The sequence below is a fragment of the Clostridium algidicarnis DSM 15099 genome (assembly GCF_002934235.1).
Classification (GTDB): domain Bacteria; phylum Bacillota; class Clostridia; order Clostridiales; family Clostridiaceae; genus Clostridium_L; species Clostridium_L algidicarnis.
In genome coordinates this window covers 1-115,343 of the sequence record NZ_PTIS01000007.1, presented here as the reverse complement: position 1 = coordinate 115,343, position 115,343 = coordinate 1, and the positions used below count along the sequence as shown (strand labels likewise).

105 protein-coding genes and 2 other annotated features (1 of these 107 running past the window's edge) are annotated in these 115,343 nt (G+C 30.0%); of the genes, 59 read left to right on the top strand and 46 right to left on the bottom strand.

The window, feature by feature from the left end; genetic code table 11:
* The 41 genes from ytxC to BD821_RS06595 form a co-directional block, all read left to right on the top strand.
* Positions 1–627, top strand: the 3' portion of a protein-coding gene (ytxC, locus tag BD821_RS06795) for a putative sporulation protein YtxC (RefSeq protein WP_029453023.1). Its footprint begins 273 nt before the window's first position; 627 of the gene's 900 nt are visible here — the last part of the coding sequence; its start codon lies off the left edge, out of view; the stop codon is at positions 625–627.
* Positions 628–701: 74 nt separating this feature from the next.
* Positions 702–826, top strand: a sequence feature (ribosomal protein L20 leader region).
* 49 nt (positions 827–875) lie between these two features.
* Positions 876–1,367, top strand: coding sequence for a translation initiation factor IF-3 (gene infC, locus BD821_RS06790; protein ID WP_242850878.1), 492 nt, complete (start codon positions 876–878; stop codon positions 1,365–1,367).
* 21 nt (positions 1,368–1,388) lie between these two features.
* On the top strand, positions 1,389–1,586 hold the full coding sequence (gene rpmI, locus BD821_RS06785) for a 50S ribosomal protein L35 (protein ID WP_029453025.1): 198 nt from the start codon (positions 1,389–1,391) through the stop codon (positions 1,584–1,586).
* A gap of 29 nt (positions 1,587–1,615) precedes the next feature.
* Positions 1,616–1,975 carry a 50S ribosomal protein L20 gene (gene rplT, locus BD821_RS06780; protein WP_029453026.1) on the top strand — a complete coding sequence of 120 codons (360 nt, stop codon included), beginning with the start codon at positions 1,616–1,618 and terminating at the stop codon, positions 1,973–1,975.
* Between the two features lie 132 nt (positions 1,976–2,107).
* On the top strand, positions 2,108–3,454 hold the full coding sequence (locus tag BD821_RS06775; protein WP_029453027.1) for a TrkH family potassium uptake protein: 1,347 nt from the start codon (positions 2,108–2,110) through the stop codon (positions 3,452–3,454).
* Positions 3,455–3,465: 11 nt separating this feature from the next.
* Positions 3,466–4,131, top strand: a complete 666-nt coding sequence (locus tag BD821_RS06770; protein WP_029453028.1) for a potassium channel family protein — start codon at positions 3,466–3,468, stop codon at positions 4,129–4,131.
* Between the two features lie 19 nt (positions 4,132–4,150).
* Positions 4,151–4,945: a TrmH family RNA methyltransferase gene (locus BD821_RS06765; RefSeq protein ID WP_226104256.1), complete on the top strand. Its 795-nt coding sequence runs from the start codon at positions 4,151–4,153 to the stop codon at positions 4,943–4,945.
* A gap of 31 nt (positions 4,946–4,976) precedes the next feature.
* Positions 4,977–5,217, top strand: a binding site (T-box leader).
* A 55-nt stretch (positions 5,218–5,272) separates the two neighbouring features.
* The gene (gene pheS / locus BD821_RS06760; RefSeq protein ID WP_029453030.1) at positions 5,273–6,292 is read left to right on the top strand and encodes a phenylalanine--tRNA ligase subunit alpha; all 1,020 of its coding nucleotides are present in this window, start codon (positions 5,273–5,275) and stop codon (positions 6,290–6,292) included.
* A gap of 55 nt (positions 6,293–6,347) precedes the next feature.
* Complete coding sequence (pheT, locus tag BD821_RS06755) at positions 6,348–8,720, top strand: phenylalanine--tRNA ligase subunit beta (RefSeq protein ID WP_104409827.1); 2,373 nt, start codon at positions 6,348–6,350, stop codon at positions 8,718–8,720.
* Between the two features lie 87 nt (positions 8,721–8,807).
* Positions 8,808–9,407 carry a cell division protein ZapA gene (locus BD821_RS06750; RefSeq protein ID WP_029453032.1) on the top strand — a complete coding sequence of 200 codons (600 nt, stop codon included), beginning with the start codon at positions 8,808–8,810 and terminating at the stop codon, positions 9,405–9,407.
* 81 nt (positions 9,408–9,488) lie between these two features.
* The gene (locus tag BD821_RS06745) at positions 9,489–11,849 is read left to right on the top strand and encodes a U32 family peptidase (RefSeq protein ID WP_104409826.1); all 2,361 of its coding nucleotides are present in this window, start codon (positions 9,489–9,491) and stop codon (positions 11,847–11,849) included.
* Positions 11,850–11,912: 63 nt separating this feature from the next.
* Entirely contained in the window at positions 11,913–14,273 is a 2,361-nt protein-coding gene (locus tag BD821_RS06740; protein WP_104409825.1) for an endonuclease MutS2, read from the top strand.
* A 15-nt stretch (positions 14,274–14,288) separates the two neighbouring features.
* The gene (locus BD821_RS06735; RefSeq protein WP_029453035.1) at positions 14,289–14,741 is read left to right on the top strand and encodes a 2-thiouracil desulfurase family protein; all 453 of its coding nucleotides are present in this window, start codon (positions 14,289–14,291) and stop codon (positions 14,739–14,741) included.
* Positions 14,742–15,029: 288 nt separating this feature from the next.
* Complete coding sequence (gene dxr, locus BD821_RS06730) at positions 15,030–16,184, top strand: 1-deoxy-D-xylulose-5-phosphate reductoisomerase (protein ID WP_104409824.1); 1,155 nt, start codon at positions 15,030–15,032, stop codon at positions 16,182–16,184.
* A gap of 14 nt (positions 16,185–16,198) precedes the next feature.
* On the top strand, positions 16,199–17,209 hold the full coding sequence (rseP, locus tag BD821_RS06725; protein ID WP_104409823.1) for an RIP metalloprotease RseP: 1,011 nt from the start codon (positions 16,199–16,201) through the stop codon (positions 17,207–17,209).
* A 12-nt stretch (positions 17,210–17,221) separates the two neighbouring features.
* Complete coding sequence (gene ispG / locus BD821_RS06720) at positions 17,222–18,271, top strand: flavodoxin-dependent (E)-4-hydroxy-3-methylbut-2-enyl-diphosphate synthase (protein ID WP_104409822.1); 1,050 nt, start codon at positions 17,222–17,224, stop codon at positions 18,269–18,271.
* 129 nt (positions 18,272–18,400) lie between these two features.
* On the top strand, positions 18,401–22,714 hold the full coding sequence (locus BD821_RS06715; RefSeq protein WP_104409821.1) for a PolC-type DNA polymerase III: 4,314 nt from the start codon (positions 18,401–18,403) through the stop codon (positions 22,712–22,714).
* A gap of 243 nt (positions 22,715–22,957) precedes the next feature.
* Positions 22,958–23,419: a ribosome maturation factor RimP gene (rimP, locus tag BD821_RS06710; protein ID WP_029453040.1), complete on the top strand. Its 462-nt coding sequence runs from the start codon at positions 22,958–22,960 to the stop codon at positions 23,417–23,419.
* A 13-nt stretch (positions 23,420–23,432) separates the two neighbouring features.
* Positions 23,433–24,482, top strand: a complete 1,050-nt coding sequence (gene nusA, locus BD821_RS06705; protein WP_104409836.1) for a transcription termination factor NusA — start codon at positions 23,433–23,435, stop codon at positions 24,480–24,482.
* A gap of 20 nt (positions 24,483–24,502) precedes the next feature.
* Positions 24,503–24,772 carry an RNase P modulator RnpM gene (gene rnpM, locus BD821_RS06700; protein ID WP_104409820.1) on the top strand — a complete coding sequence of 90 codons (270 nt, stop codon included), beginning with the start codon at positions 24,503–24,505 and terminating at the stop codon, positions 24,770–24,772.
* A complete protein-coding gene (locus tag BD821_RS06695; RefSeq protein ID WP_104409819.1) occupies positions 24,762–25,064 on the top strand; it encodes a ribosomal L7Ae/L30e/S12e/Gadd45 family protein in 303 nt (100 codons plus the stop codon). The genes rnpM and BD821_RS06695 overlap by 11 nt, the downstream gene beginning before the upstream one ends.
* 47 nt (positions 25,065–25,111) lie before the next feature.
* A complete protein-coding gene (gene infB / locus BD821_RS06690; RefSeq protein WP_104409818.1) occupies positions 25,112–27,229 on the top strand; it encodes a translation initiation factor IF-2 in 2,118 nt (705 codons plus the stop codon).
* A 14-nt stretch (positions 27,230–27,243) separates the two neighbouring features.
* The gene (gene rbfA, locus BD821_RS06685) at positions 27,244–27,600 is read left to right on the top strand and encodes a 30S ribosome-binding factor RbfA (protein ID WP_029453045.1); all 357 of its coding nucleotides are present in this window, start codon (positions 27,244–27,246) and stop codon (positions 27,598–27,600) included.
* The gene (locus tag BD821_RS06680; RefSeq protein ID WP_104409817.1) at positions 27,593–28,537 is read left to right on the top strand and encodes a DHH family phosphoesterase; all 945 of its coding nucleotides are present in this window, start codon (positions 27,593–27,595) and stop codon (positions 28,535–28,537) included. Before rbfA ends, BD821_RS06680 begins: the two co-directional genes overlap by 8 nt.
* Complete coding sequence (truB, locus tag BD821_RS06675; RefSeq protein WP_104409816.1) at positions 28,537–29,406, top strand: tRNA pseudouridine(55) synthase TruB; 870 nt, start codon at positions 28,537–28,539, stop codon at positions 29,404–29,406. Before BD821_RS06680 ends, truB begins: the two co-directional genes overlap by 1 nt.
* Positions 29,407–29,418: 12 nt before the next feature.
* The gene (locus BD821_RS06670) at positions 29,419–30,351 is read left to right on the top strand and encodes a bifunctional riboflavin kinase/FAD synthetase (RefSeq protein WP_104409815.1); all 933 of its coding nucleotides are present in this window, start codon (positions 29,419–29,421) and stop codon (positions 30,349–30,351) included.
* A gap of 111 nt (positions 30,352–30,462) precedes the next feature.
* Positions 30,463–30,726, top strand: a complete 264-nt coding sequence (rpsO, locus tag BD821_RS06665) for a 30S ribosomal protein S15 (RefSeq protein ID WP_029453049.1) — start codon at positions 30,463–30,465, stop codon at positions 30,724–30,726.
* Positions 30,727–30,813: 87 nt separating this feature from the next.
* A complete protein-coding gene (locus BD821_RS06660; protein WP_104409814.1) occupies positions 30,814–32,937 on the top strand; it encodes a polyribonucleotide nucleotidyltransferase in 2,124 nt (707 codons plus the stop codon).
* Between the two features lie 46 nt (positions 32,938–32,983).
* Positions 32,984–34,258 carry a M16 family metallopeptidase gene (locus tag BD821_RS06655; RefSeq protein ID WP_104409813.1) on the top strand — a complete coding sequence of 425 codons (1,275 nt, stop codon included), beginning with the start codon at positions 32,984–32,986 and terminating at the stop codon, positions 34,256–34,258.
* A gap of 85 nt (positions 34,259–34,343) precedes the next feature.
* The gene (locus tag BD821_RS06650; protein ID WP_029453052.1) at positions 34,344–34,619 is read left to right on the top strand and encodes a YlmC/YmxH family sporulation protein; all 276 of its coding nucleotides are present in this window, start codon (positions 34,344–34,346) and stop codon (positions 34,617–34,619) included.
* A gap of 47 nt (positions 34,620–34,666) precedes the next feature.
* Positions 34,667–35,863: an aspartate kinase gene (gene dapG / locus BD821_RS06645; protein WP_104409812.1), complete on the top strand. Its 1,197-nt coding sequence runs from the start codon at positions 34,667–34,669 to the stop codon at positions 35,861–35,863.
* Positions 35,864–35,992: 129 nt separating this feature from the next.
* A complete protein-coding gene (locus tag BD821_RS06640) occupies positions 35,993–36,634 on the top strand; it encodes a ClpP family protease (RefSeq protein WP_051652560.1) in 642 nt (213 codons plus the stop codon).
* A 98-nt stretch (positions 36,635–36,732) separates the two neighbouring features.
* Positions 36,733–38,997 (top strand): FtsK/SpoIIIE family DNA translocase, encoded by a 2,265-nt coding sequence (locus tag BD821_RS06635; RefSeq protein WP_104409811.1) that lies wholly within the window; start codon positions 36,733–36,735, stop codon positions 38,995–38,997.
* Positions 38,998–39,076: 79 nt separating this feature from the next.
* A complete protein-coding gene (rimO, locus tag BD821_RS06630) occupies positions 39,077–40,414 on the top strand; it encodes a 30S ribosomal protein S12 methylthiotransferase RimO (RefSeq protein WP_104409835.1) in 1,338 nt (445 codons plus the stop codon).
* On the top strand, positions 40,398–40,988 hold the full coding sequence (gene pgsA, locus BD821_RS06625; protein ID WP_104409810.1) for a CDP-diacylglycerol--glycerol-3-phosphate 3-phosphatidyltransferase: 591 nt from the start codon (positions 40,398–40,400) through the stop codon (positions 40,986–40,988). Before rimO ends, pgsA begins: the two co-directional genes overlap by 17 nt.
* A gap of 140 nt (positions 40,989–41,128) precedes the next feature.
* Positions 41,129–42,229, top strand: coding sequence for a recombinase RecA (recA, locus tag BD821_RS06620; protein WP_104409809.1), 1,101 nt, complete (start codon positions 41,129–41,131; stop codon positions 42,227–42,229).
* A gap of 205 nt (positions 42,230–42,434) precedes the next feature.
* Entirely contained in the window at positions 42,435–43,988 is a 1,554-nt protein-coding gene (rny, locus tag BD821_RS06615) for a ribonuclease Y (RefSeq protein WP_104409808.1), read from the top strand.
* 171 nt (positions 43,989–44,159) lie between these two features.
* Positions 44,160–44,420: a stage V sporulation protein S gene (locus BD821_RS06610; RefSeq protein ID WP_029453060.1), complete on the top strand. Its 261-nt coding sequence runs from the start codon at positions 44,160–44,162 to the stop codon at positions 44,418–44,420.
* 137 nt (positions 44,421–44,557) lie between these two features.
* Entirely contained in the window at positions 44,558–45,751 is a 1,194-nt protein-coding gene (locus tag BD821_RS06605) for a pyridoxal phosphate-dependent aminotransferase (RefSeq protein ID WP_104409807.1), read from the top strand.
* 68 nt (positions 45,752–45,819) lie between these two features.
* Positions 45,820–46,281, top strand: coding sequence for a PTS sugar transporter subunit IIA (locus BD821_RS06600; protein ID WP_104409806.1), 462 nt, complete (start codon positions 45,820–45,822; stop codon positions 46,279–46,281).
* 64 nt (positions 46,282–46,345) lie between these two features.
* Positions 46,346–46,606, top strand: coding sequence for an HPr family phosphocarrier protein (locus tag BD821_RS06595; RefSeq protein ID WP_104409805.1), 261 nt, complete (start codon positions 46,346–46,348; stop codon positions 46,604–46,606).
* 41 nt (positions 46,607–46,647) lie between these two features.
* On the opposite strand, the gene BD821_RS06590 is transcribed toward BD821_RS06595, so the two are convergent.
* On the bottom strand, positions 46,648–46,869 hold the full coding sequence (locus tag BD821_RS06590; protein WP_104409804.1) for a DUF378 domain-containing protein: 222 nt from the start codon (positions 46,867–46,869) through the stop codon (positions 46,648–46,650).
* 127 nt (positions 46,870–46,996) lie between these two features.
* Between BD821_RS06590 and purB the strand changes: the two genes are divergently transcribed.
* Both purB and BD821_RS06580 read left to right on the top strand, forming a co-directional pair.
* Complete coding sequence (gene purB / locus BD821_RS06585; RefSeq protein ID WP_104409803.1) at positions 46,997–48,427, top strand: adenylosuccinate lyase; 1,431 nt, start codon at positions 46,997–46,999, stop codon at positions 48,425–48,427.
* A gap of 247 nt (positions 48,428–48,674) precedes the next feature.
* Positions 48,675–49,670, top strand: coding sequence for a tyrosine recombinase XerC (locus tag BD821_RS06580; protein ID WP_029453066.1), 996 nt, complete (start codon positions 48,675–48,677; stop codon positions 49,668–49,670).
* Between the two features lie 154 nt (positions 49,671–49,824).
* Here BD821_RS06580 and BD821_RS06575 read toward each other — a convergent pair whose 3' ends face one another.
* Positions 49,825–50,256 carry a hypothetical protein gene (locus tag BD821_RS06575; protein WP_146076375.1) on the bottom strand — a complete coding sequence of 144 codons (432 nt, stop codon included), beginning with the start codon at positions 50,254–50,256 and terminating at the stop codon, positions 49,825–49,827.
* 202 nt (positions 50,257–50,458) lie between these two features.
* Between BD821_RS06575 and lexA the strand changes: the two genes are divergently transcribed.
* Entirely contained in the window at positions 50,459–51,067 is a 609-nt protein-coding gene (gene lexA, locus BD821_RS06570; protein ID WP_029453068.1) for a transcriptional repressor LexA, read from the top strand.
* 43 nt (positions 51,068–51,110) lie between these two features.
* On the opposite strand, the gene BD821_RS06565 is transcribed toward lexA, so the two are convergent.
* From BD821_RS06565 to miaB, 6 genes are all read right to left on the bottom strand, one after another.
* Positions 51,111–52,391 carry a methionine gamma-lyase family protein gene (locus BD821_RS06565; protein ID WP_104409802.1) on the bottom strand — a complete coding sequence of 427 codons (1,281 nt, stop codon included), beginning with the start codon at positions 52,389–52,391 and terminating at the stop codon, positions 51,111–51,113.
* Positions 52,392–52,482: 91 nt separating this feature from the next.
* Positions 52,483–52,725, bottom strand: coding sequence for an RNA chaperone Hfq (gene hfq, locus BD821_RS06560; protein WP_104409801.1), 243 nt, complete (start codon positions 52,723–52,725; stop codon positions 52,483–52,485).
* A gap of 101 nt (positions 52,726–52,826) precedes the next feature.
* Complete coding sequence (miaA, locus tag BD821_RS06555) at positions 52,827–53,750, bottom strand: tRNA (adenosine(37)-N6)-dimethylallyltransferase MiaA (protein WP_104409800.1); 924 nt, start codon at positions 53,748–53,750, stop codon at positions 52,827–52,829.
* A 48-nt stretch (positions 53,751–53,798) separates the two neighbouring features.
* A complete protein-coding gene (gene mutL / locus BD821_RS06550) occupies positions 53,799–55,700 on the bottom strand; it encodes a DNA mismatch repair endonuclease MutL (protein WP_104409799.1) in 1,902 nt (633 codons plus the stop codon).
* A gap of 59 nt (positions 55,701–55,759) precedes the next feature.
* Positions 55,760–58,507, bottom strand: coding sequence for a DNA mismatch repair protein MutS (gene mutS, locus BD821_RS06545; protein WP_104409798.1), 2,748 nt, complete (start codon positions 58,505–58,507; stop codon positions 55,760–55,762).
* Between the two features lie 57 nt (positions 58,508–58,564).
* Positions 58,565–59,878, bottom strand: coding sequence for a tRNA (N6-isopentenyl adenosine(37)-C2)-methylthiotransferase MiaB (gene miaB / locus BD821_RS06540; protein ID WP_104409797.1), 1,314 nt, complete (start codon positions 59,876–59,878; stop codon positions 58,565–58,567).
* 297 nt (positions 59,879–60,175) lie between these two features.
* On the opposite strand from miaB, the gene BD821_RS06535 reads away from it, so the two are divergent.
* Positions 60,176–61,363 carry an aminotransferase-like domain-containing protein gene (locus tag BD821_RS06535; protein ID WP_029453075.1) on the top strand — a complete coding sequence of 396 codons (1,188 nt, stop codon included), beginning with the start codon at positions 60,176–60,178 and terminating at the stop codon, positions 61,361–61,363.
* A 92-nt stretch (positions 61,364–61,455) separates the two neighbouring features.
* Complete coding sequence (locus tag BD821_RS06530) at positions 61,456–62,649, top strand: pyridoxal phosphate-dependent aminotransferase (protein WP_104409796.1); 1,194 nt, start codon at positions 61,456–61,458, stop codon at positions 62,647–62,649.
* 127 nt (positions 62,650–62,776) lie between these two features.
* Here BD821_RS06530 and BD821_RS06525 read toward each other — a convergent pair whose 3' ends face one another.
* The 22 genes from BD821_RS06525 to BD821_RS06415 form a co-directional block, all read right to left on the bottom strand.
* Positions 62,777–63,649 (bottom strand): GNAT family N-acetyltransferase, encoded by an 873-nt coding sequence (locus tag BD821_RS06525; protein ID WP_029453077.1) that lies wholly within the window; start codon positions 63,647–63,649, stop codon positions 62,777–62,779.
* Between the two features lie 82 nt (positions 63,650–63,731).
* Entirely contained in the window at positions 63,732–64,781 is a 1,050-nt protein-coding gene (locus BD821_RS06520; protein ID WP_035794409.1) for a CotS family spore coat protein, read from the bottom strand.
* A 172-nt stretch (positions 64,782–64,953) separates the two neighbouring features.
* On the bottom strand, positions 64,954–65,811 hold the full coding sequence (gene ispH, locus BD821_RS06515) for a 4-hydroxy-3-methylbut-2-enyl diphosphate reductase (protein WP_104409795.1): 858 nt from the start codon (positions 65,809–65,811) through the stop codon (positions 64,954–64,956).
* Positions 65,812–65,823: 12 nt separating this feature from the next.
* Positions 65,824–66,471 (bottom strand): (d)CMP kinase, encoded by a 648-nt coding sequence (cmk, locus tag BD821_RS06510; protein ID WP_104409794.1) that lies wholly within the window; start codon positions 66,469–66,471, stop codon positions 65,824–65,826.
* Between the two features lie 70 nt (positions 66,472–66,541).
* Positions 66,542–66,913, bottom strand: coding sequence for a chorismate mutase (aroH, locus tag BD821_RS06505; protein WP_104409793.1), 372 nt, complete (start codon positions 66,911–66,913; stop codon positions 66,542–66,544).
* Entirely contained in the window at positions 66,913–68,136 is a 1,224-nt protein-coding gene (locus tag BD821_RS06500) for a BaiN/RdsA family NAD(P)/FAD-dependent oxidoreductase (protein WP_104409792.1), read from the bottom strand. Before BD821_RS06500 ends, aroH begins: the two co-directional genes overlap by 1 nt.
* 148 nt (positions 68,137–68,284) lie before the next feature.
* The gene (gdhA, locus tag BD821_RS06495) at positions 68,285–69,652 is read right to left on the bottom strand and encodes an NADP-specific glutamate dehydrogenase (RefSeq protein ID WP_104409791.1); all 1,368 of its coding nucleotides are present in this window, start codon (positions 69,650–69,652) and stop codon (positions 68,285–68,287) included.
* Between the two features lie 190 nt (positions 69,653–69,842).
* Positions 69,843–70,721 (bottom strand): MurR/RpiR family transcriptional regulator, encoded by an 879-nt coding sequence (locus BD821_RS06490; RefSeq protein ID WP_029453084.1) that lies wholly within the window; start codon positions 70,719–70,721, stop codon positions 69,843–69,845.
* A gap of 133 nt (positions 70,722–70,854) precedes the next feature.
* The gene (gene mnmM, locus BD821_RS06485) at positions 70,855–71,394 is read right to left on the bottom strand and encodes a tRNA 5-(aminomethyl)-2-thiouridylate-methyltransferase MnmM (RefSeq protein ID WP_104409790.1); all 540 of its coding nucleotides are present in this window, start codon (positions 71,392–71,394) and stop codon (positions 70,855–70,857) included.
* A gap of 16 nt (positions 71,395–71,410) precedes the next feature.
* On the bottom strand, positions 71,411–72,124 hold the full coding sequence (locus tag BD821_RS06480) for a pseudouridine synthase (protein ID WP_104409789.1): 714 nt from the start codon (positions 72,122–72,124) through the stop codon (positions 71,411–71,413).
* 635 nt (positions 72,125–72,759) lie between these two features.
* Positions 72,760–74,538 (bottom strand): aminopeptidase P family protein, encoded by a 1,779-nt coding sequence (locus BD821_RS06475; protein ID WP_104409788.1) that lies wholly within the window; start codon positions 74,536–74,538, stop codon positions 72,760–72,762.
* A 178-nt stretch (positions 74,539–74,716) separates the two neighbouring features.
* On the bottom strand, positions 74,717–75,331 hold the full coding sequence (locus BD821_RS06470; RefSeq protein WP_029453088.1) for a V-type ATP synthase subunit D: 615 nt from the start codon (positions 75,329–75,331) through the stop codon (positions 74,717–74,719).
* Position 75,332: 1 nt separating this feature from the next.
* The gene (locus BD821_RS06465; RefSeq protein ID WP_029453089.1) at positions 75,333–76,715 is read right to left on the bottom strand and encodes a V-type ATP synthase subunit B; all 1,383 of its coding nucleotides are present in this window, start codon (positions 76,713–76,715) and stop codon (positions 75,333–75,335) included.
* 11 nt (positions 76,716–76,726) lie between these two features.
* The gene (locus BD821_RS06460; RefSeq protein ID WP_029453090.1) at positions 76,727–78,484 is read right to left on the bottom strand and encodes a V-type ATP synthase subunit A; all 1,758 of its coding nucleotides are present in this window, start codon (positions 78,482–78,484) and stop codon (positions 76,727–76,729) included.
* Between the two features lie 11 nt (positions 78,485–78,495).
* A complete protein-coding gene (locus BD821_RS06455; RefSeq protein ID WP_104409787.1) occupies positions 78,496–79,107 on the bottom strand; it encodes a V-type ATP synthase subunit E in 612 nt (203 codons plus the stop codon).
* Between the two features lie 12 nt (positions 79,108–79,119).
* Positions 79,120–79,428: a V-type ATP synthase subunit F gene (locus BD821_RS06450; RefSeq protein WP_029453092.1), complete on the bottom strand. Its 309-nt coding sequence runs from the start codon at positions 79,426–79,428 to the stop codon at positions 79,120–79,122.
* 15 nt (positions 79,429–79,443) lie between these two features.
* Positions 79,444–79,866 carry an ATP synthase subunit C gene (locus BD821_RS06445; RefSeq protein WP_029453093.1) on the bottom strand — a complete coding sequence of 141 codons (423 nt, stop codon included), beginning with the start codon at positions 79,864–79,866 and terminating at the stop codon, positions 79,444–79,446.
* A gap of 44 nt (positions 79,867–79,910) precedes the next feature.
* Complete coding sequence (locus tag BD821_RS06440; protein ID WP_104409786.1) at positions 79,911–81,878, bottom strand: V-type ATP synthase subunit I; 1,968 nt, start codon at positions 81,876–81,878, stop codon at positions 79,911–79,913.
* Between the two features lie 18 nt (positions 81,879–81,896).
* On the bottom strand, positions 81,897–82,937 hold the full coding sequence (locus tag BD821_RS06435; RefSeq protein WP_104409785.1) for a V-type ATPase subunit: 1,041 nt from the start codon (positions 82,935–82,937) through the stop codon (positions 81,897–81,899).
* An 11-nt stretch (positions 82,938–82,948) separates the two neighbouring features.
* A complete protein-coding gene (locus tag BD821_RS06430; RefSeq protein WP_104409784.1) occupies positions 82,949–83,263 on the bottom strand; it encodes a hypothetical protein in 315 nt (104 codons plus the stop codon).
* 1,475 nt (positions 83,264–84,738) lie between these two features.
* Entirely contained in the window at positions 84,739–85,137 is a 399-nt protein-coding gene (locus BD821_RS06420; RefSeq protein ID WP_278286370.1) for an HIT family protein, read from the bottom strand.
* A gap of 54 nt (positions 85,138–85,191) precedes the next feature.
* A complete protein-coding gene (locus BD821_RS06415) occupies positions 85,192–85,764 on the bottom strand; it encodes a nitroreductase family protein (protein WP_104409781.1) in 573 nt (190 codons plus the stop codon).
* Positions 85,765–86,204: 440 nt separating this feature from the next.
* Here BD821_RS06415 and BD821_RS06410 point away from each other — a divergent pair, with 440 nt between their 5' ends.
* Genes BD821_RS06410 through BD821_RS06380 form a run of 8 tightly spaced genes read left to right on the top strand, consistent with a single transcriptional unit; the run spans position 86,205 to position 94,341 of the window.
* On the top strand, positions 86,205–86,789 hold the full coding sequence (locus BD821_RS06410; protein ID WP_104409780.1) for a TetR/AcrR family transcriptional regulator: 585 nt from the start codon (positions 86,205–86,207) through the stop codon (positions 86,787–86,789).
* Between the two features lie 49 nt (positions 86,790–86,838).
* Entirely contained in the window at positions 86,839–89,112 is a 2,274-nt protein-coding gene (locus tag BD821_RS06405) for an FAD-dependent oxidoreductase (RefSeq protein ID WP_104409779.1), read from the top strand.
* Positions 89,113–89,151: 39 nt separating this feature from the next.
* Positions 89,152–89,916 carry an ATP-binding protein gene (locus BD821_RS06400; RefSeq protein WP_104409778.1) on the top strand — a complete coding sequence of 255 codons (765 nt, stop codon included), beginning with the start codon at positions 89,152–89,154 and terminating at the stop codon, positions 89,914–89,916.
* Between the two features lie 12 nt (positions 89,917–89,928).
* Entirely contained in the window at positions 89,929–91,134 is a 1,206-nt protein-coding gene (locus BD821_RS06395; RefSeq protein ID WP_104409777.1) for a 2-hydroxyacyl-CoA dehydratase family protein, read from the top strand.
* Positions 91,127–92,650 (top strand): 2-hydroxyacyl-CoA dehydratase family protein, encoded by a 1,524-nt coding sequence (locus BD821_RS06390; protein ID WP_104409776.1) that lies wholly within the window; start codon positions 91,127–91,129, stop codon positions 92,648–92,650. Before BD821_RS06395 ends, BD821_RS06390 begins: the two co-directional genes overlap by 8 nt.
* 5 nt (positions 92,651–92,655) lie before the next feature.
* Positions 92,656–93,465 (top strand): acyl-CoA dehydratase activase, encoded by an 810-nt coding sequence (locus BD821_RS06385; protein ID WP_341456782.1) that lies wholly within the window; start codon positions 92,656–92,658, stop codon positions 93,463–93,465.
* Between the two features lies 1 nt (position 93,466).
* Entirely contained in the window at positions 93,467–93,622 is a 156-nt protein-coding gene (locus BD821_RS13420) for a hypothetical protein (RefSeq protein WP_169994026.1), read from the top strand.
* The gene (locus BD821_RS06380; RefSeq protein ID WP_104409775.1) at positions 93,622–94,341 is read left to right on the top strand and encodes a hypothetical protein; all 720 of its coding nucleotides are present in this window, start codon (positions 93,622–93,624) and stop codon (positions 94,339–94,341) included. Before BD821_RS13420 ends, BD821_RS06380 begins: the two co-directional genes overlap by 1 nt.
* Before the next feature lie 203 nt (positions 94,342–94,544).
* On the opposite strand, the gene BD821_RS06375 is transcribed toward BD821_RS06380, so the two are convergent.
* The 5 genes from BD821_RS06375 to BD821_RS06355 all read right to left on the bottom strand — a co-directional run bounded on the left by BD821_RS06375 (position 94,545) and on the right by BD821_RS06355 (position 100,431).
* Positions 94,545–95,267, bottom strand: a complete 723-nt coding sequence (locus BD821_RS06375) for a Fic family protein (RefSeq protein ID WP_104409774.1) — start codon at positions 95,265–95,267, stop codon at positions 94,545–94,547.
* Between the two features lie 181 nt (positions 95,268–95,448).
* The gene (locus BD821_RS06370; protein ID WP_104409773.1) at positions 95,449–96,648 is read right to left on the bottom strand and encodes an FprA family A-type flavoprotein; all 1,200 of its coding nucleotides are present in this window, start codon (positions 96,646–96,648) and stop codon (positions 95,449–95,451) included.
* Positions 96,649–96,701: 53 nt separating this feature from the next.
* The gene (locus tag BD821_RS06365) at positions 96,702–98,609 is read right to left on the bottom strand and encodes an acyl-CoA dehydrogenase family protein (protein WP_104409772.1); all 1,908 of its coding nucleotides are present in this window, start codon (positions 98,607–98,609) and stop codon (positions 96,702–96,704) included.
* Positions 98,610–99,091: 482 nt separating this feature from the next.
* Entirely contained in the window at positions 99,092–99,871 is a 780-nt protein-coding gene (locus BD821_RS06360) for a helicase-related protein (RefSeq protein ID WP_104409771.1), read from the bottom strand.
* A gap of 5 nt (positions 99,872–99,876) precedes the next feature.
* On the bottom strand, positions 99,877–100,431 hold the full coding sequence (locus tag BD821_RS06355; RefSeq protein ID WP_104409770.1) for a GNAT family N-acetyltransferase: 555 nt from the start codon (positions 100,429–100,431) through the stop codon (positions 99,877–99,879).
* A 672-nt stretch (positions 100,432–101,103) separates the two neighbouring features.
* Here BD821_RS06355 and BD821_RS06350 point away from each other — a divergent pair.
* A complete protein-coding gene (locus BD821_RS06350; RefSeq protein ID WP_104409769.1) occupies positions 101,104–101,478 on the top strand; it encodes a hypothetical protein in 375 nt (124 codons plus the stop codon).
* Between the two features lie 224 nt (positions 101,479–101,702).
* Here BD821_RS06350 and BD821_RS06345 read toward each other — a convergent pair whose 3' ends face one another.
* The 3 genes from BD821_RS06345 to BD821_RS06335 all read right to left on the bottom strand — a co-directional run bounded on the left by BD821_RS06345 (position 101,703) and on the right by BD821_RS06335 (position 104,457).
* Positions 101,703–102,980 carry an FAD-dependent oxidoreductase gene (locus BD821_RS06345; RefSeq protein WP_104409768.1) on the bottom strand — a complete coding sequence of 426 codons (1,278 nt, stop codon included), beginning with the start codon at positions 102,978–102,980 and terminating at the stop codon, positions 101,703–101,705.
* Positions 102,977–103,879, bottom strand: a complete 903-nt coding sequence (locus BD821_RS06340; RefSeq protein WP_242971469.1) for a sulfide/dihydroorotate dehydrogenase-like FAD/NAD-binding protein — start codon at positions 103,877–103,879, stop codon at positions 102,977–102,979. Before BD821_RS06340 ends, BD821_RS06345 begins: the two co-directional genes overlap by 4 nt.
* A gap of 164 nt (positions 103,880–104,043) precedes the next feature.
* Positions 104,044–104,457 (bottom strand): hypothetical protein, encoded by a 414-nt coding sequence (locus BD821_RS06335; RefSeq protein WP_104409766.1) that lies wholly within the window; start codon positions 104,455–104,457, stop codon positions 104,044–104,046.
* Between the two features lie 195 nt (positions 104,458–104,652).
* On the opposite strand from BD821_RS06335, the gene asd reads away from it, so the two are divergent.
* On the top strand, positions 104,653–105,738 hold the full coding sequence (asd, locus tag BD821_RS06330) for an aspartate-semialdehyde dehydrogenase (protein ID WP_104409765.1): 1,086 nt from the start codon (positions 104,653–104,655) through the stop codon (positions 105,736–105,738).
* Between the two features lie 221 nt (positions 105,739–105,959).
* Here asd and BD821_RS06325 read toward each other — a convergent pair whose 3' ends face one another.
* Both BD821_RS06325 and BD821_RS13415 read right to left on the bottom strand, forming a co-directional pair.
* Positions 105,960–106,823, bottom strand: coding sequence for a tRNA 2-thiocytidine biosynthesis TtcA family protein (locus tag BD821_RS06325; protein ID WP_104409764.1), 864 nt, complete (start codon positions 106,821–106,823; stop codon positions 105,960–105,962).
* 37 nt (positions 106,824–106,860) lie between these two features.
* Positions 106,861–107,028 (bottom strand): hypothetical protein, encoded by a 168-nt coding sequence (locus tag BD821_RS13415; protein ID WP_169994023.1) that lies wholly within the window; start codon positions 107,026–107,028, stop codon positions 106,861–106,863.
* Between the two features lie 95 nt (positions 107,029–107,123).
* Between BD821_RS13415 and BD821_RS06320 the strand changes: the two genes are divergently transcribed.
* Complete coding sequence (locus tag BD821_RS06320) at positions 107,124–108,683, top strand: recombinase family protein (RefSeq protein WP_104409763.1); 1,560 nt, start codon at positions 107,124–107,126, stop codon at positions 108,681–108,683.
* A 194-nt stretch (positions 108,684–108,877) separates the two neighbouring features.
* Here the strand turns inward: BD821_RS06320 and BD821_RS06315 are convergent, their stop codons facing one another.
* The gene (locus BD821_RS06315) at positions 108,878–110,008 is read right to left on the bottom strand and encodes a D-alanyl-D-alanine carboxypeptidase family protein (RefSeq protein WP_104409762.1); all 1,131 of its coding nucleotides are present in this window, start codon (positions 110,006–110,008) and stop codon (positions 108,878–108,880) included.
* Between the two features lie 117 nt (positions 110,009–110,125).
* On the opposite strand from BD821_RS06315, the gene BD821_RS13845 reads away from it, so the two are divergent.
* The gene (locus BD821_RS13845; RefSeq protein WP_423236759.1) at positions 110,126–110,656 is read left to right on the top strand and encodes a DUF2953 domain-containing protein; all 531 of its coding nucleotides are present in this window, start codon (positions 110,126–110,128) and stop codon (positions 110,654–110,656) included.
* 19 nt (positions 110,657–110,675) lie between these two features.
* On the top strand, positions 110,676–111,077 hold the full coding sequence (gene ytfJ, locus BD821_RS06305; protein ID WP_185158475.1) for a GerW family sporulation protein: 402 nt from the start codon (positions 110,676–110,678) through the stop codon (positions 111,075–111,077).
* A gap of 96 nt (positions 111,078–111,173) precedes the next feature.
* On the opposite strand, the gene scpB is transcribed toward ytfJ, so the two are convergent.
* The 5 genes from scpB to BD821_RS13410 form a co-directional block, all read right to left on the bottom strand.
* The gene (scpB, locus tag BD821_RS06300; RefSeq protein WP_104409759.1) at positions 111,174–111,758 is read right to left on the bottom strand and encodes an SMC-Scp complex subunit ScpB; all 585 of its coding nucleotides are present in this window, start codon (positions 111,756–111,758) and stop codon (positions 111,174–111,176) included.
* The gene (locus tag BD821_RS06295; protein WP_104409758.1) at positions 111,751–112,497 is read right to left on the bottom strand and encodes a segregation/condensation protein A; all 747 of its coding nucleotides are present in this window, start codon (positions 112,495–112,497) and stop codon (positions 111,751–111,753) included. Before BD821_RS06295 ends, scpB begins: the two co-directional genes overlap by 8 nt.
* Positions 112,498–112,719: 222 nt before the next feature.
* A complete protein-coding gene (locus BD821_RS06290; protein ID WP_104409757.1) occupies positions 112,720–113,904 on the bottom strand; it encodes a D-alanyl-D-alanine carboxypeptidase family protein in 1,185 nt (394 codons plus the stop codon).
* Positions 113,905–114,098: 194 nt separating this feature from the next.
* Positions 114,099–114,977 carry a site-specific tyrosine recombinase XerD gene (gene xerD, locus BD821_RS06285; protein ID WP_104409756.1) on the bottom strand — a complete coding sequence of 293 codons (879 nt, stop codon included), beginning with the start codon at positions 114,975–114,977 and terminating at the stop codon, positions 114,099–114,101.
* Between the two features lie 174 nt (positions 114,978–115,151).
* On the bottom strand, positions 115,152–115,343 hold a 192-nt coding region (locus BD821_RS13410; protein WP_423236758.1), incomplete at its 5' end, for a hypothetical protein.

Below are 115,343 nucleotides of genomic sequence, written 5' to 3'. Positions count from 1 at the left end.
TTCTTTTTAAATGAAGAAGAAATAAAGGATATAGAAAAACAAATAATTGATATATTAAAATATAATAACTCCCTAAAGGAAGAAACAAGCATTTACTATGAAAACAGAAAAAATCATATATTACTAAAAATTAAATCCTGCCTAGAAGAAAATAGGCAGATTAATATAGATGGATATATTACATTTAGGGTTAAGGACTTAATGGTAGATATAGAGGATATATCCAATAAGGTTGTAGAGAATTATATGATAGAAAGAGAATATAATGAATTTATAAGGCTTCTTAAATACTTTGTAGATATTCAAGAAAGTAAGATAGATAAGGTTAATATAATAATATCGAAAGAGGGCACTTATGATGTAAAAGATGATAAAGGTAATAGTATATTAAACACCTTTGTAGCTGATGTATTAGAAAATGAATTTAATGACCCCTCAATTAATACTGAAGATATTATAATAAGCGGGCTAATAACAAATGTGCCAAATTCTATAATAATTCATGGAATTTCTTACTGCTTAAATAAAGAATTTATTGAAACTATAAATAAAGTATTTACCTATAGGGTGGAAATATGTGATGGATGCAATGAATGTAAGGGGAAACCACTTATATTTTCCACATAATATTTAAAAATATAAATTTTAATGTCTAACATTATATTTTTATTGACATCATAAAAATATAATGTTAGAATAACGTAGTAAAGAAGAAACAGCCGTTTCTCACCTTACAGCATTGCTAGTAAGGTAATTAAGCTTAACTTTAATATATAAAGTTGATTTGTTAATTGAGACGGCATTTATGCCGTCTTTTTTAGATCTTATATATTTTGAATTACATGGAGGTGAAAAGTATTAATAAAAACTTAATTATGAATGAAAAAATCAGAGAAAAAGAAATAAGGGTAAATGATGATAATGGCCCATTAGGTATTATGTCATCTAAAGAAGCATTAGAAATAGCTGAAGAAAGAGAACTTGATTTAGTTATGATATCTCCTAATGCAAACCCACCTGTTTGTAAAATTATGGACTATGGCAAGTATCTTTATGAACAAACCAGAAAAGAAAAAGAAGCTAGGAAAAAGCAAAAGATTGTTAATGTTAAAGAGATAAGATTTAGCCCTACTATAGAAGAACATGATATTTCTATAAAGGCTAAAAGAGCTAGAGGTTTCTTAATGGATGGGGATAAGGTAAAAGTAACCGTAAGATTTAGAGGCAGAGAAGCTGATTATGCTCATGTAGGAAATAAGATATTAAAAAGTTTTTTGGAAAAAATGGAAGATATATGCGTAGTGGAGAAGCCTGCCAAACTAGAAGGAAGAAACATGGCTATGGTTTTGGCACCTAAAAAAGCGTAATTCTGGAGGGAGGATCTTATAATGCCAAAAATGAAAACTCATAGAGGAGCAGCAAAAAGATTTAAGTTAACAGGAAGTGGAAGACTAAAGAGAGCTAAGGCTTTCAAAAGCCACATATTAACTAAAAAATCACCTAAGAGAAAAAGAAACTTAAGAAAAACAGGATATGTATCAAATACTCAAGAGAAAACAATGAAAAAATTATTACCATATTTATAATATACATCACACGATAGGAGGTTTATAACATGGCAAGAGTAAAGAGAGCAGTAAATTCTCGCAAAAACCACAAGAAAGTATTAAAGCTTGCAAAAGGATATTACGGTGGTAAGAGTAAGTTATTTAAAACTGCTAATGAAACAGTTATAAGAGCACAAAGAAATGCTTATGTAGGAAGAAAACTTAAGAAGAGAGACTATAGAAAACTTTGGATCGCAAGAATAAATGCGGGTACTAGAATGAATGGACTTTCATATTCAAAATTTATGAATGGAATCAAATTAGCTGGAATTGATATAAATAGAAAAATGTTATCAGAAATAGCTATAAATGATCCTGAGTCTTTTTCAGATTTAGTAGCAGTAGCTAAACAACATATAAATGCATAATAAATAATTATATTAATGCGACTATAGTCGCATTTTTATTTATATTAAATCCAACATATAGTAGCATTATCTTATAAGATAATGCTACTATATGTTGGATGATAATATAAAAATTCTTTTGAGGTGATAACAATGCAAATAAGCTTTTTAAAAAGGATAAGTCTAAATGCAGTACAGATATTAGCAATAGGGTTTGCAATAGTTATATTTATAGGTGCTGTAATGCTTACATTACCAATATCATCTTCAAATGGTACGGTTACTAATTTCCTGGATTCTTTATTTACATCTACATCAGCAGTTTGTGTAACAGGGCTAATTACTGTGGATACTGGAACACATTGGAGTTATTTTGGAAAAACTGTTATAATGTTATTAATTGAAATAGGTGGTCTTGGATTTATGTCTTTTGCTACTTTAATAGCATTACTTATGGGCAAAAAGATAACATTAAAAGAAAGATTATTATTACAAGAGGCACTTAACGCTTCTAATATTCAAGGACTAGTAAAGCTTGCTAAATATTTACTTATATTTACTTTATCAGTTCAATTTTCTGGAGCCCTTTTATTATCCACACAGTTTATACCAGAGTTTGGTGTTGGAAAGGGAATATACTATAGTGTATTTCACGCTGTATCAGCCTTTTGTAATGCTGGTTTTGATTTGATCGGTAACTTTTCGAGTTTAACAGGTTATGCTAATAACTCTGTTATAATACTTACTATAGCAGGATTAATAGCCATAGGAGGATTAGGTTTTGCTGTTTGGGCAGAGTTATATAATTATAAGAAGTCTAAAAGGCTATCTTTGCATACAAAGGTAGTAGTTTCAATGACATTATTTTTAATAATAGCTGGTAGTATATTAATGTTTATATTTGAATTTAATAATCCTGGAACTATGAAGGGTATGTCATTTAAAGGGAAGGTATTATCTTCTATATTTGCATCAATTTCACCTAGAACCGCTGGGCTTAATTCTATACCAACAGACGCTATGAGTACAGCAGGTAAATTTTTAACTATAATTTTGATGTTTATAGGAGGTTCCCCTGGATCTACAGCAGGAGGTATAAAAACTACTACAGCCGGAATCTTGCTTATGACAGTAATTTCTGTAATTAGAGGAAGAAATGATACAGAGGTTTTCCATAAAAGGATTTCTAAAGAAATAGTTTATAGAGCTTTTGCTGTCACTACTCTTGGACTTGCATTAGTTACTGTTGTGACTATGATACTTTCTATAACAGAAGTTGGAGCTAGTTTTGAACACTTACTATATGAAGTAACTTCAGCGTTTGCAACGGTGGGGCTAACTCTTGGGCTTACAACTAAGCTTACGTCAATAGGGAAGGTGCTTATAGCATTAACTATGTATCTTGGAAGAGTAGGTCCTATGACTGTGGTTTTAGCTTTGACGAATAAAAAAGGAAATAATGCAATTAGATATCCTGAAGAAAAGATAATGGTTGGATAGGAGTGAGAGTTATGAATAATAAACAATATGTAGTTATTGGGCTTGGAAGATTTGGAACATCTGTTGCTAAAACTCTTTATGAAATGGGTCATGATGTTTTAGCAATAGATATGAATGAAGATGTTGTACAGGAAATATCAGATGATGTTACCCACGCTATTCAAATGGATGCTACAGACGAACATGCATTAAGAACTTTAGGTGTAAGAAACTTTGATGTAGCTGTTATAACTATAGGATCTAACATTCAAGCTAGTGTAATGGTTACTCTTTTGATGAAAGAGCTAGGAATAAAATATATAATAGCTAAAGGTCAAAGTGAATTACATGCAAAGGTACTATATAAGATTGGTGCAGATAGAGTAGTATTACCAGAAAAGGATATGGGGATGAGAGTTGCCCATAACCTAGTTTCTTCTAATATATTGGATTATATTGAACTTTCACCAGATTACAGTATAATTGAGGTTAAATGTCCTAAACAGTGGGCAGGTAAAACATTATCAGAATTAAATGTTAGAGCTAATCATGGTATTAATATAATGGCTGTAAGAAAGAAAAATGAAATCAATATTTCTCCAATGGCAGAAGATATAATTGAACCTACGGACGTATTAATTGTTATAGGTGCAGAGGATGATCTGTCAAGACTAGAAAGTACTATATCTGTAGATTAAGGTAGGGGGTATAAGAGCTTTGAACCTAATTGAAAGTAAAAATAACCCGCTAATTAAAGAAGTAAAAAAACTTCATGAAAAAAAATATAGACTCTTAATGGGAAAATTCATAGTAGAAGGTCTTAGATTTGTAGAGGAAGCTTTAAATAAAAGTTATTTAACAGACTCCTTATTTATAAGTAAAAATTATGTGGATAAATATAATTATTTATTAGATAATAATCTAATAAATGAAAAAAAAGTTTTTATAGTTGAGGATAATATTTTTAAATCCTTGTGTTATACAGAAAGTCCCCAAGGAATAATAGCGGTTTGTAATATAACTAAAGAAAAATTTAATATTACAGATGGGTTTTATATTCTTGTAGACAAGGTACAAGACCCTGGTAACTTAGGAACTATAATAAGATCTGCCCATGCAAGTGGTGCAAAAGCAGTTATATTAACTAAAGGAACAGTAGACTTATATAATCCTAAGGTGCTTAGATCTACTATGGGTTCTATTTTCTATATACCAATAATAGAAGATGAGAGGTCTGAATATATAAATGAACTAAAGGCTAAAGGGTTTAAATTTTTAGTTAGTAGTTTAGATACAGAAGAAAACTTTTATGATATAGAACTAACTAAAAATCTAGTTATATGCGTTGGAAATGAAGGTAATGGAATTAGTGAAGATATTTATAAATTAAGTGATATTAAAGCTAAAATACCTATGCCAGGTGGCGCAGAATCTTTAAATGTATCTATAGCAGCCTCTATAATGATGTTTGAAGTTATAAGACAAATAAATTCTAGTATTGAATTTATTTAAATTAGTATGTATAATGATTTTAACTAAATAAATAATGGCAATGAAAGAGAAAGTAAATATAAAATATGATGTTAGATATTCATGAATGTATTTTCAGGGAGAAGGGGTCAAAGACTGAAAGCCTCTTTAAATATAATTATATTGAAGTTCACTCTGGAGCACTAACTGTGAAATATAAGTAGTAGTTAGCGGATAAAACCGTTAAATTTAACTAAGGTAGTAGTGTTGCAAACTACTAATTAGGGTGGTAACGCGGATATTCCGTCCCTTTTTTGGGACGGTTTTTTATTTACCCATAATTATCAAAGATAGAAAGGAGAAAATAAGATGAAAGAAAATTTAAAGCTAATAAAGGAAAGAGCAATAGAAGAATTAAAGAAAGTTAATTCTACTAATGATATTGAATCAATAAAAATTAAGTATTTAGGTAAAAAAGGTGAACTTACTGGTATATTAAGGGGAATGGGAGGCTTACCTAACGAAGAAAGACCCATAATAGGAAAGCTAGCAAACGAAGTTAGAGAATCAATAGAACTTTATATAAACAATGTGGCAAAAAACATAAAAGAAACAGAAAGATTAGAAAAATTAAGTGAAGAAACTATAGATATATCACTTCCAGGAAAGAAACAGATAATTGGTAAAAGGCATCCTTTAGACCTTACATTAGAAAGCATGAAAGAAATATTTATGTCTATGGGATTTTCAATAGAGGAAGGTCCAGAAGTGGAGCTTGATTACTATAATTTTGAGGCTCTTAATATACCTAAAAATCATCCTGCTAGAAGTGAACAAGATACTTTTTACATAAATGAAAAAGTGGTTTTAAGAACTCAGACATCACCAGTTCAAGTAAGGGTTATGGAAAATCAAAAACCGCCTATAAAAATGATTTCTCCAGGAAAGGTTTATAGATCTGATGCTGTAGATGCCACTCACTCACCTATATTTTATCAAATGGAGGGGCTAGTTATAGATAAGGGTGTAACCTTTGCAGATCTAAAAGGAACCTTAGATATATTTGCTAAAAAGATGTTTGGAAGCAATGTTAAAACTAAATTTAGACCACATCACTTTCCATTTACAGAACCTTCAGCAGAGATGGATGCTACATGTTTTGTATGTGAGGGTAAGGGATGTAATGTTTGTAAAAATAGTGGCTGGATTGAACTTTTAGGCGGTGGAATGGTACATCCAGATGTGCTTAGAAACTGTGGTATAGATCCTGAGGTTTATAGTGGATTTGCCTTTGGTTTTGGAGTAGATAGAATGGTTATGTTAAAGTATGGAATAGATGATATAAGGTTGTTATATGAAAGTGATATAAGGTTCTTAAAAGAATTTTAATTTAAAAGATTTTAATAAAAACATATTAAAAAAATTAATCGAGGAGGAATAGTGGATGAAAGTACCATTTACGTGGCTTAAGGATTATGTAGATATAGATATAAATGTTAATGAATTAGCAGATAGGTTGACTCTTTCGGGATCAAAAGTTGAAGAGGTTATAACAACTGGAGATGAAATTAAAAATGTAGTAACAGCAAAGATAGTTAAAATTGAACCACATCCAGATGCAGATAAACTTGTTATTTGTCAGCTTGATATAAAAAAGGATGAATATTTGCAAATAGTTACTGGGGCTAAAAATATGAAAGAGGGAGATATTGTTCCAGCGGCCCTTCACGGCGCTTCTTTAGCTAATGGACTTAAGATAAAAAAGGGTAAATTAAGAGGAATACCTTCTAATGGAATGATGTGTTCAGAAGAAGAACTAGGACTTGCAGAAGAAGGCACTGCTCTTGGGTTAATGATATTACCTACAGATACACCAGTTGGAGAAGATATTAAAGAGGTATTAGGTTTAAATACTTCAATTATAGATTTTGAAATAACCTCAAATAGAACGGATTGTATGAGTGTAGTCGGTATAGCAAGAGAAACAGCAGCCACTCTTGATGTAAAATACAAAATGCCTAATACAAATTATAAGGTTTCAGAGGAAGAAAATATTAAAGATATGATAAAGGTTGAAGTAAAGGATTCATTATGTAAAAGATATATGGCAAGGTCTATTAAAAATGTAAAGATAAAATCATCACCATCTTGGATGCAAGAAAGATTATTAGAGGCTGGAATTAGACCTATAAATAACGTGGTGGATATAACAAATTTTGTAATGGTAGAGTTAGGTCAGCCCATGCATGCTTTTGATATGAGGTATATAAAAGGAAATTCTATAATAGTTGAAAGAGCTACATCAGAAGAAAAGTTTATTTCTTTAGATGAAGTTGAAAGAGATTTAAACGAAAATGTTTTAACTATAAGAGACGAGGAAAGAGCAATTGCTCTTGCAGGAATTATTGGGGGGTTAAATTCACAAATAAAAGAAGATACAAAGGTAGTATTACTTGAATGTGCAAACTTTGATGGAACTAATATAAGGGTAAATGCTAAAAAGTTAGGGGTTAGAACGGAGTCTTCTTCCTTATTCGAAAAGGATTTAGATCCTAATCTAACAAAAATAGCATTAGATAGAGCTTGTAGCTTAATAGAAGAGCTAGAGGTTGGCGAAATTATAAGTGGAACTATAGATTACTACGAAGATAAAGTATTGGAAAAAGAACTAGCTGTAGATTATAAATGGATTAATAAGTTTTTAGGAACATCTTTAAGCAAAGAAGATATAAAAGGATATTTAGATAGGCTAGAGTTAAAGACTTTAGTAAAAGAAGATATGTTAATAATAAATGTTCCCACATTTAGAAGAGATATAAACATAAAAGAAGATGTAGCTGAAGAAGTTGCAAGGATTTATGGTTACAATAATATACCTTCTACATTCAATAAAACTGTAACCCTAAAGGATGGCAAAAATCTAAAGCAAAAATTAGATGATAAAACTATATCAGTACTTCTTAATAGTGGGTTAAATCAATCTATAAGCTATTCTTTTGTTAGCCCTAAGGTTTTTGATAAGATTAATGTATCTAAAGAAAATGTTTTAAGAGATACAATATCAATTAAAAATCCTTTAGGTGAAAATTATAGTATTATGAGAACTACTTGTATTCCATCTATGATGGAATCTTTGGCTAGAAATTATTCCAGAAACAATGAAGAAGTTTCTTTGTTTGAAATAGGAAATGTATATATAAAAACTAATAAGGATTTACCAGAAGAAAGAAATACCTTGGTGATAGGCCTATATGGTGAAGTAGAATATCTTAATTTAAAAGGTGCTATAGAAAATTTAGTGGAAGCTTTAGGAATAGAAAAAACACATTATGAAAGACAAAGTGAAAATCCAACATTTCACCCTGGTAAAACAGCTAACTTATTTATAGGTAAAGAATGCGCTGGAATATTAGGAGAAGTACATCCTAATATTACTGAAAAGTACGGTATTGATACTGAATGTTATATAGCTGAAATAAATTTAGATATACTATATAAAAATGCTAATATAATTAAAAGATATAAAGCGTTACCAAAGTTTCCAGCAGTTACGAGGGATATTGCTTTAATAGTAGATGAAAATACTTTTGTTCAAGAAATTCAATCAGTAATAAAAAATACTGGAGGGAATTTAGTAGAAAGCATTAATCTTTTTGATGTATACAAAGGAAAACAAATAGAGGATGGCAAAAAAAGTGTTGCATATGCTATATCCTATAGATCTGAAACAAAAACCCTTACAGATAATGAAGTAAATAAAGTACATGATAAGATAGTTAGAGCATTAGAATATAAGTTAGGGTGTAAATTAAGGTAAAATTTCGTATTTCCTGAAAGTAAATTATGTGATAGAATATAAATATATATTAATTAAAATATGAATTTATCTAAGAGGGTGTTTTGCATGAATGTGATCACTATAAAAATAAATGGAATAGATTATAACTTAAAAGGCGAAGAAAATGAAGAATACTTAAATGAGATTGCAAGTTATGTAGATAAAAGGTTAAAAGCTTTAATGGATAATAATAAAAAGTTAAGCGTTTCATCTGCATCTATTTTAACAGCAATGAATGTAGTAGATGATGTTTTTAAAACTCAATCTAAACTTTTAAGTCTCACAGAAAACATATCAAAACTTGAACAAAGAGAGCTAGAGCTTACAGAACAACTAGAAGTTCTTAAGAAACAGTTGATTCATATGGAAAATTATAATTATGAACTTAAAAATAAGATAATTTTATTAGAATCTGAAACTCATGATAAAATTGATGAGGAAGAAGTAATTGAATTAAAGAATCAAAACAAGACTTTGGAAGAAAATAGTAAAGGCTATTTAAAAGAAAACCGTGAACTTAAGGTAAATAACAAGGAACTAAAGTTTCAACTACAATCTGCTAAGTATAAACTTATAGATATGCAACATAGACTTTTAGAAAATCAAATTGATTTAGTAAAAATAAAAAAAGAAAAGAATCCATTAATAGCAGATAAAGTCAAGTAAAAACATAAGCCTATACAAGATTAGAGTGTTGACCATGTCAGCACTCTAATTTCGTAAATGAGCTAAACTAGGAGGATAAAAATGCAAAAAGTGGAACTTTTAGCTCCAGCAGGTAGTATGGAAAGTATATATGCTGCTATAAAAAGTGGTGCTGATGCTATATACATGGGAGGAAGCAAATTTTCAGCAAGAGCATACGCAACTAATTTTGATAACGAAGAATTGATAAAAGCCGTAGATTATATACACTTAAATGAAAAGAAGGTTTATATAACATTAAATACGTTAATAAAACAATGTGAATTAAAAGAAGTGATAGAATATATAGGTTTTTTATATGAAATAGGTGTGGATGCACTTATAACTCAGGATCTATCAATACCTTATATAGTTAAAGATAGATTCAAAGACTTTGAAATTCACGCATCTACTCAAATGACAATACACAATGGCGATGGTGCAATATGTCTTAAGGATTTAGGCTTTAAAAGAATAGTACTATCAAGAGAATTATCTTTAGAAGAGATAAAGTATATATCAGATACTTTAGATATAGAAACTGAAGTGTTTATCCATGGCGCCTTATGTATATGTTATTCAGGTCAGTGTTTAATGAGCAGCATTATTGGTGGTAGAAGTGGAAATAGAGGAAGATGTGCTCAGCCTTGTAGAATGCCCTATACTTTAATTAATAAAGATACTAAAGAAGAAAAGAGTGCATTCTTATTAAGCCCAAAAGATATGTGTACCTTAGAAGATTTAGAAGACATAATAAATACCAAAACATCTTCTTTAAAAATTGAAGGAAGAATGAAGAGGCCAGAATATGTGGCTGGAGTCGTAGAAACTTATAAAAATGCTATAGATGATATATTAAAAAATAAGGAAAAAGGAAATTTAGAAAAGGAAAAGAAAAAGCTATTACAATTATTTAACAGAGAAGGATTTTCCAAGGCATATCTTTATGGAAATAAGGGAAAAGATATGATGTCTTATAATTATCCTAAAAATACAGGCATATCCATAGGTATTGTTGATAAAGAAGGGTATATAACATTAAAAGAAAATATAAATTTAAAAGATGGAATAAGATATGATGATAAAGGATTTACTATATCTAAAATAATTTTAAAGGGTAAAGAGGTGTTAGGAGCTAAAATTGGGGAAAAGGTTATGCTTTATCCTTCAGAATATAAAAAGTCAAGGGAATTATTTAAAACTTTAGATATAGAATTAATGAAAGGCTACGAAAAGTATTACAAGGAAAAGACAAATATTTCAATAAAAGCTAAGGTGATATTTGAAATAGGGAAGCCTTTTTCCTTAGAGATTACCTATAAAGATAAGGTACAAACATTACAAGGCGCCATTGTAGAAAAAGCTAAAAATAGACCTTTAACTAAGGAAAAGATAGTAGAAAACCTTCAAAAGTCTTCAGATAACGTATTAAAAATATCTGATATAAAGTTTGAAGCTTATGAAGAAGGGTTTATTCCTATTTCTGCAATAAATGAAATTAGAAGAAATATTTTAAGGGAATTAGAAGAGGAAATAATAAAAGGCTATAGAAGAGATAAGGTAGCGGAAAACAATTATATTTTAAAAGAGAAAAAGATAGAACAAGCACCAGAAATAATGGTAGGTGTAAATACTCTTATGCAGTTAAAAGCTGCAATGGATAGCAATGTTAAAGATATAATTATAAATCCTTATTTTAGAGGAATTAAGTGTATAACATCCATAGATTTTTCTAAAATAGCTAAGGATACAAAAGTATATATAGAGATTCCTACTATAGTAAGAAAAGAATTTAATTCTATAGTAAGCTTTATTGAAAATAATAAAGAAAATATAGCAGGAATTGTTACATCAAATCTTGGAATAATAAACAGATTTAAAAATAGTGTTAATATAATTGGAAGTTATAAATTAAATTTATATAATAATTTGGCTTTAAACGTAATGGATGAATTTACAAACTTAAATTGTATAAGCATAGAACTTAATAGAAAAGAAATAAAAGAAGTGCTTAAAAAGAAGAGAAATAATTGTCAAGTATTTGTTTATGGAAAACCTGAGCTTATGGTAAGTGAATATTGTCCCATAGGAAGTGTAAATAAGTGTGGGCTTTTAGGAAACATATCCTCTAATAATAAACCAAAATGTTTAGAGGGTGAGTATGTACTAAGGGACAGGAAGAACATGGACTTTTTAGTTAAGACTGATAAGTTTTGTAGAAGTCATATATATAATACAGTACCTATAAATCTAATAGATAAAATAGAAGAGTTAAAAGGGTTTGGAGCAGATTCTTTTAGGCTAGATTTTATTGATGAAGATTATGAAAAAGTAATTTCAGTATTATCCACATTAAAAAATAAAGAGCTATTAGAGGGCATGGCAGATTATACTAGAGGGCATTATAAAAGGGGAGTAGATTAATTAGTTTAGGCTGTTTTAAAGGTTAAATAAAATAGTTTGTAGATAAAGAGGAGTTGATCACTTATGAATAACAGAGCGCTAAAGATATTAGAATTTAGCAAAGTAAAAGATGAAATTAAAAGATATGCATCTACTAAAGCTGCAAAAGATATTATAGATGATTTAGTGCCATATACTAATGTATATGAAGTAAATAGAAGCTTAAAAGAAACTGAAGAGGCCTTAAATAGCATGGTGAAAAAAGGGCCACCACCATTTTATGGTTTATATGATGTTAGAGATTATTTAATAAGGATTGAAAAAGGTGGTGGAGTTTTAGCCACTAATTTATTGAAAATAGCTCAAATGTTAAGGTGTAGCAGAGGTATTAAGGATTATGTAAATAGGAAGGTGGAAGAAGAATCTTTTCCTATGCTTGAAAATATATGTGAGGGTATAGTACCATTAAAATATTTAGAAGAGGAAATATTTCGAATTATAGTTAGTGATGAAGAAATTTCAGATAGGGCAAGTGATACTTTATACACCATAAGGAGAAGTTTAAAAGATAAAAATAGTTCATTAAAAGATAAGGTTAACTCTTTAATAAAAACATACTCTAAATATTTACAAGAAAATCTCTATACAGTAAGAGGGGATAGATACGTAATACCAGTAAAGGCAGAGCATAAGGGTATGGTTCCAGGGCTTGTACATGATCAGAGTTCATCAGGAGCCACCTTGTTTATAGAGCCTATGGGACTTGTAAATTTAAATAATGATATAAAAGAGCTTATGTTAAAAGAAGAAGCAGAAATTGAAAGAATACTAGATGAATTATGTTTTAAAATTTATGAAAAGATTGAAGTTATAAAAGTTAATGCACAAATTATTTGGGAAATAGATTTCATTTTTTCAAAGGCTAAGTATGCAAGTGAAATAAATGCTATAAAGCCAAAGGTAAACGAAGATGGAAGCTTCAATATAATACAAGGAAGACATCCGCTTATAGATCCAAAGGTAGTTGTACCCTCAGATATATATTTAGGTAAAGATTTCACTTCAATTGTTATAACAGGACCTAATACTGGAGGGAAAACTGTAACTTTAAAGACAGTTGGCCTTTTGCATGTAATGGCTATGAGTGGTGTTATGATACCAGCTGCATATAATTCTTCTATTAACTTTTTTGATGAAGTATTTGCAGATATAGGAGATGAACAAAGCATTGAACAAAGTTTATCTACATTCTCATCTCATATGACTAATATAGTAAGCATAATAAAGGAAGCTAATAAAGGCTCTTTGGTGCTTTTGGATGAACTTGGTGCTGGTACAGACCCTACAGAGGGAGCAGCTTTAGCTATGTCTATATTAGAGGATCTTAAATCTAAGGATGTAAAAATAATTGCAACTACTCATTATAGCGAGCTAAAAGTTTATGCTATTAATACTAAGGGCGTCGAGAATGCATCTGTAGAATTTGATGTTAAAACATTAAGACCCACCTATAGGTTACTTATTGGAATACCAGGAAAGTCTAATGCCTTTGAGATATCAAGAAAACTTGGGCTTCCTGATTATATTATTCAAAGCTCTAAAGAGCTTATATCAAAAGATAGTTTAGAATTTGAGGATTTAATTGAAAGCTTACAATCTAAAAGTGTTGATGCAGATAAATTTGAGAGAGAAGCTAGGTTATTAAAAGAAGAAAGCGAAAAGCTAAAGGAAAAATATGAACAAAAGCTTCAAGCTTTAGAAACTTCAAAGGAAAAGATATTAGAAGAATCCAAAAGAAAGGCTAAAATTGCTCTTAAAGATGCAAAAGAAGAAGCAGATGCTATATTAAAAAACATTAGGGAACTTGAAAAAATGGGGTATTCCTCTAAGGCAAGACAAGATATAGAAGAACATAGAAATAAATTAGCTAAGGAATTAGATAAACAAAGCACCACACTTATACCAAAAGAACATAAGGGTGAAAAATTAGTAAGTGTTAAACTTGGAGAAGAAGTATTTGTACCATCTTTAAATCAAAATGTTATAGTGCTTACAAATCCAGATAATAAGGGAGAGGTCCAAGTTGAAGCAGGTATAATGAAGATAAATCTTAAACTCGAAGACCTTAGAAAAATAAATAATAATAAAAGCTCAAAAGAAAGACGAAATAGTAAAAAACAAGTTAATTTAAATTTAAAAAGTGTAGGTGCATCTGTAGATCTTAGAGGTCAAGATTCTGAAGAGGCTTGTTATAATGCTGATAAGTACTTAGATGAGGCGTACTTAGGAGGTCTTGGATTAGTCTCTCTTATACATGGAAAGGGTACAGGAGTACTTAGAAAGGCTATAAATGACATGCTCAAAAGGCATCCTCATGTTAAAAACTTTAGGCTTGGTGAATATGGAGAAGGTGGCGATGGGGTAACCATGGTACAATTAAAGTAGTAAAGGGTGAGTTTTTTGATTATAGTAAGTGCATGCCTTTATGGCGTAAATTGTAGATATGATGGAAAATCTAGCGAAAATGCTAAAATAATTAATGCTTTTAAAGAAGACCAAATTATTTTAGTGTGTCCAGAAGAATTGGGTGGGCTTAAGACACCAAGAACCCCTTGTGAGATATATAAGGGGACGGGTAAAGAGGTGTTGAATGGTTTGTGTAAAGTTAAGTCATCAAAGGGTGAAGATTTCACAAGCTACTTTATAAAAGGTGCAGAAGAGACTTTAAAGATAGCAAAAACTTTTGATGTTAAAAAAGCTATTTTAAAATCTAAAAGTCCATCTTGTGGGCTTAATACAATTTATAACGGAGATTTTGATAAAACCTTAGTTAAAGGTAATGGCGTAACTGCACAATTGCTTATAAATAATGGAATAGATGTAATAACAGAAAATGAAATCGATGAATATTAAAACAAAGAATAATAAAAGAAATTTATTAAAAGGCAGCTTTCTTTTGATAAATTTCTTTTATTCAAAGATAAAGATTACATAACAATTATTATGTAATCTAAATTTAAACGTAAACTAAAAATTTAAATTATAAAAATTACCAAAAGGAATAATTAAAAAGATATATTAATAAAATAATAATAATTACTCTGTTTAACAAACTTACTTTATATAAAAGAATAAATATGGTATATTAAATTTTATAAGAATTATATACTAAGATTTAGTTAAAACTTAGGAGGAAGGTTAATGAAAAATATCACGATAATTGGAGCTACAGGATCTATAGGTATGCAAACCTTAGATGTAATTAAAAAAGACAGGGACAATTTTAATCTTGTAGCAGTATCTTTAAATAAAAGCTATGAAAAAGCTATTGAAATAATAGAAGAATTCCAGCCTAAATATATGGTAGTGAATGATTATGAAACTTATAAAGCAATTAATCAATTTGTAGATAAAGAAAAAAAGAAAACTTTATTATTAAATGATATAGAAGGATTAAATTATATTGCATCTTTAGATGAAATTGATACAGTAGTTACATCTATAGTTGGAATGATAGGGCTAGAACCTACACTTAAAGCTATTAGATCTGGTAAAAATATAGCACTTGCAAATAAAGAAACTCTAGTAGTAGCTGGGGACCTTATAATGGAAGAGGCCAGAATAAATAATGTTAGTATACTGCCTGTAGATTCAGAACATAGTGCGATTTTTCAATGTATCCAAGGAAATAAAGAGAATAGAATAAATAAAATAATTTTAACTGCATCTGGAGGTCCTTTTAGAGGGAAAAGCATAGAAGATTTAAAAAAGGTTACATTGGAAGAAGCATTAAATCATCCTAATTGGAAAATGGGAAGCAAAATAACTATTGATTCAGCAACACTTATGAATAAAGGTTTAGAAGTAATAGAAGCACATCATTTATTTAATGTGGACTATGAAGACATAAATGTGGTAGTGCATCCACAAAGTATAATACATTCTGGGGTAGAATTTAAAGATAGATCTGTTATTACACAGATGGGTAATCCAGATATGAGGCTGCCTATACAATATGCTTTAAATTATCCAAAGAGAAAGGAAGCTGTAGTAGATACACTAGACTTTTTTTCTTTAAAACCTTTAACCTTTGAAAAGCCTGATATGAACACATTTAGATGTTTAAGTTTAGCTTTTGAAGCAGGTAAAATGGGAGGAATTATGCCAACTATATTAAATGCTGCAAATGAAGTATGCGTTAGTCTTTTTATAAGTAAGAAAATAAACTTCTTAGAGATACCTGTTATAATAGAAGAATGCATGAGAAAATTTAATTTTAATGTAGAATTAAATTTAAAAAACATAAAAGATGCAGATAAAGAAGTAAGGTCATATATAAACTTAAAATATAATTAGGAGGAATATAATATATGTATATAGTTTGGGCTGTATTAGCATTTAGTATGCTTATAGTTGGACACGAATTAGGACATTTTACCATTGCAAAGCTTAATGGAATAAAGGTTGAAGAATTTTCACTAGGAATGGGTCCTAAAATTTTTGGGTTTAAGGGTAAAGAAACAGAATATCTTATAAAGGCCTTGCCTATTGGTGGTTATGTAAAAATGCTTGGAGAAGAGGATAATGTAAATGATGAAAGAGCATTTTCATCTAAATCTCCTTTAAGAAGAATAAGTGTAATAGCGGCAGGACCTATAATGAATTTTATACTAGCTTTACTTTTATTTGCAATTATAGCTATGAATAATGGCTTTGTGTTACCTAAGATAAATGAAGTTATTGATAACTCACCTGCTATGGAATCAGGACTTATTTCTGGAGATAATATAAAAAGTCTTAACGGAAAAAAGATTTCAACATGGGAAGATTTTGCTATGGGTGTATCTTTAGGAAAGGGCGAAAATATAAACTTACAAATTGAAAGAAGTGGAGAAATTAAAGATCTTATTATAACCCCTAGATTTAATGAAGAATTAAATAAATATGCTGTAGGTATATCACCTGCCATAATGGAAAAACCGAATTTCATTCAATCTGTTAATTATGGAGTGTTACAAAGTAAGTCATTAATTAATCAAACATTTGGAGCTTTAAAAACTATATTCACAGGAAAGGCTACATTAAATGATGTAGGAGGACCTGTTACTATAATCAAGGCAACCGGTGCAGCAGCTAAATCTGGAATATGGAATTTGTTGCTTTTTGCTGGGTTTTTAAGTATACAATTAGGTATATTTAATCTGCTACCATTCCCAGCTTTAGACGGAGGATGGATTTTCTTATTGTTTATAGAACTTATAACTCGTAAAAAGATAAGTGATAAAATAATAGGCACATTAAATTATATTGGGTTCTCATGTCTTATAGTGATAATGATATTAGTAACTATAAAGGACATATTACGCCCTATAAGTTTTTAGGAGATGAATAAAATGGATAGAAAAACTACTCGTAAAGTTAAGGTTGGAAATATATATGTAGGAGGAGATGCTCCTATAACTATTCAATCTATGACTAATACAGATACTCGAGATATAAAAGCCACAGTAGCTCAAATTAATGAATTAACGAAAGCAGGATGTGACATAATAAGATGTGCAGTTCCAGATATGGAAGCTGCAGTAGCTATAAAGGAAATAGTAAAACAAATTGATATTCCTCTAGTTGCAGACATACATTTTGATTATAGATTAGCTTTAGAATCTATAAATAATGGTATATCAGCCCTAAGAATAAATCCTGGCAATATTGGAAGTTTAGATAGGGTAGAATTATTAGCAAAAAAGGCTAAGGAAAAAGACATACCCATACGAATAGGTGTAAATAGTGGATCTTTAGATAAAACACTTTTAGCTAAATATGGGAAAGTTACATCAAAGGCATTAGTAGAAAGTGCTCTTAGTCATATAAGTATATTAGAAAAGGTTAATTTTAATGATATTGTTATATCTATTAAGTCTTCTGATGTACCTATGATGATAGATAGTTATAGATTAATGTCAAAAGCCACAGATTACCCTCTTCATTTAGGTGTTACAGAGGCAGGGACTATATGGAGAGGCAGCATAAAGTCCTCTGTAGGAATAGGTGCACTGTTATCGGAAGGTATTGGAGATACTATAAGAGTATCACTTACTGGTGATCCTTTAGAAGAAATAAAGGTAGGTAAAGAAATTTTGAAATCACTTGGACTAATTAAAGGTGGAATTGAATTTATATCTTGCCCTACTTGTGGTAGGACTCAAATAGACCTTATAAATATAGCAAAACAGGTTGAGGACAGGATTTCTAATTTAGATAAAAACATTAAAGTTGCTGTTATGGGCTGCGTAGTTAATGGACCTGGAGAAGCAAGGGAAGCAGACATAGGCATTGCTGGAGGTAATGGCGAAGGTTTAATATTTAAAAAAGGTGAAATAATAAAAAAAGTAAAAGAAAATGAACTCGTAGAAGCACTAATAAAAGAAATAGAAAGTATGTAGGTTAAATCCTACATACTTTCTATTAACTACTATCATATTAAAGGAGGTGAACTGTTCCAAAATTTATAATTAATATTAAATTCATAACTACTTTATAGATTATTATAAGATTTTGGTAACGGAAGAAAAATGAGTATAGATATAACTCAAGATACTCCTGTTTTAAAAAAAGGATTATTCGATAAAGAAATATTTGAAGACATGGAATTATTAAAGATTCAATTTTATAAAAAAAGCAATAATTTAAAGATTATATTAAAATCACCTTATCAATTAGATGTATCAAAAGAAAAAGAAATTAAGTCAATAATACAAAAAGAATTAGGACTAAATTTTAATATAGAATTAGTTTGTTATAAAGATATTAAAAATGCTTCATTAGAAGATGTAATAACAACACATTGGGTTGATTTAATGACAGATGTGGTAGACAAGATGCCGGTATTTAAAGATATATTAATTTCAGGTAAAAAAAGTGTAAATGGTAACAAAATAGAAATACATTATGGTAATGAATTTATGTGCAAAATGATTAAAAGACGTAAATTTAATGAATTTATGAAAAATAGTATAGAAGGTCTTTTTGGAATACAATGTGGAATAGATATAATTTATGATGAAAGTCTAAAAGAGAAGGATTATATAAAATCAACTCAAAAAGAAAATATAACTATGATAGAAAAAGCATTTAAAAATGTGGATATAACAAAAAAACCATCTAAACAAAGTACTGCTAATAAAAGTACTAGGTATAATGAAAATGGTAATGATTATTCAAATGAAAATGTAATACTTGGAAGAAACATTACTGAAGATAGTGTGCCTATTGAATCTTTAGATCAAACTTCTGGAGTGGTGACTGTTTTAGGCGACATTTTTAAAAGTGAGGTAATTGAAACTAAAACGGGTAAAAAAATAGTAACATTTGCTTTAACAGATTATACGAGTTCTATTACGGTTAAGTGTTTTCTAAGACCAAAGGATACAGAAAGAGTATTGGAAAATATAAAAACAGGATTACATTGTAAGATAAAAGGTGAAGTTACAAATGATCCTTATGCAAAAGAAATAGTTATAATGGTAAGAAATATTGTTAAGGTTCCTAAGATAGAGAGAATGGATACCAATGATGAAAAACGGGTGGAATTACACCTGCATTCTACTATGAGTGCTATGGATGCTATAACACCTATTGGTAAATTGGTAGAAAGAGCTGCAAAGTGGGGACATAAGGCAATTGCCATTACAGATCATGGTGTAGTTCAAGCTTATCCTGAAGCTATGGAAGCAGGTAAAAAACATGGTATAAAAATCATCTATGGTGTTGAAGGATACTTAGTAGACAATGGTATACCAATAGTTGAAAAAGAAAAAGGACAAAATTTCAAAGATATTTTTGTGGTATTTGACCTTGAAACCACAGGATTCTCTAGTAAAAATGATAGTATAATTGAAATTGGTGCGGTTAAAATTAAAGAAGGTAAAATAATAGACAGGTTTAGTGAATTTGTAAATCCTAAAAGAATAATACCTTCAAAAATTGTTGAATTAACAAGTATAACTGATGATATGGTTAGGGATAGTGATTATATAGAAGATGTTTTGCCAAGGTTTATGAACTTTGCCGGCGATGCTGTACTAGTAGCACATAATGCACCTTTTGATATATCTTTTATAAGAAAAAATTGTGGAGATATGAATATAAAATTAAATAATTCTGTTCTAGATACAATACCTCTTGCAAGGTTTTTATATCCAGAACTAAAAAGATATAAATTAAATGTAGTTGCAAAACATCTAGGAATATCCCTTGATAATCATCATAGGGCTATAGATGATGCAAAGGCTACAGCGGATATTCTTATAAAAGGTATAGAAGACTTAGAAGAAAAAGGGATTTTTAATTTGAATGATTTAAATGATGAGTTTTTAAAAAACGTAAATATAAAAAAACAACCTACATACCACATAATTTTATTAGCTAAAAACCAGGTAGGTATTAAAAATTTATATAAACTTATATCAGAAGCTCATTTAGATAACTTTTTTAAGCATCCAAGGCTTCCTAAAACCTTAATATCCAAATATAGGGAAGGCTTAATTGTGGGATCAGCCTGTGAAGCTGGAGAAATTTATAGAGCAATCCTAGAGGGTAAAAATGATGAAGAATTAGAGCGTATCGCAGATTTTTATGATTATTTAGAAATTCAGCCCTTAGAAAATAATGAGTTTCTAATAAGAAATGGAAGAGTAAAAGATAAAGAAGAATTAATTCAAATAAATAAAAAAATATGCGAGCTTGCAAAGAAAAAAGGAAAAATTGTGGTTGCTACTGGAGATGTACATTTTCTTGAACCAAGAGATGAAGTCTTTAGAAGAATAATAATGGCAGGGCAAGGTTTTAGTGATGCGGATAACCAGCCACCATTATATTTTAGAACAACCACAGAGATGTTAAGAGAATTTTCATATCTAGGGGAAGAAAAATCGAAAGAAGTAGTTATATATAATACCCAAAAGATTTCAGATATTATTGAATATGTAAAACCTATTCCGGATGAAACTTTTCCACCTAAAATAGATGGTGCTGAGGAAGAGGTTAAAACCATGACTCTTAAAAGAGCTCATGATTTATATGGTGATGAGTTACCAGAAGTTGTTCAAAAAAGATTAGATAAAGAATTAAACTCTATAATAAGTAACGGGTATGCTGTGCTTTATTTAATTGCTCATAAATTAGTAGCTAAATCTTTAGAAGATGGATATCTTGTAGGGTCTAGGGGGTCTGTAGGTTCATCACTAGTTGCTACTATGTGTGATATAACAGAAGTTAATGGATTGCCTCCTCATTATGTATGCCCTAAATGTAAACATAGTGAATTTATTTTAGATGGATCTATAAGTTCGGGAGTAGACCTACCAGACAAGAATTGTGAGATATGTGAAAGTCTATACATAAAAGATGGCCACGATATTCCTTTTGAAACCTTTCTAGGATTTGAAGGAGACAAGGAACCAGATATTGACTTAAATTTTTCTGGGGAATATCAAGCTGTAGTCCATAAGTATACAGAAGTATTATTTGGTAAGGGTTATGTATTTAAAGCGGGAACTATTGGAACTATAGCAGAAAAAACTGCTTATGGCTTTGTAAGAAAATATTTAGCAGAAAAAGATATTATGGTAACTCAAGCTGAAATAGATAGGCTTACACTTGGGTGTACTGGAATAAAAAGAACTACAGGGCAACATCCTGGTGGAATAATGGTTGTTCCAAGGGATAATGAGATATTTAACTTTACTCCAATACAACATCCAGCAGATGATAATAGTACAGATATAATAACTACGCACTTTGATTATCATTCTATTAGTGGAAGGCTGCTTAAATTAGATATTTTAGGTCATGATGATCCTACAGTTTTAAGGATGCTTCAAGATCTTACAGGAATAGACCCTAAAAGCGTTCCTTTAAACGATAAAAAGGTTATGAGCTTATTTACATCTACAGAAGCTTTGGGGTTAACAAAAGAGCAGTTAGGATGCGAGGTTGGAACTTATGGACTGCCGGAATTTGGTACTAAATTTGTACGGCAGATGTTAATTGATACTCAGCCACAAACCTTTGCTGATTTGGTTAGAATATCTGGCCTTTCTCATGGTACTGATGTATGGGTTAATAATGCACAATACTATATAAAAGAAGGCTTTACAACGCTTAAGGATTGTATATCTACTAGAGATGACATAATGATATATTTAATGCATAAAAACGTACCTCCTAAAATAGCTTTTACTATAATGGAAAAGGTTAGAAAGGGTAAGGGGCTTAAAGAAGAGGATATAAAGGTTATGAAGGAAAACAATGTTCCTGATTGGTATATAGAATCTTGTGAAAAAATTAAGTATATGTTTCCTAAAGGCCATGCTGCAGCTTATGTAATGATGGCAGTTAGAATTGCTTATTTTAAAGTATATTATCCTGAAGCTTATTATGCCACTTACTTTACTGTTAGAGCTGACGACTTTGATGCAGATCTTATTATAAAAGGAGAAGAAGTTATAAAAGCTAAGATTTATGAAATTGGTAAGCTTGGAAATAACCTAACTCAAAAAGATAAAGGACTTTTAACCATATTAGAGCTTTCTTATGAAATGTATAAAAGAAATATAACCTTTTTAAAGGTAGATCTTTATAAATCACACCCAACTAAATTTTTAATTGAAGAAGATGGTATAAGGCCACCTTTAAATGGACTTCAAGGTGTAGGTGATAATGCAGCTAAAAGCATAGCTACATTTAGAAATGATGGGGAGTTTATTTCTAAAGAAGATCTTAGGACTCGAACAAAGGTTTCAAAAACAGTTATAGAGACTTTAAGTGTGCATGGATGTTTAAGGGGACTTCCTGAAACTAATCAGTTAAGTCTATTTACCTTATAAAACCACCATATTTGAAAAAACTGCTTGTAATAAACTTTTTATTATGATAATATATTATTGTAAAGTTTACTTAATATATTAGCTTCAAACAGAGTGGGTCAGAAAACCCGCTCTTTATATTTGTGTATGGGTAAAACGCAACGTCTGTTGCGTTTTTACTACAATATAGACTACTATATTGAATAAAGTTAGTATAAGTACATAAAATAAAGATTAATGTACCAAAACAAAAGGAGGGGTAAAATGAAACTTAATCCTTTAATTGAAAACTTAGATTTATTAATAAGACCAATAGTAGAAGATAAAGGTTATGAAATGTATTATTTAGAATTCGTAAAAGATGATGGAGAAAATTATTTAAGAGTATATATTGAAAGTGAAAATGGCATATCTTTGGAAGATTGTGAAAAGGTAAGTAGACCTATTAGCACTATGCTTGATGAAAAGGATCCAATCGCAGAATCTTATTATCTAGAAGTATCTTCACCAGGACTAAATAGGAGTTTACATACAGAAAAACATTATGGGGATAGTATTAATAAAGAAGTTCTAGTTAGATTAAATAAAAAGTTAAATGATAATAAATTATATAAGGGTACTTTAGTAAGTTTTGATAATGAAAATATAGTTTTATCAATAGAAGATGAAGCTTTAAGTATACCAAGAGATATAATTAAAGCTATGAATATAGAAGGGGAGATATAGGGTGTCTATTAAGATGAATGATGAATTTATAGATGCATTAAAAGAAATAGTTAAAGAAAAGGGTATAAGTTCAGATATGCTTTTTACTACAATTGAGGATGCCTTAGTTGCTGCTTACAAGAAGAATTATGCGAACTCTGGTGTATCATCACAAAATGTTAGGGTTACTATGAATAGAGAAACAGGAGAAATCCATGTTTATGCTCAAAAGGTTGTAGTGGAAATTACCGAAGATGAAGTAATAGAAATTTCAGTAGAAGATGCAAAAGAATTAAGTGCGCGCTATGAAATTGGTGATACAGTAGAAATAGAAGTTACACCTAAAACTTTTGGTAGGGTGGCGGCTCAACTAGCGAAACAAGTAGTAGTACAAAGAATAAAAGAAGCCGAAAGAAATATAGTGTATAATGAGTTTATAGAAAAAGAATTTGATATAATAACAGGATCTGTAATTAGAAAAGATAAGGGTAATGTTTTTGTAGACCTTGGAAAAATAGAAGCAGTGCTAGGACCTAATGAGCAGATGCCAGGTGAAGAGTATATCTTTAATGAAAAATTAAAGTTATATATAGTAGAAGTTAAAAATACCACAAAAGGTGCTCAAGTAATTGTATCTAGAACTCACCCAGGACTTATAAAAAGATTATTTGAACTGGAAGTTCCAGAAATATATGAAGGCATAGTAGAAGTTAAAAGTATTGCAAGAGAAGCAGGTGCACGTACTAAAATTTCAGTTTACTCTAAAGATGAAGCAATAGATGCTATGGGAGCATGTGTTGGTCCTAAAGGTATAAGAGTTCAAAAAATAGTAAACGAATTAAAAAATGAAAAAATAGATATAATTAAATGGAGCAAGGTTCCAGAAGAATATATTTCTAATTCATTAAGTCCTGCTAAGGTAGTAGATGTTAAAATAGAAGAGGACACTAAATGTGCTCAAGTTGTAGTAGAAGATAACCAATTGTCTTTAGCTATAGGTAAAGAAGGCCAAAATGTAAGACTCGCAGCTAAGCTTACAGGCTGGAAAATAGATATTAAAAGCATGTCAAGTGTTTCACAATAATCATAAAGAGGTGTTGTGATATGAAAGTTAAAAAGATACCGCTAAGAATGTGTAACGGGTGTATGGAAATGAATCCAAAAAAAGAAATGATTAGAATTGTTAAGAGTCCTGAAGGAGAAGTTTCTGTAGATTTAACTGGCAAAAAATCCGGTAGAGGCGCATATATTTGTAAAAGTTCATCATGCTTAGAAAAAGCCTTTAAAAACAAAAGATTAAATAAAAATCTCGAAACTAATATTGATGAAAACATATATGAAACTTTAAAACAAGAGGTAATAAATGACAGATAGCTTTTTGCAATTTTTAGGTCTAGTAAAGAGATCAGGAAATTTACTAGAAGGATATAATAGATGTGAAGAAGCTATACAAAAAAACAAGAAAATATATCTGATTATATTGTCAATGGATCTTTCTCCTAAAAGTAGAAAAGAGTTTTTAAAATATTGCCATGAAAAAGGTATAAAGTGTATTGAATGTTACTCAAAAGAAGAACTTGGAAGTAGTGTTGGAAGGCAAGAAATAAATATTCTAGCAGTATTAAATAAAAACATGAGTGATAAATTAATGGACTCTTATAAATAATAAATTATGCGTAATCTTTTAAAAAATTAATTTCGGGGGTGAATGAATTGTCAAAGATAAGAATTTATGAATTAGCAAAGGAATTGAAAATTACAAGTAAAGAGCTTATAAAGTCATTAATGGATGAATTTGACGTAGAAGTTAAAAATCATATGAGTGTCATTGAGGATGAAGAGGCTAATTTAATAAAAGAGTTGATTGAAGAAAGAGCAAAGGCTGAAAAAGATAAAGAAACTAATAAAGCTAATGAAGAAAATAAGTCAAAGAATATAGTAGAAGAATATGAAGAAATAGTTTCAGAAGAAATAAATAAACAAGTTAAAAAATCTAAATTTAAGAATAAAAGAGGCGATAAGAGTCCTCGATATTCGGAAGAGGAAGGCTCAAATATGGAAGAAAATTCAGTTGAAGATAAGATTATAGTAGAAATAGGAAATAATATCACGGTTAAAGATTTTGCAGAGAAGATTGATAAACCTATAGTGGAGGTTATAAAAGCTCTAATATTTAGTGGAGTAATGGCAGCAATAAACCAAGAAATTGATTTTAAAACTGCAGAAAAGGCAGCTGAAAAGCTTGATATAACACTAGTATTAAAAGAAGAGGAATTAGAAAAATTAGAGGAAGTAAATATAGAAGAAGATACAGAAGCAGAAAAAAGACCTCCTATAGTTACTGTAATGGGACACGTTGATCATGGTAAGACTTCTTTATTAGATGCTATAAGAAAAGCAAAGGTAACTGAAAATGAAGCAGGCGGAATAACTCAGCACATAGGAGCTTATACTGTAGAGGTAAGTGGAGAAAAGATAACATTTTTAGATACTCCAGGTCATGAAGCTTTTACAGCAATGAGATCTCGTGGAGCACAGGTTACAGATGTTGTAATATTAGTAGTAGCAGCAGATGATGGAATAATGCCTCAAACAAAAGAAGCTATAAATCACTGTAAAGCAGCTAATGTTCCTATGGTAGTTGCTATAAACAAAATGGATAAACCTTCAGCAAATCTTGACAAAGTAAAACAAGAACTTTCAGATCATGGTTTAGTTCCAGAAGAATGGGGTGGAGATACTATATGTGTTCCTGTATCGGCTCGTTCAAAGGAAGGTATAGATACATTACTTGAAATGGTATTACTTTCTTCTGAAATTTTAGAATTAAAAGCAAACTCTAAGAGAAAAGCTATAGGTACAGTTATAGAAGGCCAATTAGATAAAGGAAGAGGACCAGTTGCTACATTGTTAGTTCAAAATGGTACTTTAAATGTAGGAGATGCTATATTAGTTGGTAGTACTTATGGAAGAATAAGAGCTATGTTTGATGATAAGGGTAAAAACATTAAATCAGCAGGACCTTCAATTCCAGTAGAAATCTTAGGACTTTCTGAAGTACCATCAGCAGGAGATAGGTTCCATGAAGTAAAAGATGAAAAGACAGCTAGAAATATGGCTCAAACAAGAAAAGATAAGGATAAAGAAAAATACCTTCAAGCAAATCATAGGGTATCTTTAGAAGACTTATATAGTCAAATTCAAGAAGGAAAAATAAAAGAACTAGGAGTTATAGTAAAAGCAGATATGCAAGGTTCTGTAGAAGCCATAAAACAATCCTTAGAGAAATTATCTTCAGAAACTGTTAAAGTAAGAGTTCTTCATGGAGCAGTAGGTGCTATTACAGAAACTGATATAAGTCTTGCAGCAGCTTCAAATGCATTGGTAATTGGATTTAATGTAAGACCAGATGGAAATGCAATTACTCTAGCAGAAAAAGAAGATGTGGATATAAAGACTTATAGAATCATCTACGATGCTATTGAAGATATAAGAACAGCAATGATTGGAATGCTTGAACCAGAATATAAAGAGGTTGTACTTGGGAAAGCTGAAATTAGACAGATTTATAAAGTATCTAATCTTGGTACTATAGCTGGTTGTTATGTAACAGAGGGTAAAATAACAAGAAGTAGTGATGTAAGAATAATAAGAGACGGAATAGTTATATTTGAATCTAAATTAGCATCATTAAAAAGATTTAAAGATGATGCAAAAGAAGTGAATACAGGATATGAATGTGGACTTAGTATTGAAAAATATAATGACCTTAAAGAAGGCGACATAATAGAAGCCTTTACTATGCAAGAAATAAAAAAAGATAAATTATAAGAGGAGGGATTGTATTGGCTAATTACAGAGGTGGAAGAATTAACGAAGAGATGAAAAAGGAAATTAGTGATATAATCCGAAATCATCTTAAAGATCCTAGAATAAATGCTATGGTAAGTGTTACAGGTGTTAATGTCACCAAAGATTTACAATATGCTAAAGTTTATATTAGTATCTTCGGGAATGAGACGGAAGAAAAGGAAACTTTAGAGGCACTAAAAAGCTCTTCTGGATTTATAAGAAGAGAAATAGGTAAGAGGATTAACCTCAGACATAACCCAGAAATTTTGATTGAACTAGACACAAGTATAGAACATGGAATGCATATAGAATCCTTACTACAAAAGATAAAGGAAAATAAAAATGAATAAAATTGTTGAAAGTATCTTAAATTCAGATTCTATTGCAATAACTTATCATCAGTCACCAGATGGAGATGCTTTAGGTAGTGCTCTTGGATTGATGCTTGGACTAAGAAAAATTGGTAAAGAAGCCTATATTATATCAAGGGACAAAGTTCCTGGTATATATAGGTTTCTGCCTAATACCGAAGAAATAAAAGATAATGTTAGTTGCCCTAAGAAGAATACTCATTGCGTAATAGTGTTAGATTGTGGAAATGTAGAAAGAATTTCTGGAAAAATAGATAAATCTAAAATTAATCCTGTCATTAACATAGATCATCATCTTTCAAACAGTAAATATGGTGATATTAATTATGTTGATACTACGGCAGCTGCTACAGGCGAAATAGTTTATACTCTTTTAAAAAGCTTAGATGTAGTTATTGATACAGATATTGCAAAATGTTTATATACAGCAATAATAACCGATACTGGTTCTTTTAAGTATTCAAGTACAACTGCGAGTACACATGAAATTGCAGGTAAGCTTATAAAAACTGGTATTGATTTTCCACTAATTCATAGAACTATATTTGAAAATAAGCCACTTAGGAAGTTAAAACTCTATGGTCAGCTATTAGAGAAGGTTGAACTGTTTTTAAATGATAAATTAGCAATTATTGCTATGAATAAGGAGCAATCTACTTTATTAGAAGATAATTCTGAGATAATATCCCTTCAAATGCAAATAGATACTATTGAAGTTGGAGCATTTTTAAAAGAAGTAGAGGATGGTATAAAGATAAGTTTAAGATCTAAAGATAAAGTTGATGTACGAGCTATAGCTGAAGTTTTTGGCGGTGGCGGACATGAAAAGGCATCTGGACTTTTGTTAAGAGATGTTCATGATATAGAAAAGGCTAAAAAGACTTTAATAAACATTTTAGAAAAAGAGTTGATATAATGAATGGGGTTATTAATATTTACAAGCCAGAAGGAATGACCTCCTTTGATGCAGTAAGAAAAGTTAGGCATATAAGTAAAGAAAAAAAGGTGGGGCATATCGGAACTTTGGACCCTTTAGCTAAAGGTGTACTACCAATATGTGTAGGAAAAGCAACGAAAATTGTTGAATATCTTATGAGCGAGTCTAAGGTTTATAATGTGGAACTAGAATTAGGATTAGAAACTGATACCTACGATAGAGAAGGTAAAATTACTTCTAAGAAATCTACAGAACATATTAAAGAAGAAGATATTAGAACTGTTATAGAATCATTTATAGGAGAAAGCTATCAAGAACCACCTATGTACTCTGCTCTTAAAGTAAATGGTAAAAAACTTTACGATTTAGCTCGTGAAGGAATAGAGATAGAAAGAGAAAAAAGAAAGATAAACATAGAGTGTATTGAGATAGAAGAAATTAATATACCTTTTGTAACATTTAAAGTTGTTTGTTCAAAAGGAACCTATATTAGAAGCTTATGTAAGGATATTGGAAGCCTATTAAATTGTGGTGCTATGATGTCTAAATTAGAGAGAGAATCTACAGGAAACTTTGTGAAATCTAAATCTATAAATGTGTTAGAATTAACAGAGGAAAATATTAAGGAATATCTATTACCTATGGAGGCTGTATTGGATTATCCTACTATAGAGGTAAGTGATAAATTTTCAAGTCTTCTTATAAATGGTGTTTCAATAAAAGATCCATCATTAACTAAAGAAGCGCTGATAGAAAATAAGCTTTATAAGGTTTATAACAATTTAATTTTTATAGGTATCGGAAGTAAATTTACTAGTGGGTTTAAAATAGTTAAGTTATTGATATAAGAGGTATTTATTATGAAAATAATTGATTTTTTTAATAATGATTTAAAAGAAGAAACAGTTATAGCTCTCGGAAGCTTTGATGGTTTACATAATGGTCATATAAGGCTAATAGATTCAGCTATTAAAAAAGCAAAAGAAATGAATATCAAAAGTATGGTTTATACGTTTGAAAATCATCCACTTACAGTGGTAAATAAAGCAATAGCGCCTAAACTTATTATGGATAACAAGAAAAAACTTCAATTACTAGAAAACATGGGCGTTGATATAACTTGTTTAGTTAAATTTGATGAAGATTTTATGAAAATATCACCTGAAGATTTTTTTAGAGATCTTTATAAAAGGTATAATGTTCGAGGTATGGTAATTGGCTTTAACTACAGATTCGGGCATAAAAATGCTGGAGATGTAGAACTTTTGAAAAAACTATGTAAAGAGTATAAAGTAGAGCTCGTAATCATAGAGCCACAAACCACAGAAGAAAATATAATAAGTAGTTCTAGTATAAGATCACTTATTAAAGATGGTAATGTGGAAAAAGCAAACATGCTTTTAATAGATCCCTTTATGTTAAGAGGCACAATAGAGCATGGTAAAAAGGTAGGAAAGAAAATAGGATATCCTACGGCAAACCTTAAACTTGATTATAATTATGTGATTCCAGCCATAGGAATATATTATACAAATGTTATATATGATAATAAAATATATAAGGGTATCACAAGTGTTGGTAATAACCCCACATTAAATGGTGAAAAACTAACTATAGAAACTTATATTTTAGATTTTAATAAAGAGATTTATGATGAAGAAATTGAATTATATTTTATAGAAAAAACAAGAGAAGAAATAAAATTTTCATCTTTAGAAGAATTAAAGATACAATTGAAAAAAGATGAGGATAATGCTAGAGCCAAAAAAATATATAATATAAATAGAAAATAATTTACAACAGTTAAAATCTTTGTTATAATGACTGTTGGGAACCTATATCTACGATTATAGAACGCCAACTTAAATCTTGGATATAGGGGATAAATACTTGGAGGTGTAAACATGGAAAAGGCAAGAAAAGAAGAAATAATTAAAGAACACGCAAGACATGAAGGAGATACTGGTTCTCCAGAAGTGCAAATAGCGCTTTTAACTGAAAGAATAAACTCATTAACAGAACATTTAAAGGTTCACAAAAAAGATCATCACTCAAGAAGAGGATTACTTATGATGGTTGGTCAAAGAAGAGGCCTTTTAAATTACTTGCAATCACAAGATATCCAAAGATATCGTGATTTAATTGCAAAACTTGGATTAAGAAAGTAATCTTAGAGCGGTTTAACCGCTCTATTATTTTAAAATATTAAATTAAAAAGTAAAATAAAATATGTTTAATCGAAAGGAGGTACTTGTATGAACCATATACTTGAAACATCAGTTGCAGGAAGAACATTAAAACTTCAGTATGGAAAAGTTGGAATGTTATCAAATGCTGCAATAATGATGAGTTATGGAGATACAGTTGTATTAGTAAATGTAAATGCCTCAGAAAAACCTAGAGAGGGTATAGATTTTTTCCCTTTAAGTGTTGAATATGAAGAGAGGTTATATGCTGCAGGAAAGATACCAGGAGGATTTATAAAAAGAGAAGGAAGACCTTCAGAAAAAGCTATCCTACATGGTAGAGCTATAGATAGACCTTTAAGGCCATTATTTCCAGAAGGCTATAGAAATGACGTACAGATAGTATGTACAGTTATGTCTGTAGAAAAAGATAATATCCCAGAAATACTAGCAATTAATGCTGCGTCTACAGCATTAAGCATATCTAGCATTCCCTTCGTAGATCCAGTAGGTGCAGTATCTGTTGGTCTTATTGACGGAGAATTCATATTAAATCCAACATCTAAACAAAGAGAATCTAGCACTTTAAGTTTAACAGTGTGTGCCACTAAAGATAAGGTTATAATGATCGAAGCTGGAGCAGAAGAAATTGAAGAAGATGTTATGTATAATGCAATAATATTTGGATTTGAAAAGTGCAAAGAAATGGTTAAATTCCAAGAAGAAGCTAGAGAAAAGTTTGGTAAAGAAAAAATTATTCCTGTTTTACATAAAGTAAATGAGGATATGGAAAACGAAATAAGAAGCTTTAGCACTGATATGATAAATGAAGCTATGCATATAACAGATAAAGACATTAGAAATAAAAGTATATCTGAAATAAAGGATAAAATCAATGTTAAGTTTGGTGAAAAATATCCTGAAAGCAGCTCAGATATTGCTGATATAATATATAAGATCCAAAAGAAATCAGTTAGAAATATGATTCTTTTAGAAAAGAAAAGACCTGATGGAAGAGCGTTTACCGAAGTAAGACCTTTAAGCGCAGAAGTAAATATACTTCCAAGAACTCACGGAACTGGACTTTTCACTAGAGGACTTACCCAGGTTATGAGTGTTGCAACACTTGGAGCATTAGGTGACGTTCAAATACTTGATGGTATTGGTGAAGAAGAAAGTAAAAGATATATGCATCATTACAACTTCCCATCATACAGTGTAGGAGAAGTTAGACCTTTAAGGGGACCTGGAAGAAGAGAAATTGGTCACGGTGCTTTGGCAGAAAAGGCATTAGAGCCTCTAATTCCATCAGAAGAAGAATTCCCGTATGCAATAAGAGTTGTATCAGAAGTATTAAGCTCTAATGGATCTACATCACAAGCAAGCGTATGTGCTAGCACACTTGCACTACTTGATGCAGGAGTTCCAATAAAAAGACCAGCAGCTGGAATAGCTATAGGACTTGTTACAAGCGAAGACCTATCACAAGAAGAAATTCTTACAGACATCCAAGGTATAGAAGATTTCTTTGGGGATATGGACTTTAAAGTTGCCGGAACAGAAGTTGGTATTACAGCTATACAAATTGATACTAAGCTAAAAGGTATATCACAAATGTGTATCAAAAACAGCATTGATGCTGCTAAAAAAGCAAGGACACATATTTTAAGTGTTATGAGTGATTGTATATCAGAGTCAAGAGATGAAGTTTCTGAGTATGCACCTAAGGCATACAATATGAGTATACATCCAGATAAGATAAGAGACGTAATAGGTGCTGGTGGTAAAACTATTAATAAGATAATAGCTGAAACCGGTGTTAAGATTGACATAAAGGAAGACGGAACAATATTTATAACATCTAATGATGCGGCTAGTGGTAAGCAGGCTATGAAGATTATTGAGGACTTAACAAAAGAAATCAAAGTTAGCGAAATTTATCTTGGAAAAGTAACTAAGATAACTGCATTTGGAGCCTTTGTTGAAATCCTTCCTAACAAAGAAGGTCTGGTTCATATATCTAAACTAGATGTAAATAGAGTAAATAAAGTAGAAGATGTTGTATCTGTAGGAGATGAGATACTAGTAAAGGTTACAGAAGTTGATAACCAAGGACGGGTAAATTTATCTAGAAGAGATGCAATAAAAGATACTGAAGATAAAAAGAATAATGAAAATAATGATGATAAATAAAAATAGAAGGGCTTAAAGCCTTTTTATTTTTTACGGAGGTTTTTTTATGTATAAGTTATTTAAACTTAATAATGGTCTTAGAATCGTTGTAGAAAAGATAGATTATGTGAGATCCGTAAGTGTAGGTCTTTGGGTAGAAAATGGATCAAGAAATGAAGCCTTAAACAATAACGGAATCTCTCATTTTATAGAACATATGATGTTCAAAGGAACATATAAAAGAACCGCTAAAGAAATTGCAGAAGAAATTGAAGACATCGGGGGACAAATGAATGCTTTTACAGGGAAAGAAGCTACCTGCTTTTATACTAAAACGTTAGACACTAATTTGGAATTAAGTCTTGATATATTATCAGATATGATTTTAAATAGTAAGTTAGAGGATAAAGATATCGAAAAAGAAAAGAAAGTGATTATTGAAGAAATAAATATGAGTGAAGATTCACCAGAAGATGTGCTTTCTGATATTCATAGTATTTCTACTTGGGGAAAGGATCCTTTATCCTACCCTATTCTAGGCAATATAGACACCGTTAACTCTTTTAATAGCAATATGCTTAAAGAATATATGGATGACTACTACACACCTTTAAATGCAGTTATATCTATATGTGGTAATTTTGAAATTGATTCAATTGAAGAATTAGTAGAAAAGTATTTTGGTAACTGGAAATTTAACAATAAGAAAAAGGTATCTTATTCCTCTCCTGATATATTAAATCATCATTTGTGTAAGAAAAAGCCAATAGAGCAACTACATATAAATTTAGGACTTCAGGGAATACCTTTAGGAGAAGATAATATATATACATTACTTCTTTTAAATAATGTTTTTGGTGGTGGGGTGTCTTCCTTATTATTTCAAAAAGTAAGAGAAGAATTAGGATTATGTTATAGTGTCTATTCCTATACTTCATCATATAATAATACTGGGGCGCTAAATATTTACACAGGAGTAAATCCAAAACAAGGTGTAGAGGCCATTCAAGTTATAAATGAAGAACTTAAAAAGTTTATTTTAACTGGAATCACAAAAGAAAAGTTATCTAAAAGTAAGATTCAAATAAAAGCAAGTTATATGCTGGGACTGGAGAGTACTAGTAGTAGAATGTTTAGTAATGGTAAATCAGTTCTATTTTTGAATAAAGTAAATACTCCAGAGGATATAATAAAAAAAATAGATTCAATAAATAACAATACAATACAAGATGTTTTTGATAATTGTTTTAAAGGCGGTATATTGAATTCTGCTTTTGTAGGGAATATAGATATAGATAAATTAGCTAAAGGTACAGGACTTAATATTAAAGAGGTATTATAATCTATTTTTCTTATAGTAATAAAGATATAAATAATTTCATAAATTATAAAAGCACAATTTATAAAATTATTGGAGGGTTATTATTATGGGAGATAATATTAAGCTTTATAGTGAGATGGAAAGATATGAAATTATAAATATTAATGACGGAGAAAAGTACAATTATTTAGGTAATAATGATATAATTATTGATACAAATGGTGAGTTTAAAGTTTTAATAATACATAATTCTAAGGGGAAATTTAATTTCTTTAATAATGAAGAATTTTATGAAATACCCTGGGATTATGTTAAAAAAATAGGTGCTAAAACTATAATAATAGATATTGAAGAAAAGATTATTAAAAAGACTAAAATATAGGTTAATATTTATTTAATATCTAAATACCCTTTTGAGAGGATGAGTTTATGAAAATACTAGTTCAAAAATTTGGTGGTACCTCTGTATCAACTATAGATAGAAGAAAGTTAGTTGTTCAAAAGGTTATGGAGGCAAAACAAAAAGGTTATAGCCCTGTGGTAGTGGTTTCTGCTATGGGTAGGAAGGGTGAGCCTTATGCAACAGATAGTCTCCGCTTTTTAGTTACAGATACATTTAAAAGTGAAAATCATTTAGCAACAGATTTACTTATGTCTTGTGGGGAGATAATAAGTTCCGTTGTTATGTGTGATGAATTTCATAAAGTGGGAATAAAAGCGTCACCTTTAACAGGAGGTCAGGCAGGGATCATTACTAATGATATATATAATGATGCCTCTATGATTAAAGTTGATACAAAAAATATATTAAATCTACTAAAAAATGATACAGTTCCCGTTATTACAGGATTTCAAGGATATAATGAAGAGGGCTTTTTTACTACTCTTGGTAGGGGAGGAAGCGATATTACAGCATCTTTACTTGGAGTTTCGCTAAAATCTGAAGAAATAGAAATTTATACAGATGTAGATGGCATTATGACTGCTGACCCTAGAATAGTCATGGAACCTAATCTAATACACTGTATAAGCTATAATGAAGTATTTCAACTTGCAGATCAAGGTGCTAACGTAATACATCCTCGGGCTATAGAAATAGCTATGCAGGGTAATATTCCTATAAAAATTAAAAATACTTTAAGTAAGTGTAAGGGAACTTTAATAAATAATTTAGGAGAAAAAACTGAAGGTACAATAGTTACAGGCATAACGCATATGACAAATAGAATTCAAGTTCAATTGATGCTAAGCGAAAACAAAGATAATATGGATTATGGCAATGTACTAGAAGTATTAGCGGAAAATCATATAAGTATTGATTTAATTAATGTTTTTCCAAATGAAAAAATATTTACTATTGATGCTAAAGACTTATTAAAGCTAAAAGATATAATGGATAAATCAGATTTAAAATATTCCTTTATAGAAGGTTGTAGTAAAATTGCTATTATAGGTAATAGAATAAAAGGTGTACCAGGTGTAATGGCTAAAATATTAAGGATACTTAAGGATTCTAATATTGAAGTATTACAAACAGCAGACTCACACACTACTATATGGTGTTTAATATATGATAAGGACCTAGAGAGAGCTATTAACTTACTTCATAAAAACTTTTTAAAATAACAAGTATAAAACACTCCATATATGAACAAGATATTCATATATGGAGGTATGTATATGATTATTAAAAATAATGATGAAGAAGAGTATGAAGAAGACGAAGATATAGAACGAAATGGTGTACAAAGTGAAATGAGTAAGATTAAAGAATTAGGTAAAGTTGAGGTTTCAGATTTCAACGAAGAAATTCAAGTGTTACCTATAATAGGTCAGATAGAAGGTCATGGAGTATTACCACCTCAAAGTAAAACCACTAAATACGAACATGTAATACCCCAACTTATAGCAATGGAACAAAGTGATAAGGTTAAGGGCGTTTTGATAGTGTTAAACACTGTAGGTGGTGATATTGAAGCAGGCCTTGCTATAGCAGAGATGATAAACACATTAAGTAAACCAACAGTATCATTAGTTATAGGTGGCGGACATTCAATTGGTGTTCCTTTAGCTACTGCTGCGGACTATTCTTTTATATCACCCTCTGCTACTATGATAATTCATCCTATAAGAATGAATGGATTAGTTATTGGTGCACCGCAAACTTTTAATTATTTTAATAAGATGCAAGAAAGAGTAAATGATTTTATCTTAAGGACTTCAAACATGGAATTAGAAACACTAAAAAAACTTATGATGGAAACCAACGAATTATTAAATGACATGGGAACAATACTAGTTGGAGATGAGGCTGTAAAGTATGGTCTTATAAAGGAAGTCGGTGGAATAAAAGATTCTATTGGAAAATTAAGATCCTTAATTGATAGTAAAGAGTAATAATAAACCATAGGCTTATTCCTATGGTTTATTATTATCTAAGTACTATTAGAGGGATATTTATTTGTTTCGTAGAATATAACTATGGGGTGAAAAGTATGGCAAATAAAAAGAAAACTAAAGATAAAGAATATGATGAAGAATTTAGAAAAGAGATCATAGGTATAGTATTTATAACCATAGGAATATTTTTATTTATAAATGTTTTAACTTCTTCTCTAGGGATCCTGGGACAAGCTTTAAATAAATTATCTTGGGCATTAATAGGTATTGGGACTTATTGTGTACCCTTAATTTTTATATTCTATGGAATAAGCATAATCTTAAGGAAAGATTCTCTAAATAGAAGGCTTTTGGGTTGTTATCTATTTATAATTAATTCCATATTGTTTGTGCAAATTATTTACATAGAAGAGTATTACAAAGAAAGCTTTTATGAAGGTATTAAAACAATAATTAATACTAGCAATAAGTTTCATGGTGGTATTATTGCTTATGCAATAGATGTACCTTTATACAAGTTAATAGGTAAAACAGGGTCTATATTAGTATTTATATCTCTTTATATTATAAGTATAATAATAATTTTTAATTTTTCCTTTTATAATTTTGCAAATAATTTTAAACATAAAGCTAAAACTAAAACTAAAAACTTGAAATCTATTGATAAAGGCAATACGTCAAAGATATATAAAGAAGAAACCTCACCAGAAGCAATGAAGGATAAGGAAGAGTTTATTAAAGGTATAAACAATAAAATTAAGATATTAGATTTTATGAAAAACTCTTCTTTAGATTCCGAACCTGTAGTAGAAGATAAAAACAAAGACATACTTATTGATACATATGAAGAAACAAGTTCTAAACATAACTTAGATAATGATGTTAAGGATGTTATTAATAAAGAACTATCATCAAAAATAGAAAATAATAAAAAAGATGTAAAGTATAAAGCTCCATCAATAGATCTTCTTAACATAAATGCTAATTTAAAGCTTAATAAAGATGATAAAAAAGATTTACTTACAAGTGCATCTAAATTAGAAGAAACTTTAAATAGTTTTGGTGTAGAGGCAAAGGTAATTCAGGTTACAAAAGGTCCATCTGTAACAAGATATGAACTTCAACCAAGCCCTGGCGTAAAGGTAAGTAAGATTGTTAATTTATCAGATGATATAGCATTAAGTCTTGCTGCAAGTGGAGTAAGAATAGAAGCTCCTATTCCAGGTAAGTCAGCTGTAGGTATTGAAGTGCCAAATAAGGATGTAACATCTGTATTTTTAAAAGAAGTTGTAGAATCAGAAGAATTTACAAAGAGCACCAAAAACTTAGCCTTTTCTTTAGGAAAAGATATTGGTGGAAATTGCGTTGTAGCTGATTTGACCAAAATGCCACATTTACTAATTGCAGGAGCTACTGGTTCTGGTAAAAGTGTTTGTATAAATGCACTTATAATAAGCTTATTATATAAATATTCACCAGAAGAAGTAAAAATACTTATGGTAGATCCTAAAATGGTAGAACTTAATGTATATAACGGCATACCACATCTTTTGATACCTGTAGTTACAGATCCTAAAAAGGCAGCTGCAGCTTTAAACTGGGCAGTTAATGAAATGACTAGAAGGTATAAGCTATTTGCAGAGTGCGGAGTTCGTAATATAGAAACTTATAATGAATTATTTAACAAGAAAAAGATTGATACAAAGCTTCCTTGGATAGTTATTATTGTAGATGAGCTTGCAGATCTTATGATGGTTTGTCCCCATGATGTAGAAGATTATATTGCAAGGCTATCACAGATGGCAAGAGCTGCTGGTATGCATTTAGTTATAGCAACCCAAAGACCATCTGTAGATGTTATAACGGGAGTTATAAAGGCTAATATACCTTCTAGAATATCTTTTTCTGTGTCAAGTCAAATTGATTCTAGAACAATACTAGATTCAGCTGGAGCAGAAAAATTACTTGGCAAAGGTGATATGTTATTTTATCCTGTAGGCGAATCAAAACCAATCAGGATTCAAGGTGCTTTTATATCAGAAGAAGAGGTAGAAAGAGTTGTAAGTTTTATAAAGAATCAAGAATTAAATAAAGAAAGTTATGAAGAAAATATATTAGATCATATTAATGAAGAAATAAGTAGTGGTTCATCTACAGATGAAGATGAACTTTTAGAAGAAGCTATAAGAATTGTAGTTGAATCAGGACAAGCATCTACATCTTTACTTCAAAGAAGATTAAGGATAGGATATAATAGAGCAGCTAGAATCATGGAACAATTAGAGGCCAAAAATGTAATTTCGCTTAAAGATGGTAGTAAACCAAGAGAAGTATTATTATCAAGAGAAGACATACTATAAAATATATAAAAGCCCTTGTTTAATAGTTAAAGAAGATTTAAAATTAGTGTGTATATCTAAACGACTAGGAGGAAGAATTTTGAACAAATATAAGGTAGGATTGGTTAGTCTAGGCTGCGATAAGAACAGAATTGATTCCGAAATAATTTTAAGCAAATTAAACGACCAATATGAAATTACAAATGATCCTAAAAAAGCAGATATTATAGTGGTAAATACCTGTGGATTTATTGAAAAGTCAAAACAAGAGTCTATTGATACTATATTAGAGATGGCAGAATTTAAGAAAAAGCACAATTGCAAGTTATTAATTGCAACAGGGTGCTTAACTCAAAGGTACGGAAAAGACATAACAGAATTAATACCTGAAATAGATATTTTAATGGGTGTTAATGATTACGATAAGCTTATCTCATATATACAGGACTTTATGGAAGACAATAAAAAAATAACAAGCTTTAATTTTAGTAACCAAAATATAAACGAAGGTGAAAGAATAATAACAACACAAGGTCATACTGCTTATATAAGAATAGCAGAAGGCTGTGATAACTTTTGTACTTATTGTATAATACCTAAAATAAGAGGAAGTTTTAGAAGTAGAAAGCTAGAAAATGTTCTTGATGAAGCAGAAAGATTAGCTAAAAGTGGTGTTAAAGAAATTATATTAGTAGCCCAAGATACCACTCGCTATGGTGAGGATATTTATAATGAAAAGATGTTACCAAAACTATTGCAAAAGCTTAGTTTAATTGAAGAAATAGAGTGGATAAGAGTTCTTTACTGTTACCCAGAACAAATTACTGATGAGCTTATATTGGAAATTAAGAATAATAAAAAGGTTTGTAAGTATTTAGATATACCACTTCAACATATAAGTAGTGATATTTTGAAACGTATGGGTAGAAAAACTAATAAAGAGCAGGTAATTAATGTTATAGAAAAGTTAAGATCTAATATCCCAGAAATTATTTTAAGAACTTCAATTATAGTGGGATTTCCTGGTGAAACTAAAGAAAACTTCGAAGAATTAAAAACTTTTGTAAAAGAGTATAAGTTAGATAAATTAGGTGTATTTACCTATTCCCAAGAAGAAGGTACTCCTGCTGCCATTATGGAAGAACAAATTGAAGAGCAGGTTAAACTTTTAAGGGAGGAGGAGTTAATGTTAATACAAAAAGATGTGTCTAATTATATTAACTCTAAGAAGCTAAACAAAGTATATGATGTTATTATTGAAGGATTCGACAATGGAATTTATTACGGCCGTAGTACCGAAATGGCTCCAGATGTTGATGGAGCTATAATCATAGAAAGTGATATTCCGCTAGAAAATGGACATATAGTGAAAGTTAAAATAAAAAGTTGTCTTGAATATGATTTAATGGGAGTTGTTTTAAATGAATCTTGCAAATAAATTAACAATAGTAAGAATATTTTTAGTACCCATATTTCTTATATTTATAACTGTACAAGATATACCTTATGGCACAATAATAGCAACAGTTATATTTATAATAGCTGCACTGACCGACAAATTAGATGGATACATAGCACGAAGTAGGAATCAGATAACTAAGTTTGGAAAATTTATGGATCCTTTAGCTGATAAACTTTTGGTTACCGCAGCTCTAATATCCTTAGTTGAATATCAAATAGTACCTGCATGGGCTGCAATAGTTATAATCGCAAGAGAATTTGCAGTAACGGGGCTTAGAACTATTGCAGCTTCAGATGGAAATGTAATTGCAGCTAGTTATTGGGGTAAGCTTAAAACTGTTATTCAAATAATAGCAATAATATTATTGCTATTAAAAGTAAATATTGCAGCTCAACCAGAACTTACAGATAAAGTTTATAATAGCAATTTACTTAAAGGATTTTTTAACTGGGCACCTGAGATATTTTTATATCTTGCAGTAATTATAACTATAATATCGGGCTTAGATTATTTTATAAAAAATAAGAGTGCTATAAGCATAGATAAATGATATATTGATTAAGAAAGTAAAATATGGTAATAATTAAATGTATACATTTCTTTAAATTTATTAATTAATAGATGTTGACTATTGGAATATTCTATCTTATAATATAATAGAACTAATGTTCGGGAAGGTTGGTGACCCTAATGGGTAATGTGGATAATGAAAAATTAAAAGCAATTGAAACTGCTATGACTCAAATTGAAAAACAATTTGGTAAAGGATCTATAATGAAACTAGGTGGTGGGAGCTTACTAACTGTAGACTCTATTTCTACAGGGTGTTTAGATATTGATATTGCACTAGGAATAGGTGGGGTACCTAAGGGAAGGGTTGTTGAGATATATGGCCCAGAATCTTCTGGTAAGACTACTGTTGCCCTTCATGTAGTTGCAGAAGCACAAAAAAATGGAGGAACGGCAGCTTATATAGATGCTGAAAATGCATTAGACCCAGCTTATGCTAAAAGACTAGGAGTAGATATAGATAATTTAATTGTGTCTCAACCAGATACTGGTGAACAGGCACTGGAAATAACTGAAGCTTTAGTTAGATCAGGAGCTATTGATGTAATTGTAGTGGATTCTGTAGCTGCCTTAGTTCCAAGGGCAGAAATAGAAGGCGAAATGGGAGATTCTCATGTAGGTTTACAAGCAAGACTTATGTCTCAAGCATTAAGAAAACTTTCTGGAAGTATTAATAAATCAAAATGTGTAGCTATATTTATTAATCAACTAAGAGAAAAGGTTGGAGTAATGTTTGGTAGTCCAGAAGTTACTCCAGGTGGAAGAGCTCTTAAGTTCTATTCATCTGTAAGACTTGATATAAGAAGAATTGATTCAATTAAACAAGGCGATGATGTGGTTGGAAATAGAACTAGAGTAAAGGTTACAAAAAACAAAGTAGCGCCTCCTTTTAAACAAGCTGAATTTGATATCATGTATAATGGTGGAATTTCAAAAGAAGGTAGCGTTCTAGATATAGGCTCAAAAGAAGATATTGTTCAAAAAAGTGGATCTTGGTTTTCTTATAAGGATGTTAGACTTGGTCAAGGTAGAGAAAATGCCAAGCAATACCTAAAAGAAAATCCTGAACTTATGAAAGAAATAGAAGTTCTTATAAGAGAAAAGTTTAATTTGCCATTGAGTAAGGTGGACGCGGAAAAAGCTAAATCGGTAAACAAAGAATCTAAAACAGTGGATTCAAATAAAGATGATGAATCAAAAAATGTAAAACAGAAAAAATAAAGGTACTTTTAAAAACTGCAAGAATAGTTCTTGCAGTTTTTATGCATCAATTCATCTTGACATAGATTTGAATTTAAAATATAATATAGACAAATACTGGTTTGATATAATCAAATAGTATTTATAAAAAAGAATTAAACACCTTTTCTATGAGATAGGTTGACTAAAGCTTAAATTCACATAGAAATTAAGGAGGTGTTGTGACATGGATTCAACTTTTAAAATTTTACTAATAACTATTGTTATACTAGCATTAGCTGGCATTGCTATATATATTCTATTCCATAATAAAATAAAAGAATCTAAAAGTAAACTTCTAGATATGGAAAAAGAGGCTGAAGCAATACTTGTTAGCAGTAAAAAAGAATCAGAGAACTTAAAAAAAGAAGCAATTTTAGAAGCTAAAGAAGAGGTTCACAAATTAAGAAGTGATTTTGAAAAAGAGTCTCGTGAAAGAAGAAATGAAGTACAAAGATTTGAAAGAAGACTAATCCAAAGGGAAGAAACTTTAGACAAAAAAAGTGATTCATTAGAGAAAAAAGAAGAGAACTTAAGTAAAAAGGCTCAACAAGTGGAAGAACTTGAAAGCGGAGTGAAAGATTTATATTCACAACAAAGACAAGAACTTGAAAGAATTTCAGGATTATCTGCAGAAGAGGCAAAGCAGATATTACTTGAAGAAGTGCGTAGAGAAATTAAACATGAGACTGCATTAATGATTAAAGATATTGAATCTAAGGCTAAAGATGAAGCAGATAAAAGAGCAAGAGAGGTAATAACTTGTGCTATACAAAGATGTGCTGCAGATCATGTATCTGAATCAACTGTACATGTAGTAGCTTTACCTAACGATGAAATGAAGGGTAGAATTATAGGCAGAGAAGGTAGGAACATAAGAACTCTTGAGACATTGACAGGTGTAGATTTAATTATCGATGATACACCAGAAGCAGTTATATTATCTTGCTTTGACCCTATAAGAAGGGAAGTTGCAAGGATAGCATTAGAAAAACTAATTGTTGATGGAAGAATTCATCCAGCTAGAATCGAAGAGATGGTTGAACGAGCTAAAAAAGATGTAGAAAATGACATAAAAGAAGAAGGTGAGCAAGCTACTTTTGAGACAGCTGTTCACGGATTACATCCTGAATTGATTAAACTTTTAGGAAGACTAAAATACAGAACTAGTTATGGTCAGAATGTACTTAAACACTCTATAGAGGTTTCCTATTTAGCTGCGCTTATGGCATCAGAACTAGGACTTGATCCTACTATTGCTAAAAGAGCAGGATTATTACATGATATTGGGAAAGCTTTGGATCATGAAATAGAAGGGCCACACGCTCTAATAGGAGCAGACATGGCTAAAAAGTATCATGAATCTGCTATAATAGTTAATGCTATTGCAGCTCATCATGGTGATGTAGAAATGCAATCTCTTGAAGCAGTATTGGTTCAAGCTTCAGATGCTATATCTGCTGCTAGACCAGGAGCTAGAAGAGAGACATTAGAAACTTATATTAAACGTCTTGAAAAGCTTGAAGAGATTTCAAATAGTCATGAGGGAGTAGAAAAATCTTATGCTATACAGGCGGGAAGAGAAATACGTATAATTGTAAAGCCTGATCAAGTTGATGACGCTGGAGCTATTGAAATGGCAAGGGATATAGTCAAAACCATAGAAAGCGAATTAGAATATCCAGGTCAAATAAAAATTAATGTAATAAGAGAAACTAGAGCTATCGATTATGCTAAATAGTTACACAAAAATAAAATACACTTTGCTTTAGCAAGGTGTATTTTATTTTTAAATATATTGCTATATAGAAAGGACTTTTTACATATGTGTAGAATTATAGTAGTTATAGAGATGTATTAACTATTATTGTTTAAATGCAATAGATGATTTTATATTTAGGGGGTAAAATTAATGGAAATATTAAAAGTATCTACTAAATCTAATCCTAACTCTGTAGCAGGGGCCTTAGCGGCCATATTAAAAGAAAAAGATACCGTAGAAATTCAAGCTATAGGAGCTGGAGCTGTTAATCAATCAATCAAAGCTATAGCAATAGCGAGAGGGTTTGTGGCTCCTAGTGGTAAAGACCTTATTTGTGTGCCTGCATTTACAGATATTGAAATTGATGGAGAAGAGAGAACTGCAATCAAATTAATTATCCAATGTAGGTAATTATAAAAGGACTTGCAACTACGAAATCATTTTGTTTTTTGCTATAATGAGTTTAGTAAAGGGTTTCAAATTGTATTAGATTTTTTATAGATATAAAATTATAAACACAAAATATATTTAAAACGGGGGAAACATAAATGAAACTTTCTTTAAAAGCAAAACAAATAGAACCATCTTTAACTTTAGCCATTACGGCTAAAGCTAAAAAAATGAAATCAGAAGGTATAGATGTCATTGGCTTTGGAGCAGGAGAACCTGATTTTGATACTCCAGAAAATATTCAAAATGCCGCTATAGAAGCTATGAAAAAAGGATTAACAAGATATACACCAGCATCAGGAATTATTGAACTTAAGAATGTTATTGTTGGAAAGTTTAAAAAAGATAATAATCTTTCTTATGATTCATCACAAATAATCATATCCACAGGTGCAAAGCAATGTTTAGCTAATGTATTTCAAGCTATATTAAACCCTTGTGATGAAGTTATTGTGTCTACACCATACTGGGTGAGCTACCCTGAACTAATAAGGCTTGCAGACGGGGTACCGGTATACGTAAATAGTGGAAAAGGAAACAATTTCAAGTACACTTTAGAATCATTGAAAGGTGCAGTAACAAGCAAAACAAAGGCAATTATAATTAATAGTCCTAATAATCCTACAGGAACTTTGTACAGTAAAGAAGAATTGGTTTTTATAGCTAACTTTTGTAAAGAAAATGATATAATAATAATCTCTGATGAGATATATGAAAAATTAATATATGGAGACAAAAAGCATATAAGCATAGCTAGTGTATCTGAAGATGCTTACAATAGAACTATAGTTATAAATGGTGTGTCTAAATCCTATGCAATGACTGGATGGAGAATTGGATATGCTGCTGGCCCAAAAGAGATAATCAAGCTTATGTCTAACATACAAAGCCATACAACCTCTAACCCTAACTCCATAGCTCAATATGCGGCCGTTGAAGCTATTTCTGGGAATCAAGATACTATGGATTTTATGGTAAAGGAATTTAGCAATAGAAAAGATTATATGGTTAATAGAATTGAAAAGATAAAAGGTATATCTGCAATAAATCCAGATGGCGCATTTTATGTAATGATAAATATAGAAGATTTACTAAATAAAAAGATTAATAATGAGGTTATAAAGGATTCATTAGATTTTTCAAGATTACTTCTAGAACAAGAAAGAGTAGCAGTTATACCAGGGGACGCTTTTGGAGTTAGTAATTACATAAGACTATCTTACGCTACCTCTTTAGATAATATAAATAAGGGTTTAGATAGAATAGAAACATTTATAGCTAAGATAATTTAAACAGTTTGTTTTAAAAAGATGATTTAGTGTTATATTGATAGTATGAACTTTAGATAAGGAGTGTTATTATGGAAAAGAATTTGAAATTATATCTACCAGTTGAGGGTGCAGTAAAACCAATATCTGAGGTGAACGACTATTTATTTAATAAAAAGATAATGGGTGAAGGCATCGCCATAGAACCAAAAGGAAATTTTTTATACGCTCCTGTATCAGGAGAAATAACTTTGATTTATGAAGGACGGCATGCTTTATCTATAAAAACAGATTCGGGACTGCAAGTATTAATACATGTAGGGATAGATTCTGTTAAGTTAAACGGTAAAGGATTTGCCTATTATGTAAATAAAGGAGACCATGTCGATGTAGGAGATAAAATTTTATTTTTTGATAGAGAATATATAGAAAAGTATGCATCAACTACAACACCTATGGTAATAACGAATTCAGAACTTATTTCCAACATATCATTTAATTATAAAGCCTATAAAGTAGGGGATGTAATTATGGATATTACTTTAAAACCTTGAACTATGAAATAAACATGATATAATATAGTAGCTAATTAAAATTTGAATTAAAGAGGTGAATATAATGATTTCAAAAGAGGTAATCGTTAAAAATAGCACTGGACTTCATGCGAGACCTGCTACATTGCTTGTTAAAAAGGCGTCTTCATTTAAATCAGACGTGAGCATAGAGTTTAATGGGAAAAAAGCTAATGTTAAAAGTTTAATAGGAGTTTTATCTCTTGGCGTAACAAAGGATTCTACAATTACAGTTATGGCGTCAGGAGACGACGAAACTCATGCAGTAGAAGAAATAGTTAAGCTAATTAAATCATTAGAAGAATAAGAAGAAAAAAATAAAAAGATACTCCATAAAGGAGTATCTTTTTATTTTTCTTTAAAACTTATTAATCTAGTTCTAAAAATAAAAACTAAAAGATTTAAGCCTGAAATTCCTATGATAATATATAAAAGCCTTTCTATAAAGTCAAAAGAACTAAAAAGCAAATAGAATATATTAGTATTAGTAACTCCGATTAAACCCATGTTTATTGATCCTATTATAACTAATATGAATGATATCTTATCAAAAATATTTAATTTATACATAGCATCCTCCTTATAATATCTAATATTAGTTTATTAATTAAAAACTAAAATAGAACTATTTAAATAAATATGATATAATACGAATAATGATATAATTAAAAACAAATACGTTCGTATGGAGGTAATTATGAGAAACCAATATTCTACACCACTTAATAGCAGGTATTCTTCTAAGGAAATGAGCTATTTATTTTCTGAAGAGTATAAGTTTACTACTTGGAGAAAGTTATGGGTGGCATTAGCAAGAAGCGAGAGGGCACTCGGACTTGATATAACTGAAGATCAAGTTTCAAAATTAGAAGAAAATATACATAATATAAATTATGAAGATGCTATAATTAAGGAAAAAGAAATAAGACATGACGTTATGAGCCATATTTATGCTTATGGACTGCAATGTCCAGAGTCAAAAGCAATAATACATTTAGGGGCTACCAGCTGTTTTGTTGGAGATAATACGGATCTTATAATAATGAAGGAGGCACTTAATCTTATTAAAAAGAAGATTTTAAATATAATAAATTCTTTGTCTAAATTTGCAATAGAATATAAAGAGCTTCCTACTCTTGGATTTACACATTTTCAACCAGCTCAACTTACAACAGTAGGAAAAAGGGCGACTTTGTGGATTCAAGATCTTATGATAGATTTAGAAAGCTTACAATATGTAATAGATTCACTAAAGTTTAGAGGGGTAAAAGGAACTACTGGAACTCAGGCAAGCTTTATGAATTTATTTAATAATGATGAAGAGTTGGTAAAAAAATTAGACACCTTAGTTGCGAGAGAATTTGATTTTAAAGAAAGCTATGATGTTACTGGCCAAACATATCCTAGAAAAATAGATTCTATAGTACTTAATACACTTTCCGAAATTGCTCAAAGTGCTTATAAGTTTAGTAATGATTTGAGATTACTCCAAGGCATGAAGGAAATGGAAGAACCTTTTGAAAAGACTCAAGTAGGTTCATCGGCTATGGCATACAAAAGGAATCCTATGAGATCTGAGCGCATAGGTGCCCTATCAAGGCTAGTTATAGTGAATTCTTTAAACCCTGCAATAACTGCTGCGACTCAATGGTTTGAAAGAACTTTAGATGACTCTGCTAATAAGAGAATAGCTATAGCTGAGGCTTTCCTAGCTTTGGATGGAGCTTTAAATCTTTATTCAAATATATCTTCAAACTTAGTGGTCTATGATAAAATAATCGAATCTCATGTAATTAACGAATTACCTTTTATGGCTACAGAAAACATATTAATGGAAGCTGTAAAAAAAGGTGGAGATAGGCAAGAACTTCATGAACGAATAAGAATACATTCTATGGATGCGGCAAGTAGAGTTAAAAAAGAAGGACTTAATAATGATTTAATAGATCGAATAATAAATGACAAAAGCTTCCCTTTTACTGAAGATGAAATTACAAAAATTATAAATCCTAAAAATTTCATAGGAAGAGCTCCAGGTCAAGTTACTGATTTTATTCAATCTAAGGTAAAACCTATACTTGAAAATAATTCTGATTTAATTGGTGGCATAACTGAAATTAATGTATAAAACCAATTTCACGATTTTTGCCTTGGTATATTCTGATTTCTTAACTAAAGGTATCAAGTGTGGTGGAAACATACTTGATACCTTTAGTTTTATTAGATTTTAACATAAAAACATGATTTTTATGTTAAATAATTAAAATCCTACAAATAACGTCGCTAAATGTATATTTAGCGACGTTATTTACTTTTTTATAAAAGTAAGGTAAACTATATATATAGGAATAATATATGAAATTTAGGTGATAATCATGAAATATGACATAAAGAGTATTTATAATCAAGATCTTCCCCCTTCTGTTATAGCGTTTTTAAGCTATTTAGAAACTATTAAAGGTAAATCAATAAATACTATAGAAGCATACAAAGTTGACTTAACTATGTTCTTAAGATTTATAAAAGCATACAAAGGCCTTTCAAGTGATGATTTAGAATTTGAGGATATACCTATTAATGATGTAGATAAAGCGTTACTTCAACAAATATCTTTAACTGATTTATATGCATTTATATCATTTACTGAAAAACATAGAAATAATGGAAATTACGCTAGAGCTAGAAAAGTAGCCACCTTAAAGTCTTTTTTTAATTACCTTAACAATAAGGCTAAGATCATTAATGAAAATCCCGCTACAGAATTAGAATCTCCAAAGATAAATCAAAGGAACCCTGTATACTTAACCCTTGGTGAGAGCCGCACCCTTCTACATTCAATGGATAAAAGTGAAAAGAATTATGAGAGAGATTATTGCATAGTAACCATATTTCTAAATTGCGGATTAAGGCTTTCAGAGCTATGCGGTATAAATATTTCTAGAATTAAAGATGATACTTTAACTGTTATAGGTAAAGGAAATAAAGAAAGAACGGTTTATTTAAATCAAACCACATTAAGTGCTATAGATGATTATTTAAAAGTAAGAGATGCATCAAAGGTTGCAGAAAGTGATAAGGATGCTTTATTTATAAGTTCGAAAAATAATAGGATAAATAAAAGAAGCGTTGAAAGAATAGTAAAAAAACATATAAAAGCAGCGGGGTTAGATAGTGATAAGTATACTCCTCACAAATTAAGACATACTGCAGCAACTTTAATGTACAAGCATGGTAATGTAGATATAAGAAGTCTTCAAGATATATTAGGCCATGAAAATATATCTACTACCCAAATATATACTCACGTAGATGACGAAAGATTGAGGGAAGCAGTAAAATCTAATCCTTTAAATCAAGACGAAACTATATGATTTTAAAGAAAAATATAGAACTCTTATGACCATTTATACCTATAATATTATTTTAAAATCTAAAATAAAATTACAGAGGCAATTGAATTTCAATTTACCTCTGTAAAATTTAATTTTTAACTAGTATATAATTTATTTTTTACTTACGTATCCCCTACTCTTTTCCTTTTAATATTATTAATCCTGGATAGGCTTCAGTTGCTAATGAATTAAAATTTGACTCGTTATCTAATATACTTTTTACGTTTTCTAAATCTTCTATAAAATAAACTTTTTTATTGTCCACTTCTTCTATATATGGATCATTTATATTTTCTAAATTAAAGTTTTTATCATCAGATTCATAATTAGGCTTATTCTCATTGGGCGCATATTCTAAGTCCGCTAAGTTCTTTGGAAACTCTTCCCCTTCTAAAACATAGTTCTCTAGATCTTCCATATTTATAGAACGTACATCTGAGATGTTTTCCTCTAAACACTTAAAGCAATTGTCACAAATCTTATTTGGATCTAAGTCACACATATCATCCTCTGTGCTAGAATCATAATTAGATAGTTTGTTTTTATTTTTATCCGTAGTAATCACCTCTATCTTAAATTTACAATATATTAAACTTTAGTATTATATTATAACACAAAGATTTTAAAAATCAATTTTAAAAAAATAATGAAAAATAGCATAAGAAAACTTTTTGTAAATATTATCAAATTAAAAGAACGTAGGTTTGAATTAAGTGAGATTATATGGTATAATAATTTTATTAATTAAGATTGTGGGGTGTTTATTAATGACGGAACAAGCAAATTCAAAACAAGAAGAAATATACGCATTTTTAAAGAGCTATACTGAATTAAAAGGTTATCCTCCTTCAGTAAGAGAAATATGTGAGGCAGTGTCATTAAAATCGACTTCTACTGTTCATGGACACTTAAAAAGATTAGAGAAAAAAGGTTTTATAAAAAGAGATCCTACAAAACCAAGAGCTCTAGAAATATTAGAACTATCCATGTCTAAAAAGGAAATGGTTGATATCCCAATCATAGGAAAAGTTACTGCTGGATTACCTATCTTAGCTGTAGAAAATATTGAAGATACATTTTCTATGCCTATGAACTTTGTAAAACATGATAAGGACTTATTTATATTAAAGGTAAGTGGGGATAGCATGATTGATGCAGGAATACATAGTGGCGATTTGGCCATTATTGAAAAAGGTGAAACTGCAACCAATGGTGAAATTATTGTAGCGCTAATAGAAAACGAAGCTACAATAAAAAGATTTTTTAAAGAAGATGGTTTTATAAGACTTCAGCCAGAGAATAAGAGTATGAGCCCAATAATAGTAAAAGACTGTGTTGTTTTAGGAAAACTAGTAGGAATATATAGAAGATATTAGAAAACAATAAAAGCACTAAAGTTATAGTGCTTTTATTGTTTTATTATTTCATTATTTTAGACAGTGCTATTAAAACTCCAAGCTTACCATGATCAAAGGTTAATCCACCTTGAAGATAAGCTATATATGGATCTCTTATAGGTGCATCTGCTGAAAGTTCTATGGAGGATCCTTGAATAAACGCTCCAGCAGCCATGATTACTTGATCTTCATATCCTGGCATTTCCCATGGCTCACATTCCACAAAGGAATCTATAGGTGATCCTTGTTGTATGCCCTTGCAAAAGTTAATTAAAATATCCTTATCATTAAACTTTATAGCTTGTATTATATCACTTCTTTTATCATCAAATTTTGGCATAACCTCAAATCCTGAAAGTTCCATAAGTCTTGAGGCAAATACAGCTGTTTTTACTGCTTCCATAGATATATGTGGAGCCAGAAAAAGGCCTTGAAACAATTGTCTCATCACTCCAAAAGTTGACCCACACTCCCCTCCTATCCCTGGCACAGTTAGTCTAAAGGATGCTTGTTTAACATACTCCTCTTTTCCAACTATATAGCCTCCTGTAGGAGAAATACCTCCACCTATATTTTTTATTAATGAACCGGCCATTAAGTCAGCACCAACATCTGTAGGTTCTTTTGTATCTATAAATTCACCATAGCAATTATCAACAAATACAATTACATCTTTTCTTATGTCCTTTATAAAAGTAATCATTTCTTCTATTTCAGAAATTAAAAATGATTTTCTCCAGCCATAACCTGTAGAACGTTGTATATGTATAAGCTTTATGCTTTTATCAGTTTCAAGCTCTGACTTTATAGCTTTAAAGTTAACCTTACCTTCAAATAAATCTATTTGTTTATAATTTATTCCGTACTCTTTAAGTGAACCGATATTTGTTTCGTTGCTTATTCCAATTATCCCATGAAGAGTATCATAAGGGGTACCACAAATAGATAACATAGTATCATTAGGTCTTAAATTACCGAAAAGTGCTGTACCTATGGCATGTGTACCATTTACAAAGTGCGGTCTTACAAGGGCAGCTTCTGCATTAAATATTCTGCAATAAACTTTTTCAAGTGCGTCTCTTCCTATATCTCCATAACCATAACCTGAAGAATTAGTAAAATGTATATCGCTTATTCTTTCTTTTTGCAGTGCCATCAAAACCTTTGTTTGATTATATTCTCTTATCTCATCATACATCTTAAATTGATCATCTATATCTTTTAAAGTCATTTCATATAGTTCTAAGATTTTATCGCTTATTCCGTAATTAGATTTATATAGTTCTTTTGTAGCGTCAAGCATTATTTAGTCTCCTTCGAATTTTAAATTTATATGTAAATACAATAAATTAATAGGCAACTAAGTTGCCTATTAACCCCTAAAATCAAACAAATTATTTATTGAATTCTTCAGTGTTATTAAATGAAATTGGTTTTAGCGGGGTTATTGTTGTAATCGCATGTTTATATACTAGCATTTCTTTACCATCTGAATCAAGTATAATAATAAAATTATCAAAGCCTTTAACTATACCTTTTAGCTGAAATCCATTAGTAAGGTACATAACTACGGGTACATTATTTTTTCTTGATTCATTTAAAAATATGTCTTGTAAGTTATTTGTTAATTTATTCATATCCTCATCCTCCAAAATATCTTTAAGGTAGTATTCTATAAATATAGAAAATATCCTCTTTAGATTGTATAGATTAATAGTTTATAATATATAGCGCCTTATTAACCTTTTATTTCTTTAGTAATAAAATTTAATATTTCTTCATCTGAATATATATCTTTATCCATATATTTAACCCTTGGGTCCTTTCGAAACCAAGTTAGTTGCCTTTTTGCATAATTTCTAGAATTTTGTTTTATATCCTCTATAGCATCATCTAAGTTAGTATCTAAACTAAGATATTTTAGTAGTTCTTTATATCCAATTCCTTGCATAGATTGTAAGTTCTCACTGCAGCCTAAGGATTTCAACTTAGTTACCTCTTCTAAAAGCCCGTGCTTCATCATAATGTCTACCCTTTTATTTATTCTATCATATAAATCTTTCCTATTCATAGTAAGGGCATAATAATATATATCATAAGGAACATCATATAAATTATCTCTTTTAAAAGAACTAAAGGGTTTTCCCGTAATGTGGTAAACTTCTAATGCTCTAATAACTCTTTTCGAATTGTTTGGATGGATTTTATCATAACTTTCTGTATCTATGTCCTTAAGCATACCATGGACATATTGTTTCCCTTTTTCTTTTGTTAAGTTTTCTAGATAATTTCTATAATCAATGTCTTTGTTTCCTTCAGTAAAATCTAAGTTGCATATAATAGAATCTATATAAAGGCCCGTACCACCTGAAATTATAGGTATCTTTTTTCTACTAATGATATCTTTAATTTTTTCAGTGGCTAAAGATTTATATTCTGAAACTGTAAAACTATCCATTGGAGATATTATATCTATTAAATGATGTGGTACCTCTTCTTGAAATCTTTGTTCTACCTTAGCTGATCCAATATCCATATCCTTATATATTTGCATAGAATCTGCTGAAATTATTTCTCCATCAATACTCTTAGCAAGCCTAATAGATAAATCTGTTTTACCAACTGCTGTAGGCCCTGTGAGTATTATTAATTTGTCTTTCATTTAGATCACCTTAATTAAATGGTTTATGCTAGAGTGGAATAACATAAACTATTGTACCCTTTTAAATTTTTTTTCTAATTCATAATTAGTAAATTTTATAATTGTTGGTCTACCATGAGGGCAAGTAAAAGGCTCTTCTATTGTAGAAAGCTCTTTTAATAATGATTTCATCTCATCTAAAGATAGTTTATCATTTCCTTTTATGGCAGACTTGCATGCCATAGTTGCAATTCTATTATACTTTACAACATCCGTACTTCCTGTACCGAAATTTTTAATATCATCTAATATAGATAAAAATGTGTTTTTAACATCTAGTTTACCTAATATATAAGGAACTTCTCTAATATATAAGGTGTTTTCACCAAATTCTTCTATATGAAATCCACTTTTTAAAAACAGTTCTTTATTTTCAATATAATATCCAAAATCCTCATAGTTAAGCTCTAAAATACAAGGAGTAAGTAAGCTTTGTATTATGACATTTGAATTTACAATTTCTTTTTTATACTTCTCGAAAAATATTTTTTCGTGTGCTGCATGTTGGTCGACAATATATAGTGTATGATCATATTCTGCTAATATATAGGTTTTATTATATTGACCTATTACATTTAACGGCGGAAGTTTATCTTTTTTAAAGCTATCTTCATCTAACTGAATCTCAGATCTAGATAGATCGTGGCTTTTTAAATCTACTGGAATATCTATAGTTCCCACAGTTATATCTTCTTTATTTAACATAACATCATCTTGATTTACAGAACCCTTAGTATCATTAAAAGCATCCTTTTGTATACTAGGTAAATCATCATGGCCATATTTATAGTCATTACTTTTAGGCTCACTTGAATTTTGAACAAAGTTTGAATTCTCTTTTAGAAAGTTTATCTTTTCATAAGGAGAACCTTCATAAATACTTGGTTTATTTTTTTCCTCGGGTAAATAAAAGCTGCCTTCTAGATGATCTTTTAATTTATTATGGACTGCATTAAACACAGAAGAATAAATGATTCTTTCATCTTTAAATTTAATTTCAGCCTTAGTTGGATGTATATTAACATCAATATATTCAGGAAAAATATCAATAAACACTATGAAAAATGGATGTTTATTAATAGTCAAAAAGCTTCTATAAGCATTTTCTACAGCAGTGGTTATAGTTCTATTTTTGATAAATCTTTTATTAATAAAAATAGATTGGTTGTTTCTACTTTTTCTACTTATCTCCTCGGTACCTATATATCCATATACAGATAAGGTATCTTTATGATTTTCAAAATATATAGAGTTATCAGCTATGGTTTTACCATAAATACTTCTTATGCTATCTAGCTGATTAGAGGTTCCATAAGTAGTTAAAGATTTTTTATTGTTATTATAATAACTAAAAGATATTTCTGGATTAGAAAGGGCAATTTTACTTACAATCTCACTAATCAATGAGGTTTCTCTTGTTTTAGACTTTAAAAACTTTTTTCTTGCAGGCACGTTATAAAATATGTCTCTTACTTCTATAGTTGTACCTACATTACATCCAACTTCTTTTATAGATTCAATCTTACCACAAGATACAAAAATTTCTACACCAAAATCATTAGAGGTTATTCTAGAAGATAGTCTTACCTTAGAGATCGCTGCTATACTAGCTAAAGCCTCTCCTCTAAATCCTAGAGTGTTTATATTGTATATATCTTCAATAACTGAAATCTTACTTGTAGCATGAGGTATAAAGGCAGTTTTTATATCATCAGGATGTATGCCTACACCATCATCAATTATTTTTATTAAAGTTTCTCCACCCTCTTCTATTTGAATTGTAATATTTTTTGCCTTAGCATCTATACTATTTTCTAAAAGTTCTTTAACTACAGAAGAGGCTCTTTCAACAACCTCCCCTGCTGCAATTTTATTTGAGGTGTTTTCATCTAAAATATTAATTCTATCCAAAAGGTATCACCACCTTTTATTAATTTATATCCTTAATTTTTTTATCTAATTTATTAAGTTTAATCTATATCTTTAGCTTTTTTAACCAGTTCATTAAGTTTAACCATGCAATCTAAAGGAGTCATGTTTAGTATATCAATTTCAGATATATCTGCCATAAAGTTTTCTTTCTTTAAGTCTTTAAATCCTATCTGATATATATCCTTTTTATCCAGAGGTTGATGGCTATCTTCTTTAATTAAATCTTTATTAATTTTAAGTGGGTCTTCTTTATCAATATTTTCATTGATTTCAAGTTCATTATTTGAATTGCTCTTTAAATTTTTTTCATTATCTAGAATCTTTTCACCATCTAGATCTTTTTTGTTATCTAAATGCTTTTCCTTCGATATCCTTTTACTCTTAGAATCCTTCTCAAGGCTTAAAAGGATATCTCTTGCCCTATTTATAACCTCTTTTGGAAGGCCTGCAAGTTTTGCTACATCTATACCATAAGATTCATCTGCACCTTTAGGTAATATCTTTCTTAAGAACACTATGCTATTATCTATTTCTTTTACAGAAACTGAATAGTTTTTTACGCCCTTAAGGCTATCTTCAAGTACTGTTAGCTCGTGGTAGTGAGTTGCAAATAAAGTTTTAGACCTTAAATTTTTATTTGTACAAATATATTCTATAACGGACCATGCTATACTAAGCCCATCATAAGTACTAGTCCCCCTACCCACTTCATCTAATAAAATCAAGCTTTTACTTGTAGCGTTTTTAAGTATATTAGAAACTTCGCACATTTCAACCATAAAGGTACTCTTACCACCAGCTAAATCATCTGATGCACCAATCCTTGTAAATATCTTATCACATATACTTATATCTGCATAATCAGCAGGTACAAAGCTGCCTATTTGTGCCATTAATACTATAACAGCTATTTGACGCATATAAGTTGATTTACCTGCCATATTAGGGCCTGTAATAAGCAATAGTTGATCATCATTTGTATTCATGTAGGTATCATTACTTACAAACCTACCTTTTTCTATTACCTTTTCAACAACGGCATGCCTTCCCTCTTTAATATTTATATAGTCCTCATCATTTATAATTGGACGTACATAATTATTATCTAGAGCTACATTAGTTAAAGAATAAAGACAATCTATAGTGGATATATGCCTTGCTGTAGTTTTCATTCTTTCAACATGGTTTTCGATTTTATCTCTTATATCTACAAATAATTTGTATTCTAAATCTATAAGATTTTCTTCTGCACCTAAAATTTGATCTTCAATTTCTTTTAACTCTTGAGTAATGAATCTTTCCGCGTTAGATAAAGTTTGTTTCCTTATGTATCTATCCTTTGGAATAGAATCATAGTGAGTTTTAGTTATCTCTATATAGTAACCAAATACTTTATTATAACCTATTTTTAAAGACTTAATTCCAGTGAACTCTCTTTCTTTACTTTCCATAGAGGCTATCCACATTTTTCCCTTAGATTTTGCTTCTTTAAAGCCATCTATTTTTGAATTAAAACCCTCCTTTATTAAGTTACCTTCCTTTAAAGATAATGAAGGTGTCTCTATTATAGAATCATCTATAAGATTATAGACATCTTCTAATTCATCTATATTATTACTTATATCTTTTAATATATTAGATTTAGAATCTTTTAATAGCCTTTTTATATCTGGAAGCTTCTTTAAGGAAGCTTTTAATGAAAGTAATTCCTTAGCATTTACATTTTTATTAGAAATTTTTCCTATAATTCTTTCTATATCATAGATATCTTTTAAGGAATACTTAATATCATCTAAAAGTCTAAGGTTTTTGTAGAGCTCATCTACACCGTCTAATCTATAGTTTATAAGCACCTTACTTATAAGGGGCTGTTCTATCCATCGTCTAAGCATCCGGCTACCCATAGCTGTATTAGTGTTATCTAATATACCAAGTAAAGATCCCTTTTTGCTTTTATCCATTATATTTTCTGTAAGTTCTAAGTTCCGTCTAGAATTTACGTCTATAGACATAAATTCATAAACATCGTAAACCTCTAGAGAGGTTATGTTAGATAATGATTGTTTTTGTGTATCCATGATGTAATTTAACAATCCACTAGCAGAAAAAACTATTTCCTCTTGTAATGAAGTTTTATTATTTGGGAATTGAAGTTTTACATTTTCATAAGAATTATTAGTAAAATAATTTATAGGTTTTTTAGTTATAACAATATTATTAAAAATATTTGTTTTAACATCAAGGCTTTCTTCGATGTCTTCACATATAATTATTTCTTTAGGTCGGAATTTAGAAAGTTCATCTATAACCAAATCATAATTTAAGCTAAATACTGTGCTAAAAAATTCTCCGGTTGAAATATCCGATATACTTAGCGATATATTTTTATGATCCCCATAAATACTCATTATATAATTGTTTTTATTTTCGTCAATAAAACTACTATCATTAAAGGTACCAGGGGTAATAACCTTTATCACATCTCTTTTAACAATACCTTTAGCCTCTGCAGGGTCTTCTGTTTGCTCACAAATGGCTACCTTATAGCCTTTAACTATTAGTCTACCTATATAAGCCTTTGATGCATGATACGGGATGCCACACATAGGAGCCTTTTCTTCTAAACCGCAATCCCTTCCGGTTAGAACAAGTTCTAGTTCCCTTGAAGCTAACTTTGCATCTTCAAAAAACATTTCATAAAAGTCACCTAATCTAAAAAACAATATACAATCTTTATAACGTTCTTTTATCTCAAAATATTGTTGCATCATAGGCGTTAGTGCCATATTATTTCCTCCTTAGTGTTGATTTTAAAAGGTCTTAGTATAAATATTTAAGACTTTTTAAATTTTCTCTCCATTAAGAGAAAAAGATAAAGCTTTGGTTATCTTAACATTAACCAATTCACCTATGTCCGTTGTATCCCCTACAAAGTTAACTATTTTACCTGTACGAGTTCTTCCACAAAGCTTAGTATCATCATTTTTACTAGGACCATCTACAAGAACTTCTAAAACTGCGCCTTCATAGCTCTTATTTTTATTTATAGCAACTTTATTTACAATCTTCATTAGATTATTAAATCTTGCGTGCTTTTCTTCATTAGTTATTTGATCTTCCATCATATCTGCTGGTGTATACTTTCTTCTTGAGTAAATGAAGGTATAAGCAGAATCAAATTCTACTTCTTCTATAAGACTTAAAGTGTCTTCAAAGTCCTTTTCTGTTTCTCCAGGGAATCCTACAATTATATCTGTGCTTATTGATATACCTGGGATTTCTTTTTTTACCTTCTTTATTATATTTAAATAATCTTCTCTATCATAATGTCTATTCATCTTCTTTAATATGTCACTAGAGCCACTTTGAACAGGGAGATGTATTTGTTCGCATATCTTATCACAGTCTCTAATTGCATAGATTACCTCATCTGATAGATCCTTTGGGTGAGATGTCATAAATCTTATTCTTTTAATTCCATCTATTTCATTAACACGTCTTAAAAGCTCAGCAAATGTAATCTTTTCATCTAATTCCTTTCCATAGGAATTAACATTTTGTCCTAAAAGGGTAATCTCTTTATAGCCCTTTGAAATTAGATCTTTTATTTCATTTTCTATATCTAGAGGCTTTCTACTTCTTTCTCTTCCTCTAACATAAGGCACTACACAGTAAGTACAAAAATTATTGCAGCCATACATTATAGTTACAAACGCTTTTGTGTCACTATCTCTATCTATAGGTACCCCCTCTATAATTTTAGTTTCTTTATCCATTATCTCTTTTATTTGTACCTTGTCTTGAATAACTCTATTTAGGTACTCTGGGAACTTATAAGCATTATGTGTTCCAAAGATTATATCAACAAAGGGATGCTTTTTAAGAATCATATCTGCCATACCCTTTTGTTGCATCATACAACCACAAACAGCTATAATTAAATCTGGGTTTTCTTTCTTTATATTTTTTAATGCACCTATATTACCATAAACCTTAAGTTCTGCATTTTCTCTTACACAACAAGTATTAAATATAATAATGGATGCTTCTAATTTGTCTTGAGTTTTTTCATAACCCATATTTTTTAGCATTCCAGAAAGTTTTTCTGAATCTTCCTCATTCATTTGACAACCAAAAGTTTCTATATAATATTTCATTATTTCTTCTACTCCTCATTATACTATTTTCAAAAATATTGTTTTCAATAACACGAAAATATCATTTTACTACATTATATATAACTTCATAGCTTTTTTGAAGTTATATTTTGTATATTGCCTTATATATATTCATAATTTAATAATAAATTGGGTAAAAAAGTTCTTGGTTAATTAAGATTTATTTAAATAATTGAAAAATTGAAATAAATGCTTCCTAAGAATATAATAAAAGAGGAAAAGTAATTGCCTTGTAGAACTATATAAGTGGACGTAATATATTTTGGAGGTGCTTTTATGAATATTCAATTCTCAGATAGAATGAGCGAAATTAAAGCTTCAGCAATCAGAGAACTATTAAAACTAACACAGCAACCAGAAATAATATCTTTTGCAGGGGGGTTACCTGCTCCTGAGTTATTTCCTTTAGAAAATATGGAGAAAATAGCTTCAAAGGTTATAAGAGAACAAGGTCAAGCTGCACTACAATACAGTACTACTGAAGGATTTAATCCTTTAAGAGAAGTTATAATTGAGCAAAGGTTAAAGCCAGCTGGTATAAATGCTACTTTAGATAACATTATGATTTGTAGTGGTTCTCAGCAAGCTTTAGAATTCTCTGCTAAATTATTTGTTAATGAAGGAGATGTAATCCTTTGTGAAAGTCCTACATATTTAGGGGCAATAAATGCGTTTAGAGCTTATAGGCCTAGATTTGTAGAGATACCTATGGATGATGATGGAATGATTATTGAGGAGCTTGAAAAGGCATTAAAAGAGAATAAAAATGTTAAATTTATTTATACTATCCCTGATTTCCAAAATCCAACAGGTAGAACTATGAGTATAGAAAGAAGAAAGAAACTTGCTAAGATAGGTGCAGAGTATAATATACCAGTACTTGAAGATAGTCCTTATGGTGAATTAATATTTGATGGAGAGGTTTATCCTAGCATTAAAAGCTTTGATGAGGACGGATTTGTAATTCAACTTGGAACATATTCAAAAACTTTTTGCCCAGGACTTAGAATTGGTTGGATATGTGCACATGAGGATATAATACAAAAATATGTAACTATAAAACAAGGAGCAGACCTTCAGTCTAGTACATTAGACCAAAGAATAGTAGCTGCTTATATGCAAGAATATGATTTAGATGAGCATATAAAAACTATAATAGAAGTTTATAGAAAACGTAGAGATGTTATGATTAACACTATGAAAGATACCTTCCCAAAAGAAGTGAAGTTCACAAATTCTAAGGGAGGATTATTTACTTGGGTAGAGCTAAGAGAAGATTTAGATGCAGCTAAGATACTAGAAGAGGCATTGAAATTAAAAGTTGCTTTTGTACCAGGAGCATCTTTCTTCCCTAATGGCGGAAATAAAAATTACTTTAGATTAAATTACTCAAACATGTCTGAAGAAAAGATAAAAGAAGGTATAGAAAAACTTGCAGAAGTTCTAAAAAAATATTACAAGTAATTTATAGTAATTTATAGGCCTTTCCTGTAGATTAAATTTATGGGAAGGGCCTTTTAATTAAATAATTTTCTAATTTAAAAGGAGGTTATTATATGATATTTTCTGAAAGAATCCAGTCAATGCAATTTTCTCCTATTCGTAAACTTACTCCTTATGCAAATGATGCTATAATTAAAGGTAAAAAGGTATTTCATTTAAACATCGGTCAACCAGATATTGAAACACCGGAATTATTCTTCGAATCTATTGCAAATTTTAAAGAAACAGTACTAAAATATACTAACTCTCAAGGAATGGACATATTAATTGATAGTTTTATTAAGTATTATAAACAGTGGGATATAAACTTTGAAAAGGACGAAATATTAATAACTAATGGTGGTAGTGAGGCTCTATTATTTGCTATGATGGCAATATGTGATATTGGTGATGAAATTATAATTCCAGAGCCCTTTTATACTAATTATAATGGGTTTAGTGAAGCTGCGGGAGTTAAAGTAGTACCTTTTTTAACTAGAGCAGAAGAGGGATTTCACCTACCTAAAAAAGAGGAAATATTAAAAAAAATAACACCTAAAACTAAAGCTATATTAATATCAAACCCAGGTAATCCTACAGGGGTTGTTTATACCTATGATGAGGTAAGAATGTTGTCTGATATAGCTAAGGAGAAAGACATATACTTAATTGCTGATGAGGTTTACAGAGAATTCGTATATGATAATCTAAAATACACTTCTGCACTCTACATGACTGATATCTTAGATAGAGTTATCTTAATAGATAGTATATCTAAGAGATATAGTGCTTGTGGTGCTAGAATCGGTTTAGTAGCTTCTAAGAATAAAGAGCTTATAAACCAAATACTTAAATTGTGTCAATCAAGGCTTTGTGTTCCAACCTTAGAACAGGTCGGCGCCGCTAGTTTGATTAATACTCCTAAAGAATACTTTTCAAGAGTTACAAAAGAGTATGAAAATAGAAGAAATATACTATATGATAATCTAAGTGTTATACCAGGTGTGATTTGTGAGAAACCAACAGGAGCTTTTTATGTAATTGTAAAGCTTCCTATTGAAGATGCTGAACATTTTTCTAAATGGATGCTAACAGATTTTGAATATGATAATAAAACAGTAATGGTAGCTCCAGCAGAAGGGTTCTATGCAACGCCTTCACTTGGGAAAAATGAAATTAGAATATCTTATTGTATAAATTCTGATGAGCTAAAAGAAGCCATGATGATATTATCTAAAGGATTAGAAAAATATAAAAGTATTTTTTAATAAAAAGGAGGGTGTACACCCTCCTTTTTATTATCACTATAGTTTGACTAACTACTTTCGAAAAAGATAGTTAGTCAAAAAATAACTTTGAAATATTTTGTTTCTTGTTGAAAACATTGCCATTTTTTTAAATCACAGTATGATTAAATCCCCAGGTTGAAATCTCTTCTTTAAATGTAAACCCAATGCTTTTATACAAACTTATAGCTTTTAGATTGTCTTCTAAAACCTTTATAGATACTCTTTCATAACCTTTCTCTAAAGCTATGTTTAATAACTTTTTTAAAAGAATCTTACTATAGCCTTTACCTCTAAAGTTTGGTATAAGACCAAAGTTAACTATGGTTACCTCATCATTGTCTAAAATTAGTTGACCATAACCTATATAATTATTTTGATACTTTAAAAATACACTGCAAGATTTAAGATAATAATCTTGATTTTCATCGAATATTATATCTTCAACTATAAGAGGTGTTCTATCTTTATTTTGGAATATACTATTTTGAATAAAGCATCTTAAAGATTCTTGACTCCCCTCTTTAAGTATCTCAAAATTTAAGTCTTTTGAAATATTAAATTCAAAAGGACTATCTAAGTTTATTGTTAAATTTTTATTTGATTCAACTTTAATAAATCCTAAACATTCCAATAATTCATAGTTGTAATTGTTTTTTTTACACTCATATAATAAGTTATAATCTTTTTTAAAATTACTTATATAATTATTAATAGAAACAACATTAGAAGATTTATCAATCCACATATCATTTATAACATAATCATGTCTTTCATACTGGCTATACCACATATATCCAATATAACCCGTATCATCTTTAAGCAATAAAGTAGAAGATTTCATATGAATCTTTTCAAAAGTATTATAACTATTGTAATGGAAATGGTAGTCTTTATTTAATTCATTAAATTCTTTAGAGTCTTTTAACATGTTTTTAAATATATCATAATTCTTTCCTGAAAGTTTAACAGAGTTATACATAATTACCTCGTCATCATCCTTAATTATTTAACAAAATTAGTATAATACATGGTTCAATTTAAGTCAATAAATTATAATGTAACTACATAGATTCTATATACTCTAGGTAGTCATTTATAAACAGTTCTTGAATGTCTATATATTGTATTATTTTATCTAACTTTTTCATATATTTCATTTCACTATAATTTTTATGCTTTACATATCTTTTTTTGCCAAGCTTCCAAAACTTGTGAGGAAATATAATTAGGGCGAGCATTATTTCTAATTCTTCTTTCGTAAGGGGTCTCTCTTCTACATAAGATTCTATTATAGGTTTTGCCTTATTAAAGTCCCATTTAAATTCACTTTTATGCATAATTCTTCTTATGTACTTTCCTAAATCATTAACTTCTAAATCTATGATTATACTATCTAGATCTACAATATAATAACTATCTTCAGCTTTTAAAATATTTTGATAATAAAAACTATCATGACATAAGGTTTTGTTATATTCTGCTTTTTTTGATACAGCATAGTACTCAGAATTTTGAAGTATATTTAATGAAAGCATTCCCCTTTGGTATAAAATATCTATATATTTAAGATAAGTTTTATCAAATTCATTTATAAGTCTTTTACGTTCTATTATCCTTTTGTAATATTCAAGATCAGAAAGATTTTCTAAAAATACCTTTGGCCAGTTTTTTAAATTGTTTTTTATTTTAAGATTAGATATATCTATCTTTTCTACTGCATTATGAAACTCTGCTAGCAGTAAAGCACATTCAGCGGCATCTAGGGTAGTATCTATACTGCATTCTTTACCATCTATCCACTCCGTTAAATAGAGGATGTATTTACTATACTTAACATAGTTATAGCCATCTTTAGTTTTAATGTATTTTGCTACCTTTTTAAATCCTATTTTATTTAGCTCTTGCACTAATATAAATCCGTTTTTTACTTTATATCTGCCACTTTTCATCCGTTTTAAACAATAGGTGCCTTCTTCACATATAACTTTATAGGCACTTCTCACCTTTTGCACCTCTATAATATTGAATCCATATTGATTCATAGATTGTTCTATCATTTTCTTTTCTTTAGGCCATATCTTAATATTACTATTAGAAGAGTCTTCTAACAATTATCTCACCTCATAAGAATATTATAATCTATATAAATATACTTATATATTAATATTTTATGACATAAATGGTGAAACCTCATTAAGAATTATAGCAATCCATCTTAATGAGGTTTTATTATTTGAAAGTATTTTAAAATTAGAGGTTAAATATTCACAGTGATATTTAAGATTAAAGATGTTTTTCTTCACTGATTTTATTTAGTACCTCATCTATAACAAAGCTTGGTGTAGAGGCTCCTGCTGTAATTCCTATAACAGTAGAATCAGGCACCTTAAAAAAGTCAAAAGGTAATTCTTTTGCTGTTTCTATGTGTATGGTATCTTTGCAGTTTGATTTGCATATTTCATATAGCTTATTTGTATTAGAACTATTCTTACCACCTATAACTATCATCTTATCAGATTCTTTTGAAATATTAAAGGCGTCTTTTTGCCTAGTTTCTGTAGCTGAGCATATAGTATTAAATGCTAAGAATTCTTTGCACTCTTTAGAAACTACATACATAACCTTTTCAAAGTTTTCTTGCTTTTCTGTAGTTTGTGCTACAATACATACCTTTTTAGGTAAAGAGCTAGTTACATCACCATTTTTAAATACAAGTGCATTATTATCACACCATCCATTAATACCTTTGATTTCTGGATGATTCGGATCTCCAACTATTATTATAGAGTAACCTAATTCATAATATTTATTAACCTTTTTTTGTATATGAGATACAAATGGACATGTTAAATCCACTATATTAAGTTCCTTTTCTTTTAACGTTATATATACATCTTTAGATATACCATGAGATCTTATGATTATAGTATCATCTTTTTTTAAGGAAGATAGGTTCTCTATGTCTACAGGGGTTATTTTATGGTCTTTAAGGTGACTTATAACACTTTCATTATGAATTAGAGGCCCTAGTGTATATATGGGCTTATTTAAGGCTTTTTGAGTAAGTAAGGCTTTTTCCACAGCTCTTTTTACTCCAAAGCAAAATCCTGAGTTTTCTGATATTATTATTTTAGCACCCATTATTATCTCCTTTTAAAACTTTATATATTGAGAAATCTTATTTACAACACCATCTATATCAAGACCTGTAGTATCTATCTCTATAGCATCTTCTGCTTTTTTTAGAGGATCGCTCTCTCTTGTAGTATCTAGATGGTCTCTTTTTAATATATCTTCTAATATATCGTCATATTCCACACTTAAACCTTTGTTAGTTAATTCTATATATCTTCTCTTAGCTCTTTCAGAAGGAGAGGCTGTAAGAAAGAATTTAAAGGGTGAATTTTTAAGAACCACGGTACCTATATCTCTACCATCCATGATTACATCATATTGCTTTGACATATCCTGTTGCAATTTAACTAACATTTGTCGAACCTCAGGTAAGGCTGCAAATTCAGATACATTTTTACTTATATTAGGATGCGTTATTTCATCTTCTATGTCTTTACCATTCAATATTAATCTATCGTTTTTAAAGTTCATATCCATGGTATCTATTAAGTTACATAATGTTTTAGTATCTTTTGAACTAATATTATTGGTAATAGCAGTTAATGTAACAGCTCTATACATAGCCCCTGTATTTATATACATAAGATTAAACTTTTTTGCTATTAATTTAGCAATGGTACTTTTCCCTGCACCTGCAGGCCCGTCTATAGCTACTGATAATCTCAAAACAATTCCCCTTTTCTATTATATTAATAATTGCTGTTTATATTTTTAAAACACTTAGAATTTAAACTTGTTACACTCTGTTTAAATCTGGTCTAAGGTTTGTAGCTCCTTTTAGGTATATAGGATAGATATCTTTAACATCAGCTTTAGGACTATCGTATAATACAAGGACCCTTATACATAGCGGTAGGTACTTTTCTTTTTCTACTTCCATTTCATTAAAGTGCATAATTGCAGTACTTGTTAATCCTAGAGCTTCACGAAGATACTTTCCAGGATAATCCTTAGTTATATCTTTTGTACAGGAAAATACAATAGATATAATTTTATCTATTGTAAGATTATTCTTTTTTATCATAGTATCTATAAGTTCTATAGTTGATTCTTTTATATATTTTTTTTCATTATCTTCAATTGTAGTAGCACCTCTAATTGCTAGCATTAAACTTCACCTACTTTGCTTCCTGCAAGATACCCTGTTGATAAAGCTATTTGTACATTATAACCTCCAGTAAAGGCATCTACATCTATGACCTCACCTGCAAAATATAAGTTGTCTATAATCTTAGATTTCATTGTAGAGGCATCTATTTCCTTAGTATCAATACCACCTGCAGTAACAATAGCTTCATCTATTGACCTTAACCCCTTTACATTAACTTCTATATTTTTTAATAAGTTAACTAGACTCCGTCTCTCATCTCTTGTAATTGTGTTTACCTTTTTTTCAGGAGAAATCCCACTAAGCATTATTATAACATCTATAAGTTTACTTGGTAATAGATCTATTAATGCATTTTTAAAATCCTTATTTATATATTTTATAAAATCTTTTTGGACTCTATTATCTAAGGTACTAATATCTAAGGATGGTTTTAAGTCTATTTTAATTTTATATGATTCCTTATTATTTACGTATCTACTGGAGGTTAAAACTATAGGTCCTGAGATACCGTAATGTGTAAATATCATCTCACCAAATTCTTTGAAAATCGTTTTATTATTTTTAATTACACTTAGTTCAACATTTTTAAGTGAAAGTCCTTGAAGATCTTTTATCCATTCTTCTTTAATTTCTATAGGAACCAAAGAAGGCTTTGCTTTAATTATATTATGCCCAAGTTTTTTTGCGAATCTATATCCATCACCTGAAGATCCAGTTTGCGGATAAGATACACCTCCTGTACACAATATAAAATTATCAGCTTTTATTTCTTCTCCACTTTGTAGAACTACTGAAGTAATTGATTTATTGGTATATAAAAAATCTTTAACCTTTGAATTTAAAATTATTTTAATATTCTTTTGTATGAGCTCTTTATTAAAAGCTGCAATTATATCAGAAGATTTATCTGAGGCTGGGAATACCCTATCCCCTCTTTCAACTTTAAGAGGTACGCCTAAGGATTCTAAATAATTCATTACATCTAAATTATTAAATGTATAAAGGGAACTATATAAGAATTCTGGATTTCCAGGGATGTAATCAAAAAAATCACTTATGTCCTTAGCGTTTGTAACATTACATCTTCCTTTGCCTGTGATATATAATTTTTTCCCTATCTTTTCATTGGCTTCTATCAAATAAACTGTATTATTTTCGGAAGCTTTTAATGCGGCCATTAACCCTGCAGGGCCTGCGCCTATTACTACAACCTTTTTCATATGTTCAACTCCTAGTTCATAACTATATTTAACTAGCTTAATGATAGACTTTGATAAAATATTTGTCAATTTATAAATTATCTACTTTATAATAAAACTAAAAAAAGCAGCTAAAACTCAAAGAGTTTTAGCTGCTTTTTATTATATTTTAGTAAATTCCTTGAAGCATCATAGCTTCTGCTACTTTTAAGAATCCAGCTATGTTTGCACCAGCTACTAAATTATATCCGAATCCACAAGATTCAGCTGCGTTCATAGCATTGTCATGGATACCCTTCATTATGTGATGTAATTTAACATCAACCTCTTCAGCAGTCCATGCAAGTCTCATACTATTTTGTGCCATTTCAAGAGCTGATACTGCAACTCCTCCAGCATTAGCAGCTTTAGCTGGTCCAACTATTAATCCTTTTTCTAAGAAATATTTAAGAGCTTCATTTGTACATGGCATATTAGCAGCTTCACATACAAATTTTATATCATTATCAACTATTTGTTTTGCATGCTCTAAACTTATATCATTTTGAGTAGCACATGGTATTATGATATCAGCTTTAGTTCCCCATGGTTTCTCACCTTTGAAGAACTTAGCACCAAATTTATCAGCATAGTCTTGAGCTTTATCTCTTCCTGAATTTCTCATTTCTAATAAGTAATTAATCTTTTCTTCTGTTATAACACCATCTTTATCATAAACATATCCATCTGGTCCGGATATTGTGATAACTTTACCACCAAGTTCTGCAACTGTTTTACAAACACCCCAAGCAACTTGTCCAAATCCAGAGATAGCTACTGTTTTTCCTTTTATAGTAGTTCCATTATGTTTTAACATTTCCTCGCAAAAATAAGTTACACCAGCTCCAGTTGCTTCTGGTCTACCTATACATCCACCATAAGATAAGCCTTTACCAGTTAAAACTCCATTTTCAAATGCGCCTTTAATTCTCTTATAATATCCATACATATATCCTATTTCTTTTGCTCCAACTCCAAGGTCTCCTGCAGGAACGTCTACATCAGGACCTATGTGTCTATATAACTCAACCATGAAGCTCTCACAGAATCTTCTAATTTCTCCGTCAGATCTTCCTCTTGGATCAAAATCAGCTCCACCTTTACCTCCACCTATTGGAAGTCCTGTTAATGAATTTTTAAGCACTTGCTCAAAACCCAAAAACTTTATAATTCCTAAATAAACTGATGGATGAAATCTTAGTCCACCCTTATAAGGTCCTATAGCTCCATTAAATTGAACTCTGAATCCACGATTAACATTTACTTTACCTTGATCATCTACCCAAGGCACCTTAAACATTATTTGTCTTTCAGGTTCGCAAAATCTTTCTAGAAGATTAGCTTCTATATATTCTGGATGGTTTTCTAAAACAGGTTCTAATGATTCTAATACTTCTTCTACAGCTTGAATAAATTCTGGTTCCCCAGCATTTCTACTCTTAACGTTTACAATTACCTGTTCAATATACTTCTTAGGACTTAATGTTTCATTTGTCATTAATAATACCCCCCTAAAATGAATGTAATTCTGCATGTCACATTATCTTTGAATATAAAACTTTCTGACAATGTATTATATTCTATGTGAAGCATCTTATTCCTTCTTTAATTATAAAGATTCTCAACTTTGCAATTATTGATATTAAAATTAATCAAACCTTTATTTAAATAAAGGTTTGATTATAAGTTTAATATCTATCATCAATATTTTTATAAGAATATACTTCATACTCTTGCCATATTTTTTCTAAACTGTTGTAAGTATCGGAAATGTTTTCTTTTTCTCTAAGTCCAACAGCAATAATCAATGCATTAATGACACTTAAAGGTGCAACTAAAGAGTCAACAAATGAAGCCATATTACTTTGAGCAATTAATGTATAATCTGCTTGTGAGGCTAATGGTGATAGCAAGCTATCAGTAATAGCAACAACTTTAGCGTTTCTACTTTGAGCATAGGCTAAAGATTCAATTGTTCTATTAGCATACCTTGGAAATCCTATACCAATAACTAAATCTCCTTCGCCAACTCTTATTATTTGTTCAAATATATCACTAATACCATTACCTACAACTTTTACATTATCTAAAATAACATTTAGATAAAATCCTAAAAATTCAGCTAAGGCAGTGGAGCTTCTAAGACCTATAATGTATATCCTTTTAGCATTAAAAATATTGTTAACTACATCTTCAAAGGTTTTATGATTGATTTTTTCAAGTGTTGCTCTGATATTTTCTATATCAGCTTTTAATACACCTTTAAGTGCATTTTCTTCACTTATAAAATCATTTGCAAGTTCAATCCTTTGTACTGTGGTTAATTTATTTTTAATTAATTCTTGTAATTCTTTTTGAAGGTTTGGGTAACCACTAAATCCAAGTTCATTTGCAAATCTAACCACAGTAGATTCACTTACTCCAACACTAGAACCAAGTTTGGCTGCAGTCATAAATGCTGCCTTATCATAATGCTTTAGTATATATTCCGCTATTAGTTTTTGACCCTTACTTAATCTTGGAAATTTCATTTGGATAGTTCTCATCAAGTCTTGATTATCTTCCATAAGTATTCCTGTTCCTTTCTTCACATTTAAAATAAAATGAAGTATTTATTTCATTTTATCATTTAATGAAGAATTAAACAATAAACAAAATCATTTTAATGTTAAATTTTTATTTTTCTTTTAACTTTTAACTTTATCTTTTTTCTATAATTAAAAGAGAGGGCGCGTTATTTCGATTAAGTGTTTCATGAAGCATTGAACCATATATTAATTTATCTAATGAAGAGGCATATTTTAGTATCTCCTCCTTTTCCTTTTTTCCTTCTTCATGACCACTATACATTGATATAGCCATAATACCCTGTGATTTTAATAGCTCAAGTCCTTTTTTTATACTGATTAATGTAGACTTACAGTTAGTAGTAATATTTTTATCTCCTCCAGGCAAGTATCCTAGGTTGTAAATTATGCAATCTACACTACTCTTTATAGTGTTATCTATAAATTCATGAGACTCTTCTATTAAATTCACATTTTGCATCTCTTTATTTTTATAATTTTCTATGGCTATATGTTGTATTTCAAAAGAATACACCTTTTTAAAATATTTTGATAAAAAATCAGTATCTTTTCCATTTCCTAAAGTTGCATCTATAGCTATATCAAAATTCTTTATATTATCTCTAATTATGTTATGTGAAAGTACACTTATATCTGCTGTATAGTTAAACATAAATATAAAAATCTCCTTATAAACTTTTTATATAATCTAATTCCTTTTCATTTAAGTATCTCCAATTACCTTCTTCTATGTTTTCTAATGTTATTTCACCAATTGAAACTCTTTGAAGTTTTAATACTTCATGACCTAAGGCGGAACACATCTTTCTTATTTGGCGGTTTTTGCCTTCATATATTGTAATTTCTACTAAAGAAGAATTATTTTTATAACTTTCTTTTATTTCTATATTAGCTCTTTTAGTAATATATCCATCTATTTCTAGGCCTGACCTAAAGCTATTCAGTTCTGAATTACTAAAATCTCCTTCAATTAAAGCTAGGTATGTCTTACCAATAGATTCTCTTGGGTGTATTACTTTATTATATACGTCGCCGTCATTTGTAAGAAACAAAAGACCAGAACTATCATAATCAAGTCTACCAACTGGGAAGATTCTTTCATCAACAGTTACGAGATCTAGTATAGTCTTTCTTCCTCTTTCGTCATTCAATGTAGTAACATATCCTTCAGGTTTGTTAAGAACTATATATACCTTATCCTTTTCAGGTTCTATTAATTTATCATTTACATAAACTTTATCCTTTTTAGGATCCACTTTAAATCCTAGTTCATTAATAACTGTATCATTAACCTTCACAATACCTTCTAATATATATTGTTCACTTTTTCTTCTAGATGCAACACCGCATCTTGCCATGTACTTTTGTAATCTTTCTTCCATTAATTATTCAACTCCATTATTTATTTATCTATTTAAGTATATTTGTTATTTTGAATAAAATCAATTTTTTAGTTTACATTAGAAATTTACTTTACATAATAATTATTATGTATATCATATGGTAAAATGCTGGATATAACAACGATCTTAAATAAAACGCCCTAAAAAGCTAAGGTGTTCTAAATCTATATTAAAAGTTTTAATTATTTAATAAGTTAATTGGAGATTTGTTTTTTTAGACAAAAAGCTGTGGCACTAATTTCTTAGTGCCACAGCCCCTTTATTATCTACATACTCCAAGTAATATTAATAACCAAAGTATATTATTGTTATTTCCAGAATTACCACATTGATTGTTGTTCCAAGGATTGCAGGAGTTTCCTCCGGTGTTACAACAAGTATTCACGGGTGTACAGCATGGTGTACAATAACATTTACATTTACACTTGTGTTTATGACTCATATACATCTCTCCTTCAAATTCCAACTTTTTTATGTCTAATTCATTATATTCCTACAGCATGTTTTTTGTTACAACCATAAAAGACTTTAATAAAGCAAAAAAGAAGTCTTTACAAGTTAATCTGCAAAGACTTCTTTTTGTTAATACTTCTATCTTTATTAATAATGTATCTTTAGATACTTCTAGTAACTGAATAAAGCCATTTTCTTTCTTCTTCTTTAAGATTTGGAGATATCTTTTCATAAACCATTTCATGGTAATTATTTAACCAATCTTTTTGAACCTTTGTTAAAAGTTCTGGGTTTATTGCATCTAAGTCAATTGGACAGTATGAAATAGTTTCAAATCCAAAGAACTTTCCAAATTCACTTTCACCTTTTTCTACAGTTAAAAGTACATTTTCAGTTCTAATCCCATGTTTGCCCTCTCTATATATACCTGGTTCATTTGTTACAATCATACCAAGTTCTAATCTTACATCACTTGGTACTGTACTTATTCTGTGTGGTCCTTCATGAACATTTAAGAGGAATCCAACTCCATGACCAGTTCCACACTTATAGTCTATAAATCTATCCCACATTGGTTTTCTTGCTAGTATATCTAAATTTGATCCTGTAGTTCCATATAAAAATGTAGCACTACTAAGGTCTATATGCCCTTTTAATACTAAGGTAAAGTCATCTTTTTCTTCCTTTGTTAATGGTCCCATAGCTATTGTTCTTGTAATATCTGTAGTACCATCTAAATATTGTCCACCTGAATCCACAAGAAATAATCCTTCTTTTTTTAGAACATATTGGCTTTCCTTTGACGCCTTATAATGCATCATAGCAGCATGATCTTTATATCCTGCTATAGTATCAAAACTTGGTTCTATAAAGAGGTCTTGCTCTTTCCTAAAACTTTCAAGTTTATCTGTTGCTGATATTTCAGTTATTTCTTCTTTACCTATATTTGTTTTAAGCCAATATATAAATTTAACCATAGCAGTACCATCTTTAATATGGCTATTTTTCATACTCTTTATTTCTTCAGTATTTTTAACAGCTTTAAGCGCTGTTGTAATATTTGAATTGGACATTATACTACATTTACTTTCAATTATCTTGTATAAATATATATTAGTCTTATCTAAATCTATTGAAACCTTATCCTTACTGTCTAGGTAATCCTTTATTGTTTCAACATCATTATAATCTACAATTTGTATATTATCTTTATGGAAATCACTTAAATCAAGGTTTTTTACCTTGTTTTTATCTACAAATAATATTGCTTTTTCTAAAGTTACAAGGGCATAGGATAAAAATACGGGGTTATTTGCAACATCTGATCCCCTTAGGTTAAATAACCATGCAATATCATCTACAGATGATATAAAGTAAGCTGTTGCAGTTTTTTTCTTTAATATATCTCTAACTTCATTTATTTTTTCAAGAGCAGTCTTACCTGTATATTTAACTTCATGTTTGAACATCTTTCCGCTAGGTATCTCTGGTCTATCCTCCCAAATTTTATCTATATATTTGCAATTATGTTCAATAGTTATTTCTTTAATTCTAAATTCTTTTTCCATCTTATTGTATTGACTTACAGATATAGTTCTTCCGTCAAATCCAACTTTAGCTCCCTCATTTAACTCAGATAAGATCCACTCATCATAGGTTGGTACATTAGGTATTCCCATCTTAAACAAGTCTATACCACTGTCTTTTAACTCTTTATTTGCTTGTATGAAATATCTACCATCAGTCCAGAGTCCTGCTTTATTTTCAGTTATAACTATAGTTCCAGCGGAGCCCGTAAATCCTGATATCCACTCTCTAGATTTGAAAAATTTAGCTACATATTCACTTTGATGATAATCACTACTTGGAATAATATATGCTGATATTTTATCTTTTTTCATTTCAGCTCTTAACAGTTTAATTCTATCTTTTATATTCATTAACAAAACCCCCTTCGTATATCTTGATCTATTTTATAATCTTTTAATACCTTATTATACTATAATATCATTGGTATAAGTTTCATTCAATACAGTTTAGTAAAACAATTTAGTAGAACTTTTTTAAATACAAAAAAAATATCCCACTAAAATCTTAGTGGGATATTTTTAATGATTTCTATTTTTTGTGTTTCTTCTTAACAACTTTTAGTCTAAAAAAGTCTTCTCTTTCTTTTTCTTCTAAAACCTCTGTAACGAACTTAACTATCTCACCAAATTTAGGTATTTGTATATTTTGTAATGCATTGGCTCTTTTTTGTGTCTTTTTAACTTCTATGGCCAGTCTGTATATTGCATTTTCTACCTCTGCTAGCTCATAGGTTAAAAACTTTACCTTATTAAATTCCTGTACAGCTTCATCTATAGAAGGTGAACTTCTATAAAATCCATATTTAGTGGTAATATTCTTTTTCTCAAATATTATCTTTGGTACTTCTACTCCCATAACACTTTTAAATATTATCTCATAATCTTTAGATTCATCTATAGCCATAGCTACATCCTCTACATTTAGTATACCTGAGTTTATATTTGCATCCCTTAATGCCTCGTAAGCTTTTGCAAAGGTTGAATTTATGTCTTCTTGAAGTGAATATGCCTTTGAAACATAGGACATTATTTCTCTTATTAAAACATTTCTCTTTTTATCTAACAATTCAAAGCCTTTTTTCGAAAATTCTAAAGAAGCCTTAGCTGATATTAATGTAGATTTAGTTGGAGCAAAATTTTCCACCTTACTTCACCACTGCTTTATAATATTTATTTAGCATTTCTGGAGATACTCTATCAAGCTCGTTTCTTGGAATTATACCTAATATACTCCAGGCTAAGTCTAATGTTTCTTCCATACTTCTATTTTCAGCATAGTCTTGTTTTAAGAATTTTTCTTCAAAAAGTCTACCGAATTCCATGTATATCTTATCTGTATCTGATAATTCATCTTCACCAATTACTTGGGCTAAAGCAATTATGTCCTGGACCCTTGAATAAGCCGCAAATACTTGGTTAGAAACATCTGCATGGTCTTCTCTTGTGTATCCATCACCAATACCATCTTTCATGAGACGTGAGAGGGAAGGTAGTATGTTTACAGGTGGATATATATCCCTTTGTTGTATACCTCTACTTAAAACTATTTGACCCTCAGTAATGAATCCTGTTAAATCAGGTACAGGATGAGTTATATCATCGTTAGGCATAGTTAGTATAGGTATTTGTGTTATACTACCCTTTACCCCTCTCATCATGCCTGCTCTTTCATATAGTGATGCTAAATCAGAGTATAGATATCCTGGGTATCCCTTCCTACTTGGAACCTCTTCTCTTAAGGAAGATAGTTCACGAAGAGCTTCACAGTAACTTGTAATATCCGTAAGTATTACAAGTACATGCATCCCCTCTTCAAAGGCTAAATACTCAGCAGCAGTTAATGCACATCTTGGTGTTATAATTCTTTCTACTATAGGGTCATCTGCAAGGTTTGTGAACATAACTACCTTCTCTAAAACCCCAGCTTCTTCAAAGCTCTTTTTAAAGAAATTAGCATCATCATGCTTTATTCCCATAGCTCCAAAAACTATACAAAAGTTATCTGCGTTATCCCCTGATATTTTAGCCTGCCTTACTATTTGAGCCGCTAATTCATTGTGAGACATACCATTTCCAGAAAATATAGGAAGCTTTTGCCCTCTTATTAGTGTAGCTAGGCAGTCTATTGAAGATATTCCTGTTTGAATATAATCTCTAGGATATTCCCTTGCCACAGGATTCATAGGTCTTCCATTTACATCATATTTATTTAAAGAATATACTTCTCCACCATTATCTCTTGGTTCGCCTATGCCATTAAACTCTCTCCCTAGGATATCTTTAGATAGTGGAATTTTAAATGACTCCCCTCTAAAATGTACTGATGTATTGTCAACTGATATACCTGTAGTTGGTTCAAATACTTGAATCACTGCTTTATCTCCATATATTTGAACTACCTTGCCTTTTTTCTTATGATCATTATCTACTATAATGTCTACTATTTCATCATAAGCTACATCTTCTACATTTGATAATATTATTAGAGGACCTTGAACCTTATCCAAAACTAAATATTCTTTTTTCACTTCAATTCCTCCTATTTATATTTCTTGATTATTTCATCAAAATAACTTTTTATATTCCTTTCTAAATCATCTATAATAGAAAAATCATCGTTTGGAACATTGTATTTCATTTTATATAAGGATTCCATTATATCTTTATCTATAATAACTGATATAGGTGTACCTATTTTAACGGCCTTATTACCCTCATCATAAAAACTTTCAATTACTTTTAGCATTTTATATTGTTTTTCTAAAGGCACATAGGTATCAAGGTCATGGTAGGCATTTTGTTGTAAGAAAGCAACTTTTAAGCATTTAGCCACTTCCATTACTAGCCTTTGATCATCTGGTAATACATCTTCACCTACAAGCTTTACTATTTCACTTAATTTATCCTCCTCATAAAGAATCTTTAGCATCTTAGCCCTAAGTTCTATTATGTCTTCAGCTATATTTTCCTGATACCAATCTTTTAATAAATTAATATATCCACTGTAGCTTGATAGCCAGTTAATAGCAGGATAATGTCTTGCGTAAGCTAGCTTTTTGTCGAGACCTAAAAATGCTGAAACGAATCTTTTAGTATTTTGAGTAACTGGCTCTGAAAAGTCTCCACCAGCTGGTGAAACGGCCCCAATTACCGTTACAGATCCTTCATTGCCATTAAGTGTTTCAACATAACCTGCTCTTTCGTAAAACTCTGCAAGTCTTGAAGGTAAATATGCTGGATATCCTTCTTCTGCTGGCATTTCTTCCAGTCTTCCAGATATTTCTCTTAAGGCCTCAGCCCATCTTGAAGTTGAGTCTGCCATTATAGCTACGTGATAGCCCATATCTCTAAAGTATTCAGCTAAGGTTATACCTGTATATATACTAGCCTCTCTAGCTGCTACTGGCATATTAGACGTATTAGCTATAAGCACAGTTCTATTCATCAGTGCTAGACCTGTTCTAGGATCTATAAGTTTAGGGAAATCTTCAAGAACCTCTGTCATCTCATTTCCTCTTTCACCGCAACCTATGTAAACTATTATATCTGCATCAGACCATTTAGCTAATTGATGTTGAGTCATAGTTTTACCTGTTCCAAATCCTCCAGGTATAGCGCAGGTTCCTCCCTTTGCTATAGGGAAAAAAATATCTATAACACGTTGACCTGTTATTAATGGTTTAAATATAGTTTTTCTTTCTTTTACAGGTCTTGGCGTTCTTACTGGCCACTGTTGGTATAATTTAAGTTCATGAACATTTTCTCCATTCTCTAATGTAACCACGACAGTTTCTATATTATAACTACCACTTTCTTTTACAGCTACTACCTTTCCATACATTTCTGGTGGAACCATTAACTTATGAAGTATAGTAGGAGTTTCTTGAACAGTTGCATAGATATCTCCGGCTATTAAGTTATCTCCTATTTTAGCAATTACAGTTGTATCCCATATCTTCTCTTCATCTAATGATATAAGACCTATTCCTTCAGGTATAAATCCAGCAGACATAGAATTTATCTTTTCTAGGGGCCTTTCTATTCCGTCAAATATGTTCCCTAGTATACCAGGTCCTAGCTTAAGTGATAAAGGGCTTCCAGTAGAAACCACAACTTCACCTATTTTAAGTCCTCCGGTTTCCTCATAAACTTGTATTGTAGCAATATCTTCTTCTAGTATAATGACCTCTCCTATGAGCTTTTTATTACCTACAGTAACCATTTCTCTCATTTTAAAGCCTTTCATACCTTCAGCTTTTACTACTGGTCCATTTACCCCAATAATTTTTCCTTCCATTATTTCACCTCCTAATCAAGCATTTCCATAACTTTAATACCTATTAATTCTTTACTCTCTTCGAGCTTTGCAGATATGCTATTATCTATGTTAAATCTTCCTTCAAAATCTTTAATCATAATTCCTCCAATAAAGTCCTCTTTAGATACCTTAATTTCAATCTTCTTATCTAAGAAATCTTTCAAGGTAGCCTTTATTTGAGATTCATATTTATTAAAATCTCTATCTAAAACTATTAAATAATATTCACCTTTACTTAATAGTCTTAAGTTTTTTGTTACTGTACTCATAAGATAATCTTCATATTCTTTTGAATTTACAAAGTCTAAGAGTTTATTTTTTATTTCTTCTATAGTGGTTTTTATAATACCATCCTTTAGCCGTAACATCTCTCTTTGTTTATTTAAATTTTCTTTTGCAATAATCTCACTTGCTTTAACGTTAGCTTTTCTTATTATTTCTCTTTCAGAAACCTTTTTGATTTGAGAAATTTTCTCTTTTTCAGTATTTATTTTAAGTTCTGCCTCTTCGTTAAATGCTTTTAACTTTTCTTCTTTTTCTTCATTTAATTTTTCATATATTATCTTTGAAAACAAGCTTATTTTATCTTCAATGGTGGTCATGTATTTAACCTCCTATATCTTAAGTCCAATAGATTCTTTTATATACTTAACTATTGCATCATTACCCTTAATAGACCCATGTCTATCTGGTATCTCTGCAAGCAAGGGTCCTTCTTTTGAAACCTTAAGCTTATTAACCTCATCTTGTATTAAAAGACCTATCTTTTCAGTTATTATAATAATTCCTATTTCTTTGTCGTTTTTTAGTTCTGTTATTTTATCTAAAATCTCTTGTTTTGAATTTAGTACTATACCATCTATACCAGCCATTTTCATTCCAACTATAGTATCTACATTGTCACTTATTAAAAAACTTTTCATGATTATCTCCTTAAATTACAATCTTGAAAGTATCATTATAGAAATTATAAGACCATATATAGCGATACCCTCACCAAGACCAACATATATAAGAGTTTTACCTAATATTTTAGGATCTTCAGAGACAGCTCCAAGTGCCGCAGAACCAACAGAACCAACAGCATATCCAGCTCCAATTGTAGCAAGTCCTGTAGAAAGACCAGCTGCCAAATATCCAAGTCCTGATGCACCAGCAGAAGTAGCTTCAGCTGCGTGAGCTATACTTGGTATATTCATAACTAAAGCTGCAGTTACAACTGGTACAAATATACTTAAATTTACCTTTAATGCTTTTCTCATTTTTTCTTTTCCGCTTATTTCATCTTTTCCCTTTTGGATAATTCCATAAGTTAAAGTTCCTACAACAACGCAAAATGTTAATGTTAATAATATCATCATAATAATTACACCTCTTAAAATTATTTTTAGTTTTATCTTTTGATTTAGTTAAATTTTACCTTTATTGGTTCAAATGGAATTCCTGCACCTTCATAGTACTTACTAAATAGCTCATAATATTGAAGTCTTAATCCTTGGATAAATACTATAAGACCCTCTAAGCCAATTATAATTATATTTCCTAAAACTAATATAAATACTGATGCTACACCACTTTTAGTCATCTTTGCCATAGCTGAAAAAGCAACAAAAAGACCTACGTGGTTTAGAGCAAATGCTCCTACCCTTATAAAAGAAATTGTATTAGAAAACATAGAAAGTAAAGTTTCTATAACTTCAAAACTTGCCTCTATGAAATAATCCTTAGGACCATCAACAAATAAAGGTTTCTTCCCTTCTATCAAATGAGCTAATGGTTGTTTTAATAAAATTGAGATTAGACACAAAACAAAAAATCCAACCCATACTCCAGTAGGTAATAGCTCTTTTTTAAATATTTTGCTTACAATTAAAGTTAAAACAGCTATATAAAACAAGAAACCAGCTACACCATCTTTACCAAATATACCGTGTTCTATATCTTTTTTCTTAGCATTGTTAATAATTCCTAATATAAATCCAATTATTAAAAAACAACAACCAAATATAATTGCCCATATTAAAATATCATTTATATCTTCCATTGGTCTAATTAATAAAGCATTAATTACTTCTTCAGATCCAAATACACTTCCATATAAGAATCCAAATATTATAGAACTTAAACCTATTCTAGATAAAATACCTCCAAGATTTCCCCTATCTTTCTTATACTTTAAGAAGAGTCCTCCAAGTAAAAGTACTGCACCTTGGCCTACATCGCCAAACATAGCACCAAACATTATAGTGTATGTTATAGCAAGAAACATAGTTGGGTCAATTTCTGTATATGTAGGTATGCCATACATTTGAACTATACTTTCAAAGGGTTTAATTATGGGATTATTTTTTAATTTAGTAGGTGGTATTATATCTTTATTATTTATTTCGTTTGGTGTCTTTTTAATGAATATTATTCCTTCATCAAAGGAACTTAATAATTTTTCAAGTTCAGCCATATAAGTAGACGGAACCCATCCCGATAAATAAAAGAACTCATTAGTACGAGCAGCATTCTTCTTTATTTGTAGAGACTTTTTTTCTAACTCATAGCTATTTTCTAAGGTTCTTATCTTTTTGGAAGAACTTATTAAGAATTCTTTGATTTTATTTTCTAATAAATCTATTTTAGATTTATTACTTTCTTCTTCTAATATAAGTCCACGCATAATTTCCTTTGGAGTACCCTTATATTCATAGGGTAAAAGTATTTCTTCACAATTAGCTGATTTAAAAATTCTTTCTGCCTCAGAAATTAAAAGTTTTGGAGTAAAGGATATAAATATGATAAAATCTTGCTCTTTATGAACAGTGGTAACTGCAGATGGTATATTTTCATAATTAGCTCTTATTTTATTCATATTTTCTTTATTTACTTTGTATAATCCTACCTTGAAGTTTTTCATATGCGACATATCCTCTAACTTAAAAGAAGCATCTTTTAAAAAGTCAAAAGCTTGGTGAGTACTTTCTAGATACTGAGCCCTTTCATTTAAGGCTTCATATTCTTTATGTAATTCATCAAACTCACTATAAAGTTCTTCAGTTTCCTTTTCTATTAATTCATAATCATAAATTACATCCATAAAATCTTCTTTAGGTATATTAAAATGTGCTCTTTGTTCTTCTAGCTTTTCTAAATGTTTTAAATTTAAGCTAAACTCCCTATCATAGATATAAGGTCTAATATAACTTACATCCATCAAAGCTTCTATATTATCTTCTGATGTCTCTAGAGAAAAATCTGAAGAATCTATTTCTTGAAGAGCATTCACTGGATGAATGTATCCTTCTAATGCCAAATTTTTAGTAAGCTTTTCGAAATCTAAAAAGGATCCAATCATATTTACCATATACATCTTTTCTACGGACATGAATTCACCCCCCTGTTATCAATGTTTAATATTTATATACTTTTTTGAATCATTATCATCCATGTCATACCTCTTTTGCTCTAATATAGAGATTATTTCCCTTATTTCTATCCTATATAAAATTAAATAACTTATAACCACACTAAAATCTGATCTATTTTCTCTTATAAATTTACTAAAATATTTCTTTTGAAATTCCTTTTCTCTAAATTCGATAGTATTTGAATTATCAGCTTCATAAATCCATGCATAACGTGTTTTTTCTATTACATCATGAAAATCTTCAACATTTTTAGTGTAACATAAGCTTTTAATATCCTCTGAGGATAGCTTATAACCATCATAAATTGTGTAGTTAAATAATTCTTCTGGCGTTATATCATAAAACTTTTTACCTCTATATATCCAGCTTAAATTAGATAAATCAGCTTCTAATCCAATTATAACCTTAAGGATTTCTTTGTTTTGCTTATCTAAGTGTTTTAACTCTTTTCTTAAAATGGAAAAATACACAAAATCAAGTTCTGTTTCAATTCTAAATAGCCCTTTTTCTGAAACATCATTAGCTAAGTTTTTTATTCCATCATAATATATACTTCCCTTTAATCTGTCTATTACTTCATCTGTTGATTTTGAAGATAAGAGATATTCATAATCAATAGTATTTAAACTACTTTCAGCAACAAGTTTGCTTTCAATAACATCTTTGTCTCTACCTATGTATTTACCTCTTATAATTACTTTTAAGTCTTCAATTTCCCACTTTAAAAACAAGTTTTTGATAAGCTTTCTATATTCGCCATTAAAATAATTAATGAATTTATTAAATACTTCTGTATAATATTTATTTAAAATAATTTCTAAATACCCTCTATGAATGTTATTAAAATCATAGTTTTGAAGCAAATCTCCATACCTAGTATTCTCTTTTAAGTACATTAAAGCAGTTTTCAAATCCTTGCTTTGAAGTAATTTTAAAAAGTCTTCTTCTTTAAGCATCTTTCCTTTTAATGCTTTTACTTTAGCATTTACCGCAGTAAACTTAGCAGCATTTCCCATCCATATCACTCCTAAAGGGAATGTATTATTTCATTGAATATTTCTTCTGTAATCTTAACCTTGTTATTTTCATATATTTCTTTAATAACACTTAACTGTTTTTCTTTTTCAATTTTTATGTCTCTAGCCTTATTTTCAGCATCACTAATACTAGAAGAGAGTATCCTTGTTTTTATCCTTTTAAGTTCTTCGTCGCAATCTTTATTCATAGCTTTAATTGAGTCTTCTAGTTCCATTTGCTTTTCCTCTATTAGCTCCGTAATATTTCTCCGATAATTTTCTGCATCCTTGTCAATATCAATAATTTTATTTATTACAAAGTCCATTTAACCACCTCCTGCATGTATACATTTGTGCATTCATATATTCTATTCCTATCATAAGCTTTTTAAAAACAAAGCTTATCATAGCTAGACTTTGCTACAACAAGGTTTGATGATATTAATGGTCTTAATCTAAATGGTTACCTATTTACAGTCTTAAATCTCCATTAATAACCTTATTTGAAGTAATTTAAAATAAATATATTTACACTATAGTCTCAATTTTCAGTGTATATTCATGAAAATGTTTTCTGTGAATTAGCCTTCAAATCATTTGCATCATACAGTTTAACTTATCTAAATATTGCAATTAGTATTTAGATGAATTTAAGCTAGATTTAAGTGTACATATACCCTTTAAATCTAGCTTATACTAATATTGATACATCAATTAGGCATATTTTGCCCAAAAAAATATGTATATATTCTTAATTTTTACATTACTAATTCTTAAAATATTAGTGCATCATAAAAGTATATTAAAGAATTTATAAAATGCTAAAGGCTTATAAATTAAGACTATATCCAATTCTATACGTTGTGGTAGTTCACTTATATCAAAGCAAAAGCTATGATACGTTTTTATATAAATGCAATGTCTGCAAACCCTTTAATATTATCTTGAATACTTTCCGTTACTATTTCCATACACAAATAATAATATCTTTTAGCACTTTCTTAACTGATTCTACTTTCTTAACTGATTCTAAATGTAATTATTTTATATAAGCATCCTTGTTACTAAATACATCATTGGTATATTATCCATTATGTGGTATACTGTTTTTGTGGGTATGATTTAAACTAATTTTCTTAGTGTTCCATCTATATTCAATTGTGGTATACTAAGCGATCTAGTACTATCAAAGGGAATTTAATTTGATTATTAAGAATGAGAAGATCAAACTTTACGATTGGAGGTGTCATTTTACTATCAGAAAACATTTTATTTTTGTAGAATCAAAATATCAACATCTACAAATGTAAGCACCACATAACTTACTGAGCGTTATGTTGTTTAAGTCATTTTCTTTGAGATTGGGTAGTTGTAGAAACGGTTTTCACTTTGCAACTACCCAAATTATTTTAAAATATCAATGAAAGGAGAAAATGATGGAAAATAGCAGAAAAGACTCAGTAACCAACAAGAAAATATCTATTCTAATTAATTTATTAATTGGAATATTTGTAGGTAATTATAAAATTATTTCCACCAAAATATATACAACAATGGTTAACAATCCAAATGGAACAACTGTAATTATTAATTTAATTTTAATAATTATATTTATCACCATATTAGTATCGATATGGGACAAGTTAGTAGGTAATCGCTAAAAATGTACTTATAAAGTATAAAAATATACCCACAGTATATTTAAAATGGTTACTCATGTAACCATTTTTTTGTTTAACTTCATAGTTTTTCTAATGGTTCTTTATAAAACCTTCTAGCTAAAGGTTTCTTTTAATTTCAATTAACCATCATACTCCACTAAAGCCTCTTTGAAGTTCCTAATACCCCCTCTTGGATTACTAACATCCCCTTCATATCTTGGAATCAAGTGCACATGTAGATGGTTTATAGTTTGTCCTGCATGATATCCTACATTAATACCTATATTATATCCTGCTGGTTCATATTGTATATCAAAGATCTCTTTTACTTCATGGAGTAAGCTATATATGGCTTTAACCTCTTCTTCACTTGCCTCAAAAAAGTTCATAAAATGCCTCTTAGGTATTATTAAACAATGACCTTCATTTACTGGGAAGTGATCTAATATAGCAAAGGTGTATTTGTTTTCTGCTATTATTTCTGATTTATTGTAATTACAAAATATACATTCTGACATGATTTTTCCTCTTTTCTTTATGCATTGTTCTTAATTAAGAAGAACATAATAATTATAATCTATATTATTAGTTTCCTAAATATCTAAAATTATATCTTGAAGCTTTCTTTTTGGCACATAATGATTGCCTTCTCCATCTCTATAGTATTTAATATCTCCCTTTAAATCTATATCTTCAAGGATTACATTTTCCTTTGGGGTACCTAATGCAATTACCATTAATATTTCATAATTTGAAGGTAAACTTAAAGCTTTAGAAAGCTCTAGCTTATTAACTGAGCCAAACATACAACCTCCAAGGTCTTTTTCTACTGCTCCTAAAAGTATATTTTCAGCTGCTATACCATGATCCCAAAAATAATTATTACTAATATCTTTATCTTGAACCATGATTATATAAGCTGCTGGTCTTTCTCCTTTTTCTGGACCGTTCCACTCTTTAAGATATCCCGCCCATTTTATATTGTCAAAGACTAATTTATTTTTCTCTTTTGTATTTGATAGTACATATTTAAGGCTTTGGAGGTTACCACCTGAAGATGATATTCTTGCTAGATCAATAAGCTCCATTAAAACCTCTTTTGAAATGCTTTTTTCTTCATAAAATCTTCTATAAGTTCTGTTTTTTAATATTAAATCTTTAATCAATTAAAATTCCACCCTTCTTATAATTATATTATTTATATGGTTTGTGCTTTATTTATTTTTGGTTATATTCTTATAACTTTACATCAAAACTATGTTGTATGAATAAATACACTTTTCTAAATTATACTTAACTTACAATATATCATCAACTAATATTCTATTTTTATAAGGTTTCCTCTTTAATGGTCACAACTTCATAATTTATTCACTGTTTAATTCTAAATATAGTAAAAGTTTTTTGAACTAATATTGTATATAAGCATAAAGTGTGTTAAATGTTTGTTGTTATTTTTTTATCAATATGATATATTTAACATAGTTAGTTCGGTGAATGAACTATGTCACATGTCACAACGTTTACAACCACTTATTATTTACATAGTTAATCTGGTGAACAAATTTTATTAAGTTATAAACTTATATTAATAGGAGGAGGATTTTTGAATAGTAGACAGCTGCAAGCGCAGATCACAAAAGAGCACATAATGAAAGTAGCAAAAGATTTAAGCAAAAAGTATAGTTATGATGAACTCAATATTGATTTAATATGTAAAAAAGCCGGAGTTTCTACTGGTGCTTTTTATCATCACTTTAAAAGTAAACAAGGTCTTATCATTGAAGGTTACGGAGAATGTGATAACTTTTTCAAAGAAAATATCATAGGTAAATTAAAAAGCCAAGATCCTATTGAAAGATTACTAGAATATATTGATTATCAAATGGATTATGCTATTTACAATGGTATCGATTTAATGACTCAAGTTTATAAATCACAAATTACAGAAGGCGCTGATTTCTTTTTACAGTCTTCCCGTGGGCTGCCTCACGGATTGCAGTCATTAGTTGAAGATGCCCAGGAGCTAGGAGTTATAACAAAGTCTCAAAGTGCTGAAAGTATTTCCTCTGAGCTACTTTTAATTTCTCGTGGTGTTATTTATAACTGGTGCCAAAACAAAGGGTCTTACGAATTAAAGCCCTATTGTAAAAGAATAATCACAAATCACCTACATTTCTTTAAGCTGTAATCTTTCAATAAAAACTAATAAGGTACAATAATATTAAGGAGTGAATGTGTTGAAAAAGGACAAGGAAATTGAAAAACTAATTAATAGTTATGGAAACTGGGTACAAGAAGATTGTGAAAACAAAGCAGGTGGTACTGCTCGTATGACTAAGGATATGTATCCTTATAATTCACTGTTTTCTCCTATTAGAGTAAATAATATTACACTAAAAAACCGTATTGTAATGGGACCTATGGGTAACTTAAATATGTGTGAAGAAACAGGTAGACCAAATGACAAAATGCTTCAATACTTCTTTGCTCGTGCAAAAGGTGGTACAGGACTACTTACTACTGGATTAATTCCTGTTAGTCATGGTATTGATAATAGTTTAACGGAGATGGGTAAAAATACTATGTTTCCACGTATAGATCGCTCTCGTACAGTATTTTCAGGTTGGAGAGATCTTTCACAAGGTGTTCATGCCTATGGAAGTAAAATCTTTATTCAAATTACCCCAGGACTTGGTCGTGTTGGCCCTCCTGCTTGTTTATTAAATGAGAAGAAATTTCCTGTATCAGCATCTTTTAATCCTAACTTTTATGTTCCTCAAATACCTTGCTTAAGATTATCAGATTCAAAACTTAAAAAAATCATTAAAAACTGTGGACAAGCGGCTGCTGATGCTAAAGAATGCGGACTTGATGGAGTTTATCTTCATGGACATGAAGGATATCTTTTAGAACAACTTACAAATCCTGCATTTAACCGTCGTAAAATGGGACCTTATTCTGACTGGCAGCGTTTTGGTATTGATGCTGTAAATGAAATAAGAAAAAGGGTTGGTAATAATTACCCTATCATGTACCGTATTGACCTTTCTCTTGCACTTAATGAAACTTATGGGTCTAACATGGATAATATAAAATCTTTAAAGAAATTTAAAAACGGAAGAACTATATCAGATACCCTAGGCTATATGGAAAATTTGGTTAAGGCCGGTGTAGATATGTTTGACGTAGATCTTGGTTGTTATGATAATTGGTGGCTTCCACACCCTCCAGCTGGTATGCCTGCAGGTTGTTTCCTTGATATTTCACGTATTGTTAAGGAACATTTTAAGGCAAAGGAAATTAAATCTAATGCTGGGTTAGAGGTTCCTGTTGTAGCTGTTGGAAAGCTTGGATATCCTGATCTTGCTGAAACAGCTATTAAAAATGGTGATTGTGATATGGTAATGCTTGCGCGTCCATTACTATCTGATCCTGAATGGTGCAACAAGGCCTATGCAGGTAACGTTAAGGAAATTATTCCTTGCATTGGATGTCAGGAAGGTTGTATTAATGAATTTGTTGAAGGTGGTCATCCACAATGTGCAGTGAATCCACGTACAGGCTTTGAAGATGTAATGCCAAGTATACCTGCTAAGGCAGAAAAGATTAAGAATATTTGTGTTGTAGGTGCAGGTCCTACTGGTGTTCTATTTGCAATAACCGCAGCAAAACGTGGACATAATGTAGAACTTTTTGAAAAAGGTTCTGATATAGGTGGTAAGGTAGCTCCTGGTAGTGTGCCTAAGATAAAATTTGACGTTGAGAATTATCTAAATTATCTTAAAAATGAACTTGATACTGCTAAAGAAATGCCTAATTTTAAAGTTACCTTTAATACTGAAGTTACGACTAAGTGGTTAAAGGATAAAAAATATGATTCTGTCATTTTTGCTTATGGTACAAAAAGTATTTTTCCAAGGATTCCTGGCATAGAAAAGGTCAAAACTGTTCAAGCAACTGATCTATTATCTAATCCAAGTCTTATGGGTGATGCTAAAAGGGCTGTTGTAGTTGGTGGTGGAGTTGTTGGCTGTGAAACTGCATACTGGCTTAAATATGAGCACGGACTTGATGTAAAGGTTGTAGAGATGCAAGATAACTTTATGCAAGGTGTCTGTACTGCAAACCGTGGACATTTAATTCATTATTTAAATAAGGCAAATGTTGAACTTATTAACTGTGCCAAGGTTGTATCCTTTGATGAAAACAAAGTTAATATTAATAAGAATATTTCAAGCACTGTTCCTAATCCATATAACACTTGGACACCACTTTTGCCTACAAATATTCCAAACCCATTATTAAAGAAACTAGGTAATGAAACTTCTGATGTATCTCTTGATGCAGATCTTGTTATTTTAGCTATGGGTGGACGTGCTGATGAAGGTGCTTACTTTGAAGCACAAAAAGAAAATGTTGCTTCTGAATTATATAATATCGGTGATAGTTCTCGCGCAGGACGAATACTTGAAGCAACTAGGGCAGCTTATAATTTAGCTATACGTATATAAATATTTCACTACTTTAAATAAATTTAAGGAGGATTACTAATGGAGAAGAAAGTTAAAATAATCGCTGTAGCAGGTAAAGGTGGAGTTGGCAAAACTTCCATATCCGCTTCTATAGTGAAAAACCTAGTTACAGCTTATCCTAATTCACGTATATTAGCCATTGATGCAGACCCTGCTGTAGGTCTTTCCACTGCTTTAGGTATAGAACCTGAACACACAATTGATGATATACGAAAATCTATTATAGAAACTGTTGAAGATGGAAATACCAAGGATGCAATTGAACTTTTGGGTGATGCTAGATTTAAGATCTTTGACACTATTGTTGAACAAGACGGATTTGCATTTTTAGCAATAGGTAGACCTGAATCAACTGGTTGCTATTGCAAGATCAATTCCTACTTAAAAGAAGTTATAAGTATTTTATCTGAAGAATTTGATTATGTAGTTATTGATGGTGAGGCTGGCATTGAACAAGTTAACCGCAGAGTTATGGAAAAGGTAAGTCACCTAATTTTAATTACAGATCCAAGTAAAAAAGGAACCCAGGTTGTCCAAACAATAAAAAAGGTTGCTGATGATTTGGTTATGTATGACGAGGTTGGCATAATAGTTAATCGTATTTCTGATTTATCTTTAAAACAATACGTTGATACTGGTGATATTCCTGTACTTTCATATATTGAGGATGATAAAAATCTTGCATCTTTTGATGTTCAAGGTAAAAGCGTCTTTAATCTTCCAGAGGATTCTAATGTAGTTCTTGGTGCAAAGAAGGCACTAACTAAACTTAATATTTTATAAAGGAGACTAACAGTGAAAGATTTAAAATATTTATATTATTTTGAAGGATTATTGGATGAGGCAAATAACGATTTAGTAAGACAAGCTTCAAGCGAAGGTAAGCTTGCAATTGGATATACCTGTTTTCATATGCCAGAGGTACTTTTAAATGTTGATAATTGTGTTTCTTTACGTATGCGAGCACCAAAAACAGGTTCTTTAGATATTGCAACTTACTATATGTCAAACTACACCTGTGAATATTGCAGGGCTGTTTTAGAACGTGCAATTGAGGGTGGCTATAACTTCCTTGATGCTATTGCAGGAGTTGATGCCTGTGCCCAAATGAATCGTACAATGGAAAATATTGAAGTTCAAAAACTTATTGATAAAAAGAACTTTTTTATATCACATATTGATGTTCCCTATAAGGTTGACGACAAGGCTACTGCACATTATGTAAAACAGCTTAAAATTAAGGTGTTAGATCCTCTAAGTGAAAACTTTGGTGTTGATATATCTGATGAATCACTTAAAAAGGCTGTTAGCCTTCACAATGAAGTTTGCCGTATCATAACTGAAATAGGTGAATTTAGAACAGAAGAAAATCCACGTATAACAGGTTATGAGTTCCATATACTTAATTTAATCACCTACTGTTGTCCAAAATATCTTATTATAGATAAGCTTCGTGAAACCCTTTTAGAAATTAAAACAAGAGAACCTAATGAAACCAAAAATTTCCGTGCAAGAGTAGTACTAGTTGGAAGTGAAATCGATGACCCGGGTCTTACCTCTCTTATAGAGGATTCTGGAGCGCTTATAGTTGCTGATAGATTTTGCTTTGGCTCCTTCCCTGGTAGACAAGAAATTGTTCTTAAAGAAGGAGACGATATATTAACCTCAATTTGTAGACAATATCTTGATCAAAGTCAGTGCCCAAGGTACATGAGTAGAGAAAAAATTGATCAAAGACGAGAGATGGTCCATCAGTATGCAACTAAATTCAAGGCTGATGGTATTATATATCAGCAAATTAAGTTTTGTGATTATTGGGGTTATGAACGTGCTCTTGGAAGCCATGTAATGACTACTGAATATGGCTATCCGGTTTTATCCCTTGATCGTCCATATATGTCAAGAACATCAGGACAGCTTCGAACAAGAATTCAAGCATTTGTTGAAAGTCTTGAAATAAAGGCTTTGCAAAAGCAAAAGGAGGCTAAATACAATGACTAAAATCGGTGATTTATACACAGGGGAAATGTATCTAAAACGCCGTGAATGGCGTGGCGTTAAAGATACTATGTATGATTTTTGGCGTTGGCTTATAACATGGAAGGATTTAACTAGGTTTATTTTTAGAGCTCCCGTTAGAATTACTAAAGCTATCTTTAATTATAGGTGGATGTCATCTTATCTTACAACACCTGCATTTATTGATAGACACTCTATGGGATTACGTGGCACAGCCTTACGTATTAATCATCTACACTTTAATACAGTAATTAAAAATACCACAGTAATTATTGCAAATATGTTTAAAGCAGATAAAAGATTCGGAGAAAATAATCTTTCAGATAAAGTTGTTTTATTTGATGAAATGATGCCTATGCACCTTATGGCAGGCTTTCCAAACTTACTTGGTATTCCATCCCAATTAGCCCCTGTTTTTCAATGCTCAGTTATTGACCAACAAAGTATGATTCCTTATCTTGATGCTATTGAAAACTACGGTTTACCTGCAGATGTATGTCCCCTTCCTGCTTGTGAGGCTGGTGTATCAATTGTTGATGAGTATCCTATTATGGGTAAGTGCTATGTTACAAGTAGTATGCCTTGTGATGGTTCAGTTATGGCAAGCTCTTTTCAAGATAGGTACTTTAAACTTCCAACTTTTAACCTATCACTTCCTGTTAGATACCTTGAAAAAGAGGTTGAAGAATATGCAGTTCAAGATCTTAAAGATTGTATTAAGTTTATTGAAGATAATACAGGTGAGACATTTGATTGGGACAACTATTTTAGATGTATGAAGCAATACAATAAGGAAGCTGAATATGAGCTTGAAAAGTGGGAAATTAATAAAACAAACTACCCACAAATAACAGGTGCAAACCTTGCCCTTTATAGAATGTATGCCTTCCTTGTTCCAGGAAGTATGGATAAAAGATTTTTAGATGTAGATGAAAAAGTTAATAAACTTATGTTAAAAGCATATAAAAACAAAGAAAAATGTTCTAATGTAATGCGACATCGTGCAATAGTATGGTCACCTCCAGCTCATTATTATAGTAACTTTGCAACTTGGGCTGAAAATTGTTGGGGTATAAATGTCTTAATTGATATGGAAAGCTTAGTATCTACAAAGTTCTTCAATACTGAAGATAAAGAAGAATCCTTAAAAGATATAGCGCATACCTATGAAAGAATGACTATGAGAAGACATACTAATGGTGGTTATGCAAACGTTCTTGATGAACTTTGGAGAGTTTGCGAAGAATTCAATGCAGATATGGTCTTAATGTTTGCACATATTTCTTGCAAAACTATGGCAGGTCTTACAGGACTTTTTGAAGACCAAGCAAGAGAACGTGGTATTCACTTAATTTGGATCGAGCATGACTTGATGGATCCTAGAACAATTTCTAGAAAAGAAATGAGAAGCAAGGTTAATAGGTATATGCAAACAGTCTTTAGAGAAGAACCTGTTGACGCAACTTTAGTTGATTTTGATGATGAAAAAACTTGGTAAAGGGAGTGTTTAAAATTAAAAGATATTTTGGTGGATGCGATGTAGGCTCTACATATACAAAGTCAGTTATTATTGATGAAAATGGTGAAATTGTAGGTAATAGTATTACAAAAAGCAAAATGAATTCAGAGCAAAGTGCAAAGCAAAGTCTAAAAGAAGCATTAGATGAGGCAAAGCTTACAAGCCTTGATGATCTAAGTTATTTAATAGGTACAGGCTATGGTCGTAACAGAGTCCCACAAGCTAAAGAAAACATTTCAGAAATAAGCTGCCATGCAATGGGAGTTCACGTTACGAACCCTACTGTTAAAGCTGTTATTGATATTGGTGGTCAAGACGTTAAGGGTATATCTATAGACACAGATGGTACTGTTAAAACCTTTGCTATGAATGATAAGTGTGCTGCTGGAACGGGACGTTTTTTTGAAGGAATGGCAAATGCCTTTGAAGTAACCCTTTCAGAGTTTTCCGAGCTTTCCCTATCTGCAAAAAATGTTATTCCTATAACTGCACAATGCACAGTTTTTGCTGAAAGTGAAGTCATAACATTAGTTGGTGAAGGTAAACCTAGGGAAGAAATTGCTGCTGGCATACAGTTAGCTGTTGCAAAACGTTGCTTTGTTATGGCAAAAAAGGCTGGTGCTACTGATAGCATAACACTAACTGGTGGATGTGCTAAAAATGCTGGTTTAAAGAAAGCTATTGAACATGTTTTAAAGCTTAAAGTTATAGACCTTAAAACTGACCCACAACTTATGGGAGCATTAGGTGCAGCAGAGTATGCACGTCAAAAAGGTCTAGCAAAGGAGAGTTAATATGAATTTACTATGGTTGTTTTTAATTATACCGGCTGCATTATTAGTATTACTTTTTATAGTATACTTCTTTAATCTTGATATGAAGCTTGTAGCTAAAATGTATTCTTACCTAGGCAAAAGATTTGACAGTATGGAAAAGGATACAAGTTTATAATGGAACTTTATGATAGCATTATAAAAAATACCATTGATTTATTGTCACCCTATACCCCTACAAGCTTAGCAGTATCAAAGGACAATGCCTGGCCCATGGGTTCTTTAAATGAACTTATTTTAAAAAAGGATTCTCAGTTTGAACTAGGTGGAAGCTATAAACCTGCAGTTAATTTTCAATGTGTAACTACCTTAGAAAGTTTTATTCAAAAAGATGAAATTTTGCTATACGGTAAGGATTTAAGTGAAATAAACGGTGATGTTTCCTTTGCTAGATTAGCTTTCCTTCAAATAAATAATCTAGAGGATGATGATACCGCTTATAAAGCAATTAAAGAACTAGAATTCATTAAATATAACATGAATTTAGACGGTTATATGATGAGAGCTTCTACCATGGACAAACGAGAGCAAGTTAGAATTGCGAAAACCGCAATAAATAGCAGCATCTCCTTTGAAAATGTAGGTAATGCCTTTATTAACAAATATAAAGAAAACCCATTAGTTAAAGCTGTAAAAGTTATTTTCATTACTTCTGACATGCCGATATTTAAGCAGCTTACATCAAATGCAGAAAAAGTGGATAAAATTACACTTACATTAAATCATGTGTTAAGTAACATGAACCTTGATTGTCACAGTTGTAACTTAAAATCCATTTGTGATGAAGTAGAAGGAATGAGAGAATTACACTTTAAAAATTCTAAAACAAGTAATTAAAGTAAAGGTAAAAGCTAGACAATATTTCAAATCATTGTCTAGCTTTATTTTTAGGCTATGTTTAATAACAGTGTTGATAATATGATAATTTTTAAGGGAAGCCATTGAGGGCTTCCCTTAATAGATGTTTTACGAATATTCCGAAGATAGAGCGCTTCATTAAAAAAGTTTAATTTTATACTCATAAAATACACATCTAATTGTTATATATATTTTAAATATATATCCAAGGTTTTATCTAATTCTTCAATGACTAAATTAATAAAATCTTTACTATTATTCGTAGTATGTGCCTTATCTAATGCACTATAATATTTTAATCTATTTTCCGCTTTGATAATTATAGGTGGATAGCCATTTTTCATAAGTTCTAGATTCAAGAGTAATCTTGAAGTTCTCCCATTTCCATCAATAAACGGATGTATTCCAACAAAAATTATATGTAGCATAGCGGCCTTTTCTACAGGATGCATTTCTATACTATCATTATACCATTTAATTAAATTTTCCATTTGTTCTTTAATTAAAAAAGACTCTGGTGGAGTATGTTTTGCCCCTGAAATTATAACTTGTTGATCTCTATAATTTCCTGCATAATTATCATCAATTCCTTTTAATATAAGTCTATGAATATTTTTCATTTGCCATTCTGTAAGTGGCTCTTGATTCTTAACTATTTCTTCTACATATAAAATTGCATCTCTATGATTTATAACTTCTAAATGCTCTTTTAAAGTTTTGCCCCCTACAGTTATTCCCTCTAAAACCACTTTAGTTTCTAATATGGTTAATGTATTTCCTTCAATTGCATTAGAATTGTATGTCCACTCTAAAAGCAAGTTTTCCCTTATGCTTTTTAAGGTGTACGGTGGAAGAGGCCTTTTATTATCCAACAACTTCTTTTTTCTATCTATTTCTCTAAACATAAAATCCCCCTTCAAATTTAATTCTATATAGAAATAGTATAGCAGTTAACTGCAAATTACCATACAATTTTATTTTTATTATTTTACTCACTTTTAATATTAATAGCCATATCAATGCATAAAAAATACCAGCCCAGGAATTCTCTCAATGAGCTGGCATAAATTTAGGCCTTTTCTAAAATTACTTTATTGACTGTATAATACTATCAGCAAGATCATTCATTGAATCTATGTCATGTTCTTTCATGGTGGAATTAATTGACATCTCATTATCTAAAATAGTCATTTCTTTCATCCCATCTAAATGTTCACGCATAAGCTTTCCAGATTTAGGTGCCCATGAGCCATTTTCTATGATCGCTACTTTACGTTTTTGAATATTTAATGCCTTCATATCCATTATATAATCTAGCATTGGTGGGTAAATATTTAAGTTGTAGGTTACAGATGCAAGAACCAAGTTGCTATATTTGAATATATCAGAAATCAAATATGAAACATGAGTTTTTGAAACATCATACATAACAACATTAGTCATTCCTTTTTCTACAAGCCTTGTTGCTAAGTTATAAGCTGCAGATTCTGTATTACCATACATTGTTCCATAAACTATCATTACACCTTTTTCCTCTGGTTCATAAAGGCTCCATTTGTTATATTTATCAAGCAAATATTCTAAATCGTCACGCCACACAGGACCATGTAATGGGCATATAATCTTAATGTCAAGACTACTAACCTTCTTTAATAAGGCTTGAACATGTGGCCCATATTTACCTACAATATTTGTATAATATCGTCTAGTATCATCAATCCAATTAGAATCAAAATTAATTTCATCTTTAAACAACTTGCCATCTAAGGAACCGAAAGCTCCAAATGCATCAGCTGAAAATAGAACACCGTTGGTAGTATCAAATGTTACCATAACTTCTGGCCAATGTACCATTGGAGCAGACATAAATATAAGATTATGCTTCCCAAATGACATAGCATCCTTATCTTTAACTTCTATTACCCTACCATCTACATTAAATCCAAACTGACCCATAAATAAATAAGCTTTGTTACTACATATAATCTTCATATCGGGATAACGAAGAATAAGCTCTTCAATACCTGCCGCATGATCTGGCTCTACATGGTTTACTACCAAGTAATCTAAAGTCCTATCTCCTAAAACTTCATGAATATTTTCAAGAAACTGCCTACAAATTGACCAATCCACTGTATCAAAGAGTACAGTTTTCTCATCTAAAAGTAAATATGAGTTATAAGATACTCCTCGTGGGATGGGATGAATATTTTCAAAAAGAGCTAGTCGGCTATCATTGCCACCAACCCAATAAAGATCCTCTACTATTTTTCTAACACAATGCATAAATTAAATCCTCCTTCTCTAAAGCACATTATTATGTTTACTTATAATAATAATTAAGCTTCTATAAACATATTTTTTTCTTCACCACAATCAGGGCAAGTCCAATCTTCAGGTATCTTTTCAAATAATATTCCTGGAATTATTTCACCTTCAGCATCACCTACATTAGGATTGTATTCATACCCACATCCCTTGCAAACATGATGTTTTAATGTTGAATTTACTTTGTTTTGAACCTGTCTTTTCATCTTCTTCATTGGTGGCGCTTCTTTTTTTGCTTCCCCATTATCTAAAGCAGCTATGAGCAATGGTAGAACCTCCATCAAGTCTCCAACAATACCATAATCCGCATTCTTAAAAATTTTCGCATTAGGGTCTATATTTATAGCTACAATTGTAGATGCATCCTTTATACCTTTCAAATGTTGGCCTGCACCTGAAATTCCGCAAGCAATGTAAAGATTTCCTTTAAACTTTTGACCTGACATACCAACATAACGATTTAATGGTACATATTTAAGGGTCTCAGCTACAGGACGAGAAGAACCTATGGCAGCACCAGCTTGCACTGCTAGCTTTTCTATAAGCTTCATGTTTTCTTTTTCCCCTATACCAAGGCCTACGCTGACTACTCTTTCGGCTTTACTTATAGGAGTATCAAGAGGTATTCCAACGGCAAAGTCATAGCCATCTTCCTTAAGAGCTTTAATAAGAGCATCAACTGATTCTTTTTGAGTTTTTTCCTTGAATATTACTTGCTTACGATAACCCGTAGCAGGTACTTTTTTAGAAGATCTACTTGTATCTTCATTTTTTGGCATCTTACCTATTATATGAGATGATATAACTAGACGCTGAATCTCGTTAGTTCCTTCGTATATTGTACAAATTTTAGCATCCCTATAAGCCCTCTCAACTTCCATACCCTTTAAATAACCGCTTCCCCCAAATATTTGAAGAGCGTCGTTAACGATTTCAAGGCAAACATCAGAGGCATATTGCTTTGCCATAGCTGCTTCCATGCTATAATGCTCATGATTTTGTTTCATCTCTGCTGCACTATAAATAAGAAGTCTTGCTGCTCTAAGCTTTGTAGCCATATCCGCTAGCTTAAAAGCGATGATTTGTTGCTGACAAATAGGCTTACCAAATTGAATTCTTTCTTTTGAGTACTCTAGTGCATTTTCATATGCACCTTGTGCTATACCAAGAGCTTGAGCTGCAATACCAATACGTCCACCATCTAAAGTAGCCATAGCAATCTTAAAACCGTCTCCTTCTTTACCTAGCAAGTTTTCCTTAGGGACCTTAACTTGGTTAAATATAAGCTCTGCAGTGGCAGAAGAACGAATACCCATTTTGTCGTAATGTTTGCCAAAGGTAAAGCCTTCAAAGTCCTTCTCTACAATAAACGCGCTAATACCACGAGTGCCTATATCTGGTGTGGTAATTGCAAAAACAATATAAGTTTCAGCCTCACCTGCATTAGTAATGAAGATTTTTTCACCATTTAATATGTAATAATCTCCTTCTAAAACTGCAGTAGTTTCAGTACCACCTGCATCACTTCCAGCATTTTCTTCAGTAAGACCAAAGGCTCCAATCTTCTCTCCCTTTGCCATTGGAACTAAATACTTCTTTTTTTGTTCCTCTGTTCCGTAAGCAGACACTGGGTATGCACCTAAAGATGTATGAGCTGAAAGAATTACACCTGTACCACCATCAACTCTTGACAATTCCTCAACAGCAATGGCATAACTAATTATATCAAGTCCGGCTCCACCGTACTCTTTACCATAAGGAATTCCCATCATCCCAATATCAGCTAACTTATGAATAGCTTCTGATGGAAATTTATTTTCCTGATCTAACATAAATGCAATAGGTTTGATCTCTGCTTCAGCAAAGGCTCTAACCTTCATCCTTAGCTCTTCATGTTCTAAAGTAGTTTTAAAAAACATATTTATACCCCCTTTTAATCAATACATTTTAATTAATATATTGTATGAAATTTGATATCTTATGAATTCTATAATGTGTTTAGGTTTACACTTATTATAGGCCTTAAATCTTTGTATTTCAACTTTAACCAAACTTCTAAGTTCATAAATTAAATTTAATTATCCTTCTCAATTAATCAACGTCATCATCAACAATTAAGATTTTAATTTCATCTCTTAAATCCCTTGCATATATCATTCCTCTTATAAAATTCCTAAATATGCTTTTGTTCCTTCTAAACCTAATTTGTTCTTAATAATATATTTGATTTTTAAATCATCTGGTAATAAGTTTCTATATTTATTATCGGATAAATATAGCTCTACTATTTCTGGACTATCTTTTAAATATCTAAATATTACTTCTTCATTAAAACTTCTTTCTATTACTCTATTTATATCTTCCTTTATATTACACCCACTTATAAAAGTCGTCCTATCATCTAGTTTGTAATTTCCACCTTGCCTGGCATATTAAGTAAAAGTTGCAAAGTCCTATTTATCTTTGTACTTTGAAATGTCCTAAGTCCAATTTTATCATTCTCTTCTGTCCATTGAAATTTTTCATATCTTAAATTTTCTTTAGAAAGTTTTAATAAAACTTTTTTTATATTATCGCTATAATCGATCCAATAACTTCGATCTTCTAATATAGTTTTCATTCTAGATCTTATTTCATTGGTTATGTTCCCACTACCCCCTGAAAACATAGGTGGATTACCATCTACAGCTCTCGTTACATATATCTTTTTACTCACTAATTCTATATCTTTTACATCTTCAAAGGGCATCCCTGTATTTTCTAAAAGAATAGATATTATTTGATGAGCAAAAACATCATAAGGCTTTATTATAGGATCAAATCTATCTATCACACCATCTTCATAAAGAGATATTGCCGCTAATCCTTGCAATAAAGACCATTCATCTGTAGCTATAAAATGCAATATATTTTCTCTTGTAGTTCTACCACTTCTTCCTAGTCTCTGCCCCAAACTTGCTACAGAATGTGGAGCATTATATTGGACTATACTATCGACTGAGCCTATATCTATTCCTAATTCCAAAGTAGATGTGCAACATATAGTGAATAATTCTCCTTTGCTACTTTTTGCAAATTTCTCTGCTGTTAATCGCATATCCTTACTCACAGAAGAATGATGAGCAAAATACCTAGTATCAGAACCTCTCTTCTTTCCTAGTCTACTAAGACCTACAGCCAATCTTTCTACTTCACCTCTTGAATAAGGTTATTATATTGCATTAGCCAACAATCTTGTAAATCTCCTTCATGCAATTCATGATTAGCAAGTATTTTTATCTTTTTAAACCCACTCTTTTCATAACAGGCAATTGCTCTCTTATTTCTAGATTGCGGGTCTAATACTATCTTCTGCACATCCATTTCTGTTACTAAAAACCTTATAATTTCTTTCATTAACATTGTTCCAATGCCTTGTTCCCAATATTTAATTTCTCCAATAAATTGATCTGTTCCATAAATAATGCTATGAATATCGGTGTAACCATATTCTTCATATTGCTCTTCACCAATACGATAAAATTGGATATAACCAATAGGCTCATCTAAGTACTCAATTATACATCTTGTTTTCTTACTACTAGTATAGAATTTCTTTTCCACCATATTTTCATCATATATATTGTCTCTTCCTTCATAATATTCAAGAACCTTGCTATCTGAAAGCCATTTTACTAGAAACTTCTTGTCTGTGTGTTCCAAACTACGAATAATTAATTCTCCTGTTTTACAAAATATCATTACTATTTTCCTCCCTATTTTTAATTATAGTTATTATTAACAAAAAACATTTGATTTTTTTATGATGTATTTATCAATACTATCAAAAGTAATTTTAAAATAAGTTAATAACTCTAGTGGTGCAAATTTTATATCTTGATTTCCACTATTCTTTTTAAATTGTTTCGCTTTTGTTTTTTAATTGTTAGTATCAAGAAGATCTACGTGGTTTTAGGATTCTAATGTATATTATAAATTATATATTTAATATCTGCAGCTGAAACCACGATTTATGACAGTAGTAAGTCTTATAATACTTAGTGGATTTAATATAACTAGGAAGTATACTTTAATTGTAGTTGGCAAAAAAGATATTTATATCGTAGAGATATAATAGATACTGTAATTCATGAAATACCTTTATCCGCTTCCGATATTAATCAAATGATTCTTAGACTCAGGTGGAGTTTGCTTATAAGCAATACATCTCTCCATCAAAGGCTAGAATAACTTATAAAGGGGCGTAGCAGCCGTCATCCCCCACCTTGAAAAGGATAGGGGTGTTACGGATGGTAGCCATCGGATAAAATAGTTGACCACTTTTACTTGACTCAAACTTCTAAGTTCATAAAGTAGATTTCATTAGCCTTCTGTGATATAATTTTATTACTACTATAAAAGGAGTTGTTACTAATGGAAAATAAAATTTATGATTTACTTGAAAAAATGTACGCAGACTTTAATGAGCGTTTTATAGGCTTAGAAAAAACTACTTCTGAAATAAAATCTCAAGTAAATAATAACTCCTTAATACTTGAAAAAATCCAAACTGATATTGAAACTCTTGCAGAAGTTCAATCATCTTTTTCAGAACAACTTGACAGAGCTAAAGATAAAGATGGTAAAACTCTAGGTGAAAGACTAGATGTTATTGAACTTGCTATCACTAATACTTCAAAATCTGTAAATGATGTTATAGATGCTATTGATGTTATTAAAGACACTACTGGATCTCATGAAATGGATATTAAAATTCTTAAAAGAATTAGAGCTAAACATTCTTTGTAAGACACTTAAATAAGTGTCTTTTTTATTTACCAGAAACCACTTCACTTTCTCACCTTTTCAAGTAGTTATAATAGAATAAAACGCTGGATACTAAATCAGCTAAAATAACAGCTATGGAGATAATTTACCATCATAGTCCATGTATAAATCATATCTTCTTCATCTTAAGTATAAATAAAAAGGCGAAGACTTAAATCTCCACCTTTTTATATTATTAAACTAAGTTAAATTAGCTTATAGCTAAATATCCCATCTAAATTTAATTTCTTTATTCTATTTTGTATGCTTTCTATATCTGTAGTATATAAATTGTTTTCTTTCATCCTATTAAAGTATTCTGCTCCTGCAAAGGTATATCTGTTCCTTCTACCTTCTTTAGTTGTCATCTTATAATTTGCATAGGCTATTATATCCCCTATAGCCGTACTTCTAGGTAAGATTAGCATAGGCATTCCAAGTCCATACTTAACAGCATTATATCCTGCTAATGTACCTGTACATATAGCTTCTGTATGCCCTACAAAAAGTCCTGACTTTTCTCCACCTACAAATAAATTATCAATGCCCTTTACTCTCATATCGTCCGTTCTTGGTGCCACTGATAAATATCTTATGGAATTCCCTTTTCCTCCAGCATAAGGGTCTATATATTTAGCACTTTCCATGCCCTTTATTTTTCGTAGCTTATCTAATGGATAAAAGGTAGTCATAAGTTTTGCCTCACCAGTATCTAGTAGAACTATATTTTCTGCAAATTCTTTTAATGCATATTGTTGACATACTTTAGATTTTAATTTATCTAAATGCACATCTTCTGCTGGAACTTTTAAAACTGCTACCCCATCTTTATCTAGCTTTTCTCTTATTTCTTCTGATAAACTTTCTTTAGCTAACTTACAAGAGCCACTAAAAGCTCCAAATACATCATCTTCTCTCTCTCCTTGTAAATCATCTATACCAGCTCTAGCACTTATACTTATCCTTGGCCCAAAGGCTGGACATCTTAATATGCACATCGAGCATCCATTCCCATATCTTAAGCAATTACCCATGGGGCCTGTAGATCCTGTAGTTTCTACAAAAACATCTCCTTTAATATAAGTACCATCACTTAAGTAGATACCCATTATCCTTTTTCCTTCTCTTTCAATGTCTGAAACTCTAGCTATAAGCTTTAAATCTATGCCTAAGTCCTCAATGTGTTTCCTAACTAGGGGTTCTATTTTGTTCACATCATATAGCCAGGCATCTTTATGACCCGGAAACTCTATGTTTTTATGTCTTGATATTCCATCTGTTATTTCTATAAGCTCTCCAGCTCCCATTGCTATTAATTCTTCTGTGGCAGTAAATCTACCATTGTTTCTCATTATGCCCCCTACATTTCCAAGGCCTAAGGTAAGGTCTGTTTTTTCTAATAGTGTAACTTCTGCTCCTGCCTTTTTAGCAGCTATAGCTGCTGCAATACCTGACCAACCTGCTCCAATAACTACAACTTTCATATAAGTCTTCTCCCCTCAAATATACTATTTGGTTCTGCTTGAACCTTACATAATCTCTTTTTCTTATGGCCCTCATATCTTTCAGTGCAACTTCCACAAACCCCTTCGCCACAACACAACTTAGCATTATTACAGCAAGATAATTTAATTCTTTTATTATTAAGCTCTATTAATTTAAATATTAAAATATTTGCCCCAGAACAATGTATTAAATTTATAGATTTACTTTCTATAAATTCTTCTATAATACCTTTAGCCTCTTTAGTAAGCTCCCCTGATACTAATAAGTCACATTCAATTAATTCTACATCATACTTTTTTAAATCTTCTTCTATAAAAATATTTTTGTATCCAGCTTTATCTAATATTACTGTTACCTTATTTCCATTTGAATATAGTTTTTTTATTACAGGTATCATGGGTGCCATTCCTATACCACTACATACCACTAATGAATGACCTTCTGTGGTTTTTGCTATATTTTTAAGTCCAAATACTCCATTCCAGTAAGGTCCTCTTATTATAATTTTTTCATCTTCTGATAATTTTTCTATGCTTTTAGTTTTAATACCTTTTATTTCTATAATTACTTTTATTGTATTTTCTTCTAAATTTACATCCATAATTGAAATAGGCGTATCGTAATAGCTAATAGCTTCAGGATTTCTCATAAATACATAGCTGCCAGCAGCATAAAGATCTTGAGCTAGTTTATGAGATACTAATATAGTAAGAGATATAACATTCGTTTCTAAATACTTTTTATTTAAAATCTTACAGGTAAATTCCTTCCTATCTTCATTTACCTTATCTTTATTATCATGATATTCTTGATAAATACATACTCCTTTCCAATTAATGCAGTCGCAAAAATGCTTTCCGGAAAGTTGTGAACATATAATACAATCTCCCGACTCTGCTAGATGGCAAGGACAAGGTTAATACATAAAAATGCATCATAAAAAAACATAAGCCTATATCCTAAATTACTACGTAAAATAAGATATAGGCTTTTTATATATTAAGACATTCCATATTATTTTAACTAAATTATTTCTTTTCTTTATTCATACTTCATATTTATTAGCTGCATTATTTGGAATCTTTTTTGGTCCAGTTCAGATATTTTTATGTATACATCTTGAAATTCTTTTATCTTTTCCTCGGAAAAGTCCTTTAAAATTTCATTTCTATCTTTAATATAAACCTTAATATTTGACTTTATTTCTTCCATATCATTTAATATTTCAAGTTTTCTAATCTGTCTATATTTCTCCTCGTCATATAAATCCTCTAAAATTCCAAGTTCATTTTCATTTTTAATAAAATTTATATAACACTTACATACCCCTTCCATGGCATTGGTTAATCTATTCCAAAGTGGAAAGTCTATCATCATTAAAATATCAATTTTAAACTTTTCTAAGGTTTCTATATCCTCTTCAATCTTTTTTACATCTCCCCATAAATTGCTCACATAATCTCCCCCATTTAAAACTATAATTATATATAAAAGTATATATTAAAACCCTTAAAAAATAAACCCTAATGCAGATTTTAAATATTATAATCTATGGTGAACTTAATATTTTATAATAAATTAAGCTGCCTGTGTGTACATATATAATATATGAAAGTATAATAAAGCTATATAATATTATGGAGGTGTCTTATGAGTAGTAAATTAAAAGTAGGTATACTCGGGGGAACCGGTTTTGTAGGACAAAGATTAATTACATTATTACAAAACCATCCTTACTTTGAAATAAAGGAAATTGCTGCTAGCAAAAAATCCGCTGGGAAAAGATATGAGGATGCGGTGCATGGTAAATGGAAGTTAGATCTCCCACTACCAAACAAGGTAAAAGAAATTATTGTTAAAGATATAAATGAAGTTAAAGAAATAAGTGAATCTGTAGATTTTGTTTTTTGTGCCATAAATATGGATACAGAGGATATAATTAAGCTAGAAGAAGCTTATGCTAAAGCACACACACCAGTAATATCAAATAATTCTGCTAATAGAATGTTTGACGATATTCCTATGATAATACCGGAAATAAATTCAAATCATTTTGAGGTAATAAAAGCTCAACAAAAAAGACTAGGAACAACTAAAGGATTTATTGTAACAAAGCCAAACTGTTCAATTCAAAGTTATGTTCCTGCAATTAGCGCACTACTAAAATATAAGCCTACAAAAATAATGGTTAGCACTTATCAAGCAATTTCTGGTAGTGGGAAATTATTTTCAGATTGGCCAGAAATATTAGACAATGTTATACCTTATATAGGTGGAGAAGAAGAGAAAAGTGAAAAGGAACCTCTTAAAATTTGGGGAAATGTTAAAGATAACAAAATAAATTTAGCTACCTCTCCTATAATAAGCGCACAATGTGTAAGAGTGCCTGTATCTGATGGACATTTAGCTACAGTTTCTGTATCTTTCGAAGAAAAACCTACTAAGGATGATATCATAAAATCTTGGAAAGAATTTAAAGGAAAGCCACAGTTACTTTCCTTACCTACTGCTCCAAAACAGCTTTTAACCTATTTTGAAGAAGCTGACAGACCTCAGACTAATTTAGATAGAGATATGTATAATGGTATGGGAATAACCCTTGGTAGACTTAGAGAAGATCCATTATTCCATTATAAATTTGTATGTTTATCTCACAATACCCTTCGTGGTGCAGCAGGTGGAGCTGTATTAACTGCTGAGTTATTAAAAGAAGAAGGTTATTTAACTTCTAAATAGATTAAATGTTTCAAATAAAATTTCACCAATATTTCAGTTGATTGTTTCTAGGAAAATTATGAAAATATTTCAAAAGGTTTTTCTTTGGAAATCATAGAAATATTTTAGCTAATAATTTCCCAGGAAATTACATTGTAGCTTTGTGTTTATTTGTTAATTATACTCAGAGTATTAAATTCAAAAAGGAATTCCTACATACTAGGAATTCCTTTTTTATAAATTTACATATCATAAAATTCTAAATATGAATGACTTTCTCCGTCTTTTTTCCATCCTAGTATAGAGTCGAGCTCTACATTTTGTGCAGCTTTAAATATTGACTTATCTATATCTCTATTGGTTAATTTTAAATTTTCAATAAGATCTTTTATTTCGTGCCTTTTATTTCCTATCTTTTTTGCTGCTACCATACAAGCACAATTTAATGGCCATATGCCACTATTTTGAATAAAGTTTTGTATGTATTTTTCTTCTACATAATATAGTGGTCTTATAAGTTCTATCCCCTCAAAGTTTGCTGCCTTTAGTTTCGGAAGCATAGTTCTAAAATTGCCCGCATATAAAACATTTAATAAAGTCGTCTCAATAACATCATTAAAATGATGGCCTAAAGCAAGCTTATTACAGTTTAATTCCTTAGCTTTAGCATAAAGGGCACCTCTTCTCATTTTTGCACACATATAACAAGGGTAATCCTTTGCTATCTTATCAACTACATCAAATATACCTGAATCAAATATTTCTACAGGTATTTCTAAGTAATTGCAGTTATCTATTAGTAGTTCTCTAATATTATCATGATACCCAGGATCCATAGCAATAAAACGAAGTTCAAAGTTTACGTCACTATGTCGATGTAACTCTTGGAATAGCTTAGCCATAATTAGACTATCCTTACCTCCTGATATAGCAACTGCAACTCTATCTCCCTCTTCAACCAATTTATATTCCTTTATGGCCTTAATAAATTTAGACCAAACATGCTTTTTATATGTCTTTATAAGACTTTTCTCTATGTCTTTTAATGGCTTTCTCTCATTAAAAGGCACTAAAATATCGCAACCTTCTCCAGCTATATTATTCATTGTAACACCTCTCTTTTTCCTAGGTATTATAGCATTTTTATATTAATTTGTCTTCATTTCCATCATTAAAGCTATTATATAATACTTCAAGATCATCATTATTTAATTTTAAGGATATAATTTCTACTAGATTATTTAGTAAAGTTTCTCTACACGCTTCCTCTTTATAATTATTAACCAAAACTTTTTCTATCTTTTTTTTCAAATTAGAACCCTCCTTTAAGACTTTAATACTTACACATGAACCTTTATATATTAAATGGAATACTATATTATTATTATTGTTTTAGGTGAAATATTATGAAAGTAGCTATTTATTCAAGAAAGTCAAGAATAACTAACACTGGAGATTCTATTGAAAACCAAATTAACCTTTGCAAAGATTACTGCAAGGATAAAATTGTAGATGAAATATTTATTTATGAAGATGAGGGTTTCTCTGGTAAAAATACTGAGAGGCCTGAATTTAAAAGGATGCTAGAGGATGCTAGGCGTCATAAATTTAATTTTATAATCTGTTATAGATTAGATAGAATAAGTAGGAACTTGTATGATTTTACAAACATCATTAATGAATTAGATACATTAAATATACAATTTGTTAGCATCAAAGAACAATTCGACACATCATCTCCTATGGGTAAGGCTATGATGTATATAGCTTCTATCTTTGCTCAGCTAGAACGTGAGACTACTGCTCAAAGGGTTTCAGATAACATGCTTTTGCTAGCAAAATCAGGTCAGTGGCTTGGTGGTCAAACTCCCTTAGGTTATAAAAGTAAGTGTAAAACTTCTTATGATAACAACAAAATTAACAAGAAAACTTATGTGCTCTCCCCTATTGAAAGTGAAATTACAACTATAAGACTTATCTATGATTTATATGAAAAAAAAAGATCTTTAAATAAGGTCAAAGATCTTCTAAATGAAAATCTTATACCTGCAAAATCTAGTATTAATTGGACAGCTAAAAGGGTTCAAATTATATTAAGGTCTCCGGTATATGTTAAAAGTTCTCCTAAGGTATTAGATTATTTAAGTGCTAATAATATAAATGTTTTTGGAAATCCTAATGGACATGGTATTTTAATTTATAATAAGACTAAAAATATAACACAAAAAAGAGATAGATCAGAGTGGGTAGCCTCCATAAGTGATCATAACGGCATAATTGATAGCCCTAAGTGGCTACAAGTTCAAAGTTTACTAGATACTAATGCAAGAACACCTCCAGCTAAAGGCACGTCAAATAGAGCCCTTTTAGTTGGTATATTAAAATGTGCTAATTGTAACGGGAATATGTATATTAAACATGGACATACTTTGGCTAATTCTAATGTGAGAATCTTATATTATGTCTGTGAAAACAAATCTAAATCAAAAGGCAAGCTATGTAATAATGGAAATGTACGAGTTGATGAAATAGAAAATGCTCTGATAGAGGATATAAATAAAATTTTAATAGATACCTCTAAACTTATTGAATCTCTTTTTAATACTATAAAGCTAAAAGATTACTCCCTATATTCTCTTAATATTAATAAAGAGATACAATATAAAAATATAAAGATACAAAACTTATTAGATGAATTATCCTTAAGTCCTGAACTTTCAAAACACATTAAACCTAAGATAATAGAACTTGAGACCTCTATTAACGATTTAAAATACAAACAGTTGTCTAGAAAGATGCATTTAAAAAATAATTATCTATTAAATCTTTTTTCAAAAGAAAAGCTTAATTTATCAATGTTTAAAGATTATATTACCCTAGAGGAAAAAAAGTATATATTAAGAGGACTTATAGAATCTATTTACTTTGATGAGAAAAATCATAGCTTAGAAATAAATTACAAATAAATTTTTATGGTATATATGATGCATTTTTATGTATTAAGCACAAAATTCTGTTCCTGCATCAATACAATCTATTATTTCATATTTCATATATACCATCCTTTCCTGTTTAAAAAGAATATTATAAATACTTTTCTATATTATTAAAGTATTTATTTAAATAATATATGTTACAACTAAAACTATTAATTTTAAGATTACTTAAATAGTTTACCCTTTAATTTTTGAAAGTTTGATATACTTATGACATCTTCTTTACTATATATTATTCCTTCATAAATTATATTTTCTTGTGACCTTATTATAATGCTTCCTACTATATCATCCTTTTTTATGGGTGCCTTAATATCTTTATTAACTATTATATTAACATCTTCACTTTTACCTTTTTCTATTGGAATTATTATATCTTCTTTTATATATGCTTTTACGCTATCTATGCCATCTTTAATTTCCACTTCTTTCACTATATCATCTTTTGAAAACATTTTTTTATATTCATATTTTTTCAAAACATAGTCATAAATATTTTTAGTTTCTTTCCATCTTTCGTTGCAATTTAAAACTACAATTATTACATCATTATTATCATAGGATATAGATGATACAAGGCATTTACCTGCATTTCCTGTATATCCTGTCTTCACTCCATTAGCTTCTGGAATTTGCCAAAGTAATTTGTTTATATTATTGTAGTCTCTTGTGAATTTCATTTCATCTTTTTTTACGCTTTTACTAGAAACTATTTTGCTAAATATTTCATTTTCTTTTGCCTTAACTGTTAATAGAGCTAAATCATAAGCCGTAGAATAGTGCTCTTCTTTGTCTAAGCCATGAGGTGTGCTAAAACTTGTATCTAAAAGTCCTATATTAAGTGCATACTCATTCATAAGTTCAATAAATCCATCTACAGAGCCTGCAACGCCTTCTGATATAGCTATAGCTGCATCATTTCCTGATCTAAATAAAAGTCCATATAAGAGCTCTTTTATTGTAATGTTTTCACCTTTTTTATAGCCAACCTTTGACCCTTTTACATTTTGAGCATTTTTACTTATTTCAACTGTTTTATTTAAATCTCCATATTTTAATGCAACTAAAGCTGTAGCTATTTTTGTTGTACTAGCCATTGGTAATATTGTATGAGAACCTTTATCATATAATACACTTCCTGTTTTAGCATCAATGGCTACAACGGATAGTGCTGAAACTCTAATTTCTTTCAAAGCATTTGAATTTACTTTTGCTAAAGTTTTAGTATTAAATAATAAGGTAGTTATAAATAATACTACTAAAACCTTGGCTATATAATATTGTTTTTTTCTCATAAATACATACCTCCATATAATAAGCTTTAAATTAGTATTTCCAATAACCTAACATTGATACTAATTAATTTTTTATATATATACTTAAAAGAGGAATTATTGGCAATAATAGAAGATATGTTGTTGATTGGAGGACAAATCATGTTTATTAAATGTTTAATTATATTTTCTTTTTTAATTATACTTGCACTTATTCCCATCCCCTTAAAAATAAGCTTAGAAGTGAAAGATAAAAAAGTTCACATTAAATTATTTAACAAATCTATTAATTTACATAATCAAAGAAAACAAAATTTACATAAAAATATTAAGTCTAATAAAATAAAATATATTAATCTTTTAAGCAGATATAAATCCTCTAATTTTAAAAGTAATATATCTATAGATACTTATATAGAACATGGGTCTAATGATGCTTCACTTACTGCTATATCCTATGGGACCTTGAACTCATTTTTTTATATACTATATTCATTATTACAAAATATATTTAAAATAAAGCATTACAATTTAAAAATAGTGCCAAATTTCAATAAAACTATTTTACATCTAAAAATAAGGTGCATAATTTACATAAATATGGCACAAGTTATTAATATACTTTTTATGTATAGGAAATCAATTAAGGAGGTGAAAGCTAAAGAGTGATTACACTCTTAGCATCATTATGGAAAATCATCCTATTGACAATTTAATGAAAACTACTATGGAAAACATTCGAGATATGGTAGATGTAAACACCATAGTCGGAGATACAATTGAAACGAAAGATGGTAGTGTTATATTACCTATTTCAACAGTATCTTTTGGTTTTGCTTCAGGTGGATCTGAATTTTTACCTACCTGCCAAAAAAACAGTGGAGAAGATACAACTAATTTCCCTTTTGGAGGCGGTTCAGGGGCTGGAGTATCCATTAAACCTGTGGCATTCTTAGTTTTAAGAAATGATTGCTTAAGACTATTATCCGTAGATCAAGATAATACCTATGATAAGATAGTAGATACCGTTCCGCAGGTAATAGACATGATGAAAGATTTGCTAAATAACAAAAAGTGTAAAGAAGAATAAAAAATCTTCTAGCCTTATGGTTAATGATGTAATTATTTTAAGTTAGGGAAGACTTATATTTCCCTAACTTAAAATTACACTTATAACTTTATACAATTATGTTTCTTCTGTACTTGCTACCTCATCTAAAAATGATTCTAGTGATGGTAACTCTTTAAGTGTCTCTATATTAAATTGTTTCAAGAATTCAACAGTAGTACTATAAAGTATAGGTCTTCCTGGAACATTTAAACGTCCATTTTCTTTTATTAAATTTCTTTCTAATAACTTTTGTATAGCACTATCACTTTTAACACCTCTTATCTCATCTACATCAATCCTTGTTATAGGCTGTTTATATGCAATTATAGCAAGACTTTCAAGTGCTGCTTGAGATAGTGACTGACGTGAACTTCCCTTTAATACTTTTTGGATATATTCACTGTTTTCAGGTTTAGTAACAAGTTGATATTTACCATCTATATGTATTAATTTTATACCTCTTTTATCACCTTCATAATCCTTTATCATAAAATTTAAAAGCTCTTTTGTGTAGCCATTACTACATTCAATAATATTTGAAATATACCCTAAATCTATAGGTTCTCCACTAACAAAGAGCAATGATTCTATTACTGAAGTATATAATATATTTTTTGATGTTTGTTCAAATTCTATTTGATTTAAATCTTTATTATGCATTTAATATAATCCTTTCTATGTAAATTTCAGAAAAACTATCCCCTTGAGTAACATTTATAGACCTTTCTTTGATTAATTCAAGTAATGCTAAAAATGTAACAACAACTTCTAGTTTAGAGTTGCAAGCAAGTATTACCTCATAAAAGGTTATATTATTATTTTTATATAAAATTTCTTGTATATGCCGTATCTTATCTTCTACCTTGTATTTATCTAAAGGTATTTGTGTTTCTATAACATTACTAGTGTTCTTTTTGTTTTTGTAATTTAATATTAAGTCATTATATAAATTATATAAATTAAGCATAGTAACATTTTTTAAGAGTTCTTCATTGGTTTTAGGTATCTTTTCTCCAATTACCTCTGGCATTTTAGCATACATTTCCCCTGTATCACCTTTTAACTTTCTAAAATATATAGAGGCTTTCTTAAATTTCTTATACTCTATTAGCTTTTGTAATAGATCCTCTTTGTACCTTTCTTCATCTTCATCCTCTTCTTTTTTTATTTTGGGAAGAAGCATCTTTGATTTAAATTCTATAAGTGTTGCAGCCATAACGATAAACTCTGAAGTTATCTCAAGATCTAATTCTTTCATTTCTTTAATATACTCTATATATTGATTAGTAATTTCATATATTTTTACATTGTAAATATCCATCTTGTTCTTTTTGATTAGGTGTAATAACAAATCAAAAGGACCTTCAAAATTTGATATTTTAATATTTAAACCCTCCATAGAATCCACCTCTTATAATTTCTCTCTAGTAGTACCTATTAATTATATTATAGCCTTTGCATATTGTCATCTTTATATCTTAAATGCAAAAAAGAGTTTCTAAAAATATAAGTATATATATTTTAAAAACTCTTTCTTAATATATTAAATTTAGATATGTTTAGGTGAATAAATCTATTTTTTGTATCTCGTTAATTCAAAGGGAAATATTATTACATATTTTTAAATTGCCCCTTCAAATATATTCTTTAAGTTATACTTAATATTATCTATTAAAGTAGATTTTTTAATCTCTCTGTCTGTATATATCTCAACCTCACCTAAAAGAGTTTCTCCTTCATAATATTTACAGTGACCTATTACATCATCTTTATTATAACTTTTTTTATCTTCATCCATTATCAATTCTTTTGTTGTTTCAACTTTTTGACCCTTTTCTACTATAATATTTAATTCTTCTTTAGCCTTTGCTATAAAATATCTTTCTCCGCTTTTATCTAAAACTATTTTATCAACTTCTGCATCTTTTTCCACAATACTTTTTTTCTCAAATTTAGAGAAACCATAATTCATAAGCATACTAGCATCTTTATTTCTTATTTTATAGGTAGGTGATCCCATTATTACAGCCAATACCCTTACACCATCTTTAGATGCAGTTGAAGATATGCAGTACTTAGCTTCTTCTGTATAACCAGTTTTTAATCCATCACACCCATCAAAAAATCTTACTAATTTATTATGATTTACAAGCTCTATAGGTGACTTTCTTCCTTCGGATATGGTCTCCATATATGTACCTGTATATTTTAATATATCAGAATGCTTTAAAAGCTCCCTTGACATTATTGATATATCATACGCGGTACTCAAATGTCCTTGTTCCGGAAGTCCAGTGCAATTTTTAAATGTAGTATCCATCATTCCGAGGCTAGAGGCTCTTGCATTCATCATGTTAACAAAGGCCTGTTCTGTACCACCTAGAAATTCACCCATAGCAACTGCTGCATCATTTCCTGAGGCAATAGCTATACCCTTTATTATTTCCTCTACTGTTCTTACCTCTCCTGTATCTAACAACATAGTGCTACCACCCATTTTTTTTGCGGTTTCACTTATTGTAACCTTATCTTGAAATGTTATATTACCTTTATCTATTTCCTCCATAGCTATAAGCATTGTCATTATCTTCGTAACAGAAGCTGGTGCAAATTTTTCTTTAGAATTCTTTTCAAAAATAATCTTTCCTGTACTCACCTCCATTAATAATCCGGATTTAGCTTCTATATTCAATCCCTCTGATTTTATATCTTTATTTAATTCTTTTTCCTCTGCAGGAACATTTACCATAAGCAAATTAAGTATTAAAATTAAGCTTGAAAATATCTTGATTTTCTGTATTTTCATAGTAATTCCTCCTTCCTTTAAACTTATTTTTTCCTAAATTCGAATTATTATCACTATAAATGAAATTATTTTAAAAAAAATAAAAAATACCTCCTAGTAGATAATCTATTTTTAATTAATTAGATTGTCTACTTTGGAAGTATCAGTTCATTAATAACTGTTTTTCAATATGTTATTTATTTAATTTTAGGTCCTTAAGCTCTTGGATGAGCCTTTTTATATACTTCTATTAATTTATTCTTTTTAGTTATAGAATAATAAATTTCTGTAGTAGATATGTCAACGTGACCTAAAAGTTCCTGTACTGATTTAATATCTGCACCATTTTGTAAAAGGTGAACAGCAAAAGAGTGTCTAAATGTATATAAATTTATATCTTTATCAATGCCAGCTTCTTTAGCATAAGCTTTAACTATTTTCCAAAATCCTTGACGACTCATCTTATTTCCTCTTGAATTTAAGAACAATAATAAGCTTTCTGAATTACTTATAGTTTTTCTTAAATCTAAATATTCCCTAACATATCTTATGGCTACACTTCCTAGTGGTATTATTCTTTCCTTTTCTTTTGAGCCTTTACAGACCATATACTCCATGTTTAGGTTTACATCAAAAATTCTTAAATTTAGTAGTTCTGTAACTTTAATACCTGTTGCATACATTAATTCTAGCATAGCTCTATCTCTTACACCTTTATATGTTGCTGTATCCGGTAAGTTTAGCAAGGTGTTCATTTCCTCTATTGTAAGTATTTCAGGAAGATTTCTTTTTATTTTGGGTAGTTCATAATTTATCATTGGAGATTCTATTATTAGATGTTTTTGTAATAAAAATTTATAGAAATTTCTAAGAGTAACCAAATTTCTATTTATGGAAGAATTAGCTATACCTTCTTTTATAAGTTGTTGAACATAAGACATAATTAAAATTTCATCAACTTCATTAAATTGTTCTTCCCTATTATTTAAAAATGCAAAAAACTTCTCTAAATCATTACTATAAGCTTCTATAGTATTTTTAGATAAATTTTTACTTTTTATAAAGTTTATATACTTTTCCATGTATTCATCCATAAATCTCACCTATAATCCTTAATATATACTATATATATTAACACATTTATGTAAAGTTAAAAAGTTTTCTGTATTATAGGTTTGAGTCAAGTAAAAGTGGGCAACTATTTTGTTTAATTTATTATCCATTATTTTACATGAGATATTTATAATTTACCATGCCCATTTTTATTCTTAATTGTAGCTAAGATCTCCAAATCCTTTTAATCCACAAAGTTTTTGTATTACTTTTCTTCCCAAAGTAACCGCGGCTCCACTATAAGGAATAGGTGCGGTATGTATCTTATATTCTTTAGATTTCGTACCCTTTTTATTAACCGCGGAAGCGGATAAAGGTATTTCACGAATTACAGTATCTATAACGCC

Coding starts and splice junctions, on each gene's coding strand:
- BD821_RS06715 (WP_104409821.1), top strand. CDS start 18,401: ATGAGTATAGATATAACTCAAGATACTCCTGTTTTAAAAAAAGGATTA.
- scpB (WP_104409759.1), bottom strand. CDS start 111,758: ATGCATAATAAAGATTTAAATCAAATAGAATTTGAACAAACATCAAAA.
- BD821_RS06430 (WP_104409784.1), bottom strand. CDS start 83,263: ATGGACTTTGTAATAAATAAAATTATTGATATTGACAAGGATGCAGAA.
- BD821_RS06650 (WP_029453052.1), top strand. CDS start 34,344: ATGGGAGATAATATTAAGCTTTATAGTGAGATGGAAAGATATGAAATT.
- BD821_RS06315 (WP_104409762.1), bottom strand. CDS start 110,008: ATGAGAAAAAAACAATATTATATAGCCAAGGTTTTAGTAGTATTATTT.
- BD821_RS06670 (WP_104409815.1), top strand. CDS start 29,419: ATGAAAATAATTGATTTTTTTAATAATGATTTAAAAGAAGAAACAGTT.
- rplT (WP_029453026.1), top strand. CDS start 1,616: ATGGCAAGAGTAAAGAGAGCAGTAAATTCTCGCAAAAACCACAAGAAA.
- BD821_RS06320 (WP_104409763.1), top strand. CDS start 107,124: ATGAAAGTAGCTATTTATTCAAGAAAGTCAAGAATAACTAACACTGGA.
- ispG (WP_104409822.1), top strand. CDS start 17,222: ATGGATAGAAAAACTACTCGTAAAGTTAAGGTTGGAAATATATATGTA.
- infC (WP_242850878.1), top strand. CDS start 876: ATGAATGAAAAAATCAGAGAAAAAGAAATAAGGGTAAATGATGATAAT.
- recA (WP_104409809.1), top strand. CDS start 41,129: ATGGGTAATGTGGATAATGAAAAATTAAAAGCAATTGAAACTGCTATG.
- BD821_RS06530 (WP_104409796.1), top strand. CDS start 61,456: ATGATATTTTCTGAAAGAATCCAGTCAATGCAATTTTCTCCTATTCGT.
- mutS (WP_104409798.1), bottom strand. CDS start 58,507: ATGGCACTAACGCCTATGATGCAACAATATTTTGAGATAAAAGAACGT.
- BD821_RS06500 (WP_104409792.1), bottom strand. CDS start 68,136: ATGAAAAAGGTTGTAGTAATAGGCGCAGGCCCTGCAGGGTTAATGGCC.
- BD821_RS06525 (WP_029453077.1), bottom strand. CDS start 63,649: ATGTATAACTCTGTTAAACTTTCAGGAAAGAATTATGATATATTTAAA.
- BD821_RS06295 (WP_104409758.1), bottom strand. CDS start 112,497: ATGGAGGGTTTAAATATTAAAATATCAAATTTTGAAGGTCCTTTTGAT.
- BD821_RS06370 (WP_104409773.1), bottom strand. CDS start 96,648: ATGCATTGTGTTAGAAAAATAGTAGAGGATCTTTATTGGGTTGGTGGC.
- BD821_RS06580 (WP_029453066.1), top strand. CDS start 48,675: ATGAAATATGACATAAAGAGTATTTATAATCAAGATCTTCCCCCTTCT.
- miaB (WP_104409797.1), bottom strand. CDS start 59,878: ATGAAATATTATATAGAAACTTTTGGTTGTCAAATGAATGAGGAAGAT.
- pheS (WP_029453030.1), top strand. CDS start 5,273: ATGAAAGAAAATTTAAAGCTAATAAAGGAAAGAGCAATAGAAGAATTA.
- BD821_RS06775 (WP_029453027.1), top strand. CDS start 2,108: ATGCAAATAAGCTTTTTAAAAAGGATAAGTCTAAATGCAGTACAGATA.
- BD821_RS06445 (WP_029453093.1), bottom strand. CDS start 79,866: ATGATGATATTATTAACATTAACATTTTGCGTTGTTGTAGGAACTTTA.
- BD821_RS06435 (WP_104409785.1), bottom strand. CDS start 82,937: ATGGGAAATGCTGCTAAGTTTACTGCGGTAAATGCTAAAGTAAAAGCA.
- mnmM (WP_104409790.1), bottom strand. CDS start 71,394: ATGTTTAACTATACAGCAGATATAAGTGTACTTTCACATAACATAATT.
- BD821_RS13845 (WP_423236759.1), top strand. CDS start 110,126: ATGTTGTTGATTGGAGGACAAATCATGTTTATTAAATGTTTAATTATA.
- ytfJ (WP_185158475.1), top strand. CDS start 110,676: ATGGAAAATCATCCTATTGACAATTTAATGAAAACTACTATGGAAAAC.
- BD821_RS06290 (WP_104409757.1), bottom strand. CDS start 113,904: ATGAAAATACAGAAAATCAAGATATTTTCAAGCTTAATTTTAATACTT.
- BD821_RS06695 (WP_104409819.1), top strand. CDS start 24,762: ATGACAGATAGCTTTTTGCAATTTTTAGGTCTAGTAAAGAGATCAGGA.
- rnpM (WP_104409820.1), top strand. CDS start 24,503: ATGAAAGTTAAAAAGATACCGCTAAGAATGTGTAACGGGTGTATGGAA.
- BD821_RS06450 (WP_029453092.1), bottom strand. CDS start 79,428: ATGAAAAGTTTTTTAATAAGTGACAATGTAGATACTATAGTTGGAATG.
- miaA (WP_104409800.1), bottom strand. CDS start 53,750: ATGAAAGACAAATTAATAATACTCACAGGGCCTACAGCAGTTGGTAAA.
- BD821_RS06380 (WP_104409775.1), top strand. CDS start 93,622: ATGGAACTTTATGATAGCATTATAAAAAATACCATTGATTTATTGTCA.
- BD821_RS06455 (WP_104409787.1), bottom strand. CDS start 79,107: ATGACCACCATTGAAGATAAAATAAGCTTGTTTTCAAAGATAATATAT.
- BD821_RS06480 (WP_104409789.1), bottom strand. CDS start 72,124: ATGGAAGAAAGATTACAAAAGTACATGGCAAGATGCGGTGTTGCATCT.
- BD821_RS06680 (WP_104409817.1), top strand. CDS start 27,593: ATGAATAAAATTGTTGAAAGTATCTTAAATTCAGATTCTATTGCAATA.
- BD821_RS06750 (WP_029453032.1), top strand. CDS start 8,808: ATGAATGTGATCACTATAAAAATAAATGGAATAGATTATAACTTAAAA.
- BD821_RS06740 (WP_104409825.1), top strand. CDS start 11,913: ATGAATAACAGAGCGCTAAAGATATTAGAATTTAGCAAAGTAAAAGAT.
- BD821_RS06325 (WP_104409764.1), bottom strand. CDS start 106,823: ATGAATAATATAGCTGGAGAAGGTTGCGATATTTTAGTGCCTTTTAAT.
- asd (WP_104409765.1), top strand. CDS start 104,653: ATGAGTAGTAAATTAAAAGTAGGTATACTCGGGGGAACCGGTTTTGTA.
- BD821_RS06660 (WP_104409814.1), top strand. CDS start 30,814: ATGAACCATATACTTGAAACATCAGTTGCAGGAAGAACATTAAAACTT.
- BD821_RS06635 (WP_104409811.1), top strand. CDS start 36,733: ATGGCAAATAAAAAGAAAACTAAAGATAAAGAATATGATGAAGAATTT.
- xerD (WP_104409756.1), bottom strand. CDS start 114,977: ATGGATGAATACATGGAAAAGTATATAAACTTTATAAAAAGTAAAAAT.
- truB (WP_104409816.1), top strand. CDS start 28,537: ATGAATGGGGTTATTAATATTTACAAGCCAGAAGGAATGACCTCCTTT.
- rpsO (WP_029453049.1), top strand. CDS start 30,463: ATGGAAAAGGCAAGAAAAGAAGAAATAATTAAAGAACACGCAAGACAT.
- rseP (WP_104409823.1), top strand. CDS start 16,199: ATGTATATAGTTTGGGCTGTATTAGCATTTAGTATGCTTATAGTTGGA.
- hfq (WP_104409801.1), bottom strand. CDS start 52,725: ATGAATAAATTAACAAATAACTTACAAGACATATTTTTAAATGAATCA.
- BD821_RS06460 (WP_029453090.1), bottom strand. CDS start 78,484: ATGGAAGGAAAAATTATTGGGGTAAATGGACCAGTAGTAAAAGCTGAA.
- BD821_RS06770 (WP_029453028.1), top strand. CDS start 3,466: ATGAATAATAAACAATATGTAGTTATTGGGCTTGGAAGATTTGGAACA.
- rimP (WP_029453040.1), top strand. CDS start 22,958: ATGAAACTTAATCCTTTAATTGAAAACTTAGATTTATTAATAAGACCA.
- BD821_RS06565 (WP_104409802.1), bottom strand. CDS start 52,391: ATGCTTGACGCTACAAAAGAACTATATAAATCTAATTACGGAATAAGC.
- pheT (WP_104409827.1), top strand. CDS start 6,348: ATGAAAGTACCATTTACGTGGCTTAAGGATTATGTAGATATAGATATA.
- BD821_RS06440 (WP_104409786.1), bottom strand. CDS start 81,878: ATGTCCGTAGAAAAGATGTATATGGTAAATATGATTGGATCCTTTTTA.
- BD821_RS06610 (WP_029453060.1), top strand. CDS start 44,160: ATGGAAATATTAAAAGTATCTACTAAATCTAATCCTAACTCTGTAGCA.
- BD821_RS06375 (WP_104409774.1), bottom strand. CDS start 95,267: ATGTTTAGAGAAATAGATAGAAAAAAGAAGTTGTTGGATAATAAAAGG.
- BD821_RS06400 (WP_104409778.1), top strand. CDS start 89,152: ATGGAGAAGAAAGTTAAAATAATCGCTGTAGCAGGTAAAGGTGGAGTT.
- BD821_RS06605 (WP_104409807.1), top strand. CDS start 44,558: ATGAAACTTTCTTTAAAAGCAAAACAAATAGAACCATCTTTAACTTTA.
- BD821_RS06595 (WP_104409805.1), top strand. CDS start 46,346: ATGATTTCAAAAGAGGTAATCGTTAAAAATAGCACTGGACTTCATGCG.
- BD821_RS13420 (WP_169994026.1), top strand. CDS start 93,467: ATGAATTTACTATGGTTGTTTTTAATTATACCGGCTGCATTATTAGTA.
- BD821_RS06490 (WP_029453084.1), bottom strand. CDS start 70,721: ATGGAAGATAATCAAGACTTGATGAGAACTATCCAAATGAAATTTCCA.
- gdhA (WP_104409791.1), bottom strand. CDS start 69,652: ATGACAAATGAAACATTAAGTCCTAAGAAGTATATTGAACAGGTAATT.
- ispH (WP_104409795.1), bottom strand. CDS start 65,811: ATGGGTGCTAAAATAATAATATCAGAAAACTCAGGATTTTGCTTTGGA.
- BD821_RS06655 (WP_104409813.1), top strand. CDS start 32,984: ATGTATAAGTTATTTAAACTTAATAATGGTCTTAGAATCGTTGTAGAA.
- rny (WP_104409808.1), top strand. CDS start 42,435: ATGGATTCAACTTTTAAAATTTTACTAATAACTATTGTTATACTAGCA.
- BD821_RS06535 (WP_029453075.1), top strand. CDS start 60,176: ATGAATATTCAATTCTCAGATAGAATGAGCGAAATTAAAGCTTCAGCA.
- BD821_RS06600 (WP_104409806.1), top strand. CDS start 45,820: ATGGAAAAGAATTTGAAATTATATCTACCAGTTGAGGGTGCAGTAAAA.
- purB (WP_104409803.1), top strand. CDS start 46,997: ATGAGAAACCAATATTCTACACCACTTAATAGCAGGTATTCTTCTAAG.
- BD821_RS06355 (WP_104409770.1), bottom strand. CDS start 100,431: ATGATATTTTGTAAAACAGGAGAATTAATTATTCGTAGTTTGGAACAC.
- BD821_RS06350 (WP_104409769.1), top strand. CDS start 101,104: ATGGAAAATAAAATTTATGATTTACTTGAAAAAATGTACGCAGACTTT.
- BD821_RS06745 (WP_104409826.1), top strand. CDS start 9,489: ATGCAAAAAGTGGAACTTTTAGCTCCAGCAGGTAGTATGGAAAGTATA.
- pgsA (WP_104409810.1), top strand. CDS start 40,398: ATGAATCTTGCAAATAAATTAACAATAGTAAGAATATTTTTAGTACCC.
- dapG (WP_104409812.1), top strand. CDS start 34,667: ATGAAAATACTAGTTCAAAAATTTGGTGGTACCTCTGTATCAACTATA.
- BD821_RS06345 (WP_104409768.1), bottom strand. CDS start 102,980: ATGAAAGTTGTAGTTATTGGAGCAGGTTGGTCAGGTATTGCAGCAGCT.
- nusA (WP_104409836.1), top strand. CDS start 23,433: ATGAATGATGAATTTATAGATGCATTAAAAGAAATAGTTAAAGAAAAG.
- dxr (WP_104409824.1), top strand. CDS start 15,030: ATGAAAAATATCACGATAATTGGAGCTACAGGATCTATAGGTATGCAA.
- BD821_RS06365 (WP_104409772.1), bottom strand. CDS start 98,609: ATGTTTTTTAAAACTACTTTAGAACATGAAGAGCTAAGGATGAAGGTT.
- BD821_RS06640 (WP_051652560.1), top strand. CDS start 35,993: ATGAGTAAGATTAAAGAATTAGGTAAAGTTGAGGTTTCAGATTTCAAC.
- lexA (WP_029453068.1), top strand. CDS start 50,459: ATGACGGAACAAGCAAATTCAAAACAAGAAGAAATATACGCATTTTTA.
- rpmI (WP_029453025.1), top strand. CDS start 1,389: ATGCCAAAAATGAAAACTCATAGAGGAGCAGCAAAAAGATTTAAGTTA.
- BD821_RS06590 (WP_104409804.1), bottom strand. CDS start 46,869: ATGTATAAATTAAATATTTTTGATAAGATATCATTCATATTAGTTATA.
- BD821_RS06475 (WP_104409788.1), bottom strand. CDS start 74,538: ATGAATATAAAAGATAGAATTAAACTGTTAAGAGCTGAAATGAAAAAA.
- BD821_RS06390 (WP_104409776.1), top strand. CDS start 91,127: ATGACTAAAATCGGTGATTTATACACAGGGGAAATGTATCTAAAACGC.
- aroH (WP_104409793.1), bottom strand. CDS start 66,913: ATGCTAGCAATTAGAGGTGCTACTACAATTGAAGATAATGAAAAAAAA.